Below are 109,723 nucleotides of genomic sequence, written 5' to 3'. Positions count from 1 at the left end.
CTGTGGAATGCGGAGAGGATCGCCAGGGTCAAGGCTGCCATGGCCGAGATCGGTAGCGGCTTCCAGTTCATGCCGATCATCGCCGATGACGCGGTTCGCGACGCCATGTTTGCCGAGGAAGTCAGCCGGGCCTTCCCGATGCGCGCAGTCGAGATGATCAACTGGCGCATGGGATCAGAGACGCTGACGGAGACCGGCGGCCCGCTGTTCAGCCCGCGCATGCGCGCGCTGGCGGTGAGGGGCGACTGGCACATCTGGGCCGACACCTATGCCATCGTCAACAAGCCGGGCGGCTTCCTCGCCGGCGGTCGCGGCGACGAGCTGGCGGTTGCGGCCAGCCTGCCGCGCGAGACTTATGGCTTCTGGGTCGAGCGCGGCGCCACCATCATCCAGACCGACGAACCGAAGGCGGCCATCGGTTGGCTGGCGGCGAACGGTTTTCGCGTACCCTACGCCGGTGAGAAGCGCCCGGCCGAGCCGGCGAATACGGCCAGCATTAACTAACGCCGGGCACGAACCGGAGCGATTGCGGCGCTACGCGTGAGCGGGGACATTGCCGGCGATACTGTCCAGTTCCTCGATCGCATCTTCGGGCAACGCGAGATCGCCCGCGGCGAGGTTCTCCCTGAGATGCGCGACGGAAGACGTGCCTGGGATCAGAAGAATGTTGGGCGCGCGGCGAAGCAGCCAGGCGAGCGCGACCTGCATGGGCGTGGCGCCGAGGCGTGCGGCGACCTTGGACAAGGTCGACGACTGCAACGGATTGAAGCCGCCAAGCGGGAAGAACGGCACATAGGCGATGCCGTCGCGGGCGAGATCGTCAATCAAGGCATCGTCGCCCCGATGCGCCAGATTATACTGGTTCTGCACGCAGACGATCTTGCAAATCCTGCGGCCTTCCGCGATCTGCGCAGCGGTGACGTTGCTCAGCCCGATGTGGCGCACGAGGCCCTGTCGCTGAAGCTCGGCGAGCGTCGCAAGCGGCGCCTCGATCGACCCTTCGGCGGGGCCATGCGCGTCGAACATGATCCGAAGGTTGACCGCCTCCAGCACGTCGAGCCCGAGATTGTGCAAATTGTCGTGCACCGCCTGGGTGAGTTCTTGGGCCGAGAAGGCCGGCAGCCACGATCCGCCCTGGCCGCGCCTGGCGCCGATCTTGGTGACTATAACGAGGTCGTCAGGATAGGGTGCGAGCGTTTCGCGGATCAACAGGTTGGTCACGTGCGGGCCATAGAAGTCACTGGTGTCGATGTGATTGACGCCTTGTGCAACGGCTTCGCGCAGCACGGCCAATGCCGTGTCGTGGTCCTTTGGTGGGCCGAAGACGCCGGGCCCTGCGAGTTGCATGGCGCCGTAGCCGAGCCGTCTGACTTTGCGGTCGCCGAGGATGAATGTGCCGGACTGGTCGATACTGGACATGGTCTTTCTCCTTCAGGGATGGCGCATAGATAGACGCTGTCCGATCCAATGATAATTGGGTACAATCCGCACAGGCTGTGCGGAATGACGAACAATGAAGATCGATCTCGGGGATCTGAACGCTTTCGTGGCCGTAGCGCGCGCCAAGGGTTTTCGCGATGGCGCCCGCGCCAGCGGCGGCAGCGCGTCGGGGTTGAGCGAGGCCGTGCGGCGCCTGGAGACGCAGCTCGGTGTCAGGCTGCTCAACAGGACGACCCGTAGCGTCGTCCTGACGGAGGCCGGCGAAGGCCTGCTGGCGCGGCTCGGTCCAGCCTTGACCGAGGTGGAGTCGGCTCTCGACGTGGTGAACGGCTTTCGCGACAGGCCGGCGGGCTTGTTGCGCCTCAACGTGCCGGTCAGCGCGGCGCGGCTGGTCCTGCCCAGCATCGTCCCGCGGTTCCTTGCCGCCTATCCCGGCATCCGGCTGGAGGTGATCGCTGAGGAAAGCTTCGTCGATGTGCTGGCGGCCGGCTGCGACGCCGGCATCCGCTACGACGAGCGGCTGGAGCAGGACATGATCGCCGTGCCGATCGGACCGCGCGTGCAGCGCTTCGCAACCGCCGCCAGCCCTGCCTACCTGGATCGTCATGGCCGGCCGCAACACCCGAGCGACCTGCTCGGCCACGCCTGCCTGCGCGGCCGCTTTGCCAGCCGTGCGATGCCGCCGTGGGAATTCGAGCGCGACGGCCAGGTGGTGCGAGTCGACCCGACGGGGCCGCTTCTCGTGACCCTGGGCGGGGCGACGGACCTCAAAGTCGACGCAGCCATCGCCGGCACCGGCATCATCAGCCTGTTCGAGGATTGGCTACGCCCTCACTTCGAGAGCGGGGCGCTCGAACCGCTGCTTGAGCCCTGGTGGCAGAGCTTCTCCGGGCCGTTCCTCTATTATCCCGGCCGGCGCCTCGTGCCGGCGCCGTTGCGGGCGTTTATCGACTTCATCAAGGCCTGAAGTCTGCCACGATGCGAGCGAGCCGCGCCTGCCGCCGGTGATTGGTGCCGCCATTCATGGAAAAGGCCGCCCGGAGGCGGCCTTTCGGTAGCGTGTAATTGCGCAGCGCTTAGCGCTTGGAGAACTGGAAGCTCCGGCGGGCCTTCGCCTTGCCGTACTTCTTGCGCTCGACGACGCGGCTGTCGCGGGTCAGGAAGCCGCCCTTCTTGAGTACGGCGCGCAGCGCCGGCTCGTAATAGGTCAGCGCCTTGGAGATGCCGTGGCGCACGGCACCGGCCTGGCCGGAAAGGCCGCCGCCGATGACGGTGGCAACGATGTCGTACTGGCCGGCGCGGTTGGCGGCGATGATCGGCTGGTTGAGGATCATCTGCAGGACCGGACGCGCGAAATATTCGGCGAACACCTTGTCGTTGACGACGATCTTGCCGGAGCCGGGCTTCACCCAGACGCGCGCGATGGCGTTCTTGCGCTTGCCGGTGGCGTAGGCGCGGCCCGATTTGTCGAGCTTCTGGACATGGACGGGTGCTGCCGGCTGGGTGTTGGTGTTGCCGGTGGCAGTTCCGAGTTCTGCGAGCGAGGAAAGCTCAGCCATCTTACGAAACCTTCTTGTTCTTGGCGTTCAGCTTGGCCACGTCGAGGACAACGGGCTGCTGGGCGACATGCGGATGTTCCGTGCCTGCATAGACGCGGAGATTCTTCATCTGGCGTCGGCCGAGCGGGCCGCGCGGGATCATGCGTTCGACGGCCTTTTCGACGACACGCTCGGGAAAGCGGCCCTCGAGCAGCTGGCGCGCGGTGCGCTCCTTGACGCCGCCGGGGTGGCCGGTGTGCCAGTAATAGACCTTGTCGGTGAACTTCTTGCCGGTGAACACCACCTTGTCGGCATTGATGACGATGACGTTGTCGCCGTCGTCGACGTGCGGGGTGAAGGTGGGCTTATGCTTGCCGCGAAGATGATTGGCGATGACAGTGGCGAGACGGCCGACGACGAGACCCTCGGCGTCGATCAGCACCCACTTCTTCACCACATCCGCAGGCTTCTGCGAAAAGGTTGCCATGGATTGTTGCTTTCGGTTCGGACCTTCCCCCATTCACGAACGACAAGGGAAGGCGTTTCTTGTTGCTTGGATTGGCAAAAGGCACTTGCTGTCGCCAATAACAAAACGGCGGCCTTTGCGGGCCGCTGCTTCGTCACGGTTTATAGGGGAGGGTGGTTATCGCGTCAAGGCGCATGAAATGATTGCTGGAAGATAAACTTAAATGAAAACAAGGATTTGAGTTAAAGGTATGATTTTACCACATCGCGATTTTGGCCCTGTGTCAGGTGAGTTCAGTGCTTTGCCTCGATTTCCTTGCGAGCTGCGCTGGAGAGGAATGCCGATCGCGTTATGCCTCGGTCGCGCGCTGCGGCGTCGATCGCCCGCAAGACGCCGCGCTCGAAAGTTACATTCGCCCTCACGACGGCGCTGTCATTGTCGATGAGTGGTACCGAGACCAGATAGCCTCCTTCAGCAAGTGCTTTGCGTACATCCGCAAGCGCGACGATCGCCTCATGGCTGGACGGTTCGGGAACAGGCATGTCCTCCGCCCACAGTTGCAACGCTTCGACTGCATTCGGAACGATGTCTTCCGCCTCGTCCGCGGCTGAAAAGCAGCCGGGAATGTCGGGAAAGCGAATGCCGAACGCGCTGTTGGGATCTTTATCGACCAACGCGAAATAGTTCTTCATCTCAGCCTCCAAGACGCTTCAGGTCACCTATATCCAGCCCGCTTGTTTGGCGATGGCGCGAGCTGTACCGGTTGGTAGATCCTTCTCCGGATGCGGAACGATCAACACGATCTCCCCCTTTCGAACCTTGTGATGCGAGCCGCGTACGGAAACCGGCTCGAAACCATCATCCTTGAGACGCTTCACGATTTTGCGGCTGTCACGCTCAAGCAAAGATCACCTGTGCGCACATATATACACATCAATAAAAAATTCAATAGAAAGCATCAGGCCGGTACCCGCCTTGGCGGGATCGAATAGGTGCCCGTTGCGTGCGCTACCGTGTGTCTCTCAGGCCCGGCGACGATGTCGATATCGAACACCATCAGGCTCTTGCCCAGCTTCAGGATGCGGCAATGGCCGTCGATCGGCCCGGCCTCGGCCTTGCGGACGAAATTGATGTTGAGGCTGGTGGTGACCGAAAGCGCATCCGGTCCGGCATGCGATAGCACGCAGACATAGCCCCCTATGTCGGCCAGCGTGAACAGCGCCGAACCCGACACGGTGCCGCCGGGGCGCAAATGGCGCTCGTCGGCATTGAGTCGCACGATACAGCCGCCTGAAAACACCTCCAACGCCTCATAGAAGGTGAACTGGTCGTTGAGCTGCGGGAAAACGGTTGCCATCAGCGTGTTGATTTCGGCAGCCGTCAGCATCGGCTGGAGATTGCTTTGGGCACGCATTTCAGTCTCCCGGTTTTGCGCCCTGCTTGTATGAACGCGACGTGGCGTTTCTGGCAACGGCCATTCATTAGGGCAGAAGCGGACGAGGGAGTTGGACGAAGCGAGACGGCATACTAGATGAGTTCATCGCCGATGCGGAATCGGAGAGGAACGATCATGGCCGAAATCGTCGCCATCAAGCCTGCCGTTGCCGAAGGGCCGGTCGTCTCCAGGCTGGACAACGGCGTGGTGCGCCTGACGCTCGCCAATCCGCCGGCCAACGCTCTTTCGCTTGCAATGATGGCGGCGCTGACGGCGGAACTCGACCGCGCCAAGGCCGACAAATCCGTCCGCGTCATCGTGCTTGGGGCGACCGGCAAAGTGTTCTGCGCCGGGCACGACCTCAAGGAGTTGAGCGCGCACCGCGACGATGCCGATCGCGGCAGGGCCTTCTTCGAAAAGACGTTTTCCGCCTGCGCTTCACTGATGCAGGCGATCGTTCGCCATCCTAGGCCGGTGATCGCCGAAGTCGATGGCCTGGCGACAGCGGCCGGATTGCAGCTGGTCGCCAGCTGCGACCTCGCCATCGCCTCGCACGAGGCGACCTTCTGCACGCCTGGCGTCAATATCGGCCTGTTCTGCTCGACGCCGATGGTGGCGCTGTCGCGCAACGTCTCGCGCAAGCACGCCATGGAGATGCTTTTGACCGGCGAGACGATCGATGCGGCAACCGCCAAGGAATTCGGCTTGGTCAACCGTGTCGTGCCGCGCGAATATCTGAATCAAATCGTCACCAAATACGCGCAAACCATTGCCTCCAAATCGTCCTTGGTCGTCAAGATCGGCAAGGAAGCGTTTTATGAGCAGGCCGAGATGGGGCTGGCCGAGGCCTATGATTACACCGGGCGCGTCATGGTCGAGAACATGCTGGCGCGCGATGCGGAAGAGGGCATCGGCGCCTTCATCGGCAAGCGCCAGGCGGAATGGCCGGAGGAATAGGAGGCGGATATGGAACCGCGCATCTCCATCATCACCATCGCCACGGACGATCTCGACCGCGCCGTGCGCTTCTACGAGGCGATGGGCCTGACGCGCCATGTCGGGATCACCGAGGGCGTTGCCTTCTTCCAGATGGGCGGCGCCATTCTCGGCCTGTTCCCGCGGCAAAGCGCCGAAGAGGATTCGGGCGTTACCTTCTCCAAGGCGCCGTCGGCGGTCTATCTCGCCTACAACACCCGCTCCGACGCCGAGGTCGATGCAGTGCTGGCGATGGCCGAGAAAGCCGGCGGCCGTATCGTCAAACCGGCTGGCCGCGCATTCTGGGGCGGCTGGTATGGCTATTTCGCCGATGCCGACGGGCATGTCTGGGAAGTCGCGCACAATCCGGCCTTTCCGATTGCGGAAGACGGAACGATCTCGCTGCCGGGCTGACGAGGTTCCCCTCTGGCCCATTGCAAGCCACTTGCTCGGCTGTTGGCACCTCACTCCGAAGCGCTGTATGACGAGGCATGAACCACGACGCCTACGACAACGCCTATATCGCCGGCATCCTTAATTCGGTGAAGACCATCGCCATGGTCGGCGCGTCGGCCAATGACGTGCGGCCGAGCTACTTTGTGCTGAAATATCTGCTCGGCAAGGGGTTTTCGGTGTTCCCGATCAATCCCGGCCAGGCCGGCAAGGAAATCCTCGGGCGGATGACCTATGCCAGGCTGGCCGATGTTCCAGAGCCAATCGACATGGTCGACGTCTTTCGCGGCTCCGTGGCAGTGCCGGGCATCGTCGAGGAGGTGTTGCGGCTCGATCCGCTGCCGAAGGTCATCTGGATGCAGCTTGGTGTGCGCAATGACGAGGCCGCCGCGCGCGCCGAGGCCGCCGGCATCAAGGTGGTGATGAACCGTTGCCCCAAGATCGAATACGGCAAGCTGTCCGGCGAGATCGGCTGGACCGGCGTCAATTCCGGCGTCTTGTCGTCGAAAAAGCCGCTGATGCGCCCGGGATTCCAGAGCTTCGGCGTTCGCCAGAAATAATCTTCCAGTTCTGCCGTATTTTTCCGCCAGCCCCGCCGCCGTTATCACGGGGAAGGGCATTTTCTTCTTTGCATTCGGAGCCGGGCTCCGCCAAGAATGCGGCGCGCTTTTCAGAAGGTTCAAAGGGAGGTTTTCGATGGCCCGCACGCCCGGTTTCAACACGCTCGCCGTCCATGCCGGCGCCAAGCCGGATCCGGCGACCGGCGCGCGAGCGACGCCGATTTACCAGACGACCTCCTTCGTCTTCGACGATGCCGACCATGCCGCCTCGCTGTTCGGGCTGAAGGCGTTCGGCAACATCTATACCCGCATCATGAACCCGACCCAGGCGGTGCTGGAAGAGCGCATCGCGGCACTCGAAGGCGGCACGGCAGGCCTTGCGGTCGCCTCCGGCCATGCCGCGCAGGTGCTGGTCTTCCACAATCTGATGCAGCCCGGCGACAATTTCGTTTCAGCGACAAAGCTTTACGGCGGCTCGATCAACCAGTTCGGTCATGCCTTCAAGAATTTCGGCTGGCAGGTGCGCTGGGCCGACACCAATGACATCTCGAGCTTCGAGAGCCAGATCGACGGCAGGACCAAGGCAATCTTCATCGAAAGCCTGGCCAATCCGGGCGGCGTCTTCGTCGACATCGAGAAGATCGGCGACGTTGCCCGCAAGCACGGCCTGCCACTGATCGTCGACAACACGCTGGCCTCGCCCTATCTGCTGCGGCCGATCGAACATGGCGCCGACATCGTCGTGCATTCGCTGACCAAGTTCATCGGCGGTCACGGCAATTCCATCGGCGGCGCCATCGTCGACGGCGGCACGTTCGATTGGTCGAAGTCGGGCAAATATCCGATGCTGTCGGAGCCGCGCCCCGAATATGGCGGCCTCGTCCTGCACGAAACCTTCGGTAATTTCGCCTTCGCCATTGCCGCCCGCGTGCTCGGGTTGCGCGATATCGGCGCGGCGATTTCGCCGTTCAATGCATTCCTTATCCTGACTGGCCTGGAAACCTTGCCGCTGAGGATGCAGCGCCACTGCGACAATGCGGCCGCAGTCGCCGGATGGCTTTCCAATCATTCCAAGGTCGCCTGGGTGTCCTATCCCGGCCTGCCTGACGACAAGAACAATGCGCTGCAGAAGAAGTACTCGCCGCTTGGCGCCGGCGCTGTGTTCACCTTTGGGCTGAAGGGCGGCTATGCGGCGGGCATCAAATTCGTGGAAGCGCTCGAATTGTTCTCGCACTTGGCCAATGTCGGCGACACCAAGTCGCTGGTCATCCACCCGGCATCGACCACGCATCGCCAGCTTTCCGACGAGCAGAAGATCAACGCGGGGGCAGGGCCGGACACAGTCAGGCTTTCGGTCGGTATCGAGGACGTCAACGACATCGTCGCCGATCTGGAACAGGCTCTCGCCAAGGTTTGATCGCCATGACCCCGCCGAAATTTCTTTCAGTCGGCGTCGACACCGTCGAACCGGAACTTGGCGCGCCGGCGCCGGATCGCCTGATTTCGGGCGATCCGAAGTTCCGCACCTGGAATGTCGAGGAACAGGACGGCGGCCTTTATGCCGGCGTCTGGGAAGCGACGTCAGGCAAATGGCGCATCGAATATGATGAGTGGGAGTTCTGCCACATCCTGTCAGGAGTTTCGGTGATCGCCGAAGACGGCGGCGATGCGCGCACTGTCAGGGCAGGCGACAGCTTCGTGCTGAGGCCGGGCTTTAAGGGCAGCTGGGAAGTGCTTGAAACGACTCGCAAGGAGTATGTGATCAAGCTTTGATCACCCCTGCGGCTGAGCCTGCCGGGCCGAATGCTCAAAAGCGCACGGCGAGCGTTTCCAGCCCATGGAAATGATAGGTGTCGCGCAAGCGCGGCTGTTCGGCAAGATGCAACTGCGGTAGCCGGTCGAACAGGGTTTTCAGCGACACCTGCAATTCGAGCCGGGCGAGCGGCGCGCCGATGCAGAAATGAATGCCGGCGCCGAACGATACGTTCTTCTGGTCGGCGCGGCCCGGCCTGAAGGCGAAGGGCTCGGCGAAGGCCACCGGGTCGTGATTGGCCATGCCGAGCAGCAGACCGATTGTCTCGCCCGGCTGGACGACGATACCAGGCCCGGCCTCGACCTTCTGATAGGCGTAGCGCGTGAACATGTGCAGCGGCGCGTCGAAGCGCAGGCACTCTTCGATCGTCGCGGCTGTTGCTTCCGGCGAGGTGAAGAAGCGTCGTGGGTCGCCGCCTTGTGCAAGGATCGAGCGCACCGCATTGCCGGTCTGGTGGACAGTTGCCTCATGGCCGGCATTGAGCAAAAGGATGGCCGAGGATACCAGCTCGTCCTCCGACAGTTTCTGGCCGTCCTCCTGTGCCGCAATCAGCAGCGACAGAAGATCCTCGCCTGGCCTCTTTCGTCGCTCGGCGACGTAGCCACGCAAAAAATCCGAAAAGTCCTGCGCCGCGCGATTGGCCGTCTCTTCGGTCTTGCGGGTGCGGCCGTGCATGTACATGGCGACCATCCGATGCGACCAGTCGAGCAGCTGCGGCCCCATGTCGACCGGCACGCCGAGCATCTCGGCAATGATGGTGATCGGCAAGGGAGCGGCGAGCGCCGGCAGCAGGTCGACTTCTCCTGGTTCGAAACGGTCGATCAATTCGTTGGCCAGCGCCTCGACGCGCGGCCTGAGCCGCTCGACCTGGCGCGAGACGAAGGCGCGGTTGACCAGCGTTCTGAGCCGTGTGTGGACAGGCGGCTCCAGCTCCAGCATCGAATTGGCCTCGACGCCGTCGAATGCGCTGAGATGCGTACGGTCCTGGCCGATGCCTCGGCTGTCCGGAATGCCGGCCGGGTTCTGGCGGCCGAAGCGGCGATCGCGCAGCAGACGGTTGACGTCGTCGAAGCCGCCAAAGCACCAGAAGCCAAATTCTTCCCAGAAGAAGGCGTTCGATGCACCGTGCAGGAAGGCGTAGGCTTCGTATGGATTCTGGAAAAAGGCCGGCTCGTGCGGATCGAGCCGCAGGCTGCGCGTGGCTGGATCAAAGGCAAGGTAGGGCGGCTTCAATTCGGTCATGCCAGATCATTAGCGCGGCTTGCCAGTCTGGTGCCAGACCGTATGTTGGCCCTGCCGTGAGGTGAGCCGCCGAAGCGATTGCGGAAGGACAGTTTTCATGAATGTGATCGTGGTCGGTGCAGGCATTGCCGGACTTTCGACGGCGTGGTCGCTGGTCAAGGCTGGTCACCTCGTCTCGATCGTCGAGCAGGGATCAATCCCCAATCCGCTCGCCGCCTCCGGCGACCACCATCGCATTATTCGCCGCGCCTACCGCGCCGGAACGGGCTACGGCCGGCTGATCACCGAAGCCTATGAGGCCTGGGACGAGATGTGGGCCGATCTCGGTGAAAGCCATCTCGATCCGCGCGGCTTCATCTGTATTTCGCGCGAGCCGGGAGATGAGGCGGAGGAATACCGCGAGGGCATGGAAGCGGGAAATTACCCGTTCGAATTGGTCGAGCCGGACGCCGCGGTCGAACGCTGGCCGTTCCTAGAACCTGGTTCATTCCGCTATGCATATTTTTCGCCGGACGGCGGCGCGCTGCACTGCCGCAAGATCGCTTCGGGCCTCGCCACGTGGCTGCGCGCGAACGGCGCCAATGTCTACGAAAACAGCAAGGTCGCCGAGATCGACGCCGACGCCGGACAGGTCGTGCTTGCGAGCGGCGAAACGATGCAGGCCGACTGGATCGTCGTCGCTGCCGGCGCCTGGGTCCTGAAACTGTTCCCGGAACTGGACGGCGAACTGAAAACCTGGCGCACCGCGCTCGCCTATGTCGAACCGCCGGCGGATTTGAAAGAAACGTGGCAGGCAGCGCCTGTCGTCCTCGACATTGGCGGCAGCGTCGACGGCTATGCAATCCCGCCGACAGGTGGCGCCGGCATGAAATTCGGCTCGGGCCTGCACAGGGTGCCGACCAGCGATGCCGACTGGAACCGCCAGCCGGTGCCGGGCGAAGGCGAGGCGATCCGCAACCTGTTTTCGCCGCCGATTGCCCGTATCGAGGAGTATAAGGTTACCGAAGTGGTCACCTGCGCCTACACCTTCACCGTCGACGAGAAGTTCCTGGCCCACCAGAAAGGCAAATGCCTGGTCGTCTCGGCCTGCTCCGGCCACGGCTACAAGTTCGGCGCGGCAGTCGGCAGAAAGGTTGCGGCCTGCGTCGGCAATGGCGATGTCGACGGCCTGAAGAAATGGCTCAGGGCCGAGGCGCCCTGAGCGCCTAGTATCGGCAATGCCTCGGAATATGCACGCGCCGCCAGCTCGACGAACCCTCCCTGACCACCACGCGGCGAGCCACTGTCTGATATGACGCCGGAATGTCGATGATGCGCCGCTGCTCCGGCCGCACCAGAACCTCTTCGGCGACGCTCTCGTATTCGGCGGGGAGGACAACGCGCCGCCGGCGTTCCGGCTCAACCACGACGATTTCGGCCACTCGTTCATAGCGTGCCTTGTGCCTGACCTTGCACAGCACCTTGCGGCCGTGGATGATGCGCCATTCCCAGGAATAGCCGCCGTCAGCAACCCTCACGGCGCGGTAGATGGTGCGGGTGATGGCGGGCACGATCTCGTAGCTGACACGCACCGGCGCGATCTGCACCACGCGCTCGCGCGTTCCGTAGATTGGCGCCTCGTATTCCACCTGCTGGCCGGCTGGGCTGACGAGCACGTCCTCATAGACCGTGTCGTAGACGGCCGGCCGGTTGACCTGCTCGTAGCATTCGACCGCGCGTCCGCCGGCAGCCGTTTCGGACGCCATGCCGAGAACGGTAATGCCGGTAAGGGCCGAGGAAGCAGCTTTCCTGATCATCGCACTCCCCCTGTTTGAACTGCATGAAGCGAGTTCAACGTTGAATTGTAGGGTAAGCCGTGGCTGGAAAAAGCGGTTTCACCACTTTTCGTTAAGCGATGCGGTTAAGAAAACGCTAAACGCCGGCCAGGCATGAGCGACCTTCCGACGGCAGGAGAGGGCTGCCGGCACGGCGACGGGCGAAACTTGCCTTGGAAACCTTGATTCGACTTAACCGGATGGCTAGGAGAGGCGGCCTTGCGCTAGGGTGAGCCGGCATCCTATTTACACAATAACGATCCAGAACCGATTCTGCCCGATTGCAAATCTCCGGCGCCGGAATCCCATCCTCAAAAAGGGATAGTCCATGAAGAACCCCGTCGAAACCTACATGAACCTCGTTCCGATGGTGGTCGAACAGACCAATCGCGGCGAGCGGGCCTACGACATTTTCTCGCGGCTCCTCAAGGAGCGCATCATTTTCATCACCGGCCCGGTCGAGGACGGCATGGCGACGCTGGTCTGCGCGCAACTGCTGTTCCTCGAAGCGGAGAATCCGAAGAAAGAAATCAACCTCTATATCAACTCGCCCGGCGGCGTCGTCACCTCCGGCATGGCGATCTACGATACCATGCAGTTCATCAAGCCCGCCGTGTCGACGCTCTGCATCGGCCAGGCCGCATCGATGGGTTCGCTGCTCCTGACTGCCGGCCACAAGGACATGCGCTTTGCTACGCCGAATGCCCGCATCATGGTCCACCAGCCTTCCGGCGGCTTCCAGGGCCAGGCCTCCGACATCGAGCGCCATGCCCAGGATATCATCAAGCTGAAGCGCCGCCTCAACGAGGTTTACGTCAAGCACACCGGCAAGAGCTACGATGAGATTGAAAGAACGCTCGACCGTGACCATTTCATGACTGCCGACGAGGCCAGGGATTTCGGCCTCATCGACAAGGTCATTTCGTCACGTGAGCCGGTCGAAGGTATTGCCTTATAGTCCCGCGGTGGCCCTGCGGTGGCAATGAGTGGCGGGATTACGCGCTTTTGGCGCAGCTTGCGGCATTTCGGCCACAATTGGCTGTTCCCTCGACGGGTGCAATTGCCTACGTTAAGGCTATGTTGATTTTCGACGGCTTAGCTTTGCGTGGGGTTGTTCGAATCATTGCCCCGTTTTCCGATTTGTGTTTCGTACGGAATGCGTTGCGGGAGCCGGGGCACTGGCGGCAGCGGATTCCCGCGATAGATTGAATATGCGCCCTTTCAACCAGACCATCGGCGGGCGGCCATGAAAGGACAGGAAAATGAGCAAGGTCGGCAACAACAGCGGTGATTCCAAGAACACGCTTTATTGCTCGTTTTGCGGCAAAAGCCAGCACGAAGTGCGCAAGCTGATCGCCGGGCCGACGGTGTTCATCTGCGACGAATGCGTCGAACTGTGCATGGACATCATCCGCGAAGAGAACAAGACCTCGATGGTGAAGTCGCGCGAGGGCGTGCCGACACCGCAGGAAATCCTCAAGGTTCTCGACGACTACGTCATCGGCCAGCCCTACGCCAAGCGCGTGCTGTCGGTGGCCGTCCACAACCACTACAAGCGCCTCGCCCATGCCGGCAAGAACAACGATGTCGAGCTGGCGAAGTCGAACATCCTGCTGATCGGCCCGACCGGCTGCGGCAAGACGCTGCTGGCGCAGACGCTGGCCCGCATCATCGACGTCCCCTTCACCATGGCCGACGCGACGACGCTGACCGAAGCCGGTTATGTCGGCGAGGACGTCGAGAACATCATCCTGAAGCTGTTGCAGTCGGCCGACTACAATGTCGAGCGCGCCCAGCGCGGCATCGTCTATATCGACGAGATCGACAAAATCTCGCGCAAGTCGGACAACCCGTCGATCACCCGTGACGTATCGGGCGAGGGCGTGCAGCAGGCACTTTTGAAGATCATGGAAGGCACTGTCGCCTCCGTGCCGCCGCAGGGCGGCAGAAAGCATCCGCAGCAGGAATTTCTGCAGGTCGACACCGCCAACATCCTATTTATCTGCGGCGGCGCTTTCGCCGGGCTGGACAAGATCATCTCGGATCGCGGCAGGAAGACCTCGATCGGTTTCGGCGCTATCGTCGCTTCGCCCGAGGATCGCCGCACCGGCGATGTTTTCCGCCTGGTCGAGCCTGAGGACCTCTTGAAGTTTGGCCTCATTCCCGAGTTCGTCGGCCGTCTGCCTGTCTTGGCGACGCTGGAGGATCTCGACGAGCCGGCACTGATCCAAATCCTGACCGAGCCGAAGAACGCGCTGGTCAAGCAGTATCAGCGGCTGTTCGAGATGGAAAATGTCGACCTGACCTTCCACGAGAACGCGCTCTCGGCCATCGCCAAGCGCGCCATCGAGCGCAAGACCGGCGCACGCGGCCTGCGTTCGATCATGGAAGCGATCTTGCTCGACACCATGTTCGAGCTGCCGGCACTGGAAGGCGTGCGCGAAGTGGTTATTTCGGAAGAGGTGGTGTCAGGCAACGCCAGGCCGCTCTACATCTATTCCGAGCAGAAGGAGAAGAAGGGCAACGTCAGCGCCTGACGTGAGCCGGCAATGGATTTTTCTGAAACGGCGCCGCGGGGCGCCGTTTTGCTGTCGCATACCGCGCATGGCGCCGCGTGCTGAGTGCGGATTGGAGGTACGGACCGTGTTGACCCTTGATCTTTACCCTCAGTGCCTCCAACTAGAGGCAGAAGGCCGTGGTGCCGAATTCTGTGCTGTAAAACTCCCGTCACAAACGGTGGTAGGCGGAACGATCCTCGGTCGTTAATATGAGATTCGCGGTTGGCCGATTGGCGGCCGCGACATGAAAGGTTGGACAATGGCCAAATTATCCAAGGCTCCCAGCGACGGCGTCTTCGCAGTCCTCCCACTGCGCGACATCGTGGTGTTCCCGCACATGATCGTTCCGCTCTTTGTCGGGCGTGAAAAGTCGATCAAGGCGCTGGAAGAAGTGATGGGTCAGGAAAGACAGATCCTGCTCGCGACCCAGATGAATGCTGCCGACGACGATCCGGAGCCCGATGCGATCTTTGACATCGGCACGCTCGCCAATGTGCTGCAATTGCTGAAACTGCCGGACGGCACCGTGAAGGTGCTGGTCGAAGGTGCCTCGCGCGCGAAGATCGTCGCGTTCACCGACCGTCCCGACTTCCATGAAGCCCGTGCTGCGGCGCTGGTCGAACCGGATGAGGAAGAGGTCGAGGTCGAGGCGCTGGCGCGTTCGGTGGTCACCGACTTCGAGAACTACGTCAAGCTGAACAAGAAGATCTCGCCCGAAGTGGTGGGTGCCGCCAGCCAGATCGACGACTATTCCAAGCTCGCCGACACGGTCGCTTCGCATCTTGCCATCAAGATCCCCGAGAAGCAGGAAATGCTCGCCACGCTGTCCGTCAAGGAACGGCTGGAAAAGGCGATGGGGTTCATGGAAGCCGAAATCTCGGTGCTGCAGGTCGAGAAGCGCATCCGCTCGCGCGTCAAGCGCCAGATGGAGAAGACACAGCGCGAATACTACCTCAACGAGCAGATGAAGGCGATCCAGAAGGAGCTCGGCGAGGGCGAGGACGGCCGCGACGAGGCCGCCGAGATCGAGGCGCGTATCAAGAAGACCAAGCTTTCCAAGGAGGCCCGCGAAAAGGCGGAAGCCGAACTGAAGAAGCTGCGGACGATGTCGCCGATGTCGGCTGAATCGACCGTGGTGCGCAACTATCTCGACTGGCTGCTGTCGATCCCGTGGGGCAGGAACTCCAAGGTCAAGCAGGATCTGGCCTTTGCCCAGAACGTGCTCGATACGGATCATTTCGGCCTCGACAAGGTCAAGGACCGCATCGTCGAATACCTCGCCGTGCAGAGCCGCCAGAAGAAGCTGAAGGGGCCGATCCTGTGCCTCGTCGGACCTCCCGGTGTCGGCAAGACCTCGCTCGGCAAGTCGATCGCCAAGGCGACCGGTCGCGAGTTCATCCGCATGGCGCTGGGCGGCGTGCGCGACGAGGCCGAGATCCGCGGTCACCGGCGCACCTACATCGGCTCGATGCCCGGCAAGGTCATCCAGTCGATGAAGAAGGCGAAGAAATCCAATCCGCTCTTCCTGCTCGACGAGATCGACAAGATGGGCCAGGATTTCCGCGGCGATCCGTCATCGGCTTTGCTCGAGGTGCTCGATCCCGAGCAGAACTCGACGTTCATGGACCATTACCTCGAGGTCGAATACGACCTGTCGAGCGTGATGTTCGTGACGACGGCGAACACGCTGAACATCCCTGCGCCCTTGATGGACCGCATGGAGATCATCCGTATCGCCGGTTATACCGAGGACGAGAAGATCGAAATCGCCAAGCGTCACCTGATGCCCAAGGTGATCCGCGACCACGCGTTGCAGCCGAAGGAGTTCTCCGTCGGCGAGGACGCGATCCGCGGCATCATCCAGACCTACACCCGTGAAGCGGGCGTCAGGAGCCTGGAGCGCGAGCTGATGAAGCTCGGGCGCAAGGCGGTGACCGAGATCCTGAAGACGAAGAAGAAGACGATCAACATCACGGCGGACAATCTTGCCGATTACCTTGGTGTTCCGCGCTTCCGCTTCGGCCAGGTCGAGAGCGACGATCAGGTCGGCGTGGTCACCGGGCTCGCCTGGACGGAAGTCGGCGGCGAGCTGTTGACGGTGGAAGGCGTCATGATGCCCGGCAAGGGCCGCATGACCGTGACCGGCAATCTGCGCGACGTGATGAAGGAATCGATCTCTGCGGCGGCCTCTTACGTCCGCTCGCGGGCCATCGATTTCGGCGTCGAGCCGCCGCTGTTCGACAAGCGCGATATCCACGTCCACGTGCCGGAGGGCGCAACCCCGAAGGACGGACCGTCTGCTGGCGTGGCGATGGCGACGGCAATCGTTTCGGTGCTGACCGGTATCCCGGTCAGGGCCGATGTGGCGATGACCGGCGAGATCACGCTGCGCGGAAGGGTGCTGCCGATCGGCGGCCTTAAGGAAAAGCTGCTTGCCGCACTGCGCGGCGGCATCAAGAAGGTGCTGATCCCGGAAGAGAACGCCAAGGATCTGGCGGAGATTCCGGAAAACGTGAAGAGCGGCATGGAAATCATTCCGGTCTCACGCGTCGGTGAAGTGTTGCGCCATGCGCTGGTGCGTATGCCGGAACCGATCCAGTGGGTCGAACCCGTTAATGCGCCGGCCGTGGTCGATGTCGCAGACGAAGCTGGTAAATCGCTGGCGCATTAGCGCTTGCTAAAGTTGCAATGCACAAAGAGAGAGCCGGGCCTTGAGCCCGGCTTTTTCATGTGAAGAACCGCAGATTTCCGGGCTTTTTTCAACTTTCTTGGCGCTTTTCGACTTGGTTGCCGGGGCGCTTCTTTCTAAAGTCCGTTTCCTGCCGGATGAGTCGAGTGTTCCGGTTTTCTCATGGAAGGGAATTTTTATGAACAAGAACGAACTGGTATCCGCTGTCGCCGATGCCGCGAGTATTTCGAAGGGTGACGCGCAGTCGGCGGTTGATGCGGTGTTTTCCGTCATCACCGGCGAACTGAAAAAGGGCGGCGATGTCCGGCTTGTCGGCTTCGGAAATTTCACCGTGTCAAAACGCGCCGCGTCGACCGGCCGCAATCCGCAGACCGGTGCGGAAGTGAAGATCCCGGCGCGCACCGTGCCGAAGTTCTCGGCCGGCAAGGGCCTCAAGGACGCGGTCAACTAAGCGCCTCCTTAAGTCTTTCAGAGAAAAGAAGAACCGGCATATCCGGTTTTTCTTTTCTGTTGGAAAGGGCGGCGCTACGCCGTCGGCGCGTCCGTGCGCATCAAGCCTTCTTTCTTGAGATCGGCCCAAAGCGCCGATGGCAGCTTCGCGTCGAGCAGCGAGCGATTGCTTTCGACTTCGCCAGGCCGCTGGCCGCCGGGGATTACCGAGACGACGGAAGGATGCAGCAGCGGGAACTGCAGCGCCGCCTCGATCAGGCGCGCGCCGTGGCGCTTGCAGACGGCCTCGATACGGGTGACGCGGTCGATGATGTCCTGCGGCGCCTTCGAATAGTTGTAGTAGGCGCCGGGCTTCGGCCCGGTTGCCAGGATGCCGGAATTGTAAGGCCCGCCGAGAACGATGCCGATGCCGCGTTGCTGGCATAGCGGCAGGAAAGACTGCAGCGCCTCCTGCTCCAGCAGCGTGTAGCGCCCGGCAAGCAGGAACAGATCGAAATCGCCGCGCTCGGCCAGCGTCTGGGCAACCTGCCACTCGTTGATGCCGCCGCCGAACGCCTTGACCACGCCCTGGTCGCGCAATGCCAGCAATCCATAGTAGCCGGAACTCATGAATTCCTGGATGCGCTGGTCCGAGGCTTCCTTGCTGCCATGCGTGAAGATGTCGACATCGTGCACGAAGAGGATGTCGATGCGGTCGACACCGAGCCGTTCCAGCGAGGCCTCGAAGGAGCGCATGATACCGTCATAGCTATAGTCGTAGACCTCGCGGCGCGAAGGGGTGTCGAAGAATTTGCCGATGCCGGTGCGCTGATCCGGCGGACAGGCGCGCATGATGCGTCCGACTTTACTGGACAGCACGTAGTCGTCGCGCTTCTTCGAACGCAGGAACGGATTGAGCCGCGTTTCGGCTAGGCCTAGCCCATAAAGCGGCGCGGTGTCGAAGTAGCGGCAGCCGACCCGCCATGCCGCCTCCAGCGTGGCATTGGCATCCTCGTCTGAGACGGCGCGGTAGAGATTGCCGAGCGGCGCGGTGCCGAAGCCGAGCTCGGTGAAGATGATGCCGCCATTGCCGATGCGGTCGAAATGCCGTGTCTTCATATACAGTCGTTTCCTCATTTGCGATTTGCCGTGACACTATCACGGCTGTGGCACATCAAAAGCACTGCGTGTCGTTGGACACCGATTTTCGCGGTGATAGCATGAATGAAAACAAGCTGTTCGGGGCCGATGTGACTGACATATTCAAGTGGTTCTCCGGCAACTGCAAGCTGGTGCAAATGTCATGAGGGACGCCGGCGAAAACCTGTTTGGGATTGCGCTGAACGAGCTTGGTACCGTTCTGGAACGTATCGACGAAAGCCGCATCGACGCCGCTTGCGCCATCTTGGCGGGCGCGAGAAAGATCGTCACCTATGGCTGCGGCCGCGAGGCGCTGCAGGTCAAGGGTTTTGCCATGCGGCTCTATCACCTCGGTCTGCCGGTTTCGGTTGTCGGCGATATGACGACGCCGCCGCTGGGCGCGGGCGATGTCTTCCTCGCCAGTTCCGGCCCGGGCGAGACCTCGACGGTGCTGACTTTGATGCGGGTAGCGCGCGAGGCCGGTGCCACAGTCCTGCTGCTCACCGCGCAATCCGACAGCACTGCCGCGAAGCTGGCCGACTTCACACTGCATATCCCGGCTCAGACTATGGCCAACGACCAGGGCCCGGAAAAGACGTCCGTGCTGCCGATGGGCTCGGTCTTCGAAGGCGCGCTGTTCGTTCTCTTCGAAGTGATGGTGCTGAAGCTCCGGGACCTGACCGGCGTCTCGCCTGAAGCGATGCGCGCCCGCCACACCAATATGGAGTAGTTGTCATGCGGTACGAATTGATGCTGCCGCACCAGATCCGCAAGGCGATCGTCGAGAACCGGCCGGTCGTGTTGCCGCTCGGTGTGCTTGAATACCATGGCGAGCACATGGCCGTCGGCATGGACACGCTGGCGGTGATCAAGAGCCTGGAGCTGTTCGAAAAAGAAGCCGAGATCGTCATTCTGCCGCCCTTCTATTACGGCGCGGCGAGCTATGCGGTTGCAGCACCGGAGGGCAGTGGTTCGGTGCAGGTCGGCGGCAATGTGCTGGCGCCATTTGCGGAAGAATTGTTCTACAGCCTGCTGCGTATCGGCTTCCGCAACATCCACGCCATCATTCACCACCAGACCGAAAATTTTGCTGCCGGCATGCCAACCGATCTCGCCTTCAAGGCCGCCGGCCGGCAGGCGATCTTCCGCTTCCTGGAGAAAGAACGTGGCGAAGGCTGGTGGGGCTCTGCGGCGATGGCCGACTATTATGCCGAGCACGCCGAGGGCAGCAATTTCTTCAACTGGGTGCAGGTGCATCCGCTGATGCCGGCTTCAATGCACACCCAATACCCGTTTGACCATGCCGGCATCGGCGAGACGTCGCTGATGCTGGCGTTGTGCCCGGAAGCGGTCGATGCCGACCGCTTCGCCGACAACACCGGCTGGTACACGGCAAGTGCTTCCGAAGCCTCGGCCGAATTGGGGCAAAAAGGGATCGCCATGATCCTCGATCATTTGCGGGCAACCCTTTCGGGTTAGCGCGGTTTTCCCTCTCCCCTTGTTGTTCCCTTGTTGTGGAAGAAGGGAAGGCTGGCGCACTTATTTCACCGCGCCCGCCGTCATGCCCATGATCAGGTAACGCTCGAGCGCGATGCCGATAACGGCGAGCGGTGTGATGGCCGCGGTGGCGAGCGCTGCCATCGACCACCAATTGATGCCTTGTGAGCCGGTCTGGCTCGCCACCATGACAGGGATGGTTTTGGCGTCGGTCGAGGTCAGAAGCGCGGCGAAGAAATACTCGTTCCAGCACAGCACCATCGCCAGGATGAAAGCGGCTACCATGCCCGGCAGGGCGATCGGCATGACGATGCGCAAGAAAGCGCCCCAAATCGACAGGCCGTCGACGAGTGCTGCTTCCTCCAGTTCTACGGGAATGGAATTGAACTGGTCGCGCATGATCCAGATGACGATCGGCAGCACCATCAGCGTATAGAGCAGGATCAGCCCGACGCGTGTGTCGAGCAGGCCGACTTCCCGGTAGAGCACGAGAAAGGGCAAGGCCAGTACCACCGGCGGCAGGATCAGCTGCGACAGGAAGAAGAAGGAGATGTCCTCGTTCCTGAACCAGGCGAACTTGTAACGATAGCGGGTCAGCCCGTAGGCGGCGAGGCTGCCAATGACGATCGCCAGGCTCGAGGCGCCGACCGAAGTGATGACCGAATTCATGAAGCGCTTGATAAATTCGTCGCGAACCGTCGACGTCCGAAAGATCGAGTCTGGAGAGAGGCCTAGTGACCGCCAGCCTTTCCAGTCGGGCTGGAAGTCGACGAACGGAATCAGATGGCCCTGGGTGACGTCGACCGCGGTCTTGAACGAAGTGGTTATCGTCCAATAGATCGGGAACAGACAGATGAAGGCCCAGAAGATGAGCGCGCCGTAGATGAAGACGCGGTGGGCGACGAAGCTCGCCGGCGAACGAATTTCGGAAGCTGCATAGTCCGTGGTCTGAACGCTCATCTTGCCGGCCCGATCAGTTGACGTTGCGCACGAAGCGGCTGGCGAATTTCAGCAGCCAGGTCACGAACACAATGATGATGATCAAATAGGCCATCGCCAGCATCGTGCCGTAGCCGACATTCGATCGATCGCGATATTCGCGGTAGATGAAGCTCGACACTGAATCGGTCGCGCCGCCCGGGCCGCCGGAGGTGACGGTGATGATGATATCGGCGAGCTTCAGCTTGAAGATAATGCGCAGGATGACTGCCGTCACCGACACCGGCAGCATCAGCGGGAAGGTGACCTGCCAGAAGGTCTGCCATGGGGTGGCGCCATCGACACGCGCCGCCTCGAGCACTTCGCGCGACATCGCCTGCAGGCCGGCGAGCAGCATGATCATCATGAACGGGATGAAGGTCCAGGCGTCGAGCACCATGATCGAGATGCGGGCGGTGATCGGGTTGGAGAAGAAGGCCGGGTTTTCCCAGCCGAGATGGCGCGCCAGCGTCGCGGCCGGCCCGAAGCGGTATTCCATCAGCGACTTGCCGATCATCCACGACACCGCGACCGGCGACAGCATCAGGGGCATGAGAAAGACGACGCGGAAGAATTTTCGTGCCCTAATCTGCGCGTTGAGCAGCAGCGCCAGGCCGAAGGCGATGACATATTCGACCAACACCGCCAGCACGTAGAGCACCATGTTGAACAGCGCGTTGCGATAATAGGCGTCGTTCAGCATCTGCCAGAAATTGTCGAGCCCGTTGAACTGCCGTCCGCTGAAGGAACTGAGGTTCCAGTCGGTCAGCGCGATGTAGAAGCCGAACAATGTCGGGAAGATTACCATGGCAATGGTGAACAGCAGCGCCGGCAGCAGGAACAGCGCGCGCTGGCCGTCCTCGCCGCGCGTCAGCACCTGGCCGATGCCGAGTGCGACACCCCACAGCACATAGGCGTAGACCACCGGCCGCCAGTTCTCGAACCCGACGGTGTCGACCTCGCTCTTGTAGAGGATTTGCAGCGTAATCACCGCCAGAAGGCCGAGCGTCGCAGCAACCATCAGCGCCCAGCCAAGCCTTTTGCGGCTCCGCGATATCAGGTCGGATGGCACGGCGCCTGCCGGCCATTCACTTGTCGACAAAGTCTGGTCAGCCAGGGTCCGGTCAGCCACGCGTCTTGCCTGTTCACAGGAGGCTCGATGACCGGCCGAGCCGGTCGAGGCCAAGTCGGTCAAGGGGAGGTCCGGCGGCTGTGCGCCGCCGAACCAGGTTCACGATCTCAGCCTACACGCCGAGCGAGGCCTTGTAGAGCTTGATCTGGTTGTCACGGCCGATCTGGTCGGTCAGCTTCTCCCAGGCGGCTGCGATGGCGTCGGCGCCTTCCTGCGCCTTCATCTTGCCGGCAAAAGTGTTGGCCAAAATGTCCTCGGCGGCGCTGTAGTACTGGAAGATGCCGGGGATGCGTGGCTCGATCGCGGCGTTGGGATGGTTGTAGCTGTCGGCTTCCGACTTCAGATACGAGGTGATGAACGCCTCGTCGTAGCCCGCCGCCACCCATTCCGGAATGTTGAAATGCGAGTTGCGATAGGGCTGGAAACCCGACGGATAGGCCGCGCACCAGAGCGACAGGTCCTTGCCGCCGAGATGGGCAGCGGCCGACCATGCCGCCTTCTTTTTCTTTTCGTCGCTGTCGACACGCTCCATGACATAAACGCCCCAGCCGAGATAGGCGCAGTTCGGCGCATGGTTCGGCCCGCTGGCCAGCTTGTCCCACTGGCCGGTCTTGGAGTTGTAGACATCGTCCGAGCCCGGCAGGATCGAGAAGCCGGTGACGTCGCCGACGACCGAGGAGTCGTTTGTCTTGACGTTCGAACCAACGTCGCCCCACCAGGTGACCATCGAACCGGTGCCTGCCAGGAATTGCTGGAAGGCGGTGGTGTTCGGGTCGGCGTTGATCTGGTCGGCAGGCTCGGATGGCAGCGCATCGATGACGTCTTGGATCGCCCGCACCCATGCCGGATTGTTGATGCGCGGCTTCATCGTGTCGGCGTCGAACAGCCAGGCCTTGTCGTCGGGATGCTTGGCATAGGCGCTGGCGCGGCTGCCGAGGAAGTAGAAGCCGAAGCCGCCCCAGGGCTTCGGCGCGTCGAGATAGCCAAAGACGTCCTGGCCCTTCACCTGCTTGCCCTTGAGGAACTTGGTCACCGCCTGCACCTGCTGCCAGGTCTTCGGCACGCCCCATTCGCCTTCACCTCCGCCGTCCTTCCAGGCCTTGGCGAGGTCGGCATCGGCGAACACGTCGGTGCGATAGTTGAAATTATGTGCATCGCCGTCGACGGTCACGCGGTACTGCTTGCCCTCCCAGGTGCCGACTGGCGGCTGCAGATAGGCCACGACGTCCTTCATGTCGATCTGGTCCTTGACCCAGTCCGGCATTTCGGAGGTGAGACCCTTGCCGCAGACGTCGCCTTCGAACGGTGCTCCCATCTCGATTATGTCGAAATCGACGGTGCCTGTCGCGATCGACTGCTGCAGGCGGGCGTTGTAGTCAGCCTGCGCCAGGTCGATCCAGTTGATCTTGGCGCCGGTATAGGTCTCCCACGGCTTCAGAAAGCCGCGAAACAGCACATTGTGCAGATTCTGGTTGTTGAGGCCCATGAAGGTGAGTTCGACGCCGGCGAATTCGCCTTCCTTGACATTGGCCTTGGTGGCTCCCAGGCAAAGCTCGCCGACCTGCTGGAAATCGGCATCGGTCGGCTGACCCTTGCCGACGCCCGGAATCTGCAGGATCTGCGCGCGCAGGTCATCCGCGGCCGCGGCCGGGCGCGTCAGGGCGCCAAGCCCGGCGCCAGACGCCGCGGCGAGGGCGGCCATGCTGGCCGCTCCCTTCAGCACGTCGCGGCGGGTGGCCCCGGCGCGGACAAGTTGGTTATAAAGGCTGACTTTCATCTCGTTCCTCCCAGAAGGTCAATCGTGAATTTGGTTCAGATGATGGAGCGCCGATTATGTTCCCCAACGACAGCGACTCCGTAAATAGCGGCCCGAATTCTCCCTCCCGCGACGCTTGGCATTCAGTACCGGACAAGCGTACCGGTGCGCCCGGAACAGGGTCATAAGCCGGACACTGTCACTATTCGCACAACGAAGTGCGGTGTCAACGTGAATGGGTTTTTTATCTATAAGAGACCGACTTGCCCTCGCCGTTTGCGTTGTTTAGCTTCACGGCAACCAAAGGGGGAATGATGGCTCAAGTCGCGATCCGCAATGTGGCCAAGGCGTTCGGAACCGTCAAGGTTCTGCACGATGTCAGCGTCGACATCGCCGATGGGCAGTTCGTGGTGCTGGTCGGGCCTTCCGGCTGCGGCAAATCCACGTTGTTGAGGATGGTAGCGGGGCTGGAGACAGTCTCCGGCGGCACCATCGCCATCGGCGAGCGCGTCGTCAACCATTTGCCGCCGGCCAAGCGCGACATTGCCATGGTGTTCCAGAACTACGCGCTCTATCCGCACAAGACGGTCGAGCAGAATATGGCCTTTGCTCTCAAGCTGCGCAAAACCGACCCGGCGGTGGTCACTGAGCGGGTCAAACGGGCCGCCGACATCCTCGACCTCAATCCCTACCTCAAGCGCTATCCGCGCCAACTCTCGGGCGGCCAGCGCCAGCGGGTCGCCATGGGCCGCGCCATCGTGCGCAACCCGCAGGTGTTCCTGTTCGACGAGCCGCTCTCCAATCTCGATGCCAAGCTGCGTGTCCAGATGCGCACGGAGATCAAGGAACTGCACCAACGACTGAAGACCACCACCATCTACGTCACCCACGACCAGATCGAGGCCATGACCATGGCCGACAAGATCGTGGTGATGCGCGACGGTCGCATCGAGCAGGTCGGCGCGCCGCTGGAGTTGTTCGACCGGCCCGCCAACCTGTTTGTCGCCGGCTTCATCGGCTCGCCCTCGATGAACCTGCTCAGGGGGGTCGTGCGCAAGGGCGACAAGCCCGTCGTCGAGATCGCCGGGACGCCGTTCCCGATTGCTGCCAAGAGTGCCGTGGAAGATGGCCGCAATGTCGTCTACGGCGTGCGGCCCGAGCATCTCGAAATCCATCCAGATGGTGTTCCGGCGAAGATTTCGGTGGTCGAGCCGACCGGTTCCGAGACTTTGGTGTTCCTGCGCTTCGGCGAGGGCGAGATGGTGGCGCTGTTCCGTGAGCGCCACGACTTCAAGCCGGGCGACACACTGCACCTGAAACCGCGGCTCGACCAGGTGCATCTCTTCGACGCAGAGACCGGCAAGCGTCTCTGATTTCGCCCCAGCAAAACTTCGCGAGGAATACCATGCTCAAAGGAATCAATCCCCTGCTCAATGCCGATGTGCTGCAGGCGCTGCGGGCGATGGGCCACGGCGACGATCTGATTATCGCCGACACCAATTTCCCGTCCGATTCGGTGGCGCGCCAGACCGTGCTTGGCCGGTTGCTGCGCATCGATGCGCCGGCGGCCGACGTGGTCAAGGCGGTGCTTTCGCTCTATCCGCTGGACACCTTCGTCGACGACGCGGCCGCGCGCATGGAGATCGTCGGCAAGCCGGACGACATTCCCGCCGTGCAGCAGGAAGTGCAAAAAGAGATCGATGCCGCCGAGGGCAAGGCCTGGCCGATGATCTCGGTCGAGCGCTACGCCTTCTACGAACGCGCCAAGAAGGCCTATTGCGTCATCCAGACCGGCGAGCGCCGCTTCTATGGCTGTTTTGCCTTCCGCAAGGGCGTCGTGCCACCGGATGCGGAGTAGGGGCATGCCGGCGAAACCGATCGTCATGAAGCCGGTTGTCATATTGGGCGTCTTCGTCGCCGACACGGCCTACCGCGCCGCCCGCCAGCCGCGGATGGGCGAGACGATCCTGGGCACGTCCTTCACGCTCGGCCCCGGCGGCAAGGGCTCGAACCAGGCGGTGGCAGCCGGCCGGCTCGGCGCCGATGTCACCTTCCTTACCCGCCTCGGGGTCGACCCCTTTGCCGATATGGCGAGACAGACCTGGTCGCAGGCCGGCGTGAAGAGCGCCGTCATCGACACGCCGGAAAGCTACACCGGTGCCGCCTATATCTTCATCGAGGAGACGAGCGGCAACAACGCGATCATCGTCAGCCCCGGTGCGGCGATGCTGATCTCGCCCGCCGATATCGAGGCAAATGCCGGCCTGATCCGCGCGGCCGGCGTCTTCGTCACCCAGCTTGAGCAGCCGATCGAGGCGGCGATGCGGGCGCTGGAGATCGCGCGCGGGGCAGGGGTGACCACCATTCTCAACCCGGCGCCGGCGGCCAAGCTTCCGGACCGCATCTATACACTTTGCGACTATGTGACGCCGAACGAGACTGAGGCCGAGGAACTGACCGGCATCAAGGTATCCTCCATCGACGATGCCCGCCGTGCCGCCGACAGCCTGCTCGAGAAGGGCGTGGGCGCTGTCGTCGTGACGCTCGGCGAAAAGGGCGCGCTGCTGCACACGGCCGACCGTTCCGAGCATGTCGCTGCGGTCGCCGCCGGCCCGGTCATCGAGACCACCGGCGCGGGCGACGCCTTCAATGGCGGCCTGGCCGCAGCGCTGTCGAGCGGGATCGAACCCCTGCAGGCGGTGCGCTTCGCTTGCGCCGTCGCAGGCATTTCGGTGACGCGCCCGGGCACCGCGCCGTCCATGCCGACGCTGCAGGAAGTCGAGGCACTGCTCGCCAAGGGGTGAAGCCCGAGCGGGAGCGAATGGGTTAGACCCGGCTCTTGTCCGAGAAGCTATTGTCTTCTGGCTTGACCACAACAGGCGGGCAGGTCGATGGATGAGGATCAATGCCAGAATTCGAAAGGAATGGACCTGGACTGGGTCACGAAAGAAGATGATTTTTGACAAATCAACGTCGACATTTCTCCGACATCAAGGGCACGTGGCCCTAAGGAGAAATGGCGCGAGTGACGGGGCTCGAACCCGCGACCTCCGGCGTGACAGGCCGGCACTCTAACCAACTGAGCTACACCCGCGCATAGACGAGCACGTGTCAGCCGTGTTCGTCGTTGGGGCGGTGGATAAGGGGTAAGCCACCGGGTGTCAAGCGGACCCGGACAGCATAACAGCAAACAGGAGAAGGTTTTTTGACAAGCCGAACTTTGTTGCCGAAACCGGCTCCCGGCCAAGCCACTGGCCGTTCATTTGGCCTTGCGAAGCCGGTCCTAACTGCTTAAAGGTCCGGCCCGGAGCGGGCGATTAGCTCAGTTGGTAGAGCGCTTCGTTTACACCGAAGATGTCGGCGGTTCGAGCCCGTCATCGCCCACCACTTTCCATCGACGTGTTCATTCAGGCATTGTCTTTTTGCAATGTCCGGTTCACACGCCTGCACTGTCAGAAATCGTCCAACTGGCGGTTGGTAGACGCAACTATCTGGCATCCCTTATCATTTCTGCTTGATCGCCCCGCCGCATCGGAAAGACGCGGCGGGCTTCTTCGTTGCCAGGCACTGGTCTTCGCGATAATGTCGGCGTGGTTTGGAGGTCGGAGCGTGAAAGAATTCCCTCGGAAGCCCGACAATAACCAAGTAGCACGTGCTCGTCAGGCCACTGAACACGGAACCGCGCTGATTGAAGAGCTTCGCTACACGATCGCCCTATCGCGTCGGCTGATCGAGGCGTCACATTCGCTGGTGAAGAGGTCGCAGAGCCAGGGCAGGCCTCTCGAGAGTGATGGTATCGAGATTGGCTAACAGGCACGTGGTCTGTCGACGCTAAGGTCCCCCCGTAGTGCAGATGGACCCTTCGATACTGAGTTGTCCCGGCAAACAAACCAGCGATCGACGCAACTAGTGGTTTCGTGGTTGTTGCGGTATCTCCGCTGCCAAACGCTTCACAGTCCGGGGTGGGCGCATAAACAGTAGGACTTTGGTCTGATCGAACTTGTCTTTCCCATGGGACCTAAGTCTGATCTGCTGGCTCCTTGGGTGGCAAACGATTGCCGAAAGTTAAAGCTTACAGTAATTTAAGGGAGCACAAAAGAAAGCTAAAATCTTACTGCACATGGGCATGGGTGGGCGCGAAAATATTCCTGGATGGCTTGCGAGTCATCTTCCGGATGATGCGGTGATCGCAGGAGATCTCGCCGATAAGATATCTAAGGAGGCTGAAGGAAACCGGCTTCCGGGCGAACGGGTTGTGGAGACAACCCGTAGCGCAGAAGACACCTTCAAGAAGGAAAAAGGCGAACCGTATCGCCGCGCCACGATTGCGGGAATCTTGGCCAGCGGCTCATTCCTCGCGCTGTTGGTGTTAGCGATCTATCTGCTTTATGTGTTCTCGATCGTGGCCGGGGAAACGGTTGCGAATGTTCCCCTGCCGCCCACAGTGAACTAGTAGCCGCTCCGCCAACACTCGAATTAGCCCCGCACTGTGTTGATGCTGGTGACTTTCGTGTCTGCGGTGGAGCACGCGAGGAAGGTTTCGTTCCCGCGGCAAAGGTGTTCACACGGGGCAACTGGCTGCTGCAGAACGGCAGCATTGTACTTCCATCGGCCTCCCGGTTCTTTGCAACTTGGGCGATTGGCTTGTCGCAGATCAGCCTGCAATCGCCGGAGCGTGAGCAATCAGTTTCGCCACATAAACACAACGCTTCGATGAATCAGCGTCCTGCACCACCTCAAATCCAATCGCCTTATAGAACTTCAGCGCAGCATCCTTCTCCGGCATGACTTCGAGGTGAATGCCGGTCGAGCCGCTCGCGGCAAGGCGCTGCTCGAGGAACGCCATCGCGCGCCTGCCGATGCCTTTCCCGCGCGCTTGCGGCAACAGGTCGATATGGCCGTGCGACGGATAGGCGGTCAGCGCAGGCGGGACAGCGAAATCGGGATGATGGACCCGGTGCCGCGCCCAGTCGCTGCCACGCCAGCGCGAGCTGTCGGGTCCCGGGTCTGCCACGCGCCGCTGTAGGTCCGGGTACCAGTCTGATGCCAGGCTGGCATTGAAAGCGGCTGTTTCGGCTGCGCCAAGCAGATAGCCGGCCGCACCTGTCGGGCTATCGATAATAAAGGCCAGATCGGGTTCGAGGGCCTGGTAGGGAATGGTGTAGAGCAGGCCGAGCAGGTCCGGGTCGTCCTGTCGGCCGCTGGCGTCCTTGCCAGCATCGCCGGTCTTGAGACAGATCATCGCAAGTGCCGGATGATCGGCGGCGGTCGCCCGGCGCAGGAAGAAACCGCCGCCGAAATCGAGGATCATGGCGGTAGCAGCCGGAAATCCTTGCCCTCGGGCAAAAGCTGCCCGCCGTCGACGATGATGGTCGTGCCGGTGATGTAGCCGGCGTCATCCGAGGCCAGGAACAGGAAGGCATTGGCCACATCGCGTGGGCTGCCGAGACGGCCGAGCGGGATGGCGTCTTCCATGTTCTTGATGAAGGCCGCACCGCGATGCTGCTCTATGCCTTCGGTGAGGATGTTGCCGGGCTCGACGCCGTTCACGGTGATGCCGTACCCCGAGAATTCGAGAGCCGCCGAACGGATGAGGCCGTTGATACCGGCCTTGGTCGCCGAATAGTGGCCATGACCGGGGCTGGTGACGTGCGGGCCGGTGATGGAGGAGGTGAACAGCATGCGGCCAAAATGCTGTGCCTTCATCGGCACCAGCACCGCGCGTGCGGCGATGAAGCTGCCACGCAAGTTCACCGCCATGACCCGGTCCCAATCGTCGGGACTCGTGTTTTCCAGCAATTGCCAAGGATAGATTCCGGCATTCTGCACCATGATGTCGAGGCGGCCGTGACGGTCGAGCGCCAGTGCAACAGCAGCCTCGGCATCGGCCATCTGCGAGATGTCGGTGCGAATGAAGGCGGCGCCAAGCTCGTCCGCAGTCGCTTGCCCGGCCTCAACCTCGGTATCGGCCAGGACCAGCTTCGCGCCCTCCTCGGCAAAGCGCTGTGCGATCGCCTTGCCGATCCCGCGTGCGCTTCCGACGATCAGCGCGACCTTATCTTCCAGACGGCCGGTCATGCCAGCCTCTGGCGAATGGTCTGCTTGAATGCGTCGAGCAGCACGGCGGCGAGCACCAGCAGGCCGTGGATCACCTGGGTGAAGTTGGCCGGCAGGCCCATCAAATTGATCGCCGTGTTGATGGCCGAGAGCAGCAGCACGCCGGCATAGACGCCGGGCAAGGTGCCGACGCCGCCCTTCAGGCTGACGCCGCCGATGACGACCGCGGCGAAGGCATTGAACAACAGGCCGACGCCGAGATTGGCGGTTGCGCCGGAGGTGCGGATTACCAGCAGCCAGCCAGCAAGACCGGCAATGGCGCCGGCGAGAACGAAGGCTATGACCAGGTTGCGGTTGACGCGGATGCCGGCGCGAAAGGTCGCAGTCTCGTTGCCGCCGATCATGACCAGGTGCCGGCCGAAGGGCGTCTTGGCCATGATCAGCGAGAAGACGATGAAACAGGCGATGGCGATCCAGGCGGTCAGCGGCAGGCCGCCCAGGCGCTGGATGGCGAACCAGCGGATTGCCGGCGCAAGGTCCTGTGCCGACCGGCCGCCGGAAATGACCAGCACCAGGCCGCGCACCCAGATGTAGGAGGCCAGCGTGATGATGAAGGCACTCATCTTCACCTTGACCACCAGGTAGCCGTTGATGACGCCGATGAGGCCGCCGACGGCAAGGGCGATGAGCAGCGAAACCGGAACCATCAGCCATTGCGGCTGCAACTGGATGCCAAGGCCGATGCCCGACGAGCAGAACAGAATGCCGACCGCCATGGCGCTGAGCGCCGCCACCGATTCGACAGACAGGTCCATATGGCCGGCGATGATGACCAGCGCCAAGCCGATCGACATGACGCCGAGCACGCTCGACGCCTCGATGATGTTCGCGAAAATGCCGAGCTGAAAATAGTTCGGGATAAGGATGGAAAAGACCACCAGCACGAAGACCAGCATGAACCAGACGAGATTGTCGAGGATGAACTCGAGGGTTTGGCGCGTGCGGGGGTTCATCTCAGGATCCGGTTGGCGCCGACCCCGAAAAACCACCCGGTTTTCGGACTATCAGGCGCGGTTGAAAATTGCTGCAGCATTCCCGTGCGCGTCCATTCGAACGCACCGGAGCTGCAGGGCAGGGCTCCGGGCCGGCATGGCCCGGAGCTTCTGGTGAGTTCGCTATTCGACCGGCTTTATGGTTTCGGTCGGCGGCTTCATGTTGCCCCAGAAGGCCGGGTTATCGACGTTTTCCTTGGTGATCGCAGCGCCGGGGATCTTGATGTTCGGCCCCCACGCTTCCTTGGTCAGGGTCGATTTCAGGCCAAGCACATCATATTCGCCTGGCTTGATCTCCTGCTTGCTGACCACCTTGTCCATGAACATCGCGACCGCCGCAGCCTGAGCGTAGAGCGGCTGCTCGACTTCGACATTGAGCCAGCCCTTGCGGATCAGGTCGAGGCCGACCGGAGCGCCGTTCGAGCTCATCAGCATGACGTCGCCCGCTTTCTTGCCGGCGGCCTCGAGCGAGGCGACGGCGGCGACCGAAAGATGCGCGGCGTGGCTGAAGATCAGGTCGATGTCGGGGTTGGCGAGCATCTGGTCGGCAACGATGGTGCCGGCGTTACTGGCCTCCCATTGCATGGCCGGCAGCGAGATGATCTTGACGTCCGGGAACGCCTTCATCTTCTCCTCGAAACCCTTCTGGATGTCGAGCGTGTAGGGGTCGCCCGGATCGCCGAGCACCTGCAGGATCTTGCCCTTCACCGAGCCGTTCTTCGCGGTCAGGAGCTTTTGCGCCTGATCGGCGGCGACGTAGCCGATCTCGACGGTTCCGGCCACCGAGGTGAAGTCGGACGGGGTCGAGGTTATCTGGCGGTCGAACTCGACGACCGGGATGCCGGCGGCACGGGCCGCCTCGACCGACGGCTTCAGCGCATTGAAATCGACGGCGGCAAGGATGATCGCCGCCGGCTTCAGCGCGATGACGTCGTTCATCTGCGATTGCTGCGCGTCGGTCTTGTTGTCGGCGTTCAGCGTCTTCATCTCGTAACCGACCTGCTTCAGGAACAGTTCCAGCGCGCTCACCGAGCCGGTCTGGAACTCATCGAGCAATGTCGGCACCATGTAGTAGACGGTGCCCTTCGACTGAGCGAATGCCGGCGTGAGCGTGGCAAAGGCCAGTGCCAGGATACCGAAGACGGAAAGAAGTATTTTCTTCATGTCGTTCGCTCCTCTTGCGCCGGACCCCTCATTTGTCCCTCAGTTCGCCGGTCCGGCACCGGCGAGCGTCTCTCCGGTGATCATGTTGATCACCGCGTCGGGACTTGTTTTGTTGCGTGCGACATCGCCAGCCACGACACCTTGCCGGATCACCACGATCCGATCGGCGACCTGGAAGGCCTGTTGCATGATATGGGTGATGATGACGACGCCGATGCCCTGGCTCGCCACCTGGCGGATCATGTCAAGGCCGCGCCGCGTCTGCTCGACGCCGAGCGCCGCGAACGGCTCGTCGAGAAGCACCAGCTTGCCGCCAAAATGCACGAACCGATTGAGCTCGATGGCCTGCCGCTGGCCGCCGGAAAGATGCTCGACATTGGTGCGAAGCGAGGGAATGCGAGTGCCGGCGCTGGCCAGTGCCTTTTGTACCACCTGCTCCATCGCGCGCTCGTCGAGTACCGGAATGCCGAGAACCTTCCTGGTGATCTCGCGGCCCATGAAGAAATTGGCGACCACGTCGACGTTGGTGCAAAGCGACAGGTCCTGGTAGACCGTCTCGATCCCAGCGGCCTTGGCCTCGGCGGGAGATTTGGCCAGGAATTCCTTGCCTTCGAACAGCATGCGGCCGGAGGTCGGCTCGAGGCCGCCGGCAATGATCTTGACCAGCGTCGATTTGCCGGCGCCGTTGTCGCCCAGAAGCGCCACCACTTCGCCCTTGCCGATCGAAAAGCTGATGCCTTTCAGCGCTTCGATGGCGCCGTAATTCTTGGCGACGTTGTCGAGCACCAGCAGCGGTTCACTCATGCCGCGATCCCCTTGTTATGCAAGAGATCCCGACCGCGTTCGCGTTCGGCGGTGAAGATCTGGCCGAAGCGCGGCGAAAGCACCCCCGAAACGGCAAGTGCGGCGGCGCCGCGCAACACCGCATGCTGGCCGCCGCGTGCGACGCTGACGCGGGGCGTCGTGCGATCGCTTCGCGCCGAGACCGAATTGGGCAGGTGCGCGGCCGCGCCGGCAAGCCTTTCGAGCAGGTCGGTGGACGCCAGCCCGCCGAGGATGATGGTTTCGGGGTCGAACAGGTTTTCGATGATGGTGACGGCGTTGCGGAAGATCGGCGCAATCTCGCTCACCCACGCGGCGTCGGCGATTTTGCGGCGCCGCAGCGCCTCGAGCGAGAGATACCGTTCGAGGCAGCCGCGATTGCCGCACGGGCACGGCTCGCCGCCCGGCACAGCGGGAATGTGGCCGATCTCGCCGGCATTTCCCCAGGCGCCGCGCAATGCGGCCCCATCATGCACCATGACGCCGCCGAGGCCGACACCGAAATAGAGATAGTAATATTCGGAATACGCCGTCCCGAGGCCGTAGAGGCGCTCGCCGATAGCCGCCGCCGCCATGTCGGTTTCGAAAAAGGCCGGCAGCCCGGTTGAGGCGGCCAGCCGCTCGCGCAGCGCCACATCCTTCCAGCCGGTCATGGTGGTCGGCCCCACAAAGCTCATGGACTCCACGCCGAACGGTCCGGGCAGCGCCATGCCGATGCCGAGAACGCGGCCACCGGGCCGCAATGCCGTCAATTCGAGCACCATGGCGCCGATCAGCTCGAAAGCGTGGTCGGGCGTTGCATTTGGGGCTTCGCGGTAGGTGCTCTCGATAACATCGCCGCTTAGGTTGATCAGGGCGGCATTGATGCCCAGCGGGGTGACGTGGATACCGACGGCATAGCCGCCTTCCGGATTGATGCGCAGCGTCGCCGGTGGCAGGCCGCGCCCCTTGGGCTCTTCGCGGAGCGACAACACGTAACCGTGCTCTTCCAGCTCGCGAACGATAGTCGACACCGTCTGCACGGTGAGCCCGACGCGTCTTGCAATGTCGCCGCGGGCAATCGGTCCGTGAAGGCGGATGGATTCGAGCACGATACGCCGATTATATGGCCGCCCGAACTCCTGATTGGTTCCCCGCAGTGCCATGCCTTGTGCCCCCGAGAGAGGCTAGACTGGCACCGAAGATTTATTCAGTCAAATGGAATTCAAAAATAAAATTGACCAGCCCGTGCAGAGCGAATCTGGCGTCATGCCGAGCCCGAAGGGAGCAGCCCGGCTCCCTAGAGGTACCGCTCGACCTTCTTGCCGATGGTCAGAAACCGTAGCGGATCGATTGCCTCGCCGTTGTGGCGGACCTCGTAATGCAGATGCGGGCCGGTTGAGCGGCCGCTGTTGCCGGTCTTGCCGATGATGTCTCCGGTATCGAGCTTCTGTCCGACGGCGACGTCGATTTCGCTGAGATGCCCGTAACGCGTCACAAAACCGTTGCCGTGGTCGACCTCAATCATGCGGCCGTAGCCGCCGTTCCAGCCGGCCTTGACGACCACGCCGGCTGCCGTGACCTTGGCCGGCATACCGACCGGCGCCCTGAAATCCATGCCGGAATGCAAGGCGGCCGTTCCGAGGATGGGATCGGTGCGCACGCCGAACGGGCTGGTGACGCTATGGCCGGGCGCGGGGTTGGCGAGCGGCAGCCGCCGCGCTTCCTTTTTAAGATGATCCAGCGCGTCAAGAGCCTCGTCCAACTCCTTGACCTTGCTGTCGAAGACCAACGAGCTGTCGAGTGGTATCAGCGGGCCGCCGACGTCGCTCTTTTCGAATTCGCTGTCGACGGGCAGGCCTGCGGCCTCGAGCGCCTGCGAGATCGCGTCGGCGCTCTTGTAGGCATTGTCGGCAAGTGTGGCGATGCGGGTAAGCTGCTGGCTCTCGATGGCCTTCAGCGAGTTGTTGATCGAGACGAAGAGCTTGTCTGCCCGGTCGGCCGCGCTTTCGCTCGGCAGCGGATCGGCGCGGGTCGACCACAGTGAGAACGGCCTGGTGTCGTCAACGCCCACAGGAGCGGCAAGGGGGGCAGCAAGGCTGGCGACGGAATAGGCCATCGGCTGGATGCTGCCTGTCGCGTCGGCATGTTCGTCCGGCTTTGCCGTCGGCACGGGCGGCGTTGCGACCTGGTTTTCGGCTCGTTCGAGGATCGGGCCGAGGCGGCCGTGACGCAGGCTGAGCTGGCTCTGTCGTTCCAGCAGCTCGCTGACCTTGGTTTCCATCAGCTGCTGATCGAGTAGCTGGCGGCTGGTGATGCGGTCGACCTGGCTGCGCAGTGCGGAGATGCGGTCTTCGTAGGCCTGCTGCATGCGCGCCTGCCGCGCCGTCGTGGCGCCGATCAGGTCGTCGCGCAGCACCAGATAAGACGTCGCCAGCAGGTAGCCAATGACGATCGCCGCCAGCGCCGAGCCGCAAAATGCCGCAAGCCACGGGCGTATGGTGAAATGCCTTATCTGGTCGCCCCGGGCGATGATGACCGTGTGGGGCTCTTTGCGTCTGCCGAAGACCGCTGACTGACTGGCTACGTTCACGGGACCAAGCTTTCGTTACGACACCAACGACGAGCCTGATTACACATTATTAGGGTTAACAAAGTTTTGCCGGATCGAACGACAGGCAAAGGTCTTCGCGCAAAACGGGTATCGAATTGCGGCGGCCTGGCGCAGATATCAAAGAGCGCGAACCGCGTTCAGCACCTCTTCGGCGTGCCCCTTGACGCGGACGTTGCGCCAGATCCTGGCGATGCGCCCGTCGCGGCCGATCAGGAACGTCGCCCGCTCGACGCCCATATAGGTGCGGCCGTAGAGCTTCTTTTCCACCCACAAATAGTAAGCCTCGATCACTTTGCGCTCTTCGTCGGCAACAAGATCGACGCTCAGATCGTACTTCGCCTTGAATTTGTCGTGTTTCTTGGCGCTGTCCGGCGAGAGCCCGATGACGACAGCACCGGCCTTTTCGAACTCTGGCTTCAACTGCGAAAAGCCGATCGCCTCGTTGGTGCAGCTTGTGGTGTCGTCCTGTGGGTAGAAATAGAGTACGATGGGTTTTCCCAGCAATGCGGCGAGGCTGAGTGAACCGCCGCCGTCGCGCGGAAGATCGAATTGCGGCGCAACATCGCCCACGTCGAGGTCAGCCATACCGATGCCCTTGTTTGAAGTTACGCGCCAGGCTGCACCGATATAATGTCGAGCGGGGATTCGTCCACGATCGAATTCGTTTCAACGGAAGATTGCGTGGATCAGGAGCTACCGCAGCACGAGAAGATCAGGTTCAGGCGTGACGAGATCACCGACCTGGGAACCTTTCCGTCCGCGTGCCGCGTCCCGCCGCTCGGCCAGGCGTCGATCGGTCGCGGCGTCCGTTTGATGGCGCGGCTGTTTGCCGGCCTCGTCGCCCTTGTGCTGCTGGTTGCCGCCGGCGTCTACGCGATCGGCGTGTCCGGCTTCGGCTCGGAGCGGCTTCGCGCGGAAGCCGAAACGGCAATCGAGAAGTTGGCAGGCTTCGATGTCGACGTTGCCGTCGGGCCGGCCCGGCTGACGCTTGACGGGTCGAGCTTCATTGCGCTGCAGGTCAGCGACGTCAGCCTCAAGACCGCCGACGGAAAACCGATGGCCGACGCCGGCCGGGTCCGCTTTGGCATCCGGCTGATCCCGTTGCTTTCGGGCGAGGTGCGGCTGACCAGCGCCCGGATTTCCGACGCGCACATCGTCATGGCGGCAATGCCGTCCGGCGGTGACTGGACGGCGGAGCTGCGCAACCAGGACGGCCTCATCGATCCGGAAAAACTTTCCGCCGCCGTCTTCGCCAACCTCAACCGTGCGCTCGATGCGGTGCGCGAGGATTCGATGCGCCAGATCGATCTGCGCAACGTCGAGCTGGCACTGCCCGAGGCCGGATCGGTCGAGTCGGTCACCATCGCCGACGCCTCAGTCTCGCAATCGGGACCGGGAAGCATGGAGTTTTCATCCGACGCGGATGTCGACGGCAGGGCGCTCACCATCGCCGCTTCCGCCACCCGCGATCCGGCGACGCGACGCATCACCACGCTGGACGCCAGCATCCAGGCAGCGGACGCCGACACTGCGGCAGGTGGCAAATTGGGTGCGATCGCCTTGAAGCTGGCGGGGTCGGAAGGAACCGGCGACAACGGTTCGCGGCTGACCGCTGCCCTGTCGCTGACCGGATCGGTGCTCGATCTCGGTTCGCGCGGCCTGCTTCCGGCCGATATCGATCTCGATGCGACGCTCGTCGCCGGGTCGAACAAGATCCAGGTCGACAGTTTGCTGCTGAAAACCGGCCGCTCGACCTTCGATTTCGCCGGTTCGATCGGGCCGAAGCCGGCTACCGGCACAGCCGGCGAGGAGCCATCCTATCGTTACGACCTCACCAGCGACGGTTCGACCCTGGCGCCTTCGGATTCGCCGGAGCCGGCGCTCAGCTTCATCGCCCGTATTGCCGGCGTCTACCAGCCGACGAGCCAAAAGCTGATCGCCGAGCAGATCGGCGTCCGGTCCGGACCCGGCAGCGAAGTGCTGGGCACGGCTTCGGTTTCATTCGTCGCCAACCAGGCGCCGGGCATATCGGTGGCGCTCAATGTCCACGACATGCCGGTCTCGCACGTCAAGCAATTATGGCCGTGGTTTTCGGCGCGCAATGCCAGGCTGTGGGTGCTTAAGAACCTGTTCGGCGGCCGCGTCGCCAATGGCAGCCTGCAATTCCAGGTCGTGCCCGGACGGCTCGGCAACGGCGTGCCGCTTTCCGCCGATGAAGTGTTCGGCCGTTTCCAGGTCGAAGGATCGCGCTTCGATACGGCCGGCCGCATTCCGCCGATCCGCGATGCCGTCGGCGTTGTCGGCTTCCACGGCAACGACGTCGACGTCGCGCTGTCCTCGGGCAGCGTCTATATGCCGAGCGGCCGCACCGTGGCGGCAAGCAACGGCACGCTTACCGTCAAGGCGGCGAACCATCCGCCGGTGATCGGCGCGCTCGACATCGATGTCGCCGGCGAGGCGCCGGCAATCGCCGAACTGGCATCGTTTGACCCGATCAACGCCATGCGCCATGTCGGCCTGCTGCCGGACGACCTGTCCGGCACGGTGACCGGCCACGTCAAGGCTGATATTCCGCTGCAGTCCGGTGTCGACTCGTCCAAACTCGATTGGCTGGTGGCGCTCGACTACAAGGACCTGTCGCTGGGCAAGCCGTTCGAGGGCCAGACGGTCAGCCGAGCCGACGGCTCGATCACGGTCGCGCCCGACCGGGCGGTGATCTCGGCCAAGGCACTGCTCAACGGGATTCCGGCCGAGCTCGACCTGATTGAGCCGCTGCGGGATGGCGGCCCGCCGCGCAGTCGTAAAGTAGCGCTGGTGCTCGACGACAAGACGCGCGCCAGCGCCATGCCTGGCCTGTCGACGCTGCTTTCCGGAACCATCAAGGTGGCGATCGACAAGAGCGGCGCCGGCAACCAGAACGTGTCGGCCGACCTGACCAATGCCAGGCTGGACATTCCCTGGGCCGGCTGGAGCAAGGGCCCCGGCATTCCCGCCAAGGTCGTCTTCGCCATGGCGAAGACCGGCGACACCACGACGCTGTCCAATTTCGAACTCGACGGCAAGACCTTCTCCATCGACGGCAGCGCCGTGCTGGTTAACGGCACCTTGTCCTCGGCCCGCTTCAGCAAGGTCACGTTGAACAGGGGCGACGACGTCGCCGTCTCGGTGAAGCGGTCGGGCAAGGCCTATGCGGTCGAGGTCAGCGGCAGCGCGTTGGACGCACGCTCGCTGATCAAGCAATTCACGTCCGATGTCGATACCGCCACCAAGACCACCGGCGTCGATGCGATCTCGGTCAGCGCCGACGTCAGCTCCCTGACCGGCTTCCACGACGAGGTGCTGTCGAATTTGAAGCTCGACTACAGCGCCGCCGGCTCCAGAGTGAACGGGCTCAAGGTGAGCGCCACCGCAAGTTCGGGAGCCGCGATCACCGTGAGCAACACGACCGGCGGCGGCCTGCGAACGCTCAACATGAAGTCGGCCGACGCCGGCGCCATACTGCGCTTCCTCAACATCTACGAGCACATGGAAGGCGGCTCGATCACGCTGGCGCTCACCGGGGCTGCCGACGGGCCGATGAAAGGCCAGGTCGACGCCAGGAATTTCGTTGTCGTCAATGAGCCGAAGCTCGCCTCGATCGTGTCGACGACGCCGGCTGGCGACAGCCGCAGCCTCAACGAGGCGGTCAAAGGCAATCTCGACACGTCGAGGGTGAAATTCGAGCGCGGCTTCAGCGAGATCGACAAGGGCAGTGGCTATCTGAAGCTGCGCAACGGCGTGCTGCGCGGCTCGCGCATCGGCACCACCTTCCAGGGCACGCTCTACGACCAGAACAACAACATGGATATGACCGGCACGTTCATGCCGGCGTACGGCGTAAACCGCATCTTCGGCGAACTGCCGCTGATCGGTGCGCTGCTCGGCAACGGCCGCGACCGCGGCCTGATCGGCGTCACCTACAGGCTCAAGGGCAACGCCAACAAGCCTAACCTGGAGGTCAATCCGCTATCGGTGATAGCGCCCGGGATTTTCAGGTCGATCTTCGAGTATCGGTGAGGTCAAAACCCAATTACCTCGAGCGACCGAGTTTTGATCTCAACCGGCCGCTCGTCCGCCCGCGAATTCACGCCCATGATCCAAAGGCGACTGACGTCAGCCCGGGCTTAAATGGCCGCTTTGCGCCGCAATCTCGGCCATTGAGGTGACTGTTACCATTGCCTGACAGCAGACATAGTTAGTGACCATGATGGAGGTCGCGGTTGCGCCATTTCTGGACATTCGGAACTAGCCATAAAGCAGACGTCGGTGCGAGTTCAGATCACTCCTCGCCAGCGTGCCTTCGAGGAACGGCATTCATGATGGCCTCCGCCAGTTCTTCGAGGACGGAGGTATCGCCGTTCGATGCGGCAAATAGCCTGAACTCCGCTTCTGGTAACTCTGGCAGACCGTGGCTTTCGGGTACCCTGACCAGGCCGTTTCTCAGCTGACTGGCGATCATCGGCGCTACAGCAAAGCCTGAGATGGCAGCCGCCCTCAGGCTGGAGTTGCTTGCGCAGATCATCACCGTGCGCTGGCTGATCCCGGCCTTGGCAAGCCGTTCAAGAGCAACTTCCCTGTAGGGGCAAGGTTCCGGCAACACAGCCAACGGCAGCGGGTCCGGAAGATTCACGCCGGTACGATCCGCCCATGCCCAGACAAGAGGCTCGCGCCACAGGAGGCGCCCCATCTCCTCACCCTCACATTGTGATCCGAGCACCAGTTCGATGTTGCCCTCCTTCATCTTCGAGAGGAGCGCACTCGGAATCCCGACTTGCACCTCGACCTGCAATCCGGGGCGATCAGCGCCGAATGCCTGCAAGGCGCGAAGGATGGGGACCTGTGCGAAGTCTTCCGAGAGGCCGACGCGAACTCTGCCGTGAAAGGGTGCCTGCGCCAGATCGGCCAAAGCATCCCGGTTAAGGGCGAGCATCGCCCGGGCATAGGCGAGCAGGCGCTCGCCATCGGGTGTCATCTCCAGCGAGCGCGTCGTCCTGTTGAGTAAGGGCTTTCCGACCTGCTCCTCGAGACGGCGCAGGTGCCCACTGACGGCCGACTGCGTAAGGTTCAGTCGCGCTCCTGCCCGACTGAAGCCGCCTTCGTCGGACACGGCGACGAACGTCCTGAGCAGGACCAATTCCAACATATATTGTGATCCATGATGAATATCGTCGATAATCTCAATTTCTATATCGAATTGAAATATGACGCAATGTGGTTCATCACAATGAGCAAGGGTGGTCCATGACCAAGCTACTGCATATCGTTTCCTCGCCCCGCAAAGAGCGTTCCGCCTCGCGTGAGGTCGCCGACGCCTTTGTTCAAACCTATCGTGCTCGGCGACCCGACTTGGAGATTTCAACGCTCAGCCTATGGGATGTCGACCTCCCCGAATTCGGTGAGGACGCGATGTTGGCCAAATATGCGGGGCTCAGCGGCGCGCCGCTTACCCCTTCTCAACAGCAGGCATGGGCCACATTGCAAGAGTTGGCGCAACAACTGCACTGGGCGGATATTGTCCTGCTGTCGACGCCTCTCTGGAATTTCAGCATTCCCTACAAGCTCAAGCACTTCATCGACCTGGTATCGCAGAAGGACATCCTTTTCTCGTTCGATCCTGAACGCGGGTTCGGAGGACTGCTCCGGGATAAGATCGCAGTGGTCGTCTACGCGCGAGGTCTCGACTATGCAGCGCAATCTATCACTCCGGCGCAGCGCTTCGATTTTCAAAAACCTTATATAGAAGCGTGGTTGCGCTTCATCGGTATCGAAGATGTCCGCAGTCTAATTATCCAGAAGACCCTCTTTGGACCCGATATTGATCATGCGGCTCGCCAGGATGCGCGAGAGGCCGCGTCACGGCTGGCGGAAGACCTCCTGTCACGCACAACAGAGGCGATTGCATGATTATGAAGCGCTTGCTGCGGACAAGCGCGTTGATAACCCGTTCTGACCCCAGCTTGCACGTGCATCCCCGTCCACCCGGCATAACAACTTTGGAGAACGGACGTCCGCAACGTCGCCTAAGCCGGGGCAGGCGCACCGATTCTACCTACGTCCGCTTTCAGGCAATGGATCAGTCCCGGCAAGGACCGTTTTGGATCAGATCAGGAGGCTGCTCGCGCGGAACTTAATGTCAGCTTGTATAAATCTCGCTTCTACGAGCAGGCGGTCCGCTTCCGGCCCCGAACAAGACGTTCATCGAAGCGCCGCAGAACGTCCGCAATTTGCGCTACCTGCTCCTTCCGATCGATGAGACGAATGGCATCTCGGCCATTCTCGGGAGCTAGCTGATTAACCTCGGCCGTGATTCCGAACCTAAGGTCCAGCGCCGCAAGATGAAACCGGTTTCGGAAAAGATCTAACAGGAAGGGCGGGCCCTGGTCAGACCGGCCGCACCAGAACGTGCTTCTTCTTGCCGAGGGACAGCTTTGCGACGTTTTCCGGCCCCAGATCCTGCAGCGTCACCATCCTGCGATCGTCTGACACGGGCTGATCGTTAAGGCGCATGGCGCCGCCCTGGATATGCCGCCGTGCCTCGCCGTTGGACGCAGCCAGCCCGGCGGTGACGAACAGCGACAATATGCCGACGCCGGCTTCAAGATCGGCCCTGCCCACCTCGACTGTTGGCAGTGTTTCGGCGAGCGCCCCTTCTTCGAACGTCTTGCGCGCCGTTTCGCTGGCCTCCTCTGCCGCCTCGCGGCCATGTCGCATGGCGGTGATTTCGGTGGCGAGGATCTTCTTGGCTTCGTTGATCTCCGAGCCGCCGAGCCGTTCGAGGCGCGCGACCTCGGCGAGCGGTAAGGTCGTGTAGAGCTTGAGGAAACGGCCGACATCGGCATCCTCGGTGTTGCGCCAATATTGCCAGAACGCGTACGGGCTCAACATCTCCGCATCGAGCCAGACCGCGCCCGAGGCGGACTTGCCCATCTTGGCGCCAGAGGAGGTGGTGAGCAGCGGCGTCGTCAGCGCATAGAGCTGCGCGCCTTCCATGCGATGGCCGAGATCGATACCGTTGACGATGTTGCCCCACTGGTCGGAGCCGCCCATCTGCAGCCGGCAACCGAGGCGCTTGTAGAGCTCGACGAAGTCGTAGGCCTGCAGGATCATGTAGTTGAATTCGAGGAACGACAGCGACTGCTCGCGATCCAGCCGGAGCTTGACCGAATCGAAGGCCAGCATGCGGTTGACCGAAAAATGCCGGCCGACATCGCGCAGGAAATTGACGTAGTTGATATCCATCAGCCAGTCGGCATTGTTGATCATGACGGCGTCGTTCGGGCCGCTGCCGAATTTGAGATAGGGCGTGAAGTTGCGGCGGATGCCGGCGAGATTGTTCTCGATATCCTGCGGCGTCAAAAGCTTGCGCGCCTCGTCCTTGAACGACGGATCGCCAATCATCGAGGTGCCGCCGCCCATCAGCGCGATCGGCCGGTGGCCGGTCTGCTGCAGCCAGTAAAGCATCATGATCTGGATCAGCGACCCGGCATGCAGGCTCCTCGCGGTGGCGTCGAAGCCGATATAGGCGCTCACCGTTTCCGTGGCGAAAAGCTGGTCGAGGCCGGCATCGTCCGAGGTCTGGTGGATGAAACCACGCTCGCTCATGGTGCGCAGGAAATCGGATTTGAAGGCGGACATTTTCTTTCCCGAAAAGCTTCCGGCCGAACGCGGCACGGTATGCGTGAAGGCCGGCGTTTAGCACTCAAGCGCAATCAGCAAAAGTGGAATCCGGTTTTGCGTCCGATCGCGCTTTGGATGGCTTTGCGCGATCAGCAAAAGTGGAATCAGGATTTGCGTCCGCGCGGATAGCGTGGGGCCTGCTTGCGTCGTTGTTTCGGCTGGCGTAATGAGGCGCCGCGCCAGCAGGGCTTTTCCTCTGGACCGCGCGGCATCGATCGAATGCCATATCCTGTGACAGAGTCGAGATGCCGGAGATATCCATCGTCATTCCTTGCCGGAACGAGGCGGCGAACCTGCCGCTTCTGCTCGACGAGATCGGCACTGCCATGGCCGGGCGGGACTTCGAGGTCATCGTCGTCGACGATGGCTCGACAGACGACACGCCTTCGGTGCTTGCCGCAGAGGCAGCGCTTCGCCGGTTTCCGCTGCGCCATCTCAGGCATGAAAAATCCGCCGGACAGTCGCTCTCGGTGCGCTCAGGCGCCTGGGCGGCGCGTGGCGATATCGTCGCCACCATTGACGGCGACGGTCAGAACGACCCCGGTTACATTCCGGTGTTGATCGACGCGCTGCGGCAGGCTGGTCCCGAAGTCGGGGCCGCGCAGGGACAGCGTCTGAAGCGCCGCGACAGCAAGATCAAGCAACTGGCGTCGCGTTTTGCCAACGGGCTGAGAAAAGCCATCCTGCACGACGAGACGCGGGATACCGGCTGCGGCCTTAAGGCGATTCACACCGACATTTTGCGGAAATTGCCCTTCTTCGACGGCACCCATCGCTTTGTTCCAGCGCTGGTCATCCAGGAGGGCTACCGCGTCGTCCATTGCGATGTCGTCGACCGCTCCCGCCGTCACGGCAAATCGAATTACGGCATCTTCGATCGCGGCCTTCAGGGCGTGCTCGATCTTGCCGGCGTCTGGTGGCTGCGCCGCAGGCGCCGCAGAATGCCCAAAGTAGAGGAAATCAGGCATGGGTAACGTGCTTCAGGAATTGGCGACCTGGCTTCACGATGTTTTCGTCAAGCAATTCGATGCCTGGGTGCTGCTCGGCTTCGTCGCCCAGTTCTTCTTCACCATGCGCTTTCTGGTGCAGTGGGTGGCGTCGGAAAAAGCCAAGCGCAGCGTCGTGCCGATTGCCTTCTGGTTCTTTTCGCTGTTCGGCGGCGGCCTGCTGCTGATCTACGCCATCCAGCGTCAGGATCCGGTGTTCATCGCCGGCCAGGCCATGGGCCTGTTGATCTATATCCGCAATCTCTGGCTGATCGCCAACGAGCGCAAGGCGGCGATGACCAAGGTCGATTGAGCCCGCCACCGGCCTGAACCCGGTCGAGCAAGCAAGACTACTTGCCGTCCAGCCCGCCGTAGGACCTTACCAGCTGGACCATGTCGGCCGAGTTGGCGGTCTCGCTCTCGAGCCCCTCGGCGACACCGATGCGGTCGGCGGCCGGGCGGTTCTGGCTGACTTTCCACTTGCCGCTGATTTCGGTGATTTCGATTTCCAGGCCGACGATGCCCTTGATCTGTGACTGGATGAAGGGTGCCGGCGCGTCGGTCACCGCCCATGGCGCCGAGCGGCTGCCCTCCTGCGACATCGTCAGATCGGAAATCTGCCCGGCCAGCCAATCCTGGTCTTCGATCACCGTGACGATGCCGCGCACCTGGACGATGGCGTAGTTCCAGGTCGGTACCACCTTGCCGGTTTCACGCTTGGTCTCATACCAGGACGGCGTCACATAGGCATCGGCGCCCTGGAAGACGACCAGCACCGGCGCCAGGGGATTGTCGGCCAAAAGCCGCCATTGCGGATTGGCTTTCGCCAGATGGGCGCGCAGCCTGCCGTTCGGCGGCACATCCGGATCTAGAAGAAAGGGAATTGCGTTGGCGATTGGCCCCTCGGCGCCGTTCGAGACCAGCAGGCCAAGCGGATGCGACCGGATCAGCCCGTGCAGGACGTCCTGCCGGGTTTCCTGGAAGTGGGGCGGTTGGTACATCGCCGACTATCTCAGCCGCTTCGGCCGTGGGTCGGACAGTTCCCCCGCCAGCCGGCGGTCGAGGTAGTCCGCGCATTCCTCGATCAGAAGCTCCGCATGGTTGGCAAAGAAATGGTTGGCGCCGGGCAAGGTCTTCTGGGTGATGGTAATGCCTTTTTGCGTGTGCAGCTTGTCGACCAGGCCCTGCACGTCCTTGGGCGGCGCGACCTTGTCGGCGTCGCCGTGGATGATCAGGCCGGACGACGGGCATGGCGCCAGGAACGAGAAATCATAGGTATTGGGCTGGGGCGCGACCGAGATAAAGCCCTCGATCTCCGGCCGGCGCATGAGAAGTTGCATGCCGATCCACGAGCCGAACGAATAGCCGGCAACCCAGCAACTCTTCGAATCGGGATGCAGCGACTGCACCCAGTCGAGCGCCGCCGCGGCGTCGGACAACTCGCCGGTGCCGTGGTCGAACTCTCCCTGGCTGCGGCCGATGCCGCGGAAATTGAAGCGCAGCGTGGTGAAATTGCGCTTCTGGAACATGTAGAAGAGGTCGTAGACGATCTTGTTGTTCATCGTGCCGCCGAACTGGGGGTGCGGGTGCAGGACGATGGCAATCGGCGCGCTCTTTTCCTTCGAGGGCTGATAGCGACCCTCCAGACGGCCGGCCGGACCGGTGAAAATGACCTCAGGCATGAAATACTCCACTTGGCATAAATTGCGCGGCGCCCGGAACAACTTTTCCTCTGGCCCCAGTTTTCCCTAGGCCTTGACGCAGGGCGAGCGTCTTTCTAGAAGCTAGTTTAGAATTGTTCAAAACTGGGCGGCCAAAACTGTGGCTCGGCCACCCGCGCCGCAAGCCGCGTAAATAGGACGTCTTGCCTTGCAATTTCAAGGAAATAACGCGCTATCTTCGCGGAACGGCTTTTGAAGGGACCAGTTGGACGGAAATGGCCAGAGCACGCGCCTATCTCGACTACAATGCCAGCGCGCCGCTGCTTGCCGCCGCGCGCGCGGCGGTGGTCGCCGCGCTCGACGTCGCCGCCAACCCGTCCTCCGTCCATGCCGAGGGCCGCGCTGCGCGGCGGCTGATCGAGGATGCCAGGCGCAATGTGGCGCGACTGGTCAACGCCAGGGCCGAGCATGTCGTATTCACCTCCGGCGCGACGGAAGCGGCCTCGACGCTGCTGACGCCGGACTGGCAGATGGGGCGCGGTGCTGTCCGTATGAGCCGGCTCTATGTGTCCGAGGCCGATCATCCTTGCTTGCTGAACGGTGGGCATTTCCCAGCGGCGCAGGTGACACGGATCGGCGTCGACGCCGACGGCGTCGTCAGGCTCGACGTTTTGGCCGAGGCTCTCGCCCAGCATGACAAGGCCGAAGGCTTGCCGCTGGTGGCCATCCACGCTGCCAACAATGAAACCGGCGTGATCCAGCCGGTCGGCCGCATTGCCGAAATCGTCAAGGCGGCGGGTGGCATCCTGGTCGTCGATGCCGTGCAGGCAGCCGGCCGCATTCCGCTCGATATCTCGGCGGGTTACGGTGATTATCTGATTCTTTCCTCGCACAAGATCGGCGGCCCCAAGGGCGTCGGCGCCATGGTCGCGGCGTCGGATCTGATGATGCCAAAACCGCTGGTCAGCGGCGGTGGCCAGGAAAAAGGCCATCGCGGCGGCACCGAAAACCTTGCGGCGATTGCCGGGTTTGGCGCGGCCGCTAGCGAGGCGTCTGCCGGCTTGCAAACGATCGAAGCGGTGCGGCAGCGTCGCGACGAAATCGAGGCGATCGTTAAAACGCTTGTTCCGGACGCCGAAATCTTCGGGACCGGCGCTGCAAGGCTTGCCAATACCACATTCTTCGCTATTCCCGGCATCAAGGCCGAGACGGCGCAGATCGCCTTCGACCTCGCCGGTGTGGCGCTGTCGGCCGGATCGGCCTGTTCGTCGGGCAAAGTCGGGCCGAGTCACGTGCTGAAAGCCATGGATTACGGCGATGGCGTTGGCGCGTTGCGCGTGTCCATCGGCCACGCGACCAGCACCGAGGATATCGAGCTGTTTCGCGCGGCGCTGGCGACGATCGTTGCACGGCAAGCCGGTAGGGAAAAGGCGAACAGGGAAAAGGCCGCCTGAGCGCGGCGAAGGAATATTTGGGCCTTGTGGCCTGGTAGAGCCGTGCGTTCGAATTTGGCCGGGTGAATTTCCGGCATGAACGCACTATATGAAACTTACGCCGCCGCGGGTGCCCAAGGGTGCTCGTTCGCGGTGCCATAGTTTGAAAACTGTCGGGCCTTGACCCCGGCGTGGATGGAGAACGCTGATGCCTGCTGTGCAGGAGACGATCGATCGAGTTCGAAAGATCGATGTCGACCAGTATAAATATGGATTCCAGACCGAAATCGCGATGGACAAGGCCCCCAAGGGCCTGAGTGAAGACATTATCCGCTTCATTTCGGCGAAGAAGGGCGAGCCGTCCTGGATGCTGGAATGGCGCCTGGAAGCCTATCGCCGCTGGCTGACGCTGGACGAGCCGAAATGGGCGCGCGTCCACTATCCCAAAATCGATTTCCAGGACATCTATTATTACGCGGCGCCCAAGAGCACGCCCGGCCCGACTTCGCTCAGCGAGGTTGATCCCGAACTGCTGAAGGTCTACGAGAAGCTCGGCATTCCGCTCAGGGAACAGGAAATCCTCGCCGGCGTGCAGAAGACCGATGCGTCGGAGCTCGAGGAAGGCAGCGACAACGTTTACAAGTCCGGCCGCGTCGCCGTCGATGCGGTGTTCGATTCCGTCTCGGTCGTGACCACTTTCAAGAAGGAACTGGCGCAGGCCGGCGTCATCTTCTGCTCGATCTCGGAAGCGATCCGCGAGCATCCGGAGCTGGTGAAGAAATATCTCGGCTCGGTGGTGCCGACCACCGACAATTTTTACGCCACGCTGAATTCAGCCGTGTTCACCGACGGTTCGTTCGTCTTCGTGCCCAAGGGCGTGCGCTGCCCGATGGAATTGTCGACCTATTTCCGCATGAACGAGAAGAACACCGGTCAGTTCGAGCGCACGCTGATCATCGCCGAGGAGGGGGCTTACGTCTCCTATCTCGAAGGCTGCACGGCGCCGCAGCGTGACGAGAACCAGCTTCACGCCGCGGTGGTCGAACTGATCGCGCTCGACGATGCCGAGATCAAATATTCGACGGTGCAGAACTGGTATCCCGGCGACGCCGAAGGCAAGGGCGGCATCTATAATTTCGTCACCAAGCGCGGCGACTGCCGCGGCCATCGGTCGAAGATTTCGTGGACGCAGGTCGAGACCGGTTCGGCCATCACCTGGAAATATCCGAGCTGCATCCTGCGCGGCGACGATTCCAGCGGCGAGTTCTATTCGATCGCGGTGTCGAACGGCTACCAGCAGGTCGACAGCGGCACCAAGATGATCCATCTCGGCAAGAACACGTCGAGCCGCATCATCTCCAAGGGCATTGCCGCCGGCTTCTCGCAGAATACCTATCGCGGCCAGGTCTCGGCGCACCGCAAGGCGACCAACGCCCGCAACTTCACCAACTGTGACTCGCTCTTGATCGGCGACCAGTGCGGCGCGCACACCGTGCCCTACATGGAAGCCAAGAATTCGACCGCACAGTTCGAGCATGAGGCGACGACGTCGAAGATTTCCGAGGATCAGAAATTCTACGTCATGCAGCGTGGCATTCCGGAAGAAGAGGCGATCGCGCTGATCGTCAACGGTTTCGTCAAGGACGTCATCCAGCAGCTGCCGATGGAATTCGCCGTCGAGGCGCAGAAACTGATCGGCATCAGCCTCGAGGGGAGCGTGGGGTGATGAGCTCTGGCTTTGCGTTGTCATCTCTGAGCTTGGCACTGTCATCCTCGGGCCTTGCGCCGTCACCCTCGGATTTGGCGCCGTCGTCACTGAGTTTTGCGCCGTCATCCTCGGGCTTGTCCCGAGGATCCGCTGTCCAACAGAGGTGTGGCGCGATCCGTATTGAGAGGCCGGTAGATCCTCGGGACAAGCCCGAGGATGACGGAGCGAAACTCAGTAACGTCGGCGCGAAGTTCAAAGATGACCGCACAAATTTTAAGGATGGCGGTGCCTTGCGTAGGTCGTCAGCAGGAAAATGACCGGCTTTGTTTACATGATGTCCGATAAGCCGCGTGGAGTTATCTACACTGGCGTAACCAGTGATTTGCATGCGCGAGTGTGGGAACACCGTAATGCTGTGCACCGGGGTTTTACCTCGAAATACAAGGCAAAGAATCTGGTTTGGTTTGAGCGGCACCCGAACATCGTTCTCGCGATTCAGCGCGAAAAGTCTTTGAAGCGCTATCTCCGCGAATGGAAGACGAATCTGATTGAAGGTCTAAACCCGACTTGGCTGGATTTGTATGAGAGCATTGATGAGATTGAGAATGTCTATCAGCCTCATCCGAGCACGATGATGTGGAGTAACTACAATTAAAAGACCGGTGGATGTTTGAGTACTGCGGCCGGGCGCCGAAGCCTTGGAGCAGTTGTTAAATCGAGTTTAGCCGGGCAGACGGCTACGGATAGGACGAATGGAATGCTTGAAATCAGAAACCTCCATGCCCGTATCGTCGATGACGGCACCGAGATCATCCGCGGCCTGAATCTTTCGGTGAAGGCCGGTGAGGTCGCCGCCATCATGGGGCCGAACGGCTCGGGAAAATCGACGCTGTCCTATATCCTTGCCGGGCGCGAGGATTATGAGGTCACCGAGGGCGACATCCTCTACAACGGCCAGTCGATCCTCGACATGGATCCGGCCGAGCGCGCTACCGCCGGCATCTTTCTCGCCTTCCAGTACCCGATGGAGATACCGGGCGTGGCGACGATGGAATTCCTGAAAGTGGCGATGAACGAGCAGCGCAAGGCGCGCGGCGAGGAACCGCTGAAGATCCCGGAATTTCTGAAGCGCGTGAAGGAAGCTGCCGCCTCGCTCAACATGGACATGGCGATGCTGAAGCGGCCGCTCAATGTCGGCTTTTCCGGCGGCGAGAAGAAGCGCGCCGAGATCTTGCAGATGAAGCTTCTCGAGCCGAAGCTTTGCGTCCTCGACGAGACCGATTCCGGCCTCGATATCGACGCGCTGAAGATCGTCGCGGACGGCGTCAACACGCTGCGCTCGCCGGACCGCGCCATCGTCGTCATCACCCACTACCAGCGCCTGCTCCAATACATCGTGCCGGATACGGTGCATGTGCTCTACAGGGGCCAGGTGATCAAGTCGGGCGACAAGTCGCTTGCGCTCGATCTCGAGGCCAATGGTTATGCCGGCGTGATCGGGCAAGCCGCGTGAGATGCCAGCAGGCCCGGAAGGCAAGCCAAACAAGGCGATACTGATGAATATGCACACGACACCCCAGCGGACACCGGCCGAAACGGCGCTGATCGACGCCTTTGGCGAGCGGCTGTCGCTGCTGCCCGGCGACGGCGCGGTGATGCTGAAGCGCGACGACGCCATCGAAGCGATCAAGAGCGGCCTGCCGACGCGGCGCGTCGAATCCTGGCACTATACGGACCTGCGCCGGCTGCTGATTTCGGTGCCGGACTTCGATCCGGCAGCGGTTGCGAAAGCCATTGCGCCGATCGTCGAGGGCTCCAGCGTTTTGCCGGTGCTGAACGGCGTTTCGAGTATGAAACTGCCCGATATCGAAGGCGTTGCCGTGCAGCGCCTGTCGGACAAGCTGACCGACGGCAGCGCAGCATCTGGGCTTGATTCTTATGGCAGCGACGACGCCATCGGCGCGCTCAATACCGCCTTTGTCGCCGACGGCTATTTCGTCGACATCGCCGAAGATGCTCAACTGGATAAGCCGGTCGAATTGCAGAATTTGCAGGCCGGCGGACAGTCGCATGTGCGGCTGACCGTCCGCGTCGGCGCCGGCGCCAAGGCTATCGTCGTCGAGCGCCAGACGGGCGAGGGGGCAGCACTGGTCAGCTCGGTCAGCCAGCTTGTGCTTGGCGAGAGAGCCGAAGTGACATGGCTGGTCGTGCAGGAGCAGCCGGATACGGCGACGCATCTCGCCCAGTTCAAGGCGCATCTCGGCAAGAATTCGAAACTGACGCTGTTTGTGATGAATGCCGGCGGCAAGCTGGTCCGCCAGGAGGTCGTTGTGAAGACGACCGGCGAGGGCGCCGACTTCACGCTGCGCGGCATCAATCTGCTCGCCGGCGACACCCATACCGACGTCACCATGGTGCTCGACCATGCCGTGCCGCACACCGCCTCGACCGAAGTCATCCGCAACGTGGTAACCGGCAGAGCGCGCGGCGTCTTCCAAGGCCGCATCAATGTCCACCAATATGCGCAGAAGACCAACGCCAAGATGGCCTGCAACACGCTGCTTCTGTCGGATGACGGCGAGTTCTCGACCAAACCGGAGCTTGAAATCTTCGCCGACGACGTCGTCTGCGGCCATGGCGCGACCGTCACCGAGATCGACCACGGCCATCTGTTCTATCTGATGGCGCGCGGCATAGACGAGAAGACCGCGCGCGGCCTGCTGGTCAAAGCCTTCGTCGCCGAAGTGATCGAGGAACTGGACGACGAGGCCATCGTCGAGGCGCTGGAAGCACGGCTCGACAACTGGTTCGTGGCGCACGGGTGAGTGGCTTAAGATTCCGGCGTCATCCTCGGGCTTGTCCCGAGGATCTGCCGCGTGGGACCAGGAACTGGCAAAATCCGAGGGCTAGTAGATCCTCGGAACAAGCCCAAGGATGACGGTCGAGACGATGGACCAGAAAGTCGAAAACATTCCTTACGACGTCGAGGCGATCCGCCGCGACTTCCCGATCCTGTCGCGGCAAGTCTACGGCAAACCGCTGGTCTATCTCGACAATGGCGCCTCGGCGCAGAAGCCGCAGGCCGTGCTCGACGCTATCCAGCACGCCTATTCCCAGGAATATGCCAACGTCCACCGCGGCCTGCATTTCCTGTCCAATGCCGCGACCGACGCCTATGAGAAGGCGCGCGAGACGGTGCGCCGTTTCCTCAACGCACCGAGCACCGACAACATCGTCTTCACCTCGAACACCACGGCGGCGATCAACACGGTCGCCTACGGTTTCGGCATGCCCAATATCGGCGAAGGCGACGAGATCGTGCTCTCGATCATGGAGCACCATTCCAACATCGTGCCGTGGCATTTCATCCGCGAACGGCAGGGCGCGAAACTGGTCTGGGTGCCGGTCGACGATCTCGGTGTCTTCCACATCGAGGAATTCGAGAAGCGGCTGACCGACCGCACAAAACTGGTTGCCATCACCCATATGTCGAACGCGCTGGGCACGGTGACGCCGATCAAGGAGATCGTGCGCATTGCCCATGCCCGCGGCATTCCGGTGCTGGTCGACGGCAGCCAGAGCGCCGTGCACATGCCGATCGACGTGCAGGACCTCGACTGTGATTTCTTCGTCCTCACCGGCCACAAGCTTTATGGCCCGTCGGGCATCGGCGTGCTCTACGGCAAGAAGGATATTCTGGAGCGCATGCGCCCGTTCATGGGCGGCGGCGAGATGATCGAGGAGGTGACGCAAGACATCGTCACCTACAACGACCCGCCGCACCGTTTCGAGGCCGGTACGCCGCCGATCGTGCAGGCGATCGGGCTTGGTGCTGCGCTGGAGTACATGGAAAAGATCGGCCGTGAGCGCATCGCAGCGCACGAGGCCGATTTGAAGGACTATGCGCATCAGCGACTGCGCGCCATCAACTCGCTGCGCATCTTCGGCGATGCGCCTGGCAAGGGCGCCATCATCTCGTTCGAGCTGCAGGGCATCCACGCTCATGACGTGTCGATGGTTATCGATCGGCAGGGCGTGGCGGTCCGCGCCGGCACGCATTGCGCCCAGCCGCTGTTGAAACGCTTCGGCGTAACATCCACATGCAGGGCATCGTTCGGCATGTATAATACCAGGGCCGAAGTCGACGCTTTGGCCGATGCGCTGGAGAAGGCGCGAAAGTTCTTCGGGTGACGATTATGGATGATGCCAGCCACACCGCCGAGAGCACAGTTCCGGATTCCACCACCAACGCGGCGGTTTCCGGGTCAACGATTCCTGCCGACGAACTGGCGCGGCTGACCGACGATATCGTCTCGGCGCTGAAGACGGTCTACGACCCGGAAATCCCGGCCGACATCTATGAGCTCGGCCTCGTCTACAAGATCGACATCGAGGACGACCGCTCGGTCAAGATCGACATGACGTTGACTGCACCCGGCTGCCCGGTGGCCGGCGAAATGCCGGGTTGGGTGGAAAATGCCGTCGGCGCCGTCGAAGGCGTTTCCGGTGTCGAGGTCAACATGACCTTCGACCCGCCCTGGTCGCCTGACCGCATGTCGGAAGAGGCACAGGTGGCGGTTGGCTGGTACTAGCATCCGACCAGACAGAGACTGGCGCACTTGCGCCGGGTACAAAACTTCACCATTTTAGGTGAGGAATCATTCGGCAGGCCTTGAACCTGCAAGAATGGAGAAGGAAAACATGGGACGCTTTGCCGTCATCACGATGACCGAAAAGGCCGCCGACCGGGTGCGCGAGATCGTCGCCACGCGTGAAAACGCGCATGGCATTCGCCTTGGCATCAAGAAGGGCGGCTGTGCCGGCATGGAATATACGGTCGACCTGGTGACCGAACCCAACACCAAGGACGATCACATCGAGCGCGACGGCGCCCATGTCTATGTCGCGCCCGAAGCAGCACTTTTCCTTTTCGGCACCGAGATGGATTTCGAGCAGACGACGCTGCGCACCGGCTTCACCTTCCGCAACCCAAACCAGAGTTCGGCCTGTGGCTGCGGCGAATCGGTCGAACTGAAGCCGGCCGATTTGAAGGCCTTGGCTGAAGCGCGCGCTTCGGCCTGATTTTTCCTTCTCCCCCGTTCACGGGGAGAAAGGACCTAATCCACCCACATTCCTGTTCGTTTGTGCCAGTCGGCAATCGATTCTTCCGGGTAGACGTCGAAGACCTTGTCCCCTTTGCCGATCTCCGGCTCGACCCAGTTCGCCTTGTATTTCAGCATGAGATGCACCTTCTCCGGCGGCTTTGGCAGGTCTGTGTCGATCGCCGAGGCGAAGGGGTGCACCAGCTCCGGCCAGGTCGGGTCGTAGAGCCAGAGCGCCGTCCCGCATTTCGTGCAGAAGTTCCGCTCGCCCGTCGAGGTTTCGCGGTGCGGGTGCTCGTCGTCCTCGATCTCGGCGCGGTAGACGCCGAGATGGCGCTTGCCCCGGATTTTCAACGTCTTGTAATCGGCGCCGAGATTGATGGCGAAACCGCCACCGCCCTGCTGCTTGCGGCAGATCGAGCAGTAGCACAGCATGAACGGCACCGGCGTGTGGCTTTCCACCTCGAAACGCACGGCATTGCACCGGCAGGACCCTTTGAGCAGAAGCGGCATGAGAAACTCCGACGAAACTGGTTCCGAACTTGTCAGGATGGTGCCGGTTGCGGCGATGACAAGGGGAAATCCGGATGACATGATCGCCGCATGGACAATGAGCGCATCGAAGAGCTTTTCGAAGGCCTTGGCCCGGTTAGCATCCGCAAGATGTTCGGCGGCAAGGGCATCTATTTCGACGGCGTGATCGTCGCCGTCGTCATCCGTGACGAATTGATGCTGAAGGCCGACGCGGAAAGCGCGCCTGAATTCGAAGCGGCCGGCTGCCGGCAATGGACCTATACCGGCTCACGGCACGGCAAGCTGGTGTCTATGCCGTATTGGAGCGTTCCCGACAGTGCCTTCGATGATCCGGATGAGATGGCGATCTGGGCACGCCGCGCCTACGAGGCAGGACGGCGCGCCGGAAAATAGGCTGCGTTATGCTTCGGCAATTCCGCGCCGCACTTCATGCCAGGTCCCGCGCCTCGGGCACGAGCGCCAGCGCCTCGACAAAGCTGGCACTGGTGAAGGCGGCGCTCTCGATGGCGAGCGCCGCGGCGGCGACGCCTTCACGCAACGCTTCGCGCAGCGTCAGGCCGCGCAGCAGGGTGGCGACCGTGGCGCCGGCCAGAGCGTCGCCGGCGCCGGTGGCATCGGTCCGCTTTTGCAGTGGCGGAGGCAGGACCGAAAAGGCGCCGGTTTGGTCGAAACCGAGCACCGGTCCGTCGCCGGCGGTCACCACGCCGCTCTTCAGGCCGGCGCGTCTCAGCCCGTCGACGACGCCTTGATCGTCAGCATCGATGTCAACGCCGGCGATCACGCCGGCCTCGTGCCGGTTCATGAAGGCCAACGCTAGAAGTCCGAGCACCGGCGTCAGCCGCGCCGCTCTGCTGGGCGAGACGGCAAGCGCAAACACCGGCTTGCCGGCGGCGAGTGCCGCCAGCCGCTCCAACGCGGAAGACGGCAGGTTGGCGTCGCACAGCACCGCGTTGGCCGAACCGATCGCTTCGCGCACCTTGGCGCGGCGGATTTGCTTGGGAAGCGCCAGCTCGTAGAGCACCATGTCGGCAAGGCCGGCGATCAGCCCGCCATCGCTATCGATCAGCATCGTATGGCTTGGCGTTGCCCGGTCGAGGAACACCGCCGACAGGTCGGCAATGCCGGCCTCGGTGACGGCGTGTAAAACCGTGTCGGCAAGGGCATCGCCGCCGCGCACCGAAAGCAGCGAGGCCGAGGCGCCGCGTCGCACCGCAAAGCGCAAGGCGTTGAAGACGGCGCCGCCAACATGCTCGCGCATCGTGCCGGGGTTCAAGGCGGCTGGCACGAAGGCGCCGGCAACCCGGCCGCGCCGCTCGATATAGGCGCCGCCCACGGCCAGGATCGTCGGGGAGTTCATCATGCCGGCAAAATGCCCTTTGCTGTTGCCCGGGAGGAGACTAGGTCGCTGGGCGGAACCCTGCAATCGCGGGTGCGATTCGGTTGGTGACGGCAGCGGCGCCGCATGCGAGGCGGGAGGCATTGGGAAGCAAATTTACGAAACAAAAATAGAACAAATATGGATATCCGTTATTTTTCAAATCCTTGCCGCTCATTGACAAATGAGAACAAACGAGGTACATTCTTTTAAGGATTGCGGGATTGTCCGGCCTCCATTGACGACCACGGGGTGATGTATCATGGCTCAGAATTCTTTGCGGCTTGTAGAGGACAAAGCGGTGGACAAATCAAAGGCTCTGGATGCGGCGCTGTCGCAAATCGAGCGTGCCTTCGGCAAAGGCTCGATCATGCGGCTCGGCGCAAACGAGCAGGTCGTCGAGATCGAAACAGTGCCGACCGGCTCGCTTGGGCTGGACATCGCGCTTGGCGTCGGTGGCCTGCCGCGCGGCCGCATCGTCGAGATCTACGGGCCGGAAAGCTCGGGCAAGACGACGCTGGCGCTGCACACGGTGGCCGAAGCCCAGAAGAAGGGCGGCATCTGCGCCTTCGTCGATGCCGAGCACGCGCTCGACCCGGTCTATGCCCGCAAGCTCGGCGTCGATCTCGAAAACCTGTTGATCTCGCAGCCCGATACCGGCGAGCAGGCGCTGGAGATCTGCGACACGCTGGTGCGCTCCGGCGCCATCGACGTGCTGGTGGTCGATTCGGTGGCGGCGCTGACGCCGCGGGCGGAAATCGAAGGCGAGATGGGCGATTCGCTGCCCGGCCTGCAGGCGCGCCTGATGAGCCAGGCACTGCGCAAGCTCACCGCCTCGATCTCGCGCTCCAACACCATGGTCATCTTCATCAACCAGATCCGCATGAAGATCGGCGTCATGTTCGGGTCGCCCGAGACGACGACCGGCGGCAATGCGCTGAAATTCTATGCTTCGGTTCGCCTCGACATCCGCCGCATCGGCTCGGTCAAGGATCGCGACGAGGTCGTCGGCAACCAGACCCGCGTCAAGGTGGTCAAGAACAAGCTGGCGCCGCCCTTCAAGGTGGTCGAGTTCGACATCATGTATGGTGAGGGCGTCTCCAAGACCGGCGAGCTGGTCGATCTCGGCGTCAAGGCCGGCGTGGTCGAAAAGTCGGGCGCCTGGTTCTCCTACAATTCGCAGCGTCTTGGCCAGGGCCGCGAAAACGCAAAGCTGTTCCTGCGCGATAATCCCGACACGGCGCGCGAGATCGAGCTGGCGCTGCGACAGAATGCCGGGCTGATCGCCGAGAAATTCCTTGAAAACGGCGGCTCCGAAAGCAGCGACGACGGTTTCGAGGACGACGCCGGGGTGATGTAGGGCAGGCGACGCCTCGCCGAGCCTCAGCCGGGTTTCGATTTGATGTTTTGATTTTGAGTTTGCGTAATCGATGCGTTTCGAACCGCCGGCCCCGTGCCGGCGGTTTGCGTTTGACGGCGGGGCAGAAGCCATTTCAAAGCGCTGGTGAAAGCGGGGATTTGAGCCCATTTGGTGTTTCTGGACAGGCTGCGGTGCGACCGCTAAAAGGCCATGTCTATTTTCCGCCGGCAGCCGGCGGTTCTCTCGAAAAGGCAGTATTCATGAGTGGCGTCAACGAGATCCGGTCGGCATTTCTCGACTATTTTCGCAAGGAAGGTCACGAGGTCGTCGCATCAAGCCCGCTGGTGCCGCGCAACGACCCGACGCTGATGTTCACCAATGCTGGCATGGTGCAGTTCAAGAACGTTTTCACCGGTCTGGAGAAGCGGCCCTATTCGCGCGCCACGACTGCCCAGAAGAGTGTTCGCGCCGGCGGCAAGCACAACGACCTCGACAATGTCGGCTACACCGCGCGCCACCTGACTTTCTTCGAGATGCTCGGCAATTTCTCCTTCGGCGACTATTTCAAGGAGCGCGCCATAGAGCTTGCCTGGAACCTGATCACCAGGGAGTTCGGGCTGAAGAAGGACAAGCTGCTGGTCACCGTCTACCACACCGACGACGAGGCGGCCTCGTACTGGAAGAAGATCGCCGGCCTTTCGGACGATCGCATCATCCGCATCGCGACTTCGGACAACTTCTGGGCAATGGGTGACACCGGGCCTTGCGGGCCGTGTTCGGAGATATTCATCGACCGTGGCGAGCATATCTGGGGCGGCCCCCCCGGCAGCCCCGAGGAGGATGGCGACCGTTTCCTCGAATTCTGGAACCTGGTGTTCATGCAGTATGAACAGGTGACGAAGGAACAGCGCGTCGACCTGCCGCGTCCGTCGATCGACACGGGCATGGGCCTCGAGCGCATGGCCTCCATCCTGCAAGGGGTTGAAAGCGTCTTCGAAACCGACCTGTTCCGCCACCTGATCGACGCTGCATCGTCGGCGCTCGGCAAAGGTCCGGATGCGGACATCGTCGCATCGTTCCGGGTCATCGCCGACCATTTGCGTTCGTCCTGCTTCCTGGTCGCCGACGGCGTGCTGCCGTCCAACGAAGGACGCGGCTACGTGCTTCGTCGCATCATGCGCCGCGCCATGCGCCACGCGCAGTTGCTCGGCGCCCGCGATCCGCTGATGTGGCGCCTGGTGCCGGCGCTGGTCCGCGAGATGGGGCAAGCCTACCCGGAACTGGTGCGCGGCGAACAGATGATCACCGAGACGCTGAAGCTTGAGGAAACTCGTTTCCGCAAGACGCTGGTGCGCGGCTTGGGCTTGCTTTCGGAGGCGACGGAAAAGCTGGCCTCCGGCGACATGCTGGATGGCGAGACAGCGTTCAAGCTCTACGACACCTATGGCTTTCCGCTCGACCTGACGCAGGACGCGCTGCGCCGGCGCAACATCTCGGTCAACCTTGCCGGCTTCACCGAGGCAATGGAGCGGCAGAAGGCGGAGGCACGCAAGAGCTGGGCTGGTTCCGGTGAGGCTGCAACCGAGACGGTATGGTTCGCGGTGCGTGAGGAGACCGGCGCCACCGAATTCCTGGGTTATGAGACCGAGCAGGCCGAAGGCCTTATCCAGGCGCTGGTCAAGGACGGCAAGACCGTCGACAGTGCCGGCAAAGGCGACGCCGTTGCCGTGGTTGTCAACCAGACGCCGTTCTATGGCGAGTCCGGTGGCCAGATGGGCGATACCGGCGTCATTTCGGGCGACGGGTTCTCGATCGAGATATCCGATACCCAGAAGAAGGCCGATGGGCTTTTCGTCCATCTCGGCAAGGTGGCCAATGGCACTGTCAAGACGGGCGCGACCGTCGAGCTGAAGGTGGACCACGCGCGGCGCTCCAGGCTGCGCGCGAACCATTCCGCCACACATCTGATCCATGAGGCGCTGCGCGAGGTGCTGGGTACCCATGTGGCGCAGAAGGGCTCGCTGGTCGCGCCCGAGCGTCTGCGCTTCGACATTTCGCACAACAAGCCAATCTCGCCGGACGAGCTCGAAGAGGTCGAGCGCATGGCAAACGAGATCGTCGTTCAGAACGGCCCGGTGATCACGCGACTGATGTCTGTCGACGACGCCATCGCCGAGGGCGCCATGGCGCTGTTTGGCGAGAAGTATGGCGATGAAGTGCGCGTCGTTTCGATGGGCACGGGCTTGCATGGCGCCAAGGCCAACCGGCCTTATTCGGTCGAGCTATGCGGCGGCACGCATGTCAGGGCGACCGGCGATATCGGCCTGGTGCGCATCGTGTCCGACAGCGCGGTCGCTGCCGGCGTGCGCCGCATCGAGGCGTTGACCGGCGAGGCCGCCAGAAAGCATCTCGACGAACAGGACAAGCGGCTGAAGGCGGCCGCCGCCGCGCTGAGGATTTCGGCGGCCGATGTGCCGGCCCGTGTCGAGGCGCTGCTCGACGAGCGCAAGAAGCTCGAAAAGGAGCTGACAGAAGCGCGCAAGAAGCTGGCGCTGGGCGATCGCTCGCCAGCTGGTGTGCCTGCGGAAAACGAAACCATTGCCGGTGTCGGTTTTCTCGGCAAGGCGGTATCGGGCGTCTCGCCAAAGGATCTGAAACCGCTGGCCGACGCCGGCAAGAAGTCCCTCGGCTCCGGCGTTGTCGTCTTTGTCGGCGCCGGCGAGGACAACAAGGCGAGCGTCGTCGTCGCCGTTACTGATGATCTGACCGGCCGCTTCAGCGCCATCGATCTGGTGCGCGTCGCGTCCGCGGCATTGGGCGGGCAGGGCGGCGGGGGGCGACCCGATATGGCCCAGGCCGGCGGCCCGGACGCGTCGAAGGCCGAAGACGCGATCGCTGCGGTGAAGGCGGCACTGGAAGCTGCGTGAATCTGCACCAGTAAGGACAGGCCGAAGTGGCAGCGGGGATGATGTGGCAACGTTGACTATGTATCAAGTCGACGCTTTTGCCGAACGGGCTTTCCAGGGCAACCCTGCTGCCGTTCTCATTTTGGAGGACTGGCTATCGGACGACGTGATGCAGGCCATCGCAAACGAGAACAATCTTGCTGAAACCGCGTTTGCGCGGCCGAGTGGCGAGGGTTGGGATTTGCGCTGGTTCACGCCGGTTCATGAAGTCGACTTCTGTGGCCATGCTACACTTGCGGCCGCCCATGTGCTGACTACGGAATACAATGGTCAGGGCGAAATGGCCTTCGCCACCCGGGTGGGCGCGCTGCGGGTTTCCCGGCGGGAAGGCGCCTATCAGCTCGATCTGCCGTGTTTTCCGCCGCAGCCCGTCGAGGACGAGCTGAACTCGGCGCTGCAAGCGATATTGCCTCAGCGGCCGGCTGCGAGCTTCCGCAATTTCGAGAACCTGTTTGTCGAGCTTGCCGACGAGACAACCGTGCGATCTTTCGTTCCCGATCTGCTCAGGATCGGACGTTTTCATCCTCTCGGCCTGGTCATTACCGCGCCTGGGCGAGCCCATGATTTCGTCTCGCGTTATTTCGTACCCGGAGCTGGCATTCCCGAGGACCCGGTGACTGGCTCCATTCATGCGACATTGGTGCCGTACTGGGCTGAAAAGCTCGGCAAGACGCATGTGTCGGCATTCCAATGCTCGCAGCGCGGCGGGCATTTGCTATGCGAACTGGCCGGAGATCGCGTGCTGATCACAGGCCGTGCGAAGACCTTCATGAAGGCGGAGATTTACCTTCCCGATTGAGCGATATTTCGCAGTGGGTCGCCTTCGGCGAAGCTGCCGATCTCCCCCCTTGCGGGGGAGATGCCCGGCAGGGCAGAGGGGGGTGCTGTCCCTCCGACTGCCAGCCCAATCGGAGCCACGTTCTCAGGCCGTTCCCAATTGGAAAGGATCAGTCGAAGGTTAGAGATCCTTCACACCCCCCTCTGTCCTGCCGGACATCTCCCCCGCAAGGGGGGAGATTGGATGTCACTTCGGCTTTCGCTAATCACCAGAAGGCCTATTGCCGAATGCTTGTCTCCTCACTCTGCCTTTTCGGTCTTCGCAAAACTCTCGCGCCCGGCGATGCGGGCATACCAATTTTGAATGTGCGCAAACTCCGCCAGCAGGGCATGCCCCTCGGCGGCCTTGACGAAATAGCTGATGATTGGCGCAGCGTGCAGATCGGCCAGCGTCAGGTCCGTCCCCAACAGCCAAGGCCCTTCGGCTTTCAGCGACGACAGCGCCTGCAATGCCGTTCTCGCCTGCCGCAACCCGTTGGCGATCACGGCTTCGTCGGGTGGCGTTTTCTCCAGCCGCTCGACCGCGACATCCCAGACCATGGCCCTGTAAGCGTAGGCGTCGAGCAGGCCGGTGATCTGGTTCATGCGTGATCGAGGCCGGGCTTCGACCGGCTGCAGCGCCGGGCCGTCAAAGGCTTCGTCGACATAACGGGCAATCGCGCCGGTCTCGTAGAGGCGAAAGCCGTCATGTTCGAAGGCCGGGATGCGGCCGAACGGCTGGTGCTCGAAGTACCAGCCGGGAATGCCGTCCGCGGCAAAGACGTCGACGGGCACCAGCTCGTAGCCGACGCCCTTTTCCTCGAGCACCAGCCGCACGATGCGCACATAGACGCTGTAGTCCGCGCCGTAGACGACGGGCTTGCCCATGTCGCGGGCTCAGGCCATCGCCTTCTGCAAATTCTCGTCGATCTTGTCGAGGAAGCCGGTGGTCGAAAGCCATGGCTGGTCGGGACCGATCAGCAGCGACAGATCCTTTGTCATGAAGCCGGACTCGACCGTCTGGATGCAGACCCTTTCCAGGGTCTCGGCAAAGCGCTTCAGTTCGGCATTGTCGTCGAGCTTGGCACGATGCGCGAGGCCGCGCGTCCAGGCGAAGATCGAGGCGATCGAATTGGTCGAGGTCTCCTCGCCCTTCTGGTGCTGGCGATAGTGGCGGGTAACGGTGCCGTGCGCGGCTTCCGCCTCGACGGTCTTGCCGTCCGGCGTCATCAGCACCGAGGTCATCAGGCCGAGCGAGCCGAAGCCTTGCGCCACCGTGTCGGACTGAACGTCGCCGTCATAGTTCTTGCAGGCCCAGACATAGCCGCCCGACCATTTCAGGCTGGAGGCCACCATGTCGTCGATCAGCCGGTGCTCGTACCAGAGCTTCTTCGCCTTGAATTCGGCTTCGAACTCAGCCTCGTAGACCTCCTGGAAGATGTCCTTGAAGCGGCCGTCATAAGCCTTGAGGATTGTGTTCTTGGTCGAGAGGTAGACGGGGTAATTACGCAGCAGGCCATAGTTCAGCGAGGCGCGGGCGAATTCGCGGATAGATTCGTCGAGATTGTACATGGCCATGGCGACGCCGGCGCTGGGTGCGTCGAACACATCGTGCTCGATCACCTGGCCGTCCTCGCCGACGAATTTGATCGTCAGCTTGCCCTTGCCGGGAAAGCGGAAGTCGGTGGCGCGGTACTGGTCGCCGAAGGCGTGGCGGCCGACGATGATCGGCTTGGTCCAGCCGGGCACCAGCCGCGGCACGTTCTTCATGATGATCGGCTCGCGGAAGATGGTGCCGCCGAGGATGTTGCGGATGGTGCCGTTCGGCGACTTCCACATCTTCTTCAGCTTGAATTCCTCGACGCGCTGCTCGTCGGGTGTGATCGTCGCGCATTTCACGCCGACGCCGTATTTCTTGATGGCGTTGGCCGAATCGATGGTCACCTGGTCGTTGGTGGCGTCGCGGTGCTCTATGCCGAGGTCGTAATATTCGAGCTTGAGGTCGAGATAAGGGTGGATCAGCTTGTCCTTGATGAACTGCCAGATGATGCGGGTCATCTCGTCGCCGTCGAGTTCGACGACCGGGTTCGCCACCTTGATCTTCGCCATGGAAAGAATGCCTCGCTTTTGGGGAACGGAACGGCCTTGCCCGCACGGCTGCCGGCCCTGGGATGCGGCCCGTATATCAAAGGCTTTTTGGCCGCGCAAACGGCGAACCGCGCCGTAGTGCCGGCATTCTTTGCCAAAGCTTCATTTTCGCCGCCAAATGTGGCAGGGGACTGCGAAATGCCGCAAACAGCAGTTCACTGACAACCATGGCCGCTACCCAGGATCCCGACACCCCTCTTGCCTCCGGAACGCCTGCGTCCGGACCGGCGATCATCCTGGTCGAGCCGCAGCTCGGCGAGAATATCGGCATGGTTGCGCGCGCCATGGCCAATTTCGGCCTTGCCGAGCTGCGGCTCGTCAATCCGCGCGACGGCTGGCCGAGCGACAAGGCGCGTGCCGCCGCAAGCCGCGCCGACCACGTCATCGATGCCGTCACGGTGTTCGACGACCTGGCCTCGGCGGTCGGCGATTTGAACTTCGTCTTCGCCACCACGGCGCGCGCGCGCGACAATTTCAAGCCCGTGCGCGGTCCGGTCGAGGCGGGCAGGGCGCTGCGGGCGCGGCAGCGGGCCGGCCAGCGCACCGGCATCCTGTTCGGCCGCGAGCGCTTCGGCCTCTATAATGACGAGGTCGGCCTTGCCGACGAGATCGTCACCTTCCCCGTGGATCCAGCCTTCTCCTCGCTCAACATCGCCCAGGCCGCCCTGCTGATGTCCTATGAATGGATGAAGTCCGGCCTGGAACACGAGACCATGACCAACTTTTCCGGCCCTGAAATGCCGCCGGCTGCCAAGGAAGAATTGCACGGCCTGTTTGCGTATCTGGAAGGTGCACTGGAGGCGCGCGGCTATTTCCGCCCGGCAGCGAAGAAGCCGAAGATGGTCGACAATTTGCGCGCTGTTCTGACCCGCCCCGGCTTTGCCGAGCCGGAGCTCAAGGTGCTGCGCGGAATAATATCATCGCTGGACAGGTTCTCGCCGGCCATGCCGCGCGGCGACGGATCGCCCGGCGACGATCCAAGGCGGCTCCCGGCGGCCGCGGCACGCGCTGCGAGGGCGAAAGACAAAGACTAGGCGCGCAAATGCAGCTGTCTTACCAGTAACCGAATTTTATTTGGTTTGATCCATGGTTTTCGAAACGATGGATCTCGGATGTTTAGCTCAAATATCGGTCGTCTTCGCTTTTTCTTCTATTCCGTGGCTCTGCTGGTTGCGGAAATCGCGACCTTTGTGCTGTGTGTCGTGCTGACCATCGGCATCGAGGGCTTGGCCAATTCGAAACCAGGTCCTTCCAGGGAAGGGCTGGCCGCGGCCGTTCTCGTCGCCTCGCTGGTGATCGTTCTGTTCCGCGCGAATTTCGCCTGGCGTCGAAGCCGCGACGCGCAAGGGTCCGGTTGGATCCTTTGGTCGTATATCGTGTTCTCGACCCTGTTCGCGATCCTGCAGGCCGGCACTGTTCTTGTCGTAAAATTCGACGGCGAAGATTCGCATTCCGGTCTTAACCTGCTGGGATTAGCTCTTGTCGGGCTGTGGGCCGTCATCTTGGCGGCCAGGCCGGCGGGCGGTGGCTCTTCGGATATGGCATCATCCCTGAGTTTCGACGATTTCGACCCGCCCGGGCCGCTGCGCCGCACCGCGGCGCCCCATTCAGCGTCAGCCGCGGGCGTGACGGCCCTGGCTCCAGCCTACGCCATGCGCGCCGCGCCGGTGCCGTCGAACCATGCTGCATCTCAACCTGCATCTCCGGCAACCGGCCGGCCGCGGGCCGGCGGCTTCGGCAAGCGGGGCCTTGTGTGACCTGTCTCGCCGCATCAAGGCCATGATGGTTCCACATAGAAGCGGCCGGGACAAAGCATCATTGGCCGAAGCAAAATGCATAGGCCGGCCTTCTCTCGTGATCTCGTTTGTAATTCCCCAGCCCTTAGTGATTCCCAGCCCTTAGTGACTCAATGACCATGACCGATCCGTCGAGCGCCCGTCCGATCCTGATGTTCGATTCCGGCATTGGCGGCCTCACCGTGCTGCGTGAGGCGCGCGTCCTGATGCCTGACCGCCGCTTCATCTATGTCGCCGACGACGCGGCGTTCCCCTTCGGCGCCTGGGAGGAAACGGCGCTGAGAACACATATTCTGGAGTTGTTCGCCAGGCTGCTCGAACGGTTTTCGCCGGCCATTTCGGTCATCGCCTGCAACACCGCCTCGACACTGGTCATCGATGCGTTGCGCGAGCGGTTTCCCGGCCACCCTTTCGTCGGCACCGTGCCGGCCATCAAGCCGGCGGCGGAACGCACGCGCTCAGGCCTCGTTTCGGTGCTGGCGACGCCCGGCACCGTCAAGCGCCAGTACACGCGCGACCTGATCAGCAAATGGGCGCAGAAATGCCACGTCCGCCTGGTCGGCAGCGACAGGCTGGCTGGATTGGCCGAAGCCTATATGCGCGATGGTTTTGTCGACGAGGACGCCGTGCGCGCCGAGATCGCGCCGTGCTTCGTTGAGCATGACGGGCTGCGCACCGACATCGTCGTGCTTGCCTGCACCCATTATCCTTTTTTGGCCAACCGCATGCGCAAGACAGCACCTTGGCCGGTCGACTGGCTCGACCCGGCCGAGGCGATCGCACGCCGCGCGCTGTCGCTGCTTGCCGATACCGAGGCCGCTTATCGCAGAGAGGCACTGCCGGAAGGGGCCGACCTTGCGTTCTTCACCTCGAACAGCGCCGATTTTCCGACGCGCCGGCTGATGCAGGGATTTGGCCTGGCGATATCCTGACCGCAAGCAATTTTCGCTTTGGGAACATCACACCAGACAATGCGTTTTCCTCTCATCGGAAACGGGAGAAACCATCATGCCAGCCACCTCAAAAGCCCAGCAGAAAGCGGCCGGCGCGGCATTGTCAGCCAAGCGCGGCGAGACCAAGAAGGGCGCGCTCAAAGGTGCGTCGAAGGGAATGTATAAATCCATGAGCGAAAAACAGCTCGAGGAGTTCGCCGAGACCAAGCGCAAAGGCCTGCCGGAAAAGAAGTCGAAACACTGATCGACTGACCATTCTGGCGGCGGATGCCGGTCAATAAAAGGCCCGCGGCTGAGCCGCAGGCCATGACGTCTCAACGGGCGAGGGCGAAAATTACCAGTTCCAGCCCCACCCGCAGCGCCGCACTTTGTAGCGGATGACCTTGCGGTGACCGTGGCGCCACACCACCTTCTTCTTGACCACGATGCGGCAGACCTGGTGATGCCTGTGCCCATGCCAATGCCGGGCCTGCGCTGGCTCGGGCACAACCGCCATCGTGCCGGCCATCACCGCGGCTCCCACCAACGTAAGGAAGAACTTCTTCATGCGAATTCCTGCTCCTCTGACTTCAGTCCCTTCCTGATGCCGCTGGCGCAACCTCCCGCCACATCCGGCACGTTCTACAACCGTAACACTATCCGGTTCGGCGACTCGCGCCAGCCAGAAGCTTGACAGCGGTTAAATCTCCGTTTAACCAGCCCATCAACACCGGGCCGCAATGCCCGGTGGTTTTCTTTATGTGTGCAAGACGTTTGGGGAAGCCGGTTTTACTTTCCCTATGTCTTGTTTGAAATGACGTGTCCCGTGGGTTTTCCGTCGCGTTGCGTCGAAAACCCTGTCAGGTCTCGAAAACGGAGGCCAGAGGAGGGCGCGTTTCCTTCACCCGGACCATAAGGTTCCGGGTGCGTTGTTTTGAAAGGGAATGCGATGAGCAAGCGCGAATCCGCGAAGTACAAGATCGACCGCCGTCTTGGCGAAAACATCTGGGGCCGCCCGAAGTCCCCAGTCAACAAGCGTGAATACGGCCCCGGCCAGCATGGCCAGCGCCGCAAGGGCAAGCTTTCCGATTTCGGCCTGCAGCTGCGCGCCAAGCAGAAGCTGAAGGGCCACTATGGCGACGTTTCGGAGAAGCAGTTCCGCAAGGTCTATGAAGAGGCGGACCGCCGCAAGGGCGACACCTCGGAGAACCTGATCGGCCTGCTCGAATCGCGCCTCGACGCCGTCGTCTACCGCTCCAAATTCGTGCCGACCATCTTTGCGGCGCGCCAGTTCGTCAATCACGGCCACGTCAACGTCAATGGCAAGCGCGTCAACATCGGCTCGTACCGTTGCAAGCCGGGCGATGTCATCGAAGTGCGCGAGAAGTCGAAGCAGCTGGTCATCGTGCTGGAATCGGTGGGCCTGGCCGAGCGCGACGTGCCCGATTACATCGAGGCCGACCACAACAAGATGACCGCGACTTTCACGCGCATCCCCGGCTTGGCGGATGTTCCGTTTGCCGTGCAGATGGAACCGAATCTGGTCGTCGAATTCTATTCGCGCTGATCGGCGTTCGCCACGACACAACCGAAGGCCGCCCCTCCAGGCGGCCTTTTCTTTCTTCGTCCTTTTCAGGGACGTGAGTCGGAAATCGATTTCGATTTTCGATCCGATGCGCTACTGCGGGCGGCAACAGGACTTTAGGGCCGACGCGCCGTGAACATGCAGCCAGACGCCAAAACGCTTGACCCGATCGCCGACGCCGAAGGCGGCTTTCATCCGCTGTTTGCCGATGTGCCGTCCTCCGTCGAGTTCAACAAGCTGCGCAAGCGGCTGTTGCGGCTTGCCCGCCAGGCGATCGACGATTTCGCCATGGTGAGACCCGGCGACCGTTGGCTGATCGCTCTGTCGGGCGGCAAGGATTCCTACGGCTTGCTTGCCGTGCTGCTTGATCTCAAATGGCGCGGGCTGCTGCCGGTCGAGCTGTTGGCCTGCAATCTCGACCAGGGCCAGCCGAACTTTCCCAAGCACATATTGCCCGATTATCTCGACAGCTATGCCATTCCGCATCGCATCGAATATCAGGACACCTATTCGGTGGTCACCGACAAGCTGGCCGAGGGCAGCACTTATTGCTCGCTGTGCTCGCGGCTGCGGCGCGGCCATCTCTATCGCATTGCCCGCGAGGAGGGCTGCTCGGCGCTGGTGCTCGGCCACCACCGCGAGGACATACTGGAAACCTTCTTCATGAACCTGTTCCATGGCGGGCGCCTGGCCGCCATGCCGCCGAAGCTGCTCAATGACGAAGGCGATGTCATGGTGCTGCGGCCGCTCGCCTATTGTGCGGAAGCCGATCTCGAGAAATTCGCCGGCGCCATGAAATTCCCGATCATTCCGTGCGATCTGTGCGGTAGCCAGGAAGGTCTGCAGCGCAACGCCATGAAGGCGATGCTCGACGACATCGAGAAGCGCATGCCCGGCCGCAAGGACACGATGATCCGCGCCATGACCAATGTGCGGCGTTCGCATCTGCTCGACAGGAAACTGTTCGATTTCGCCGCCCTCAACGAAACCCTCACCACCAGGCGTCCCGATGACATTTGACGATAGCGCAGTCGACTGGCTTGCCGCCCTTCTGTCGGAAGCCGCCGTCGCCGAGATCATGCCGCGCTTTCGCCGGTTGAGCGAGAGCGACGTCCGTCGCAAGACCTCGGCCGCCGATCTCGTCACCGAGGCCGACGTCAATGCCGAACGGCTCATCACCACCATGCTGCGCCAGCGTTATCCCCACGCAATGATCGTCGGCGAGGAGGCCTGCTCCGACGACCCGACGCTGCTCGACGGTCTCGGCGATGCCGAACTCGCCTTCGTTATCGACCCGGTCGACGGCACTTTCAACTTCGCCTCCGGCGTGCCGCTGTTCGGCGTCATGCTTGGCGTCGTGGTCAAGGGCGAGACGGTCGCCGGCATCATTCACGATCCCGTCGGCAAGGATTGGCTGATCGGCGTTAGTGGCGCCGGCAGCCATATCCGCCATGCCCATGGCAATCTGGAAAAGGTCCATGTCGCCAAACCGGCGCCGATGTCGGAAATGACCGGTGCGGTCTCATGGCACTATGTGCCGGAGCCGGACCGCTCACGTTTGGCGCGCAACCAGACCAAGTCGCTATCGCAGTTCAATTATCGCTGCGCCGCCCACGAATACCGCCTGCTGGCCAGCGGCCACGGCCATTTCGTCGTCTACAACAAGCTGATGCCTTGGGACCACTTGGCCGGCGTGCTGATCCATGCGGAGGCCGGCGGCCATGCCGCGCGCTTCGACGGCAGCGCCTATCTGCCGTCGCATGTCGGGGGTGGCCTGCTGGTCGCGCCGGACCGTGAGAGCTGGCGGGAGCTGCGCCGCGAGCTCTGGGCGGAATAGCTCTTCGCTGCCAAAGGTGTCCAATCTTGTGCGAAACCGGAGATCTCGAATGAAACCTCGGTCCGCAATTGTTGCAACGGCCTTTGCCCTTGCCTTGGTTGCCGGTGTCAATGAAGCAAGAGCTGGGGAACGCGCATGTCGCAGTCCCGACTCCGTCGACACCATAGACGAGATGTTCTCCGCGATCTTCGCCTGTTGGAAGCCGCCGCCCGGAACCGCGGGCATGACCCTGACGCTGCAGTTCTCAATTCGCCGAAACGGCACGCTTATTGGCAAGCCGCGCGCCACTTTCTCCCATCTAGGGGACGATGGTCCGCTCAACCGGGCCTTCGTGGCTTCCGTCCTCGAGGCGCTCGACAAGGCTCTTCCACTGCCCGTTTCCGACAGCATGGGTGGAGCAATCGCAGGACGTACGCTGTTCCCTCGCTTCACCGCGGTCAATGAGGGTGCATCCTAGGCGCACGCGCAATGTGCATTAAACCGGCGGGTTATGCGGCTGGAATAGTCTGCCGCGCTCGGCCAGCAGGATCATCAGCAGCGCCGCCACCGACACGCTGCAGAACCCGGCGGCCAGCGGCGTCACCGTGCCGTTGAAGGCTTGGCCGATCAGCGTGCCGAGAATGCCGCCAAGAAATGTCTGCATGAACCCAAGGATCGACGACGCAGTGCCGGCCAGGTGCCCCAGCGGCTCCATAGCGAGCGCGTTGAAGTTCGCGCCGAGCGCGCCGAACGGGACCATGGCGCAGGCAAAGAAGGCAATGAAGAGCCATAGCGGCATCTTCATTTCGATGGAAACGACCAGCCAGGCAAGGCTGATTGCCAGAAACAGCAGCAGCGCGCTTTGCGACAGGCGGCGCATGCCGATACGGCCGACGAGGCGCGAATTGAGGTAGTTCGAAAACGCAAGCACGCCGGCAACCCCCGCGAAGATGACCGGGAACATCTCACCGACATTGAACACGCTGACATAGATCTGCTGGGCCGAGGCGATGAAGCCGAACATGGCGCCGAAGATGAAGGTGCTGGCGAAGGCGTAGCAGAGCGCGATGCGGTTGGTGAGAACGATGCGGAAGCCGCCGATGATGGAGGACAGCGTCAGCGGCCGGCGATATTCGGGATGTAATGTCTCGGGCAGGCGCAGCAGCGACCAGGCGGACACGATCAGCGCGCCGGCTGCCATGGTGACGAAGATCACATGCCAGGTCGCAAACAGCATGATGAACTGGCCGATACCGGGCGCGACCACCGGAATGGCCATGAACACCATGAAGATCAAGGACATGACTTCGGCCATGCGCCTTCCGTCGAACGTATCGCGCACGATCGAGACGGCAATGACGCGCGTCGCCGCCGCGCCGATGCCTTGCACGGCCCGGCATAGCAGAAGCGTGGCGAATGACGGGGCGATTGCCGCAGCGCCGGCCGCGACGACGTAGATCACCAGCCCTGCGACAAGAGGCGCGCGGCGCCCGAAACGGTCCGAGATCGGCCCGAAGAACAGCTGTCCGCCCCCAAAGCCAAGGATATAGGCGGTGACCACATATTGCCGGTGGTTTTCATTTTCGACGCCAAGCGAAGCGCCGATCTGCTGCAGCGCCGGCAAAATAATGTCGATGGCCAGCGAATTGAGCGCCATCAGCGCCGCGCACAGCGCAATGAATTCCCAGCGCGGAATGGGCAAGGTGCTTGCCTTTTGCTGCGCTTGTGCTTGCTGATCCACGGCCAGTCCGATCCTCAACGAAAATGCGCCGGCTGGCCGACGCATCCATTCGTTGATTGCCCCGATGTCGGGCAGAACTTTTTGCCAAGGTGGGGGCTGCCCCGGCGCTTATCGCTTGACCCCCGAAAATCGCAGTCGGAAGGTCATACGCAGAAACAGAAGTCAGGCGGCGCCTTTGACGCTGACGCCTTTTTCGACGAGGAAGGTCTGCAATTCGCCCGCCTGGAACATCTCGCGGATGATGTCGCAGCCGCCGACGAACTCGCCCTTGACGTAGAGCTGCGGGATGGTTGGCCAGTTGGAGTAGTCCTTGATGCCTTGCCGCAGTTCGGCCGACGTCAGCACGTCGACGCCCTTATAGTCGGCGCCGATATAGTCGAGGATCTGCACGACCTGGCCGGAAAATCCGCATTGCGGAAAGCCGGGGGTGCCCTTCATGAAGAGAACGACGTCGTTGCCCTTCACCTCATTGTCAATGTAATCGTTGATGCCGCTCATGGAATACCCTTTCATGCCTGTGGGAGTCAGGCTCGAACATTACCCTTCAAATAAACCCATGGGTTGCGCGAAACAAGATGTTTGCCGCCTTGCCATGCAAATGGCGCAAAGGAAGGTCTGATCTTGGGCCAAGCCGTTGGCCACCATTTGTCCCGAGGCGTGATGAAAAGACGGTATCTCGCCGGGGTCGTCCTCGCCGTTCTGTTCGCCGCACTGTCCTTGATCTGGTGGGCCAAGTCGCCGAGGCAGCCACCTCTCGTCGTCGGCGGTGGATTACCGGCGCCGTGCCGCGACGCGAGCTTCGAGGCGGTCGCCTATGTCGTCTGCGAAATCGATCTGCGCCGCTATGACATCGGTGTGTTCCACGCAGGCATTGACGGCAAGGCTTTCGGTTCACTGGACAAATTCGACAAGGCGATGGCGGATCAGGGCCGGCCGGTGCTGCTCGCCATGAACGCCGGCATGTATCACCAAGACCTGACTCCGGTCGGCCTTCTCGTCGAGGACGGCCGGGAGAAGGCGCCGATCAACCTCGCCGACAGCGAAGGCAAATTTCTTCCTGAAACCGAACGGCGTCTTCCTGGTCCGGAAGGATGGCAAGGCGGCGGTCATCGAGACAAGCGCCTATGTTGCGACCAGACTGGACGTGATGTTTGCCACGCAATCCGGCCCGATGCTGGTGATCGACGGCCGGCTTCATCCCCGCTTCGAGCAAAACGGCACATCGCGCTATATCCGCAATGGCGTCGGCGTGCGTGACGAAAACACTGTCGTGCTGGCGATCTCGCGCTCTGAGGTCAGCCTCGGCAGCTTCGCCCGACTGTTTCGAGACGCGCTCGATTGTCCCAGCGCGCTTTTCTTCGACGGGGCCGTTTCGGCGCTGTCGAACGGCGAGCGGATGATTGTGGGTGGAAACTATCCAGCCGGGCCGATCATCGCCGTGACCGGTAAGAAGCTTGCGAGCCGGTAACTGCAAGAGAGCTCAGTCCGGCACGCTGGTCTGCAGGGCAAGCGCGTGCAGCACGCCGCCCATGTTGCCCTTCAGCGCGTCATAGACCATCTGGTGCTGCTGGACGCGGCTTTTCCCGCGAAAGCTTTCGGCCACAACCTCAGCCGCATAATGGTCGCCGTCGCCGGCCAGGTCGCGAATGGTCACCTTGGCGTCCGGAATGCCTTCCTTGATCAGCCGTTCGATGTCGTGGGCGTCCATTGCCATATGAGGATTCCTTGTTCAGGTCGTGATCTCATATATGGTCGAAAAGGCGGATGAACCACACCGAAACGGCCCCGCTTGATCACATCACGGGTCCACGACCTCATTTGCCATGAAGCGAGGGAACCAGGATTCGTGGGCGGCGGTCAATTCGCTGACCGGTATCGCACGCGCCTCGCCCAGCTTCAATTCGCTGCCGCCGGTCGAGCCGATCCACGGTGCAAAAATGCCGAGTTTGCTTTGTTGTTCGCGAATGGCGTCCCATTCCTCGCTCTGCGGATCGATCGACAGCGTCAGCAGGTAGCGGCCCTGATCCTCGCCGAACCAGACGGGGATCGGATCCGTACCGATCAGGCCGGGAATGGTCGCGCCGATGCCGGAGGCCATCGCCATCTCGGCCAGCGCCACCGCGATGCCGCCGTCGGAAACGTCATGCGCCGCGCTAACGACACCGGAGCCGATCAGCGCCCGCACATGGTCGCCGACCCGCTTCTCGTGGTCGAGATCGACCGGCGGCGGCGGGCCGTCGGCGCGGCCATGGATGTCGCGCATATAGGCGGACTGGCCAAGATGCCTGCCCCACATGGTCGGCGCGCCGACCAGCACGATCATCTGGCCTTCGGCGGCAAAGCCGATCCGCACCATTTTCGACCAGTCGGCAATCAGCCCGACGCCGCCGATGGTTGGTGTCGGCAGGATGCCTTGGCCGTTGGTCTCATTGTAGAGGGAGACGTTGCCGGAGACGATCGGAAAGCCAAGCGCCCGGCAGGCATCGCCGATGCCTTTCACGGCACCAACCAGCTGGCCCATGATCTCCGGCCGTTCCGGATTGCCGAAATTGAGGTTGTCGGTGGCCGCGAGCGGCAGAGCGCCGGTGGCGGTAAGATTGCGCCAGCATTCGGCAACGGCCTGCTTGCCGCCCTCGTAAGGGTCGGCCTCGCAATAGCGCGGCGTCACGTCGGAGGAGAAGGCGAGCGCCTTGGTCGGGTGGCCATCGACGCGCACGACACCGGCGTCGCCGCCGGGAAGCTGCAGCGAATTGCCCTGGATCAGCGTGTCGTACTGCTCCCACACCCAGCGGCGCGAGGAAAGGTCCGGTCCCCCCAGCAGCTTGAGCAGTGCGTCGGCCACATCGGCTTGAGGTGCATCGCCGACCAGCGGCGCCGGCTTCTTCGGTTCGACCCAGGGACGGTCATATTCCGGCGCCTGGTCGCCGAGATCCTTGATCGGCAGATTGGCGACTTCATCGCCCTGGTGCAGCACGCGGAAGCGCAGATCGTCGGTGGTCTTGCCGACGATGGCAAAGTCTAGGCCCCATTTGTGGAAGATCGCCTCGGCCTGTTTTTCCTTTTCGGGGCGCAGCACCATCAGCATGCGCTCCTGGCTCTCCGAAAGCATCATCTCATAGGCGCTCATGCGCTCTTCACGCACCGGCACCTTGTCGAGATCGAGCTCGATGCCGAGGTCGCCCTTGGCGCCCATCTCGACCGCCGAGCAGGTGAGGCCGGCCGCACCCATATCCTGGATGGCGATAACGGCGCCGGACGCCATCAGTTCGAGGCAGGCTTCGAGCAGGCATTTTTCGGTGAACGGATCGCCAACCTGCACGGTGGGGCGCTTCTCGTCGATCTTGTCGTCGAACTCAGCCGAAGCCATGGTGGCGCCGCCGACGCCGTCGCGGCCGGTCTTGGCGCCGAGATAGACCACCGGCAGGCCGACGCCCTTGGCCTCGGACAGAAAGATTGCGTCTGTCTTCGCGAGGCCCGCGGCAAACGCATTGACCAGGATGTTGCTATTGTAGCGGGCGTCGAAATTGACCTCGCCGCCGACCGTCGGCACGCCGAAGGAATTGCCATAGCCGCCGACGCCAGAAACGACGCCGGCAACGAGGTGCCTGGTTTTGGGATGATCCGGCGCGCCGAAGCGCAGCGCGTTCATCGCCGCGATCGGCCGCGCGCCCATGGTGAAGACATCGCGCAGGATGCCGCCGACGCCGGTCGCAGCTCCCTGATAAGGCTCGATATAGGAGGGGTGGTTATGGCTCTCCATCTTGAAGACGACGCAGTCGCCGTCGCCGATGTCGACCACACCGGCATTCTCGCCCGGGCCCTGGATGACTTGCGGCCCGGTGGTCGGCAGCGTGCGCAGCCACTTCTTCGAGGATTTGTAGGAACAATGCTCGTTCCACATAGCCGAAAAAATACCAAGTTCGGTAAAGCTCGGTTCGCGCCCGACCAGGTCGAGGATGCGCTGGTACTCGTCGGGCTTCAGCCCGTGCGCGGCAATGAGTTCAGGAGTGATCGGCACGGAATTGGAAATGGTCATGATCGGCAATTGTGTCCTCGGGATCGAGTCTCGTCTTATCGCAAGCTTTGCAGCCGATACACCCCGTCGGATGACTAAAACGATGGAAAGCAACAGCTGACGGCAAGTAGCGAAAGATCGCCACTCGACCCGCCGGTTTCAAGCCGGTTCAGGAAAAGCTGTCGTAGCCGGCGCGGCCCTCGTCCAGAAGCCGCCGGATCACCGCGACGCCGTGCGCGATATCGTCCCGCTGTCGCGGCTGCGAGATGCCAAACCGCACGCCGTGAAAGGCCTGTTCGGAACGCCCTGCCTTGAACTCATCCTCGTCGTCGATGAGCACGCTATGTTCGAGGCAAGCCTGTTTGAAAGTGCCGGACAGCCACGGGTCGGGCAAAGTGAGCCAGACGAACGGCACATTGTCCAGCGCCTGGAAGTCGAAGCCGTCGAGTGTCTCGCGCACGATCGCGATGCGCGCACCGATCTCGGCAATGCTGCGCTTGCGCATCTCGGCGGCCTGACCGGACAGCACCAGCCGGCTGCCCACCTCCGCCAGCAGAAAGGGCAGGCCGCCCGTCATCATCTTATGGGCGACCCGGATGCGGTGACGGTAGGCCGGCGGGCAAGCGAGCCAACCGCCGCGAACACCCGCCGCGACCGATTTCGACAGGCCGCCGGCAACGATGGTCCGTTCGGGAGCATATTCGGCCATTAAAGGCGTTGGGTCATCGGTCAGTCCGCCATAGAGATCGTCCTCGATCAGGACGACGTTATATTGACGGGCGACATGCGCGATTGCTTCGCGGCGCGATGCCGACAGCGTTGTCAGCGTCGGGTTCTTGGCCGTCGGCATCAAAAACATCATCTTCGGATGCTTTTGTGCGCAGACGCGCTCGAAATCCTGGGGATCTATGCCCTCGTCGTCAGCCGCCACCAGTGCGGTCCGGCGACCGATCAGGCCGGCACTGCGGGAGATCTGCGAATAGGTGAGGTGCTCGAAGACGACATAGTCGCCTGGGGCGGTGAGTCCCGCAATGGTTGCCATCACCGCGGCGTGGGTGCCGAGCGTGGGAACGATTGCATCCGCCGCCGGGCGATAGGAATTGCGCGACAGCCAGCGCCTGCCCGCTTCCAACCAGCGGTCCGGGAAATCACGAGTATAGCTTGAAATCTCATGCGGATGGTCTTGCGCCGTGCGTGTCAACACGTCGGCGACGATGGCACCCTGGCCGACATCCGGTGCGGCCGTGCTATCGAAGCGCAGCTTGTCGCCGGGCGCATCCATATAGCGTGTGCCTTGTTCGACCGGCCCTAGGAAATCCGGCTTTGCGCTCTCCGACTGTTGAGCGATAACGTAGGTTCCGCGGCCGACCTCGCCGCTGACCAATCCCCGCTCGCGCAGCAATTGATAGGCCCTGCCGACCGTGCCGACGGTCGTGCCGATGTCGTATGCCAGATCGCGCTGCGGCGGCAGCTTTGCCCCTGCACCGATCAGGCCGCGGTCGATGTCCGTCTCGATGGAATCGGCAAGCCGCTGATAGAGCGGGCCGGTGCGGGCGGTCAGGTCTGGAAGCCAACTTGTCATGGTGACAATTTTTTACATTGCACCGAAATGAGAGTCAATACATATGAAGCGGGCCGCACGAAAGGCACAATTGCAATCTTGGCAGAAAGACAATGGGCGCAATAGAGACAATCCGCTACGCGGCAGTTGAATTGACCGGAAGCCGCTCGTCGGGCCGGAGATCCTATGTTCGCCGGATCGCGCAAGTGGTCACGTCATTCGTCCGATGGATCGACGGTCTGCTGGAGCGCCGGCGCAGTCGGCTGGTCCTGCTCGAGATGACCGACGATCAGCTCAAGGACATCGGTATCTCGCGCTGCGATGCCCATCGTGAAGGTCTGAGGCCGTTCTGGGACTGATGCGTTCGAGCGCTTCAGCGGACGCTCGCCGTCCTGAGCCGCGCGACGCCACGGTCCACAAGCACCGCCACAATACATAGCACGAGAAAAAGCCCCGTGATGGCCACGGCCGAGACGGCGACGCTGGTCGCGCCGTTCTTGGCGAGATCTAGGAACGGGTAGGGCACTTCACCGGCAATCGGCGCCCGCAGCAGCGCGTAGGCCAGATACGCGATCGGATAAATCATCCACCAGGAGATGTCACGCCACCGCGTCGAGCCGTCGGCGCCCGCCACAAGCCACCACAGCACGAACAACACCGGCGTCACATAGTGCAAGAGCACATCGCAGAGCAGGAACAGCCCTCGCGGCTGCCAAAGCTGCGCCAAGACCGTTGCATAAACGATGAGAACCAGCGTTATGGCGACGGCTACGCCCGCCCGCATCCGTGGGGCGGCAAAAGCCGGAAACCAGGCATAACCCGCTGACGACAGCAACGAGGCATGGACGAGCACCGCGCCGATATTGGTCAGGATGGTGAAGAAGCTGAAATAGAAGACCAGCGAGCCGACAAAGCCGCGGCCGGCTTCCATTGATGCCGGGACGGTGATGCAGAGCTGCAGGACGAGCCCGGCCAGGCCGACGACCAGACCGGTGATCTGCAGCAAGCGACCCATTGGGCTAGGCAGCAGCAGCGCAGGCCGGATTGCCCGCCTGCCAGCGGGCAATGTCCGAGCCGATGCGGGCGCCGAGCGGTTCCGACATCAATGGGCCGAACACGTCGACGCGGCTCGAATTGCCTTGCGCCTGCACGACCAGCAACGGCTTTCCGCCATAGTGTTTGGCCGGCACCAGCAGGAAGCGCGGCGTGCCGCTGAACGAATTCAGTTCGTTGGCCATCTGGTAGGATTTGAACGCAGGGTCCTTGCTGGCGATCCAGCATTTGTGGGCAGCTATTGCCACCTGCTCCATGGCAAGCAGTGACGCGCTCTTGCCCGCCGGCGCTGGCGTGCTCTTCGGGCCTGACTGGCAGGAGGCGAGTACAAGACCGGCGGAAGCGGCGAGGGCGAGGCGGGCCAGTGTCGATCGCATGGTCAAGCGGCGCCCATCTCGAGTTCGGACAGAAAGATCTTCAGACCGTCTGTCATCTCACCCCAGACGCGCGACAGCGCCGGATGCTGCAAGGCGATTTGCTCATAGGCATCGAATTTCGGATAGGCATCAAGCAGGTCGGGGCGGCCGATCGTCGCCCTAAAATTGTTGAAGACGAAGCGGGTCGGCGTCAGCCACGCATCGGCGAATGAGATGTCGTCGCCGAGTGCAAACGGGCCATGCGCCATGCGGGCCTCGATTGCCGCAAGCCCGTGATGCAGTCGGGCGAACTGTGCCTTGATCTCGGCCTCGTTGCGCTGCGGCACGAAATAGAGCTCAAACAGCTTCATGGTGGGGGCGAGCACGTCAAGGTCGGTGATGCGAGCGAACATGCGCACCAATGCCCGGTCCTTCGAATCCTTGGGCAGCAGCGCTGGCTCGGGAAAGCGCTCCTCCAGATATTCGGCAATCACCACCGATTCGACGATCGTTTCGCCCGAGCCGGTGATCAGCACCGGAATCCGGTTCAGCGGCGAGATGGCACGAAATGCCTCGGGGATGGGAAACCCAGGCGGCGGTGCAATGACCTTCAGCGGCACGTTCTTGATGTAGGCCAGCGCCCGCACGATCGACGAATAGGGCGACAACGGCCGCGAATAGAGTTTCATGACCGTCGCTCCAGGAGGAAAATTGAAGGCATCAAGCGGCGATGCCCAAGGCGCTTTCGAACAGCGCCCGGCCGTCGCTGCCGCCATGCGCCACTTCGATCAGGTTCTCGGGATGCGGCATCAGGCCGAGCACGTTGCCGCGGCCGTTAACGATGCCGGCAATGTCGTTGATCGAGCCGTTGGGATTGGTGCCTTCGGCATAGCGGAACACCACCTGGCCTTCGCCTTCGAGGCGGGCCAAAGTTTCGGCGTCGGCAAAATAATTGCCGTCATGGTGCGCCACCGGCGCGCGGATGATCTGGCCCGGCTGGTAGCGGCGGGTGAACATCGTGTTGGCATTGGCGATCTGCAGCTTCACCTGGCGGCAGACGAATTTCAGCGAGGTGTTGCGCATCAAAGCGCCCGGCAGCAGGCCGGCCTCGACCAGGATCTGGAAGCCATTGCAGACGCCGATGACCATGACGCCCTTGGCTGCCTTTTCGGCGACAGCCCGCAGTACCGGCATGCGCGCGGCAATGGCGCCGCAGCGCAGATAATCGCCAAAGGAAAAGCCGCCGGGAATGGCGATCAGGTCGACATCGGGAATTTCGGTGTCCGTCTGCCAGACGGTGACCGGCGGCGTGCCGGAAATCTTGGTCAGCGCCGCGATCATGTCGCGGTCGCGATTGAGGCCGGGGAGCAGGACGACGGCTGATTTCACCTCAGGCGATCTCCACCGCGTAATTCTCAATCACCGTATTCGCCAGAAGCTTGTCGCACATGGCTTTCAGATCGGCCTCGGCCTTGGCCCTGTCGCCCTCGGCAAGCTCGACATCGAAAACCTTGCCTTGCCGCACCTGGCCGACGCCGCCGAAACCCATTGCGGACAGCGCATGCTCGATTGCCTTGCCTTGTGGGTCTAGCACGCCGTTCTTGAGGGTTACGGTAATGCGGGCCTTGATCACGCTGGACATGCTCCTGTTCACCTGTTGAGCGGGCAAGCCATCAGTGCGGCTTGCCTTTGACGCCGTCGGTCGATGCGACCAGCACCGGCCCGGCCGGACGCGGCGGTTCGTTCTCGTTCATGATGCCGAGGCGGCGGGCAACTTCCTGATAGGCTTCGACCAGCCCGCCCATGTCGCGGCGGAAACGATCCTTGTCGAGCTTGTCCTGCGTCGCCACATCCCACAGCCGGCAGGAATCCGGCGAAATCTCGTCGGCGACGACGATGCGCATCATGTCGCCTTCGAACAGGCGGCCGCATTCGATTTTGAAATCGACGAGCTGGATGCCGACGCCCATGAACAGTCCGGAAAGGAAGTCGTTGACGCGAATGGCCAGCGCCATGACATCGTCGATCTCCTGCGGGCTCGCCCAGCCGAAGGCGGTGATGTGCTCTTCCGAGACCATCGGATCGTCGAGCGCATCGGCCTTGTAATAGAATTCGATGATCGAGCGCGGCAGCACGGTGCCTTCCTCGATGCCGAGACGCTTGGCCAGCGAGCCGGCGGCGACGTTGCGCACCACCACTTCGAGTGGAATGATCTCGACTTCCTTGATCAGCTGTTCACGCATGTTGAGCCGGCGGATGAAGTGGGTCGGAATGCCCATCCGGTTGAGATGATTGAAGATGTGCTCGGAAATGCGGTTGTTGAGCACGCCTTTGCCATCGACGATTTCATGCTTCTTCTTGTTGAAAGCGGTAGCGTCGTCCTTGAAGAACTGGATCAGCGTGCCAGGCTCCGGTCCCTCATAAAGGATCTTGGCCTTGCCTTCATAAATGCGGCGGCGATTTTTCATCTGATTTTTCTCTGGATTTGCGGGCAGGCGGCAAGCGACCAGTTCCTGTCCGTCTGCCTAAAATAAGATGGCGACGGTGGGGTTCAATGCCGGTGTCTATCCCAATCGCACTGTTTGCTCAATCGGCAAATCCTTCCAATCAACCGCTTTCGGGGACCGAAATGCCGCAGCGCAGCAAGCAATGTAGCATATTGACCGGCCGGCGCCCTTTTGGTTTGTGCTCCGGCAACACATATTGGCACGACGAATCGGATTTCACGGAGGGATGCCATGAGCAGCATGAAAGACCGCGAAGAGGGCTTTGAGCGCAAATTCGCATTCGACGAGGAACTTCGGTTCAAGGCCGCGGCACGCCGCAACAGAGCGCTCGGCCTGTGGGCTGCCGAAAAGCTCGGCAAGTCAGGCACCGATGCCGACGCTTATGCCAGGGAAGTGGTCGTCAGCGACATTGAGGAAGCCGGCGATCACGACGTTTTCCGCAAGATACGCAAGGATTTTGATGCGGCCGGCATTGACCAATCGGACCATCAGATCCGCCGCACCATGGATGAATTGATGGCGCAGGCGATCGAGCAGATCAAGAACACCTGACCCTTTTCGATACCGATCGAATGCTGGACCAATCGACCGCTCGGCCCAACCGGGCGGTTTTTCTTTGCCTTTGCGGTCATTTCCGGCTGAATTGTTGCAACCAAAGAGGAAATCGCCAATGTCCCTGAAGTCACGCCTTGCGGCCGACGAGACACTGTTCACCGCATGGTCAGGCGTGCCGGATGCTTTGACGGTCGAGATACTGGCCAGACAAGGATTCGACGCGGTTACGCTCGACATGCAGCATGGTGGCCATCACGAGGACAGCGTGCTACGCGGGCTTGTACCGGTGCTGGCCGCCAACAAGCCGGCTTTGGTGCGCATCCCGGTCGGCCGCTTCGACATGGCCAGCCGCGCGCTCGACTTCGGCGCCGAGGCTGTGATTGCGCCGATGGTGAATTCAGTGGCGGACGCAAGGCTGTTTGCCGCCGCCATGAAATACCCGCCGCTCGGCGAGCGCTCCTGGGGCCCCACCTATGCCTTTCCGCGCCACGACAAGGGCGATCATGCGGACTGGCTGCGCGACAGCAACCAGCGCACCATGGCGTTCGCCATGGTCGAAACGCGCGCCGCGCTTGATGCACTCGACGGCATCCTCGACACGCCGGGTATCGACGGGATCTTCCTCGGCCCGTCGGATTTCTCGATCGCCTGGTCGAAGGGGACCACCGTCAGTTCGACGCTGGAGAGCATGATGGAGACCGTCGCCTCGATCGCCGAGCGCACCCGCAAGGCCGGCAAGCATGCGGCGATCTATGTGATGGAACCGGCCATTGCCGGTCGTGTGGTGTCGATGGGTTACCGGCTGCTGGCGATGGGTTCGGAGCATTCGCTGATTTCGCTTGGGGCAAAGACTCTGCTGAGCAGCGTCAGGGATTCGATCGCTTCCTAGAGATCCGTCAGGAATTTCGCGAACGTCATCGAACCTTCGGGCCAGGGGCCGAAGCCGGAATCCGCGTTGAGATGACCGGCATCGCCGGCGTCGATGAATAGCGAGCCCCAGGCCGCGGCAATGTCCTCGGCGACGCCAAAGGCGCAGAACGGGTCGTTGCGGCTGGCGATCACCACCGACGGAAATGGCAGAGGATCGCGCGGATAGGGACCGAAGGTCATCAGGTGCCTCGGCTTTATCTTTGGATTGGCGACATCGGGCGGCGCCACGAAGAAAGCGCCGGCGACCGGTCGCTCGAACCGAGACAATGCCTGGATGACCGCGGCGACGCCAAGCGAGTGAGCGACAATGACGACCGGCCGCTCGGCCTCGTTAACCGCCTTGGCGACACCGGCCGTCCAATCCTCGCGCACCGGCTTCGACCATTCCGTCTGTTCGACGCGGCGCGCTGTCGATAGTTTCGACTGCCAGCGGCTCTGCCAATGATCGGGGCCGGAATTGGTGTAGCCCGGCACGATGAGAATATCTGCTTCCCTGACTTTCATGGCGCGCATGTAGCGAGAGGCGCTGTCGGGTGCAACCGGGTATAAACTCAACAGCGACATGCAAACGCACCTCTCATGAGCCCGGTCTGCTCGCCATTGTGAACACCTTGTTCGCTTCTTGCGCTCTTGTGTGAACGATAGCGATCGACGATCTGTCGCCAGGAAAGAATGGCTGTTCCGAGATTTTGGCACGGACACGGCGTAGAATGATCGATGGCGCCGGGTTCCTCCGTTGGAAGCTTGTCGAGCGCCGGCTGAACGGAGCACTTTGATGAGCGAACTGCCTTTTGCCGCAACGACCCCGGTCAGCGTTGCCCGCGTCGGCTTGCGGGCGCGCGATGCAGAAAATCTCGCTGCCTACTATCGCAAAGTCGTCGGTTTACAGGAACTGAGCCGCGCCGGCGGCACGATTACGCTCGGCGCAGTCAATCGCCCTTTGCTCGACATCGAAGCGGATCCGGCTGCGAAACCCGATGACCCGCGCAGCGCCGGTCTTTTCCACACCGCCTTCCTGCTCCCTAGCCGGGTCGATCTCGGCCGCTGGATCAACCACGCCATCGCGGGCAAGATTGGCATCGAGGGCGCGTCCGATCATCTGGTCAGCGAGGCGCTTTATCTTACCGACCCGGAAGGCAACGGCATCGAGATCTATGCCGACCGCCGCCCCCAGGATTGGAAATGGAATGGCGACAAGATCGCGATGGCGACGGAGCGGCTGAACATTCCGTCGGTCATTGCCGAAGTGCCGGCCGGTGACGTCGGCTGGCAGGGCGCGCCGGAAAACAGCATTATCGGCCACGTCCATCTGCGGGTCGGCCGGCCGGAAGAAGCCGAAGCATGGTGGCATCAGGAGTTCGGTTTCGACACCGTGGCAAAATACGGTGGCGCGGCGGTGTTCCTGTCGTCCGGCGGCTATCATCACCACATTGGCGCAAATGCGTGGCAGAGCGCGAGCGCCGGTCGCCGCGATCCCGCCCGCTCCGGCTTGGCCTGGGTCGAGATGCGTTCGGACAATGTGGCTGATGCAACGACCCGCGAGGATCCGTGGGGCACGGTGATCAGGACCGTTCCCGGCAAGGCGTAGTTCGGTTAGAGCTTGGCCTTTTCAAGCAAGCGGCCAAGCATCAGCAGGCCCGCCGGCCATAGGCCGAGGCCGGCCTCGTTTCCCATGTGGCCGAGATCGCCGGCATCGGCGATATCCGCGCCCCAGGCTGCGGCAAAAGCGGTCGCCTTGTCGAAAGTGACGCGCGGGTCGCTGCGACTCGCCACCACCAATGCCGGGAAGGGCAGGCGCTTCAGCGGCATCGGCGCGAACGGGCGCACCGCGTCGAATGAGGGATCGGTATCCTCGACATTGGTCGCGGCAACCAGGAATGCCGCCGCGACCTTGTCGAGTTGGCTTTGACTGGCACTAGCAGCCCACTTCACCGCCGTCGCCACCGCCAGCGAATGCGCAAGTAGCACGACGCGGCGCGGTGCGGCGGCCACCGCCGCATCCACCTGGCCGATCCAGTCCCCGGGCTTAGGCCGGTCCCACTCGGCCTGCAGCACGCGGCTCGAATTGGGGAACACCCGGCACCAATGCGACATCCAATGATCCGGCCCGGAGTTGCCGCGCCCGGGCAGGGCAAGGAAATCGAAATCTCCGGCCGACGAAATCATCAGGCCTCTCCGAACACTCGGCTGAAGATCGTATCGACGTGCTTGGTATGATAGCCCAAGTCGAATTTCTCGCGGATCTCGGCCTCGGGCAGGGCAGCGACAACGTCCTTGTCGGCCAAAAGTTCCTCAAGAAAATCAGCGCCTTGCTCCCACACCTTCATCGCGTTGCGCTGCACCAGCCGGTAGGCGTCCTCGCGCGAAACGCCAGCTTGCGTCAGCGCCAGCAGCACGCGCTGCGAATGCACAAGGCCACGGAATTTGTTCATGTTCTTCAGCATGTTGTCGGGGTAGACGAGCAGTTTGTCGACAACGCTGGTCAGCCGTGAGAGCGCGAAATCGAGCGTCACCGTCGCGTCGGGCCCGATCATGCGCTCGACCGAGGAATGCGAGATGTCGCGCTCGTGCCACAGCGCCACATTCTCCATTGCCGGCAATGCGAACGAGCGCACCATGCGGGCAAGGCCGGTTAGATTCTCGGTCAGCACCGGGTTGCGCTTGTGCGGCATCGCCGACGAACCCTTCTGGCCGGGTGAAAAGTACTCTTCTGCTTCGAGTACCTCCGTGCGCTGCAGATGGCGCACCTCGATCGCCAGCCGCTCGATCGACGAGGCGATCACGCCGAGCGTGGCGAAGAACATCGCGTGGCGGTCGCGCGGGATCACCTGCGTCGACACCGGCTCCGGCTTCAGTCCGAGTTTCTTGGCCACGTATTCTTCGACATATGGGTCGATATTGGCAAAGGTGCCGACCGCACCGGATATGGCGCAGGTGGCGATGTCCTCGCGCGCGTGCACCAGCCTCTCGCGGCAACGCGAGAATTCGGCATAGGCCTGCGCCAGCTTGACGCCGAAGGTGGTCGGCTCGGCATGGATGCCGTGGCTGCGGCCGATGGTAATCGTATCCTTGTGCTCGAAGGCGCGGCGCTTGAGCGCCGCAAGCAGCCCGTCAATATCGGCCAGGAGGATATCGCTGGCCCTGGTGAGTTGCACGGCAAAACAGGTGTCGAGAACGTCGGAGGATGTCATGCCCTGGTGGATGAAGCGGGCATCCGGGCCGACGAATTCGGCAAGATGGGTGAGGAAGGCGATGACGTCATGCTTGGTGACGCGCTCGATCTCGTCGATGGCTTCGACATCGAATTTCGCCGCCCCGCCTTTCTCCCAGATGGTCTTAGCGGCCTCCTTCGGGATGACGCCGAGCTCGGCCAATGCGTCGCAGGCGTAGGCCTCGATCTCGAACCAGATGCGGAACCGGGTTTCGGGCGACCAGATGGCCACCATTTCCGGCCGGGAGTAGCGAGGGATCATCAGTCGGTCCTGACTTGCGAGAGCATTTGCCCGCGTCCTAACAGAGGCAGGCAAAATGCTCAACGTTGCTGGCGCGCAAACCAGACACTGGCGACAGCGAGCGCAATGAAACCGAGCGGAAAATACAGCCGGATGCCAAGGACGACGAACTGGTAGAGTGCCGTCAACATCGTGAACACGAACTGGAAAACCCAGGTGATGGTGAACGCGGGCGCATGCCATTGGACATAGTAGGAGCGGTATTGCAGCCCAAAGAGGCCGCCGGTGAAGACAATCGTCGCTGCGAGAAGGCAGACGAAGGCGGCGGCGAGGGCGATCTCCCAGTGGCGTCCGAGCGAGACGAGCCGCGCCAGGAACAGCCCAATCGGGAAAGCGAGCGCACCGCCGGCTGCATAAAGCAGCGAGACGAAGCGGATCTTTGCCGGGGTCTCCCAATTGTACTGCAGCAAATTGAGCAGCGCGCTGGCGCCCATCGCCATGGCCCACAGCAAGGCACCGGCAAATGCCGTGCGCAGCGACGGCAGAGCGCGGCGGAGACGATACAGGGCGCGATAGCGCATGGCGGGGAACGTCACAGGCGACCGGTTACCGCGATCCAGCGATAGTCCGGCCCCTCGAACCCGTATTGGCGCACTGCGATCAGCACGGCATAGGCGCTGAGGCTATCCAGTGAAAATGTCTGAACCGCGCCGATCTGGTAGCCATTCGGACAGCCTCTGCTTTGCGGGATCGATTTGTCCTCGTGAATAATGCTCGTCTGACCGCCGTCCTTCGCATCGATGCGCAGCAGGCGAAAGCCATTGATCTCGCCCTGGCTCTGGCAGCGCTCGGTGTCATTCATGCCGATCTGGTCGAGCCGGAACTCGAGCGGCTCGTCGACCGGCGAAAAGATCGGGCGCGGATTGACCACCATGCGGAAGGGATCGGCGGAAAGCTCGGTCACCGGGTTGAAGCCGGCGGTGATGCCGCGATTTGCCTTCAGTTCCGCTTGACTGACGATCGCTTCGCCCTTTTGCCGGGCCTGCAGCCGCGCCGCGTCCACCGGGGCATTCTCGTCGTCGAGCCGGACACGGATCGGCGAGCCCTTCAGGAAACTGTCGTCGGCCGTGTCGATATAATAGCGGTTTGCATAGGGAAATCCCGATCCGTCCTGGACGCCGTATTCCTCGAAGGCAAAGACCCCGCCATCGCGGCTGAAGCCGAGGATCTCAAGCTCGGCGACATCGCCTGCGTGGGCGGCGGCCAAAGTTGCAAGCTGGGCAAGCAGGCAGACGGCAAACAGAGCAAGATTTCGCATGGGGAATTCCATTCAGGCGGTGGACGCCGTTAAATTCCTATCACGATGCCGTCAAAAGATCGTGCTGACTGAAACACAAAGTCGATGCATCCAATCCGGCTGTCGTTTGTTATTGTCGGCAGCTTCACCGCATCGTGCCTTCCGAAAATCAGGATCGATTTCGGAAGGTACGGCGCATTGATTCAAAATGTTTTAGAGCGTCCTTTGCGCGTCCAAAAGCGCGCGGCGCTATAAGGGAGACCCCCATGACAGATGCAGCCAAGATTCGCGAACGTATGGAAGTGATCGGCGCCGACGGGGTCCATGTCGGTACCGTCGACAAGGTTGACGGAGATCGCATCAAGCTGACCAAGCGCGACAGCGGTGAGGGCGCTCACAGGGGTCATCACCACTTCATTCCTCTCAGCCTTGTCGCCGAGGTCGAGGGCCAGAAGGTGCGGCTGTCGGCAAACTCGGACGTTGCGGTCACGTTCGAGGAAGAAAAATCCGACCCCACTTGATCATAAGTCCAGTCCGGTTACGGCAAATCCGAATGAGCCCTGCGCGGTCAGCGCGACGACCAGACCGGGAACAGATCGCTCTCGGCCGGCGTCGCGGCAAAGACGCCGCGGCTGATGGCGCGCGCCATCGTGGCGCCGGCGGCGGCGTAGAGATCGATCGCATCGTTGGGCCTGAGCTCGATGCCACTCTTGCCCGTTGCCAGCGCGAAGACCAGATCGCCGTCTGCGGGCGTGTGCGTCGGCCAAATGGCACGGACAAAGCCGTCATGCGCTGATATCGCCAGGCGTTTGGCGGCGGCCTTCGTGAGTACCGCGTCGGTGGCGATCACGGCGATGGTCGTATTGGCGCCGGTTTCCGCCTGCTCTGCGGCATGCTTGTCACGGAACTTCAGCAGGATCTTTCTGGCATCGTCAGGCATTGGGTGGGGAAAGCCTAAGCCGCCGAACTCGTCGCCGATCTCGAACGGCGCCGCCCAGAAATGGCGGGTCCCGGCGACCGTCACCGAGCCCGTCGGGTTGACGGCGGCGAGCGCGCCGATGGTGACGCCGCTGTCCAGCACTGTCGAGGCCGAGCCGAGCCCGCCCTTCAGGCCGGAGCTCAAAGCCCCACTACCAGCGCCGGCAGTGCCGAGCGCAAAGTCGATCGCGGCGGCTTGCGCGGCTTCGTAGCCAAGGTCGCGGTAAGGCGGATACCGGCCCCAATCCTTGTCACCGCCATTGCGCAGGTCGAACAGGATCGCCGCCGGCACGATCGGCACCCGAAAGCCGCCGACCTCGACGCCGATGCCTCTTTCGCGCAAGGCCGCCTGCACCCCCGACGCGGCGTCAAGGCCAAAAGCCGAGCCGCCCGAAAGCACCACGGCATGGATGGCGTGGATCGAATTGTGCGGCTCGAGCAGGTCGGTTTCGCGGGTGCCTGGCGCACCGCCCAGGATTTGCACGCCGGCCACGGCCGGTTCGTCGCAGATGACGGTGGTCACACCGGATTTCAGCTTCGCATTCGCCGCATTGCCGACACGCAGGCCGGCGACGTCGGTGATGAGATTGCGCGGACCCGTACGGAACATCCCCGTGCTGGACATCATTGGCTCTCCGCCGGCACGAAACGGCCGCCGTCGAAACGGTAGGCTCGATAAGGATTTTGCGTCAGGTCACCTTTTTCGTCAAAGCGGATCGGTCCGATCGCCGTGGCGAAGTCATGCGCGGTCAGCACGTTGGCCAGTCTCTCGCCGGAGCTTTGCGTCAATGCCGAAGCCGACTTGGCGATCTCGACCGCGGCATAGGCGGGCAGGGTGTAACCTTCCGGCACGATGTTTTGCCCGGCAAAGCTCTGCAGCACCTTGGGGTCGGCGACATCGGCCCATTCGGGCGGCGCGATCATCAGCGTGCCGATGGCATAAGGCACATCGCCGAGCGGCGCGCGCAACGCTTCGCCGCCCGCAAACACCATGCCGGTATTTAGCTGGCCAGCATCCCGGCCCATAACGGCGACATCATCGCCGTCGCCGCCGGCAAAGACATGCGTTGCGCCGGCTTTCTTAAGTCGGCCGATCAGGCCGATCTGGTTGTCGAGCTGCGGCCGGAACGTGTCGACGAACACCGGCTTCAGGGCCGCTTGCTCGGCGGCTGCCCGAAACGTCTCGGCCATTTCGCGGCCATAGATCGTGCCGTCGTCGACGATGGCGAACAGCTCGGTCTGCCATAGGCGGGTGAGGATGGCAGCGACGGCATTGCGCTCGTCGTCGCCGCGCGGCCCGAGACGATAGATCGGCCATCCCGTCTTGGCGCGCCGGTCGGTCAGGCTTTCCGTGCGAACGCCGACTGTGATCACCGGTATGCCGGCATCCTTGAGGATCGGCAGAGCCGCCTCGATTGCGTCGGTGCACAAAAACCCGATGACGACGTTGACCTTGGCCGCGGCGAACTCCCGCGCGGCGGCGGCGCCACCATCGGCCGTGCAGGCGTCATCGATCGTCGTGATTTCGGCGTCGTTCGCTTCAGCCGCCATTGTCGCGCCTGCCTCGATCTGTTTGCCGAGGATCGCCGACGGCCCCGACAGCGGTGCCGCGACGCCGACCAGCAGCCTCTCGGCGCTCGCACCCCCGGCGACCGAGAGCCAGGCCAGCACCGCTATTGTGGTTGTCCAAGGTCGCATGCGAGCGAAGAATTCCTCCGCGCCGGTCGCGTGTTCTGCCGGCGCCAATGCCGTCAAGACCTAAAGGCTGGCCAGCTTTGGCGCAACACGGGAATCCAGGATATACGTCAAGCACTTCGCTTGTGGGCTGCAATATCCCCCCATATATAACGGTTGGTTCTGACTAGTGGAAAATCATCGGTGCTGAAGAAGAATGACATCGGGCCGCAGGCCTACCGCGACGCGATGGCCCATTTTGCCGGTCATGTGCATGTAGTCACCACCGATGGCCCCGCCGGCAGGCGCGGCGCGACGGTGATCGCGGCCTGCTCGGTGTCGGACACGCCGCCAACCATCCTGGTCTGCCTCAATCGCGAAAATCCCAAGAATGAGCCGTTCGTGGAAAACGGCAAATTTGCCCTGAACACGCTGGCTTCGGATCAGGAGCCGCTGTCGATCGGCTTTTCCGGCATGACCGGCCTGCCGGTCGAGGAGCGTTTCGCGTTGGCCGAATGGGATGTGATCTCGACTGGTGCGCCGACGCTGAAGGGCGCGCTCGCCGTCTTCGACTGCGAACTGATCGACTCCAAGGATCTGGCCACCCACCGTGTGCTTTTTGGCAAGGTTACAGGTTTGCGTATGGGCGATAACTTGCGGCCGCTGATCTATCACAACCGCGGCTACCACGCTTTGTAGAGGCTTTCAGGTGGCCGCGCCCGCGGAGACAGAATGACCGAGTGGAAAACCGCGTCCGGCGCCGCGGATGATCGACGAGACGCTCGATCTGTTGACCCGTGCGGATTATGTGGCGGACCGGTCGCTGGCAACCGTGCTGTTTTTATGGGTTCGGTCGACCCGCGCCGATGGATCGAGGCTGGCGTGAAGCGCGTCGCGTAACCACATGTCTCCCAAGGAGGAATCATGGAACGCAGTATCTATCTCGATGAGGCTCGCGACCCGCTAATCATCGCGGAGGGCTGGATGAAGGACGGCAAGGATGTCGCCATTGCCACCGTGGTCGAGACCTGGGGCTCCGCGCCGCGCCCGGTCGGCAGCCACCTGGTCATCGACGCCCAAGGCAATTTCCACGGCTCCGTCTCGGGCGGCTGCGTCGAAGGCGCCGTAGTCACCGAGGCGGTCGAGGTTATCGACAGCGGCAAGGCCAAAATGCTCGAATTCGGCGTCGCAGACGAGACCGCCTGGCAAGTCGGCCTGTCATGCGGCGGCCGCATCAAGGTCTATGTAGAAAGATTGGGTTGATCTCGAATGGATCCCTATGCGCTGAAGACACTCAACGCCGAACGCCGCGCCCGCCGCGCGGCAATCCTGGTCACCGATCTCGGCGACGGCCGCGACCGTGTCGTGCGCGAGGGAGACCGGGTAGCCGGTGAACTCGGGGCGGCCGTCGCCAAGGCATTTCGCACGGGCAATTCCGGTTCGGTCGAAGCTGAGGGGCGCACGTTCTTCCTCAACGCACATCTGCCGCAGCCGCGCCTGGTGGTGATCGGCGCCGTCCACATCAGCCAGGCGCTGGCACCGATGGCTAGGATCGCCGGCTATCCTGTCGAGATCATCGATCCGCGCACGGCCTTTGCCACGCCCAATCGTTTTCCCGATATCGCGCTGCATGCCGAATGGCCAGAGGATGTGCTGACGCGTCAGCCGCTCGATAACTATACGGCGCTGGCTGCTCTCACCCACGATCCGAAGATCGACGATTTCGCGTTGAAGGCGGCGCTCGACGCCGGCTGCTTTTATGTCGGCGCGCTCGGCAGCCGCAAGACCCACGCCAAACGTGTGGAACGCCTGCTGGCTTCGGGGGCGACAGCCGACCAGATCGCCCGCATTCATGCGCCGATCGGCCTCGACATTGGAGCTGCCAGCCCGGCCGAGATAGCCGTCGCGGTGTTGGCGCAAGCGATCCACGCCTTTCGCTCCCGCGGCCTCGAATCCAAAGGCGCAGTCGCGTGAAATTTGGTCCCGTTGCGATCGATGCGGCCGAAGGGGCAGTGCTTGCGCACGCCACTACAGCCGGAGAGCGCCGCTTCCGCAAGGCGCACCGGTTAAGCGCCGGAGATGTGTCCCTGTTGAAGGCCGCTGGCATTTCCGAGGTCGTCGCGGCGGTGCTGGCGCCCGATGATCTCAGCGAGGACGTCGCCGCTGAAAAGATCGCCGCATGTATGATCCATCGCAACATCGAGGCGAAGCCTGCCGCGACAGGTAGGGTCAACCTCCACGCGCAGGCTGCCGGCATGTTCACCGTCGACGCGGCGATGATCGACGCCATCAACGCCGTCGATCCGACGATCACCATCGCCACGCTCGCGCAGCATGCGCCGGTCGAAAAAGGTCAGATGGTAGCAACGGTGAAGATCATTCCGTTTGCGGCCGCCTCCGTTTTGGTCGATGCGGTGGCAAGGATCTGCGCGGGCGGCGAGATCTTTGCGGTCAACGCCTATCAGCCGGTGCGCGTCGGCGTCATCCAGACGGTGCTGCCCGGCATCAAACCCAGCGTGCTCGACAAGACGCTGCGCGTCACCGAAGCACGCCTGGCGCGTTCGGGCGGCAGGCTGACGGCGGAGCGTCGAACGCCGCATGAAATTATCCCCGTCGCCGAGGCTGCGGCCTCGCTGATCCGCGACAACGATATGGTGGTGATCTTCGGCGCTTCGGCGATGGCCGATTTCGGCGACGTCGTTCCTGCTGCGATCGAAAGGGCGGGCGGCACTGTCGTCCGCGCCGGTATGCCGGTCGATCCCGGCAATCTGCTGGTGCTCGGCACACTCGGCGGCAAGCGCATCATCGGTGCGCCGGGCTGCGCCCGCAGTCCCAAGGAGAACGGCTTCGACTGGGTGCTCGACCGGCTGATCGCCGGTCTCGACGTGACCGCCAGGGATATTGCCGGCATGGGTGTCGGCGGTCTGTTGATGGAAATTCCGACGCGGCCGCAACCGCGCGAGCCGTTGCCGGCCAAAGCCGAACCAAAGGTCGAGATTGTGCTTCTGGCCGCCGGCCGCTCCAGCCGCATGGGCGGGCCGAACAAGCTCTTGGCACTGTTCGATGGCAAGCCTCTGGTCCGCCGCACCGCCGAACGCGCGGTCGGTTCGAAAGCCGCGGCCACCATCGTAGTCACCGGCCACCAGAGCGAGCGCGTGCGCAGTGCACTGTCTGGCCTCGATGTGACCTTCGCCGACAATCCGGATTTCGCCGAGGGTCTGTCTTCGTCGCTAAAGGCCGGCATCGCCAAGATTTCCGGCGACGCCGCCGGCGCCATGATTGTCCTCGGCGATATGCCCGGCGTCGCCTCGGCCGACCTCGACAGGCTGATCGAGGCGTTCCGCAGGTCAGAAGGCCGATCGGTGGTGCGGGCCTCGCACGCTGGGCGGCGCGGCAATCCGGTGCTGCTGCCGCGTCCGCTGTTTGCCGCGATCGCTCACCTCCAAGGCGATACCGGCGCCCGCCATCTGGTCGAGGCCGAAGGGCTCGACGTCATCGATGTCGAGATCGGCGAAGGGGCAGCGATCGATGTCGACACGCGCGAGGCGCTGGAAGGCGCCGGCGGCGTGCTGCAGGATTGACAAACCGAAGCCGAAAAACGCATGGCTGAGGGATGGCCTTTCGTTCCTGCTTCCGGTTCCGCTTGCCCCCCTCGGGCCTCCCGGCCCTGCTGATGGCGATTCTTTTGCAGCTCTTTTGTGTCGCCTATGCCAACGCTCTCGAACTCAAACCCTTCAAGGACGATCTGTTCGCCTATCCGGTCACCCTCTCGTCCGAGAGCAACGGCGCCTATACGGTGGTCGATTATCGTGAGCTGCGCGACATCAACGCTCGTGACGAAGTGCCTGAGCGTCGTGTGCACGCGCAATACACCGAAACCGGCGTGCGCAAGGTGCAGCAGGATCTCTTGCTGAAGACCGACGCCGGCGATGTCCGCCACATTGCCGTCGGCAAGACCGGGGGCGCCAGCATCATCGTGCTTTATCTGCACGGGCAGGGCGGCAGCCGTAAGCAGGGCACCGACGACTTCACCTTCGGCGGTAATTTCAACCGCATCAAGAACCTGATGGCGGGCAATGGCGGTCTCTATCTATCGCCGGACTTTTCCGATTTCGGCGACACAGGTGCCGCCCAGATCGCCGCGCTGATCGACCACTATGCCGAACAATCGCCGAGCGCAAAAATCTTCGTCGCCTGCGGCTCGATGGGCGGCTCATTATGCTGGAAGCTGGCCGCCCGCAATGATACCGGCCGGCGCATCGACGGGCTGCTGCTGCTCGGCTCGCTATGGGACGAGAGTTTCTTCTCAAGCCCCGCCTTCAAGCGTCGTGTGCCGGTCTTCTTCGGCCAAGGCAGCAAGGACCCGGTGTTTCCAATCGAGAAACAGGAAGCCTTCTTCCGCTCCATCCTGGCCAAATCGAAGAGCTATCCCACACGCTTCGTCCGCTTCGAGACCGGCACGCACGGCACGCCCATCCGCATGACCGACTGGCGCGGCACGCTCAACTGGATGTTGTCGGAGGCCCCTTAAGGCGCGGTATTGTAGTCGACGACCGTCTGCGGATTTTCCTCGCCGTCATAAGACGCGTCGACGTCGTACTGGACCAGGGAAAAATCGCCGTTGCGAAACAGATAGGTCCCCGACGAAGAGGCATCGCCGATGCCGCGCCATTTGTTGAAGGTGGTGATCGTCTTGGTCTCTTCGTCGTAATCGGAATTGGTTGCCCAGCCGGAGGTCTGGAAGCCAACTATGGTCATGCCCAGCAATTTGCCGTCGCTGTCATTGTTCTCGTAGCGGATGTCCATTTCAGGTTCGGCGAACTGCAATTGTCTTACGCCAAGCACGTCGTCGCTCATGTAATAGATCGAGTTTTCGTTGTAGGCTGCGGCCGAGCAGGCGAAATGGAAAAGCCGCGTTTCGCTTTCGGGATCGCTGGTAGCCGCATCCTTGTCCTTATAGTGGATCGAGAAAATATCCGGCTTCTGCGCCAAAAGATCCTTGTCGCACTGGTCGCCATAGGTCGCGGCAAACGCCTTGTTGGCCTGCTCAAGCGCTGCGTCCTTCTTCGGCGGCGGCGGTCCTTCGCCGCAGCTTGCCGGCACGGCATCCTCGAAATCGGCCTTTGAGGGTTTCAGCGCACCCTTGTCGATGAAGATCGAGCGAAATGGCGGTTCCTGGATCGAGGCGTTGATCTGGCGCAGCGTATAGCAGCCGGCAAAGACATTCTCGCTGCCGTCCTTGGCCGTCGCCCGGATGGCGACCGGAACGCTGTAGTAGATGCTGCCGGCAGCCCCGTCTTCGGATACGCCACCGGTTTTGACTTCGACCGTGTCCGTGCCGTCATAGCCTTTGACGAAGGAATTGAAATCCTTGGCCGGCTTGGTGTCGCCGAAATAGTCCCAGGCGCGCGCGAATTCGTGCCGGCTGATGGCACTATAAAGCGACCGGATCACCGCTTCGGCATTCGACCTGTCGTCGATATAAGGCGCGTCTGCGGCGAGCGCCGATTGGCCGGCAACGGCAAGAGAGATAAAGGCGGTCGCTGCAAAAAGGGCGCGTCTCATGGGGAACCTCCACTCGATAAAAAATCCTATCATATCGATTGCGGCGACGTGGTGACGCTTGAACAATCGCCTGCGAAAGCGCTACCTCTCGCCATAGGCAGTAGGGCTGCGTGGAGATTTCTTGTGACCATATCAATGTATGAAGCATCCGTGCCGGTATTTTCGGCGAGGCTGAAGTCACTGGCCAATGTGCTGAACATTGCCGAGCAAAATGCGGCTGATCGCAAGATCGATCCGCAGGTGTATCTGACGGCGAGGCTGGCGCCGGACATGTTTGCGCTGACCAGGCAGGTACAGATTGCCACCGATCACGCCAAGGGCGCGCCATCGCGGCTTGCCGGGCGTGAGGTGCCAAAATACGAGGATAATGAGACGAGCTTCGTTGATCTGCAGGCCCGCCTTACCAAAACGCTCGACTATCTCGCGACATTTTCGGCGGCCGAATTCGATGGTTCAGATGACAGGATGGTCGAACTGCGGCTTGCGGGGCGCGAGGTTTCGATGCCGGGAATGCAGTATCTGCTGCATGCCGCCATGCCCAATTTCTACTTCCACCTGACCACCGCCTACGACATCCTGCGCCACAACGGCGTGCCATTGGGCAAGTCGATCTTCCTCGGATTGCGTTGAGATCAGCTTGTGAGATATCCTGCTGCGGCGGGATATCTCACGGCGCGCTGTTTAGCGCAGGGACATTTCCCGGGCGATGCGCGGGAAATCGGCCGGCTTGACGCCGATATCGGCGCGATCGGCATTGCTCATCGAATGGAGCAGCGCCAGTGCCGCACGATAACGCAGCTGTTCCCGCGGACGCGGACGGGCGAACATTTCAGTGAAGAATCCCACGATTCAAGCCCCTTATGGAACCTCCACGGCCGTCAATATAGGCAGATCATGACAATTGTGCAGTGCAGCATTCGCATGGCAGCCATGCTGCCCTGATCTTTTTTGACATAATTCGGCTGTTCCGGCGAAACTTCTGCGGTGCTTCGACCGTAGGCCTCAGTGCCGGCACTTGGCCGGTTTTTCCTCGCCATTCCTGGCGAACTTCCGGACTGCATTCACATGCAGTCCGGTCTTTTTTGTTAGCTGCGGCGAAAAACTCCGTTCGCCGGCATCCTGGGAAAGTCGCCTGGCCTGCCGTCGGTGGGCTTGGAAGCGGGCGGCGCTTTCCTGTATGCTATTGCTTCCTCCTCGCGCAGCCGCGCAAAATTCCCGCCGGAGAAACTCCATGCACAAACGCCGTCTCGGCCAGACCGAGCTTTTCGTGTCGCAAATCTGCCTCGGATCGATGACTTGGGGCCAGCAGAACACCGAGGCGGACGGTCACGCCCAGATGGATCTGGCGTTTGCTCGCGGCGTCAATTTCATCGACACCGCCGAACTCTATCCGATCCCGCCCAAGGCGGAGACACAAGGCCGTACCGAGACAATCATCGGCAATTGGATGAAGGAGAAGCGCAATCGGGACCAAGTGATCATCGCCTCGAAGGTAGTTGGTCGCACCGCCAACACTTGGTTTCGCGGCGACCGCCCGTCTAAACTGGTGCGCGCCGATATCTTCGACGCTATTGATAAGTCACTCGCTAGGCTCAACACCGATTACATCGACCTATATCAGATCCATTGGCCGGAACGCGACGTGCCGTGGGGTGCCAATCCGAACCGCATCGGCACCTTGCCGCGACGCTCCGATGCCACCGGCGTGCCGGAAGGCGAGACGCCGATCGCCGAGACACTTGCCGTATTCGATGAACTGGTGAAGGCCGGCAAGATCCGCCATTTCGGCCTGTCGAACGAGAATTCCTGGGGCGTCATGCGTTTCATTGCCGAAGCCGACAAGGGCCTCGGCCCGCGCGTCGCCTCGCTGCAGAACGCCTATAATTTCGTCAATCGCACCTTCGAAGTGAACCTTGCCGAAGTCTGCGAGCGCGAGCAGGTGTCGCTGCTTGCCTATTCACCGCTGGCGCAAGGCTATTTGACCGGCAAATACGATCATGGCGCGCGGCCGCAGGGCTCGCGCTCGCAGTTGTTCAACCGCGGCCAGCGCTACGAGACGCCGAATGCTGCCGAGGTGCAGCTCGAATACAACCGGTTGGCGCGCACCTTCGGCATGGAGCCGGCGCTGTTTGCCAATGCCTATGTCTCGAACCGGCCCTTGGTCACCTCGAACATCATCGGCACCACCACCATTTCGCAACTCGAAATGGCGCTCTCTTCCGCCGACGTGGTCTGGACCGAGGAGATGCAGAAGGCCGTTGATGCGATCCATCAGCGCGTCGGCAATCCGTGCCCTTGATGCGTCGGGACGTGGTTGTCCGATCGTCATAAGGAGAGGGGGACAGCCATGGGCTTCCGGATCGATGCGGTGCGCGCGAAATTTCCGGCCTTGTCGTTGACCGATAAGGGCCGCCGGCGCATTTATCTCGACAATCCTGCCGGCACGCAGGTGCCGCAGGCGGTGGCGGACGCGGTGTCACGCTGTCTGCTGACCACCAATGCCAATCTCGGCGGCTTCTTCGAGACCAGTATTGCGGCACAGGACATTGTCGACGAAGCCCATCTGGCGATGGCGGATTTCCTCGGCGCTGCGAGCCCGCAGGAAATTATCATCGGTGCCAACATGACGACATTGACCTACCACATGTCGCGAACGCTCGGCCGCACGATGAAGCCCGGGGACGAGATCATCCTCACCCGCATGGACCATGAGGGCAACGTCTCACCCTGGCTGCAGCTGGCTGAAGACCTTGGCCTTGTCGTGCGCTGGCTGCCTTTCGACCAGCAGAGCTGGCAGATCGAGGAGGCGGCGCTCGCCGCGTTGCTTTCCGAGAGGACGCGGCTCGTCGCGCTCAACTACGCCAGCAATCTCACCGGGTCGATCAACCGGGTGAAGGCGTTGACCGGCATCGCCAGGCGGGCTGGTGCGTTGGTCTACGTCGATGCCGTCCAGTTCGCGCCGCATGGTCTCATCGACGTCCAAAACCTCGGCTGCGATTTCCTGATCTGCTCGGCGTACAAGTTCTTCGGCCCGCATATGGGAATTTTGTGGGGCAGGCTGGACGTTATCGATGCGCTTAAGCCGTATAAATGCCGTTGCTCGTCCAATGCCTTGCCGGAGCGCTTCGAGCTCGGCACGCCGCAAATTGAATTGATGGCCGGCCTGTCGGCGGCTGTCGATTATTTTGCCGAGTTGGGAGCGGCAGCTGGTGCGCAAGGGTCGCGTCGGCGGAAAATCGCCAAGGCCTTCGAAGTCTCAATCGCTTACGAGAACCCGCTAACGCAACAGTTGATCGACGGTCTGTCGGATATTGCCGGCCTGACCATCCACGGCATCACCGATCCGAAGCGGATCAATGAGCGTGTGCCGACGGTGTCGTTCACTGTCGAAGGCATAGCGCCGGAGACGATCGTGCGGCAGATGAATGCGGAAAACATCTTCCTGTGGTCCGGCCACAACTACGCCTGGGAGATCGTCCACCAGCTCGGCATCCCGGCCGAGCAGGGCGTGGTGCGCATCGGCATCGCCCATTACAACACTGCAGCCGAGATCGACGAGACGCTGGAGAGCGTGCACCGCGTTGTCGCCATGCTGAGGCACGAGCGATCCTGAGCGGGCCACGCCGACGGATCATCGCTTGTGGGCCCCGCCAAAACCGGTGAGGAAGGCGGTGAGATTGTCGCCGAGCTCGTCGCAGAGATAGCCGCCTTCCTGGACGATGACCGTCGGCAGCCCGAGCCCGGCGATCGCCTCGCCGATGCGCGAAAAACCAGGCGTGCTCACCGACAGCCCGCCGAACGGATCACCTTCGAAGGCGTCCAGCCCCAGCGCGACCACAAGCGCATCGGGCGAGAAGGCGTTGATGCGCTGGAACGCTGCCGCCAGTGCTTCGAGGAAAGCCGCATCGCCGGATTTGCGCGGCAGCGGCAGGTTGAGATTGTAGCCGAGGCCGGCGCCTTCGCCGCGCTCGTCCGCATAGCCCCAGAAAAACGGATAGAACCGCACCGGGTCGGCATGCAGCGACACGGTGAGCACGTCCGGCCGGGCATAGAAGATGCCTTGCGTCCCGTTGCCGTGATGCAGGTCGACATCGAGGATCGCCACCCGCGCTGCCTGCTTGCGTAGAGCCTGTGCGGCGACCGCCGAATTGTTGATGAAGCAGAAGCCGCCGGCGACGTCGGCAAAGGCGTGATGGCCGGGCGGCCGGCATAGCGCGTAGGCGGCCGGCGCTCCCAACATCACCGCCTCGGCGGTTTCAACCGCGCTCCAGGCGCTCCAAAGCGCGCTCTGCCACGTCTCGCCGGAGATCGGGCAGGCTGTGTCGGCCATGTGGTAGCCGGCTTGGCCGACCGCCGAGGCCGGATAGGAGCCGTTCCGCGCGATCGGGTGGATGTTGGGGATGACCTCGGCCGAGGCGCCCTCGATGCGCTGCCAGCGCGCGAAGATATGGTGAAGGAAATCGAGATATTCCGGCGTATGTACCGCGGCAATAGGGCCGAGTCCGTGATCCCGCGGCCGTTCGATCGTGCAGCCGGCAGCCTTTGCGCCGGCCAACAATCGCTCGACCCGTTCCGGCTTTTCCGGATTGGGCTGCGGCGTGCCGCTGGAGAGGAACGCCTTCGGGTCGTGGCGCTTCTGTTCTTCGGCATAGAAGGCTTTCATGTTGGCTCCTCCGGTGCATCGGCGAAAGCAAAAAAGGCGTCGCCGACGATCTTCTGCACCTGCTCGTAGCTGGACCAGGCAATGCCCAACCGTTCGTAAAAAGCCTTGGCGGTCTCGTTGTCGGTATCGACGGACAGCTTGAGATAGACGCCGCCGTCCTTCCGGCATTGCGCCGCGACCTGGCGCAGCAGGCGCTCGCCGATCCTGCGGCCGCGAAAACGGTCCTCGACATAGAGGTCCTGCACATAGACGCCGGGCCGGCCCATCCATGTCGAGAAGATTGGAAAATGCAGGCAAAGCCCGGCAAACTCGCCGCCGACCTCGGCGATCAGGGTCGAGAAGGCAGGCTTCTCGCCAAAGCCATAGGTGCGGAGATCCCGAGCTGTCGAGGTGATCTCCTGATGTGCGCCGACATGCGCGCCGAGCCGTAGGAGCGCGGCGTGGATGGTTTCGACGTCCTCCACCCGGCCGGGCCGGATGACAATGTCTCTTGACGGTGGGTTGGTCACGGCCGCATCTCAGAACGCCACGCGGTCGCCGCCCTTGAGCGCCAGCATCTGCCGCGCCTCGGCCGGCGTCGCGACGTCCAGCGACAATCCGTCGAGCACGCTGCGGATGCGGCGCACCTGGTCGGCATTGGACTTGGCGAGTTGGCGCCCGTCGTAGAGGCTGTCCTCCAGCCCGACGCGGACATTGCCGCCCATCGCCGCCGCAATCGAGACCATCGGCATCTGGTGGCGTCCGGCGGCCAGCACCGAAAATTGGTAGCTATCGCCGAACAGTTTGTCGGCGATGCGCTTCATGTGGATCAGGTTTTCTGGATCGGCGCCGATGCCGCCAAGGATGCCCAAAACAAACTGGATGAACAAAGGTCCAGACACCAGCCGACGATCGCGAAAATGCGCCAGCGAATAGAGATGGCCGACATCGTAGCACTCGAATTCGAAGCGCGTGCCGCAACCGCGCCCGAGGTTCTCGAGCACCGTCTCCATGTCGGCAAAGGTGTTTTTGAAGATCGTGTCGCGGGTGGCCTCAAGCAGTTTCGGCTCCCATTCGTGCTGCCATTCCCGCGGCCGCTCGAGCATCGGGAACAGCGCAAAGTTCATCGAACCCATATTGAGCGAACACATTTCCGGCTCGGCCCTGAGCGGCGCGGCCAGCCGCTGGTCGAGCGTCATCAGCGACGATCCGCCGGTGGTGATGTTGATCACCGCATCGGTCGCCTGCTTGATGCGCGGCAGGAACTGCATGAACACCTCGGGGTCGGCGGTCGGCCGCCCATCCTTAGGGTCGCGGGCATGAAGATGCAGGATCGAAGCGCCCGCCTCGGCGGCGGCGATTGCGTCTGCGGCGATCTGGTCCGGCGTCACTGGCAGATGCGGCGACATCGACGGGGTGTGCACCGACCCGGTGACGGCGCAGGTGATGATGACTTTGCGCGGTGCCATGGTTCGTTCCTCAGCCTTCGACCGGCAGGTCGAGCTCGCCGGCCAGCACCTCGAGCGCGTCACCGATGATGGATATGATCTCGCCGATCTGCGCGGCGGTGACGATCATCGGCGGCGCGACCATGAAATTGTCGCCGTCGACACCGCCCTTGACCTTGCGTCCGTAGATGATCAGGCCGCGCTCATAGGCGAGGTCGAGCAGGCGCTGAGTGGCCTTTTTCGCCGGCTCGATCGGCCTCAGCGTGTCCGGATCGGCGACCATTTCGGCACCGGTGAGCAGGCCCTTGCCGCGGACGTCGGCGATGAACGGAAACCGCTTCGCCAATCCCTTCAGCTCGGCCATCAATAGCTCGCCCATGACAGCCGCGTTGGCGATCAGGCCGAGACGGTCCATCTCGCCGAGCACGGCGAGCCCGGCGACGCAGGCGAGCGGATTGCCGGCATAGGTATGGCCGTGCTGGAAGCCGCCCGACGCGAGCAATGGCTGCACCAGCCGCATCGGTGCCGCCAGCGCACCGAGCGGGGCATAGCCCGAGCCCAGCCCCTTCGACAGCGCGACGATGTCTGGCTTGCAGTTCCAGTGGTCGCCGCCAAGGAATTTTCCGGTGCGGCCGGCACCACTCATCACTTCGTCATGAATGAGCAGGATGCCGTAGCGATTGCAGATCTCGCGGATGCGCGGATAATAGCTGTCGGGCGCCACCAATGCAGCCGTGGCAGCGCCGCCGACCGGCTCCATAATGAAGGCGAGCACGCTCTGCGGTCCCTCGGCGAGGATCTTTTCCTCCAGCATGTCGGCGTAGCGGGTGCCGCGCTGTTCCATCGAAAGATTGTCGCGGTCGCGCCAGGCGGCAGGCGCCGGCACCGTCGGCATGAGCTGCATCATCGGCGCAAAAGTTTCGGCCAGCGCATCGTCGCCGGTGACGGCGAGCGCGCCAAGCGTGCCGCCATGATAGGACGGAAAGCGCGTGATCACCTTCCAGCGGCTGGGCTGGCCGGTGGCGACCGCCCATTGCCGCGCCAGCTTGACGCAGGATTCCGTCGCTTCAGAGCCGCCGGAGACGAAAAAGATGCGGTCCAGGCCCTCGGGGAGTTTGGCCGCCAGTTGCCGCGCGAGCTCCTCTGCCGGTTCGTTCTCGAAATGCAGGCGGTAGGCGAAGGTGGCGCGGTCCATCTGCCGTTTCATCGCGTCGAGCACGTTGCGATTGGAGTGGCCGATATTGGCGACCATCGGGCCGCTCGATCCGTCGATGAAGCGGCGGCCATCCTGCGTCCACATGTAGATGCCTTCGGCGCGGTCGATCAGCGGCCGGCGCAGGCTGGACAGATAGAACAGATGCGAGGCTTCGCGGGCTTCCGGGGCAGGGGACTTCAGCATGTCATGACTTTCCGAGATAGCGGTCGAGGACATTTCTGGTAACACGCTCGACCATCGCATCCTGCCCTAGCAGGCCGGCAACCCATTCGCAGCTTCCGGCGTGAAACACCTCGCCTTTGCCGCGCCGGAAATTGACGATCATGCCGTTGCCGCGTTTGACCTTGTCGAGATTGGCATCGCTTGCCTCGCCGAACAGCGTTTCGGCGGTGAAGCGACCGTCCTCGTCGCCGAGGAACTGGTCCTCGAACGGAATGTCGGCGCTTTCCTCGACCTGGGCAGCCATGCCGACCGCGAGCACCTGCAGGCCGTCCGGTGCGCCGCTGTCGGGCGTGGGGTAGGGCAGGCCGCCGCGGATCTCGAAATCGAGCCCATCGACCTCATAGCCATAGACATGGCTGTCGGCGCCGAGCAGGTCGCCATAGTAGATGCCGGTACCGGCAAAGGCCCAATGCTCCGGCCGGTAGACCGGAAAGCCGCGCACACCGCGCGGCGCACAGCCGCCCCAGCCGGCATAGACGCCTCTTGTCGCGTTGAGGCCGAAGGTCGCCGCACCCGGCCGGCCGATTTCCGGCGCTTCCCAGGAATTGGTGGCGCGCCTTATATCGCCGCCGCGATAGGCCGGGTCCTCGGCGCGGGCGCGGTATTTGTAGCAGACCTGCCGGCGGCCTTCGTCCTCCAGCCTGGTCTGCCACATGAAGTTGCCGGCAAAGCGCGCCGCATGACCGCCGCGCTCGACATAGCTGTCGACCGCATCACGCATTTCCCAGGTCCAATATTCGTCGTGGCCGACGAAGACGACGCAGTCATAGCCGTCGAGAATGTCGGGCGAAAAATGCAGATCGTGCTGGCTGGCGAGATCGACGGCGTAGCCGGAACGCTCAGCGAAGCGGAAGAAATGGCTGTCGTAGCTTGCCCAGCCGGCTGAGGCGTATTTCTTCGAATGGCCGGTGGCAAAGGCCCATTCCATGTGCGGATAGCGCGGCACGGTTTTCGGCGGCACCGCAACTTCGAGCGGCACGCGCGGCGCATCCTTGGGCAGCACGACGAAGCCGCGGCACCAAGGCCGCTGCGTCGACACCATTCGTGCATACTGGTCGCGGGCCGGCCCGGTGATGCCTTCGTAATGGTTGGAACCGCCCCATGTGTTGTAGGCGAGCCAGGTGCCGGTGGCCGCGACCTGCAGCACGCGGCCGGGTTTCTTGCCGGGCTGCGGCGAGACGATGAAAAGGTGATGACAGCGGATCGGCTTGCCGTCGCGACCGTCCGCTTCAAGCGTGACGCGATAGGCGCCGGATGGCCAGTCGTCGCCGATGCGAAACTCGAACGACGCCTGCCAGCCGCAGCCTTCGACCGAACATTGATCCGGCGTATCTTGCCAGCGCGCCGCGATTCCGGTCCTTTCGAACATTGTCGTTTCCGCGCCGCCGTCGCGGATGATCGCGATGCCGAAACTGGTGGCCGTCGAACTGACATGCAGCGCCACCATCTCGCCGGGGCGATAGGAAAAACGGTCGCTGTAGCACCAGATTTCGCCACGCCCGCCATCCATACCGGGCCATTCCCAGTAATGGCTGCGCACCGCCTGGCGTCGCTGCTCCGGCGTCAGTCCGAAATCGGGAAACTCGGTCGGCAGATGGTTCATGGACACCGCTAAGGTCGAAGGCCGCCATTTCGGCCATCCGCCGGCCAAGCGTCAATTGGAAACGATCGGACCAGCCATTGCCGGGCTGCTCACTTGGCCTTGCCTGACAAACAGACTATCTCACAAAGGGCGGCGTTGTCCGCCACGGGAGTCGATATGCTGAGAGTGCAAAAGGTCAGGGTCAACGATATCTACGTGCCGACCGCGCGCAAGAAGACGCTGCATCCCGAGACCGTCCGCCATCTGGCCGAGGACATTCTGGAAAACGGCATGAAGATGCCGATCCAGGTGCGCCATGACGGCAAGCGCCATATCCTGGTCGAAGGGTTGCATCGGCTGGAAGCGGCCAAGTGGCTCGGCGAGACCGAGATCGACGCCTATCTGGTGCAAGCCAAGCGCCACTGAAGCCACTCAGTTCCTTCGTTCGAATCTCCGGTCCCGCGGATTTTTTCTCGCGGACCGTGTCGGCTTGCGTCTTGTTGGTTCGTCCTAGACACGAAAGCCAAAACCGACATGTGAGGGAACACCATGACCACCAAGCTGGACATCGCCCCCAACTCCGACCGCGAGCTGGTTCTCGCCCGCATCATCGATGCGCCGCGCGAGAACGTCTATCGCTGCTGGACCGAGCCGAACCTGTTGACGCAATGGTTCTCGCCGAAGCCGTGGACGACGCCGCGCGCCGAAATGGATGTGCGGACCGGTGGCTCCACCCTTGTCGTCATGGCCGATCCCGACGGCAAGGAGTTCCCGAATCCAGGCATCTTCCTCGAAGTCGTACCAGGCAAAAAGCTCGTCTTCACCGATGCCTATACCAAGGCGTGGGAGCCGTCCGAAAAGCCGTTCATGACGGTCGTGCTGACCTTCGACGACGAGGGCGAGGGCAAGACCCGCTACATCGCCCGGGTTGCGCATTGGTCGGTCGCCGACCGCGAACAGCACGAGAAAATGGGTTTTCACGACGGCTGGGGCCAGTGCGCCGAACAGCTCGAGGAGGTCGCCAAGCTACTTTGATGCACAAGCGACTTTGATGCAAACGAGAGAGGGAGACTGATATGTCCAGATCGATATTTTTTGCCATTTTCGCCTCGGCCGCCGCGCTCTTTGCCGCGCCGGGCACCATCAACGCAGAGGAGGCCAAGCCCGCCATGACGACCGCAACCGCAACACTGCCGAAGCCGCAAAAGTCCGGCCTGCTGCCGATCAACGGCCTGAACTATTATTACGCCGTCTATGGCAAGGGCGAGCCGTTGCTTCTGCTGCATGGCGGTCTCGGCACAACCGACATGTTCGCGCCGATCCTGCCGAAGCTTACCGAAAACCGCACCGTCATCGGGGTCGACCTGCAGGGCCATGGCCGCACCGCGCTCGGCGACCGGCCGCTCAGCTTGGAGGCGATGGGCGACGACATGGCGGCGATCGTCAAGGCGCTCGGCTACGACAAGGTCGACGTCATGGGATATTCGCTGGGTGGGGGCGTCGCCTTCCGCATGGCCGTGCAGCATCCCGACGTGGTGCGCCGGCTCGTCCTGGTCTCGACCGGCTACGCCGCGGACGGCTTCTATGCCGAGATGCGTGGCCAGCAGGCACAAGTCGGCGCGGCGATGGCCGACATGATGAAGGACACGCCGATGTACAAATCCTACGTCGCGGTCGCGCCGCATCCGGAGGATTTTCCGAAACTGCTCGACCAACTCGGCGCCTATATGCGCAAGGACTACGATTATTCTGCCGACGTGCCGAAGCTGAAAATGCCGGTCATGCTGGTGTTCGGCGACAGTGACATGTACCGGCCCGAGCACGAGATCAAGTTCTACCAGATGCTTGGCGGCGGGTTGAAGGACGCCGGCTGGATGCGCGAGAACCTGTCGCAAAACCGCCTGGCGATCCTGCCGAACCGCACGCACTATGACGTGTTCTTCGCGCCGGAACTGACAGCTGCCACGCTGCCGTTCCTCAATGGCGAGACCAAGGTCAAGACTTGGGATGAGGTCGTCAACGAAACGAACTGACGCTCAGTCAATTGTCTGCCGGCCGTCTCCCGCGAGATGGCCGGCATTTCGTTGATGAGGCCTTGGCTCGGCGCATCCAGCCGATCGCCCATCGGCCGGATCACAGCTTTAGATAACGCCATCAAAGCTTTTCAATTGACGGTGCCACGCCTATCGATAGGTATCGCCTATCCTCGCAGGAAGGGACATGGGCGATGGCAAGATATCAGGGCGGGTGTTTGTGCGGTGCGGTGCGCTACCATGTCGAGGCGACACCGATCAATGAGCGCGTCTGCCATTGCCGGCTCTGCCAGAAGGCACTGGGTGCCGCCTTCAACGCGCGCGTGCTGTTCCGCATCGACGATGTGACGGTCGACGGTCCGCTGGCGACGGTGAATTCCTCGCCCGATCTCAAGCGTGGCTTTTGCCCGCGTTGCGGCACGACGATGTTTTCCCGGCGCGATTCCGCCGGCATCATCGGCATCACGACCGGCTCGCTCGATGATCCTTCGGTGTTCAGGCCTGAGATGCATATCTGGACCGCCTCGAAGCAGCCCTGGGTCCAGATCGACGACGGCCTGCCGCAATATGAAGGCGCGCCACCTCCGGCTTGAGGTGAAGTCTGGATAAAATTTAATCCAAAGCGACACGAGATAGCCGGCAAAGCGTCATTGGCGGGCCATCATTGCTGCCTATCTATTGCGTGCGGGCGGCAGTCGAGGAGGCGACGGAATGAACGACAGCATCAACACCCTGGACGAGCTCTTGAGTGATCCGATGATCAAGCTGGTGATGGAGCGCGACCGCGTGCAGCCGGCAGAACTTCGCACGCTGCTCGAGGAAAAGGTCCGCCGGGCGGACGATGATGTGGCGGTCAACGATCGTTTTGTACCGCCGGCCCACCTTATGGCCACGACCTGCCACAAGCTGTGGCTGTGCGGCTAGGGTCTTGAAGCGGTCAGCCGGAATTTGCCGGCAAATAGCTGTAATGGCTGCGGAAATAAGCGAGCCTGAAGCCGAGGCGCGCATAGTTGCGATACGCCGGCCCGTCGCGTTCGGACTGCGGCGCCTCGATGTCGGCCACGAACAGTTTTGCACCGGCCGCAAGTCCGTCGCGCACCATCGCTTCGCCGAGCATTGCATCGAGGTCGAAGCTCGGCGCCATGATGCCGGGAACCGGCGCGTCGATGCCGCTCCAGGCCATGCCGTCGGCACCGATGAACATCGAGCGCACCGCCGCCACCGCGCCGTCCCGCCGCAGCATGTAATGATGCCAGCCGCGTCGGCCGGCCAGCGCCCGCAACCACGGTGAGGTCGGCAACCGATATTGGCTGTCGATGAACCCAGCCCATTCCCTTGCCGTTGCCGACGTTACCCGCTCGACCGAGACACCCTTCGACGGGAAAAGCGGCTCCGTTGGCAATGGCGTGGCATCGCGAAAGATGCGTTCCCAGCCGCCCTGACGCTGCAGGCCGCGTGCCTCGAGCCAGCAGCTGAGCGTCGCGGGCTCGGTATGCGGATTGGTGTAGAACCAGGGCCGCAGAATACCGGCCTCGCGATAATGCGCCAGAAGTGCGTCGAGCCGGCTCTCGGTGGCAGCGCTATCGACACCGAGATTCTTGACGCAGTTGAAATGGATGAACGGGATCGTCGTGCAGGTGGTCCAGACGAGATCGCCATCTTCGGCGATGGCAAGGCCTTGCCTTGCGGCAAAGTCTGCCGGGGCGGCGCGATAGAGATCGAGCCAGGCATTGACCTCGGCGCGTTCGATAACGCGGCTGAGATCGCCAGATATCTCGTCGATCCCGATGGCGGGCGAGCGTGGCTCGGGCGGGGCTACGGGCTGAAATTCTGACAGGGCGGCGGGCTGCATGACTTCCTCCCAAGTATGGCCTTACACCGTAAGATTAGTGGGAGACTAATCTCATGCAGTGAGTTGTCAAGCGGGATTGCGAGGCAGCCATGTGGCCGAACGGCGGGGATAGCGCACCTCCATCCGGGTCAACGTCCCGATGCAAAGCCCTAACAATTCGATTCAAACTTTGTTGGGAGTTTCTTGTTAGGAATCCAGCTTGGTTTGTCCGGCGGCGTTGTCCTGCCTTCGGTCTGTTGTGTTTTGCGTACAGGTCCAGATGCGGATATCAGGCGTCGTCATCTTTTCGATCGCAGCGCTGTGCCTTGCCGGCTGTACGTCGACCTCCGGCGTCGATGCGCTGCAAGTGCCGTCCAGCGAGACCACCAGTTCGGTTGTGCGGCCACCCGCGCCGGTGGCGTTCGTGGCGAAAACTGATGCTGCGCCCGCTTTTGCCGAACAGGAGCAGGACGAACAGCCGGTCGCGATGGACGTACCCGATCAGGACGTCGAACCGCCGGCCGAGGTCATCGCGCTGATGTCGCCGCCGAAGCGGCTGACACGCGCAGCACCGGCGATGCTTGCAGAGCCGGTCACGCGCTATGGTTTTCGTGACGCCAAGCCGATCAATTTCGGTAAGTCCTCCTCGCCGAGGCGCCTTGCCGTCCATGGCGTCGACGTTTCGCGCTGGCAGGGCAATGTGAACTGGCAAAAGCTGCGCGCCCAGGGCGCCAACTTCGCCTACATCAAGGCGACCGACGGCGGCGATCATATCGACCCGATGTTTACCAGGAACTGGCGCAATGCCGACGCCGCCGGCCTGAAGCGCGGCGCCTATCACTTCTTCTACTGGTGCCGCACCGCCGGCGAGCAGGCCGACTGGTTCATCCGCAACGTGCCGCGGGTCGAGGGCGCACTGCCGCCGGTGATCGACGTCGAGTGGAACGGCGAATCCAGCTGCAAGCGGCGCCCTTCGCGGCAAAAGGTGCTGGAAAAGATGCAGGTGTTCATGGACAAGCTCGAGCGCCACTACGGCCAGCGGCCGATCATCTACACCGCGCCCGACTTCTACCGCGACAATCTGCGCGGCGCATTCCCGGATTATCCATTCTGGGTGCGCGCCGTGGCCGCCCACCCGTCAAAGGTCTATCCCGGCCGCAAATGGCTGTTCTGGCAATATTCCGGCTCCGGCCTGTCGCACGGGGTGAGGGGCCGCATCGACCTCAACGTGTTCCATGGCGATGAGCGGGCATGGCGCGACTGGGTTGGCGGCCGGCAGATGGTAGCGGAGGCGGAGTAGCGGCAGCTCTTGCCTTCTCCCCTTGTGGGCCTGTTGCGTAATTCGCTGATTGTGATTCTCTGAGACGAAGCTCGGAGGGAATCGCGATGGCAGTGAAGCAGATGGGCCAGTTGAGCTTGGCGGAGGCTTTTCTGGGCGGCAAGTTGGCTGGCGGTTCTTCACCGCTTGATCGATTGTCGGGTCTGGTGAAGTGGTATCGCTTCGAGAAGCTGCTCAACCCGCTGCGCG

General features: G+C 62.3%; 117 protein-coding genes, 2 tRNA genes and 1 pseudogene (1 of these 120 cut by a window edge). 64 read left to right on the top strand and 56 right to left on the bottom strand.

Features of this window, described 5'->3' with window-relative positions; genetic code table 11:
• On the top strand, positions 1-504 hold the final stretch of the coding sequence (locus tag NKH83_RS17515) for a glycerophosphodiester phosphodiesterase family protein (RefSeq protein ID WP_352806037.1). The gene continues 555 nt to the left of window position 1, outside the view; the window shows 504 of its 1,059 coding nt (coding positions 556-1,059); its start codon lies beyond the left edge, outside the window; its stop codon occupies positions 502-504.
• A gap of 30 nt (positions 505-534) precedes the next feature.
• Here the strand turns inward: NKH83_RS17515 and NKH83_RS17510 are convergent, their stop codons facing one another.
• On the bottom strand, positions 535-1,419 hold the full coding sequence (locus NKH83_RS17510) for an aldo/keto reductase family oxidoreductase (RefSeq protein WP_352806035.1): 885 nt from the start codon (positions 1,417-1,419) through the stop codon (positions 535-537).
• Positions 1,420-1,513: 94 nt separating this feature from the next.
• Here NKH83_RS17510 and NKH83_RS17505 point away from each other — a divergent pair, with 94 nt between their 5' ends.
• On the top strand, positions 1,514-2,407 hold the full coding sequence (locus NKH83_RS17505) for a LysR family transcriptional regulator (protein WP_352806032.1): 894 nt from the start codon (positions 1,514-1,516) through the stop codon (positions 2,405-2,407).
• Positions 2,408-2,516: 109 nt separating this feature from the next.
• Here NKH83_RS17505 and rpsI read toward each other — a convergent pair whose 3' ends face one another.
• The 5 genes from rpsI to NKH83_RS17480 all read right to left on the bottom strand — a co-directional run bounded on the left by rpsI (position 2,517) and on the right by NKH83_RS17480 (position 4,858).
• The gene (gene rpsI / locus NKH83_RS17500; protein WP_023717316.1) at positions 2,517-2,999 is read right to left on the bottom strand and encodes a 30S ribosomal protein S9; all 483 of its coding nucleotides are present in this window, start codon (positions 2,997-2,999) and stop codon (positions 2,517-2,519) included.
• 1 nt (position 3,000) lies between these two features.
• Complete coding sequence (gene rplM / locus NKH83_RS17495) at positions 3,001-3,465, bottom strand: 50S ribosomal protein L13 (RefSeq protein ID WP_023674645.1); 465 nt, start codon at positions 3,463-3,465, stop codon at positions 3,001-3,003.
• A 272-nt stretch (positions 3,466-3,737) separates the two neighbouring features.
• A complete protein-coding gene (locus NKH83_RS17490) occupies positions 3,738-4,136 on the bottom strand; it encodes a type II toxin-antitoxin system HicB family antitoxin (RefSeq protein WP_352806029.1) in 399 nt (132 codons plus the stop codon).
• Positions 4,137-4,163: 27 nt separating this feature from the next.
• Positions 4,164-4,349 carry a type II toxin-antitoxin system HicA family toxin gene (locus tag NKH83_RS17485; protein ID WP_352806026.1) on the bottom strand — a complete coding sequence of 62 codons (186 nt, stop codon included), beginning with the start codon at positions 4,347-4,349 and terminating at the stop codon, positions 4,164-4,166.
• A gap of 53 nt (positions 4,350-4,402) precedes the next feature.
• Complete coding sequence (locus NKH83_RS17480; protein WP_352806024.1) at positions 4,403-4,858, bottom strand: PaaI family thioesterase; 456 nt, start codon at positions 4,856-4,858, stop codon at positions 4,403-4,405.
• A 156-nt stretch (positions 4,859-5,014) separates the two neighbouring features.
• Between NKH83_RS17480 and NKH83_RS17475 the strand changes: the two genes are divergently transcribed.
• The 5 genes from NKH83_RS17475 to NKH83_RS17455 all read left to right on the top strand — a co-directional run bounded on the left by NKH83_RS17475 (position 5,015) and on the right by NKH83_RS17455 (position 8,640).
• Complete coding sequence (locus NKH83_RS17475; protein WP_352806021.1) at positions 5,015-5,836, top strand: enoyl-CoA hydratase; 822 nt, start codon at positions 5,015-5,017, stop codon at positions 5,834-5,836.
• A gap of 9 nt (positions 5,837-5,845) precedes the next feature.
• Complete coding sequence (locus NKH83_RS17470) at positions 5,846-6,268, top strand: VOC family protein (protein WP_352806019.1); 423 nt, start codon at positions 5,846-5,848, stop codon at positions 6,266-6,268.
• 77 nt (positions 6,269-6,345) lie between these two features.
• Positions 6,346-6,867 (top strand): CoA-binding protein, encoded by a 522-nt coding sequence (locus NKH83_RS17465; RefSeq protein WP_254817595.1) that lies wholly within the window; start codon positions 6,346-6,348, stop codon positions 6,865-6,867.
• Positions 6,868-7,003: 136 nt separating this feature from the next.
• Positions 7,004-8,284, top strand: coding sequence for an O-acetylhomoserine aminocarboxypropyltransferase (locus NKH83_RS17460; RefSeq protein WP_352806017.1), 1,281 nt, complete (start codon positions 7,004-7,006; stop codon positions 8,282-8,284).
• 5 nt (positions 8,285-8,289) lie between these two features.
• Positions 8,290-8,640, top strand: coding sequence for a cupin domain-containing protein (locus NKH83_RS17455; protein WP_352806013.1), 351 nt, complete (start codon positions 8,290-8,292; stop codon positions 8,638-8,640).
• 34 nt (positions 8,641-8,674) lie between these two features.
• Here the strand turns inward: NKH83_RS17455 and NKH83_RS17450 are convergent, their stop codons facing one another.
• The gene (locus NKH83_RS17450; protein WP_352806011.1) at positions 8,675-9,922 is read right to left on the bottom strand and encodes a cytochrome P450; all 1,248 of its coding nucleotides are present in this window, start codon (positions 9,920-9,922) and stop codon (positions 8,675-8,677) included.
• A gap of 97 nt (positions 9,923-10,019) precedes the next feature.
• Between NKH83_RS17450 and NKH83_RS17445 the strand changes: the two genes are divergently transcribed.
• Positions 10,020-11,123 (top strand): NAD(P)/FAD-dependent oxidoreductase, encoded by a 1,104-nt coding sequence (locus tag NKH83_RS17445; protein ID WP_352806009.1) that lies wholly within the window; start codon positions 10,020-10,022, stop codon positions 11,121-11,123.
• A gap of 4 nt (positions 11,124-11,127) precedes the next feature.
• On the opposite strand, the gene NKH83_RS17440 is transcribed toward NKH83_RS17445, so the two are convergent.
• Entirely contained in the window at positions 11,128-11,718 is a 591-nt protein-coding gene (locus NKH83_RS17440; protein WP_352477314.1) for a hypothetical protein, read from the bottom strand.
• A 346-nt stretch (positions 11,719-12,064) separates the two neighbouring features.
• Between NKH83_RS17440 and NKH83_RS17435 the strand changes: the two genes are divergently transcribed.
• The 4 genes from NKH83_RS17435 to NKH83_RS17420 all read left to right on the top strand — a co-directional run bounded on the left by NKH83_RS17435 (position 12,065) and on the right by NKH83_RS17420 (position 17,434).
• Entirely contained in the window at positions 12,065-12,694 is a 630-nt protein-coding gene (locus tag NKH83_RS17435; RefSeq protein WP_254817601.1) for an ATP-dependent Clp protease proteolytic subunit, read from the top strand.
• A 304-nt stretch (positions 12,695-12,998) separates the two neighbouring features.
• Positions 12,999-14,273, top strand: a complete 1,275-nt coding sequence (gene clpX / locus NKH83_RS17430; protein ID WP_006332719.1) for an ATP-dependent Clp protease ATP-binding subunit ClpX — start codon at positions 12,999-13,001, stop codon at positions 14,271-14,273.
• A gap of 280 nt (positions 14,274-14,553) precedes the next feature.
• Complete coding sequence (gene lon, locus NKH83_RS17425) at positions 14,554-16,965, top strand: endopeptidase La (protein WP_254817728.1); 2,412 nt, start codon at positions 14,554-14,556, stop codon at positions 16,963-16,965.
• Positions 16,966-17,161: 196 nt separating this feature from the next.
• Entirely contained in the window at positions 17,162-17,434 is a 273-nt protein-coding gene (locus tag NKH83_RS17420) for an HU family DNA-binding protein (protein WP_006201846.1), read from the top strand.
• A 74-nt stretch (positions 17,435-17,508) separates the two neighbouring features.
• Here the strand turns inward: NKH83_RS17420 and NKH83_RS17415 are convergent, their stop codons facing one another.
• Entirely contained in the window at positions 17,509-18,531 is a 1,023-nt protein-coding gene (locus tag NKH83_RS17415; RefSeq protein WP_352806005.1) for an aldo/keto reductase, read from the bottom strand.
• Positions 18,532-18,715: 184 nt separating this feature from the next.
• On the opposite strand from NKH83_RS17415, the gene hxlB reads away from it, so the two are divergent.
• On the top strand, positions 18,716-19,282 hold the full coding sequence (gene hxlB / locus NKH83_RS17410) for a 6-phospho-3-hexuloisomerase (protein ID WP_352477319.1): 567 nt from the start codon (positions 18,716-18,718) through the stop codon (positions 19,280-19,282).
• Positions 19,283-19,287: 5 nt separating this feature from the next.
• Positions 19,288-20,031, top strand: coding sequence for a creatininase family protein (locus tag NKH83_RS17405; RefSeq protein ID WP_254817603.1), 744 nt, complete (start codon positions 19,288-19,290; stop codon positions 20,029-20,031).
• A gap of 60 nt (positions 20,032-20,091) precedes the next feature.
• Here NKH83_RS17405 and NKH83_RS17400 read toward each other — a convergent pair whose 3' ends face one another.
• From NKH83_RS17400 to NKH83_RS17390, 3 genes are all read right to left on the bottom strand, one after another.
• Entirely contained in the window at positions 20,092-21,009 is a 918-nt protein-coding gene (locus NKH83_RS17400; protein WP_352477320.1) for a carbohydrate ABC transporter permease, read from the bottom strand.
• 13 nt (positions 21,010-21,022) lie between these two features.
• Positions 21,023-22,144, bottom strand: coding sequence for a carbohydrate ABC transporter permease (locus tag NKH83_RS17395; RefSeq protein WP_352806192.1), 1,122 nt, complete (start codon positions 22,142-22,144; stop codon positions 21,023-21,025).
• A gap of 127 nt (positions 22,145-22,271) precedes the next feature.
• Positions 22,272-23,936, bottom strand: a complete 1,665-nt coding sequence (locus NKH83_RS17390) for an ABC transporter substrate-binding protein (RefSeq protein ID WP_352477321.1) — start codon at positions 23,934-23,936, stop codon at positions 22,272-22,274.
• A gap of 293 nt (positions 23,937-24,229) precedes the next feature.
• Between NKH83_RS17390 and NKH83_RS17385 the strand changes: the two genes are divergently transcribed.
• Genes NKH83_RS17385 through rbsK form a run of 3 tightly spaced genes read left to right on the top strand, consistent with a single transcriptional unit; the run spans position 24,230 to position 26,719 of the window.
• Positions 24,230-25,288: an ABC transporter ATP-binding protein gene (locus NKH83_RS17385; RefSeq protein ID WP_352477322.1), complete on the top strand. Its 1,059-nt coding sequence runs from the start codon at positions 24,230-24,232 to the stop codon at positions 25,286-25,288.
• 32 nt (positions 25,289-25,320) lie between these two features.
• Complete coding sequence (locus NKH83_RS17380; protein WP_352477323.1) at positions 25,321-25,773, top strand: RbsD/FucU family protein; 453 nt, start codon at positions 25,321-25,323, stop codon at positions 25,771-25,773.
• 4 nt (positions 25,774-25,777) lie between these two features.
• The gene (gene rbsK / locus NKH83_RS17375) at positions 25,778-26,719 is read left to right on the top strand and encodes a ribokinase (RefSeq protein ID WP_352477324.1); all 942 of its coding nucleotides are present in this window, start codon (positions 25,778-25,780) and stop codon (positions 26,717-26,719) included.
• Between the two features lie 213 nt (positions 26,720-26,932).
• On the opposite strand, the gene NKH83_RS17370 is transcribed toward rbsK, so the two are convergent.
• Positions 26,933-27,009 (bottom strand) — tRNA-Asp (locus NKH83_RS17370).
• Between the two features lie 217 nt (positions 27,010-27,226).
• Between NKH83_RS17370 and NKH83_RS17365 the strand changes: the two genes are divergently transcribed.
• Together NKH83_RS17365 and NKH83_RS17360 are read left to right on the top strand one after the other, a co-directional pair.
• A tRNA-Val gene (locus tag NKH83_RS17365) sits at positions 27,227-27,302 on the top strand.
• Positions 27,303-28,041: 739 nt separating this feature from the next.
• Positions 28,042-28,368 (top strand): hypothetical protein, encoded by a 327-nt coding sequence (locus NKH83_RS17360; RefSeq protein ID WP_254817609.1) that lies wholly within the window; start codon positions 28,042-28,044, stop codon positions 28,366-28,368.
• A gap of 201 nt (positions 28,369-28,569) precedes the next feature.
• Here NKH83_RS17360 and NKH83_RS17355 read toward each other — a convergent pair whose 3' ends face one another.
• From NKH83_RS17355 to NKH83_RS17320, 8 genes are all read right to left on the bottom strand, one after another.
• On the bottom strand, positions 28,570-29,226 hold the full coding sequence (locus NKH83_RS17355) for a GNAT family N-acetyltransferase (RefSeq protein ID WP_352805997.1): 657 nt from the start codon (positions 29,224-29,226) through the stop codon (positions 28,570-28,572).
• On the bottom strand, positions 29,223-29,993 hold the full coding sequence (locus tag NKH83_RS17350) for an SDR family oxidoreductase (protein ID WP_352477327.1): 771 nt from the start codon (positions 29,991-29,993) through the stop codon (positions 29,223-29,225). Before NKH83_RS17350 ends, NKH83_RS17355 begins: the two co-directional genes overlap by 4 nt.
• Entirely contained in the window at positions 29,990-30,985 is a 996-nt protein-coding gene (locus NKH83_RS17345) for an ABC transporter permease (protein WP_352477328.1), read from the bottom strand. Before NKH83_RS17345 ends, NKH83_RS17350 begins: the two co-directional genes overlap by 4 nt.
• A gap of 162 nt (positions 30,986-31,147) precedes the next feature.
• Positions 31,148-32,188 (bottom strand): sugar ABC transporter substrate-binding protein, encoded by a 1,041-nt coding sequence (locus NKH83_RS17340; protein WP_352477329.1) that lies wholly within the window; start codon positions 32,186-32,188, stop codon positions 31,148-31,150.
• A gap of 39 nt (positions 32,189-32,227) precedes the next feature.
• Positions 32,228-32,992 (bottom strand): ATP-binding cassette domain-containing protein, encoded by a 765-nt coding sequence (locus tag NKH83_RS17335; protein ID WP_352477330.1) that lies wholly within the window; start codon positions 32,990-32,992, stop codon positions 32,228-32,230.
• Positions 32,989-34,155, bottom strand: coding sequence for an ROK family transcriptional regulator (locus tag NKH83_RS17330; protein WP_352477331.1), 1,167 nt, complete (start codon positions 34,153-34,155; stop codon positions 32,989-32,991). Before NKH83_RS17330 ends, NKH83_RS17335 begins: the two co-directional genes overlap by 4 nt.
• A 134-nt stretch (positions 34,156-34,289) precedes the next feature.
• Positions 34,290-35,582: a M23 family metallopeptidase gene (locus tag NKH83_RS17325; RefSeq protein WP_352477332.1), complete on the bottom strand. Its 1,293-nt coding sequence runs from the start codon at positions 35,580-35,582 to the stop codon at positions 34,290-34,292.
• A 138-nt stretch (positions 35,583-35,720) separates the two neighbouring features.
• Positions 35,721-36,188, bottom strand: a complete 468-nt coding sequence (locus NKH83_RS17320) for a peroxiredoxin (RefSeq protein ID WP_352477333.1) — start codon at positions 36,186-36,188, stop codon at positions 35,721-35,723.
• 96 nt (positions 36,189-36,284) lie between these two features.
• Between NKH83_RS17320 and NKH83_RS17315 the strand changes: the two genes are divergently transcribed.
• The gene (locus tag NKH83_RS17315) at positions 36,285-39,659 is read left to right on the top strand and encodes a hypothetical protein (RefSeq protein WP_352805988.1); all 3,375 of its coding nucleotides are present in this window, start codon (positions 36,285-36,287) and stop codon (positions 39,657-39,659) included.
• Between the two features lie 262 nt (positions 39,660-39,921).
• On the opposite strand, the gene NKH83_RS17310 is transcribed toward NKH83_RS17315, so the two are convergent.
• Complete coding sequence (locus NKH83_RS17310; RefSeq protein WP_352477335.1) at positions 39,922-40,785, bottom strand: LysR family transcriptional regulator; 864 nt, start codon at positions 40,783-40,785, stop codon at positions 39,922-39,924.
• 98 nt (positions 40,786-40,883) lie between these two features.
• Here NKH83_RS17310 and NKH83_RS17305 point away from each other — a divergent pair, with 98 nt between their 5' ends.
• The gene (locus NKH83_RS17305; RefSeq protein ID WP_352477336.1) at positions 40,884-41,546 is read left to right on the top strand and encodes an FMN-dependent NADH-azoreductase; all 663 of its coding nucleotides are present in this window, start codon (positions 40,884-40,886) and stop codon (positions 41,544-41,546) included.
• Between the two features lie 477 nt (positions 41,547-42,023).
• Here the strand turns inward: NKH83_RS17305 and tyrS are convergent, their stop codons facing one another.
• Positions 42,024-43,277: a tyrosine--tRNA ligase gene (gene tyrS, locus NKH83_RS17300; protein WP_352477337.1), complete on the bottom strand. Its 1,254-nt coding sequence runs from the start codon at positions 43,275-43,277 to the stop codon at positions 42,024-42,026.
• A gap of 287 nt (positions 43,278-43,564) precedes the next feature.
• Between tyrS and NKH83_RS17295 the strand changes: the two genes are divergently transcribed.
• Together NKH83_RS17295 and NKH83_RS17290 are read left to right on the top strand one after the other, a co-directional pair.
• Positions 43,565-44,293, top strand: a complete 729-nt coding sequence (locus NKH83_RS17295; RefSeq protein WP_352477338.1) for a glycosyltransferase family 2 protein — start codon at positions 43,565-43,567, stop codon at positions 44,291-44,293.
• Positions 44,286-44,618, top strand: coding sequence for a lipid-A-disaccharide synthase N-terminal domain-containing protein (locus NKH83_RS17290; protein ID WP_023674681.1), 333 nt, complete (start codon positions 44,286-44,288; stop codon positions 44,616-44,618). The genes NKH83_RS17295 and NKH83_RS17290 overlap by 8 nt, the downstream gene beginning before the upstream one ends.
• A gap of 37 nt (positions 44,619-44,655) precedes the next feature.
• Here NKH83_RS17290 and NKH83_RS17285 read toward each other — a convergent pair whose 3' ends face one another.
• Both NKH83_RS17285 and NKH83_RS17280 read right to left on the bottom strand, forming a co-directional pair.
• Entirely contained in the window at positions 44,656-45,306 is a 651-nt protein-coding gene (locus NKH83_RS17285) for an FMN-binding negative transcriptional regulator (RefSeq protein ID WP_352805983.1), read from the bottom strand.
• A 6-nt stretch (positions 45,307-45,312) separates the two neighbouring features.
• Entirely contained in the window at positions 45,313-45,987 is a 675-nt protein-coding gene (locus NKH83_RS17280) for an alpha/beta hydrolase (protein WP_023674683.1), read from the bottom strand.
• Between the two features lie 254 nt (positions 45,988-46,241).
• Between NKH83_RS17280 and NKH83_RS17275 the strand changes: the two genes are divergently transcribed.
• The 8 genes from NKH83_RS17275 to sufA all read left to right on the top strand — a co-directional run bounded on the left by NKH83_RS17275 (position 46,242) and on the right by sufA (position 54,189).
• Positions 46,242-47,420, top strand: a complete 1,179-nt coding sequence (locus tag NKH83_RS17275; protein ID WP_352805980.1) for a cysteine desulfurase family protein — start codon at positions 46,242-46,244, stop codon at positions 47,418-47,420.
• A gap of 187 nt (positions 47,421-47,607) precedes the next feature.
• Positions 47,608-49,125 carry a Fe-S cluster assembly protein SufB gene (sufB, locus tag NKH83_RS17270; protein WP_352477341.1) on the top strand — a complete coding sequence of 506 codons (1,518 nt, stop codon included), beginning with the start codon at positions 47,608-47,610 and terminating at the stop codon, positions 49,123-49,125.
• A 295-nt stretch (positions 49,126-49,420) separates the two neighbouring features.
• Positions 49,421-49,762 (top strand): GIY-YIG nuclease family protein, encoded by a 342-nt coding sequence (locus tag NKH83_RS17265; protein ID WP_352477343.1) that lies wholly within the window; start codon positions 49,421-49,423, stop codon positions 49,760-49,762.
• Positions 49,763-49,864: 102 nt separating this feature from the next.
• Positions 49,865-50,620 carry a Fe-S cluster assembly ATPase SufC gene (sufC, locus tag NKH83_RS17260; RefSeq protein ID WP_254817628.1) on the top strand — a complete coding sequence of 252 codons (756 nt, stop codon included), beginning with the start codon at positions 49,865-49,867 and terminating at the stop codon, positions 50,618-50,620.
• Between the two features lie 43 nt (positions 50,621-50,663).
• Positions 50,664-51,932 carry a Fe-S cluster assembly protein SufD gene (gene sufD / locus NKH83_RS17255; RefSeq protein WP_352477344.1) on the top strand — a complete coding sequence of 423 codons (1,269 nt, stop codon included), beginning with the start codon at positions 50,664-50,666 and terminating at the stop codon, positions 51,930-51,932.
• Positions 51,933-52,056: 124 nt separating this feature from the next.
• Entirely contained in the window at positions 52,057-53,298 is a 1,242-nt protein-coding gene (locus NKH83_RS17250; protein ID WP_352477506.1) for a cysteine desulfurase, read from the top strand.
• A gap of 5 nt (positions 53,299-53,303) precedes the next feature.
• Entirely contained in the window at positions 53,304-53,699 is a 396-nt protein-coding gene (locus NKH83_RS17245; protein ID WP_352477345.1) for an SUF system Fe-S cluster assembly protein, read from the top strand.
• 109 nt (positions 53,700-53,808) lie between these two features.
• Complete coding sequence (gene sufA / locus NKH83_RS17240) at positions 53,809-54,189, top strand: Fe-S cluster assembly scaffold SufA (RefSeq protein WP_006206001.1); 381 nt, start codon at positions 53,809-53,811, stop codon at positions 54,187-54,189.
• A 35-nt stretch (positions 54,190-54,224) separates the two neighbouring features.
• Here the strand turns inward: sufA and NKH83_RS17235 are convergent, their stop codons facing one another.
• Positions 54,225-54,722 carry a GFA family protein gene (locus tag NKH83_RS17235; RefSeq protein ID WP_352477346.1) on the bottom strand — a complete coding sequence of 166 codons (498 nt, stop codon included), beginning with the start codon at positions 54,720-54,722 and terminating at the stop codon, positions 54,225-54,227.
• Positions 54,723-54,812: 90 nt separating this feature from the next.
• Between NKH83_RS17235 and NKH83_RS17230 the strand changes: the two genes are divergently transcribed.
• On the top strand, positions 54,813-55,136 hold the full coding sequence (locus tag NKH83_RS17230; RefSeq protein ID WP_254817632.1) for a TfoX/Sxy family protein: 324 nt from the start codon (positions 54,813-54,815) through the stop codon (positions 55,134-55,136).
• 34 nt (positions 55,137-55,170) lie between these two features.
• Here the strand turns inward: NKH83_RS17230 and NKH83_RS17225 are convergent, their stop codons facing one another.
• Positions 55,171-56,103 (bottom strand): PfkB family carbohydrate kinase, encoded by a 933-nt coding sequence (locus tag NKH83_RS17225; protein WP_352477347.1) that lies wholly within the window; start codon positions 56,101-56,103, stop codon positions 55,171-55,173.
• Positions 56,104-56,380: 277 nt separating this feature from the next.
• Here NKH83_RS17225 and recA point away from each other — a divergent pair, with 277 nt between their 5' ends.
• From recA to NKH83_RS17210, 3 genes are all read left to right on the top strand, one after another.
• The gene (gene recA, locus NKH83_RS17220; RefSeq protein WP_023674696.1) at positions 56,381-57,478 is read left to right on the top strand and encodes a recombinase RecA; all 1,098 of its coding nucleotides are present in this window, start codon (positions 56,381-56,383) and stop codon (positions 57,476-57,478) included.
• A 260-nt stretch (positions 57,479-57,738) separates the two neighbouring features.
• Positions 57,739-60,405 carry an alanine--tRNA ligase gene (gene alaS / locus NKH83_RS17215; protein WP_352805974.1) on the top strand — a complete coding sequence of 889 codons (2,667 nt, stop codon included), beginning with the start codon at positions 57,739-57,741 and terminating at the stop codon, positions 60,403-60,405.
• 58 nt (positions 60,406-60,463) lie between these two features.
• Positions 60,464-61,243 carry a PhzF family phenazine biosynthesis protein gene (locus tag NKH83_RS17210; protein WP_352806189.1) on the top strand — a complete coding sequence of 260 codons (780 nt, stop codon included), beginning with the start codon at positions 60,464-60,466 and terminating at the stop codon, positions 61,241-61,243.
• 278 nt (positions 61,244-61,521) lie between these two features.
• Here the strand turns inward: NKH83_RS17210 and NKH83_RS17205 are convergent, their stop codons facing one another.
• Both NKH83_RS17205 and NKH83_RS17200 read right to left on the bottom strand, forming a co-directional pair.
• Positions 61,522-62,148: a glutathione S-transferase family protein gene (locus NKH83_RS17205; RefSeq protein WP_352477350.1), complete on the bottom strand. Its 627-nt coding sequence runs from the start codon at positions 62,146-62,148 to the stop codon at positions 61,522-61,524.
• A 9-nt stretch (positions 62,149-62,157) separates the two neighbouring features.
• Positions 62,158-63,369 carry an NADP-dependent isocitrate dehydrogenase gene (locus NKH83_RS17200; protein ID WP_352477351.1) on the bottom strand — a complete coding sequence of 404 codons (1,212 nt, stop codon included), beginning with the start codon at positions 63,367-63,369 and terminating at the stop codon, positions 62,158-62,160.
• Positions 63,370-63,575: 206 nt separating this feature from the next.
• Between NKH83_RS17200 and NKH83_RS17195 the strand changes: the two genes are divergently transcribed.
• The 4 genes from NKH83_RS17195 (at position 63,576) to NKH83_RS17180 (ending at position 66,401) form a co-directional block, all read left to right on the top strand.
• The gene (locus NKH83_RS17195) at positions 63,576-64,442 is read left to right on the top strand and encodes an RNA methyltransferase (protein ID WP_352477353.1); all 867 of its coding nucleotides are present in this window, start codon (positions 63,576-63,578) and stop codon (positions 64,440-64,442) included.
• Between the two features lie 45 nt (positions 64,443-64,487).
• Positions 64,488-65,165, top strand: a complete 678-nt coding sequence (locus NKH83_RS17190; protein WP_352805969.1) for a DUF805 domain-containing protein — start codon at positions 64,488-64,490, stop codon at positions 65,163-65,165.
• Positions 65,166-65,323: 158 nt separating this feature from the next.
• Positions 65,324-66,136, top strand: coding sequence for a glutamate racemase (gene murI, locus NKH83_RS17185; protein WP_352477507.1), 813 nt, complete (start codon positions 65,324-65,326; stop codon positions 66,134-66,136).
• A gap of 76 nt (positions 66,137-66,212) precedes the next feature.
• On the top strand, positions 66,213-66,401 hold the full coding sequence (locus NKH83_RS17180; protein WP_023674705.1) for a DUF3008 family protein: 189 nt from the start codon (positions 66,213-66,215) through the stop codon (positions 66,399-66,401).
• 90 nt (positions 66,402-66,491) lie between these two features.
• Here NKH83_RS17180 and NKH83_RS17175 read toward each other — a convergent pair whose 3' ends face one another.
• Positions 66,492-66,704: a hypothetical protein gene (locus NKH83_RS17175; RefSeq protein ID WP_352477355.1), complete on the bottom strand. Its 213-nt coding sequence runs from the start codon at positions 66,702-66,704 to the stop codon at positions 66,492-66,494.
• Between the two features lie 381 nt (positions 66,705-67,085).
• Between NKH83_RS17175 and rpsD the strand changes: the two genes are divergently transcribed.
• From rpsD to NKH83_RS31655, 4 genes are all read left to right on the top strand, one after another.
• The gene (gene rpsD / locus NKH83_RS17170) at positions 67,086-67,703 is read left to right on the top strand and encodes a 30S ribosomal protein S4 (RefSeq protein WP_254817640.1); all 618 of its coding nucleotides are present in this window, start codon (positions 67,086-67,088) and stop codon (positions 67,701-67,703) included.
• A gap of 150 nt (positions 67,704-67,853) precedes the next feature.
• Entirely contained in the window at positions 67,854-68,741 is an 888-nt protein-coding gene (gene ttcA / locus NKH83_RS17165; RefSeq protein ID WP_023674708.1) for a tRNA 2-thiocytidine(32) synthetase TtcA, read from the top strand.
• Complete coding sequence (locus NKH83_RS17160) at positions 68,731-69,558, top strand: inositol monophosphatase family protein (protein WP_352477356.1); 828 nt, start codon at positions 68,731-68,733, stop codon at positions 69,556-69,558. The genes ttcA and NKH83_RS17160 overlap by 11 nt, the downstream gene beginning before the upstream one ends.
• Positions 69,443-70,015: a UCP034077 family protein gene (locus tag NKH83_RS31655; RefSeq protein ID WP_502895581.1), complete on the top strand. Its 573-nt coding sequence runs from the start codon at positions 69,443-69,445 to the stop codon at positions 70,013-70,015. The genes NKH83_RS17160 and NKH83_RS31655 overlap by 116 nt, the downstream gene beginning before the upstream one ends.
• An 18-nt stretch (positions 70,016-70,033) precedes the next feature.
• On the opposite strand, the gene NKH83_RS17150 is transcribed toward NKH83_RS31655, so the two are convergent.
• Together NKH83_RS17150 and grxD are read right to left on the bottom strand one after the other, a co-directional pair.
• Complete coding sequence (locus NKH83_RS17150; protein ID WP_254817732.1) at positions 70,034-71,233, bottom strand: multidrug effflux MFS transporter; 1,200 nt, start codon at positions 71,231-71,233, stop codon at positions 70,034-70,036.
• 207 nt (positions 71,234-71,440) lie between these two features.
• The gene (gene grxD, locus NKH83_RS17145; RefSeq protein WP_023674712.1) at positions 71,441-71,776 is read right to left on the bottom strand and encodes a Grx4 family monothiol glutaredoxin; all 336 of its coding nucleotides are present in this window, start codon (positions 71,774-71,776) and stop codon (positions 71,441-71,443) included.
• A 559-nt stretch (positions 71,777-72,335) separates the two neighbouring features.
• On the opposite strand from grxD, the gene NKH83_RS17140 reads away from it, so the two are divergent.
• Positions 72,336-72,746 (top strand): phosphodiester glycosidase family protein, encoded by a 411-nt coding sequence (locus tag NKH83_RS17140; RefSeq protein WP_352806186.1) that lies wholly within the window; start codon positions 72,336-72,338, stop codon positions 72,744-72,746.
• A gap of 12 nt (positions 72,747-72,758) precedes the next feature.
• Here NKH83_RS17140 and NKH83_RS17135 read toward each other — a convergent pair whose 3' ends face one another.
• From NKH83_RS17135 to NKH83_RS17125, 3 genes are all read right to left on the bottom strand, one after another.
• Entirely contained in the window at positions 72,759-72,992 is a 234-nt protein-coding gene (locus tag NKH83_RS17135) for a BolA/IbaG family iron-sulfur metabolism protein (RefSeq protein WP_023674714.1), read from the bottom strand.
• Between the two features lie 84 nt (positions 72,993-73,076).
• Positions 73,077-75,314 carry a phosphoribosylformylglycinamidine synthase subunit PurL gene (gene purL, locus NKH83_RS17130; RefSeq protein WP_352477361.1) on the bottom strand — a complete coding sequence of 746 codons (2,238 nt, stop codon included), beginning with the start codon at positions 75,312-75,314 and terminating at the stop codon, positions 73,077-73,079.
• Between the two features lie 148 nt (positions 75,315-75,462).
• Entirely contained in the window at positions 75,463-76,875 is a 1,413-nt protein-coding gene (locus NKH83_RS17125; RefSeq protein WP_352477362.1) for an aminotransferase-like domain-containing protein, read from the bottom strand.
• Between the two features lie 92 nt (positions 76,876-76,967).
• Between NKH83_RS17125 and NKH83_RS17120 the strand changes: the two genes are divergently transcribed.
• Positions 76,968-77,213: a DUF1127 domain-containing protein gene (locus tag NKH83_RS17120; protein WP_352477364.1), complete on the top strand. Its 246-nt coding sequence runs from the start codon at positions 76,968-76,970 to the stop codon at positions 77,211-77,213.
• Positions 77,214-77,227: 14 nt separating this feature from the next.
• Here NKH83_RS17120 and NKH83_RS17115 read toward each other — a convergent pair whose 3' ends face one another.
• Genes NKH83_RS17115 through purC form a run of 6 tightly spaced genes read right to left on the bottom strand, consistent with a single transcriptional unit; the run spans position 77,228 to position 80,731 of the window.
• Entirely contained in the window at positions 77,228-77,869 is a 642-nt protein-coding gene (locus tag NKH83_RS17115; RefSeq protein WP_352805960.1) for a Pr6Pr family membrane protein, read from the bottom strand.
• Between the two features lie 4 nt (positions 77,870-77,873).
• On the bottom strand, positions 77,874-78,284 hold the full coding sequence (locus tag NKH83_RS17110; protein WP_352477366.1) for a hypothetical protein: 411 nt from the start codon (positions 78,282-78,284) through the stop codon (positions 77,874-77,876).
• A gap of 2 nt (positions 78,285-78,286) precedes the next feature.
• Complete coding sequence (locus NKH83_RS17105; RefSeq protein WP_352477367.1) at positions 78,287-78,952, bottom strand: glutathione S-transferase family protein; 666 nt, start codon at positions 78,950-78,952, stop codon at positions 78,287-78,289.
• A 31-nt stretch (positions 78,953-78,983) separates the two neighbouring features.
• On the bottom strand, positions 78,984-79,652 hold the full coding sequence (gene purQ, locus NKH83_RS17100; RefSeq protein WP_352477368.1) for a phosphoribosylformylglycinamidine synthase subunit PurQ: 669 nt from the start codon (positions 79,650-79,652) through the stop codon (positions 78,984-78,986).
• A gap of 1 nt (position 79,653) precedes the next feature.
• The gene (gene purS, locus NKH83_RS17095) at positions 79,654-79,896 is read right to left on the bottom strand and encodes a phosphoribosylformylglycinamidine synthase subunit PurS (RefSeq protein ID WP_352477508.1); all 243 of its coding nucleotides are present in this window, start codon (positions 79,894-79,896) and stop codon (positions 79,654-79,656) included.
• 40 nt (positions 79,897-79,936) lie between these two features.
• Positions 79,937-80,731: a phosphoribosylaminoimidazolesuccinocarboxamide synthase gene (gene purC, locus NKH83_RS17090; protein WP_023674725.1), complete on the bottom strand. Its 795-nt coding sequence runs from the start codon at positions 80,729-80,731 to the stop codon at positions 79,937-79,939.
• Between the two features lie 270 nt (positions 80,732-81,001).
• Between purC and NKH83_RS17085 the strand changes: the two genes are divergently transcribed.
• Both NKH83_RS17085 and NKH83_RS17080 read left to right on the top strand, forming a co-directional pair.
• Positions 81,002-81,322: a DUF1476 domain-containing protein gene (locus NKH83_RS17085; RefSeq protein WP_254817651.1), complete on the top strand. Its 321-nt coding sequence runs from the start codon at positions 81,002-81,004 to the stop codon at positions 81,320-81,322.
• 118 nt (positions 81,323-81,440) lie between these two features.
• Positions 81,441-82,214, top strand: a complete 774-nt coding sequence (locus NKH83_RS17080; RefSeq protein ID WP_352477369.1) for an HpcH/HpaI aldolase family protein — start codon at positions 81,441-81,443, stop codon at positions 82,212-82,214.
• Here the strand turns inward: NKH83_RS17080 and NKH83_RS17075 are convergent.
• Positions 82,211-82,759: an RBBP9/YdeN family alpha/beta hydrolase gene (locus tag NKH83_RS17075; RefSeq protein WP_352477510.1), complete on the bottom strand. Its 549-nt coding sequence runs from the start codon at positions 82,757-82,759 to the stop codon at positions 82,211-82,213. The two genes, NKH83_RS17080 and NKH83_RS17075, sit on opposite strands and share 4 nt — an antisense overlap.
• Positions 82,760-83,030: 271 nt before the next feature.
• On the opposite strand from NKH83_RS17075, the gene NKH83_RS17070 reads away from it, so the two are divergent.
• Complete coding sequence (locus tag NKH83_RS17070) at positions 83,031-83,843, top strand: VOC family protein (protein WP_352477370.1); 813 nt, start codon at positions 83,031-83,033, stop codon at positions 83,841-83,843.
• A gap of 5 nt (positions 83,844-83,848) precedes the next feature.
• Here NKH83_RS17070 and NKH83_RS17065 read toward each other — a convergent pair whose 3' ends face one another.
• The 4 genes from NKH83_RS17065 to NKH83_RS17050 are packed head-to-tail and all read right to left on the bottom strand — an operon-like array spanning position 83,849 to position 87,025.
• Positions 83,849-84,421, bottom strand: a complete 573-nt coding sequence (locus tag NKH83_RS17065) for an RBBP9/YdeN family alpha/beta hydrolase (RefSeq protein ID WP_254817654.1) — start codon at positions 84,419-84,421, stop codon at positions 83,849-83,851.
• A complete protein-coding gene (purB, locus tag NKH83_RS17060; protein WP_352477371.1) occupies positions 84,421-85,728 on the bottom strand; it encodes an adenylosuccinate lyase in 1,308 nt (435 codons plus the stop codon). Before purB ends, NKH83_RS17065 begins: the two co-directional genes overlap by 1 nt.
• Before the next feature lie 59 nt (positions 85,729-85,787).
• Positions 85,788-86,288 (bottom strand): hypothetical protein, encoded by a 501-nt coding sequence (locus tag NKH83_RS17055; protein ID WP_352477372.1) that lies wholly within the window; start codon positions 86,286-86,288, stop codon positions 85,788-85,790.
• Positions 86,289-86,299: 11 nt separating this feature from the next.
• Positions 86,300-87,025 carry a DUF2259 domain-containing protein gene (locus NKH83_RS17050; protein ID WP_352477373.1) on the bottom strand — a complete coding sequence of 242 codons (726 nt, stop codon included), beginning with the start codon at positions 87,023-87,025 and terminating at the stop codon, positions 86,300-86,302.
• 245 nt (positions 87,026-87,270) lie between these two features.
• Between NKH83_RS17050 and NKH83_RS17045 the strand changes: the two genes are divergently transcribed.
• Positions 87,271-87,525 carry a DUF2171 domain-containing protein gene (locus NKH83_RS17045; protein WP_254817658.1) on the top strand — a complete coding sequence of 85 codons (255 nt, stop codon included), beginning with the start codon at positions 87,271-87,273 and terminating at the stop codon, positions 87,523-87,525.
• 47 nt (positions 87,526-87,572) lie between these two features.
• On the opposite strand, the gene NKH83_RS17040 is transcribed toward NKH83_RS17045, so the two are convergent.
• Positions 87,573-88,592, bottom strand: a complete 1,020-nt coding sequence (locus NKH83_RS17040; RefSeq protein WP_352477511.1) for a P1 family peptidase — start codon at positions 88,590-88,592, stop codon at positions 87,573-87,575.
• Positions 88,593-88,606: 14 nt separating this feature from the next.
• Positions 88,607-89,680, bottom strand: coding sequence for a branched-chain amino acid ABC transporter substrate-binding protein (locus tag NKH83_RS17035; protein WP_352805950.1), 1,074 nt, complete (start codon positions 89,678-89,680; stop codon positions 88,607-88,609).
• A gap of 180 nt (positions 89,681-89,860) precedes the next feature.
• On the opposite strand from NKH83_RS17035, the gene NKH83_RS17030 reads away from it, so the two are divergent.
• From NKH83_RS17030 to NKH83_RS17005, 6 genes and pseudogenes are all read left to right on the top strand, one after another.
• Complete coding sequence (locus tag NKH83_RS17030; protein WP_254817660.1) at positions 89,861-90,355, top strand: flavin reductase; 495 nt, start codon at positions 89,861-89,863, stop codon at positions 90,353-90,355.
• A gap of 67 nt (positions 90,356-90,422) precedes the next feature.
• Positions 90,423-90,518, top strand: a pseudogene (locus NKH83_RS17025) (AAA family ATPase); the annotation flags it as partial.
• 62 nt (positions 90,519-90,580) lie between these two features.
• Complete coding sequence (locus NKH83_RS17020) at positions 90,581-90,919, top strand: XdhC family protein (RefSeq protein WP_352477376.1); 339 nt, start codon at positions 90,581-90,583, stop codon at positions 90,917-90,919.
• Positions 90,920-90,925: 6 nt separating this feature from the next.
• A complete protein-coding gene (locus tag NKH83_RS17015; protein ID WP_352477377.1) occupies positions 90,926-91,630 on the top strand; it encodes an XdhC family protein in 705 nt (234 codons plus the stop codon).
• On the top strand, positions 91,627-93,237 hold the full coding sequence (locus NKH83_RS17010; RefSeq protein ID WP_352477379.1) for an NTP transferase domain-containing protein: 1,611 nt from the start codon (positions 91,627-91,629) through the stop codon (positions 93,235-93,237). The genes NKH83_RS17015 and NKH83_RS17010 overlap by 4 nt, the downstream gene beginning before the upstream one ends.
• Positions 93,238-93,329: 92 nt before the next feature.
• The gene (locus NKH83_RS17005; protein ID WP_352477380.1) at positions 93,330-94,187 is read left to right on the top strand and encodes an alpha/beta hydrolase family protein; all 858 of its coding nucleotides are present in this window, start codon (positions 93,330-93,332) and stop codon (positions 94,185-94,187) included.
• On the opposite strand, the gene NKH83_RS17000 is transcribed toward NKH83_RS17005, so the two are convergent.
• Positions 94,184-95,221, bottom strand: a complete 1,038-nt coding sequence (locus tag NKH83_RS17000) for a DUF1176 domain-containing protein (RefSeq protein WP_352477381.1) — start codon at positions 95,219-95,221, stop codon at positions 94,184-94,186. The genes NKH83_RS17005 and NKH83_RS17000 overlap by 4 nt on opposite strands.
• A 123-nt stretch (positions 95,222-95,344) precedes the next feature.
• On the opposite strand from NKH83_RS17000, the gene NKH83_RS16995 reads away from it, so the two are divergent.
• Positions 95,345-95,851 carry a DUF1993 domain-containing protein gene (locus NKH83_RS16995; RefSeq protein WP_254817666.1) on the top strand — a complete coding sequence of 169 codons (507 nt, stop codon included), beginning with the start codon at positions 95,345-95,347 and terminating at the stop codon, positions 95,849-95,851.
• A 51-nt stretch (positions 95,852-95,902) separates the two neighbouring features.
• Here NKH83_RS16995 and NKH83_RS16990 read toward each other — a convergent pair whose 3' ends face one another.
• Positions 95,903-96,067, bottom strand: a complete 165-nt coding sequence (locus tag NKH83_RS16990; RefSeq protein ID WP_023674744.1) for a hypothetical protein — start codon at positions 96,065-96,067, stop codon at positions 95,903-95,905.
• Between the two features lie 385 nt (positions 96,068-96,452).
• Between NKH83_RS16990 and NKH83_RS16985 the strand changes: the two genes are divergently transcribed.
• Together NKH83_RS16985 and NKH83_RS16980 are read left to right on the top strand one after the other, a co-directional pair.
• Complete coding sequence (locus NKH83_RS16985) at positions 96,453-97,520, top strand: aldo/keto reductase (RefSeq protein ID WP_352477383.1); 1,068 nt, start codon at positions 96,453-96,455, stop codon at positions 97,518-97,520.
• Between the two features lie 48 nt (positions 97,521-97,568).
• Positions 97,569-98,834 (top strand): cysteine desulfurase-like protein, encoded by a 1,266-nt coding sequence (locus NKH83_RS16980; protein ID WP_352477384.1) that lies wholly within the window; start codon positions 97,569-97,571, stop codon positions 98,832-98,834.
• A gap of 18 nt (positions 98,835-98,852) precedes the next feature.
• Here the strand turns inward: NKH83_RS16980 and NKH83_RS16975 are convergent, their stop codons facing one another.
• From NKH83_RS16975 to NKH83_RS16955, 5 genes are read right to left on the bottom strand one after another with little or no spacing between them, the layout of a single operon-like run.
• Positions 98,853-99,884, bottom strand: coding sequence for a histone deacetylase family protein (locus tag NKH83_RS16975; RefSeq protein WP_352477385.1), 1,032 nt, complete (start codon positions 99,882-99,884; stop codon positions 98,853-98,855).
• Positions 99,881-100,393, bottom strand: coding sequence for a GNAT family N-acetyltransferase (locus NKH83_RS16970; protein WP_352477386.1), 513 nt, complete (start codon positions 100,391-100,393; stop codon positions 99,881-99,883). Before NKH83_RS16970 ends, NKH83_RS16975 begins: the two co-directional genes overlap by 4 nt.
• 9 nt (positions 100,394-100,402) lie before the next feature.
• The gene (gene kce / locus NKH83_RS16965; RefSeq protein WP_352477387.1) at positions 100,403-101,332 is read right to left on the bottom strand and encodes a 3,5-dioxohexanoate:acetyl-CoA acetone transferase; all 930 of its coding nucleotides are present in this window, start codon (positions 101,330-101,332) and stop codon (positions 100,403-100,405) included.
• 10 nt (positions 101,333-101,342) lie between these two features.
• Positions 101,343-102,710, bottom strand: a complete 1,368-nt coding sequence (locus tag NKH83_RS16960) for an aminotransferase family protein (protein ID WP_352805938.1) — start codon at positions 102,708-102,710, stop codon at positions 101,343-101,345.
• A gap of 1 nt (position 102,711) precedes the next feature.
• A complete protein-coding gene (locus NKH83_RS16955; RefSeq protein WP_352477389.1) occupies positions 102,712-104,352 on the bottom strand; it encodes a N,N-dimethylformamidase beta subunit family domain-containing protein in 1,641 nt (546 codons plus the stop codon).
• A gap of 156 nt (positions 104,353-104,508) precedes the next feature.
• Between NKH83_RS16955 and NKH83_RS16950 the strand changes: the two genes are divergently transcribed.
• From NKH83_RS16950 to NKH83_RS16930, 5 genes are all read left to right on the top strand, one after another.
• Complete coding sequence (locus tag NKH83_RS16950; protein WP_023674751.1) at positions 104,509-104,757, top strand: ParB N-terminal domain-containing protein; 249 nt, start codon at positions 104,509-104,511, stop codon at positions 104,755-104,757.
• Between the two features lie 123 nt (positions 104,758-104,880).
• Complete coding sequence (locus NKH83_RS16945; protein WP_352477390.1) at positions 104,881-105,366, top strand: SRPBCC family protein; 486 nt, start codon at positions 104,881-104,883, stop codon at positions 105,364-105,366.
• 41 nt (positions 105,367-105,407) lie between these two features.
• Entirely contained in the window at positions 105,408-106,364 is a 957-nt protein-coding gene (locus tag NKH83_RS16940; RefSeq protein ID WP_352805933.1) for an alpha/beta fold hydrolase, read from the top strand.
• A gap of 194 nt (positions 106,365-106,558) precedes the next feature.
• On the top strand, positions 106,559-106,957 hold the full coding sequence (locus NKH83_RS16935; protein ID WP_352477392.1) for a GFA family protein: 399 nt from the start codon (positions 106,559-106,561) through the stop codon (positions 106,955-106,957).
• A 118-nt stretch (positions 106,958-107,075) separates the two neighbouring features.
• The gene (locus NKH83_RS16930) at positions 107,076-107,288 is read left to right on the top strand and encodes a hypothetical protein (protein WP_023717422.1); all 213 of its coding nucleotides are present in this window, start codon (positions 107,076-107,078) and stop codon (positions 107,286-107,288) included.
• Positions 107,289-107,301: 13 nt separating this feature from the next.
• Here NKH83_RS16930 and NKH83_RS16925 read toward each other — a convergent pair whose 3' ends face one another.
• Positions 107,302-108,216 (bottom strand): hypothetical protein, encoded by a 915-nt coding sequence (locus NKH83_RS16925; RefSeq protein ID WP_352649193.1) that lies wholly within the window; start codon positions 108,214-108,216, stop codon positions 107,302-107,304.
• A gap of 259 nt (positions 108,217-108,475) precedes the next feature.
• Here NKH83_RS16925 and NKH83_RS16920 point away from each other — a divergent pair, with 259 nt between their 5' ends.
• Positions 108,476-109,495: a glycoside hydrolase family 25 protein gene (locus NKH83_RS16920; RefSeq protein WP_352805927.1), complete on the top strand. Its 1,020-nt coding sequence runs from the start codon at positions 108,476-108,478 to the stop codon at positions 109,493-109,495.
• Positions 109,496-109,723: the final 228 nt, after the last annotated feature.

It is taken from the genome of Mesorhizobium sp. M0909 (assembly GCF_040319515.1).
Classification (GTDB): Bacteria; Pseudomonadota; Alphaproteobacteria; order Rhizobiales; family Rhizobiaceae; genus Mesorhizobium.
The sequence above is the reverse complement of the archived record's forward strand: the minus strand, read 5'-3'. Positions and strand labels throughout refer to the sequence as shown.

What these genes read in the sequence shown, in the direction of transcription:
- NKH83_RS17050 (WP_352477373.1), bottom strand. Translation starts at nt 87,025, where the DNA reads ATGCGAAATCTTGCTCTGTTTGCCGTCTGCCTGCTTGCCCAGCTTGCA.
- sufD (WP_352477344.1), top strand. Translation starts at nt 50,664, where the DNA reads ATGAATATGCACACGACACCCCAGCGGACACCGGCCGAAACGGCGCTG.
- NKH83_RS16975 (WP_352477385.1), bottom strand. Translation starts at nt 99,884, where the DNA reads ATGAAAGCCTTCTATGCCGAAGAACAGAAGCGCCACGACCCGAAGGCG.
- NKH83_RS17490 (WP_352806029.1), bottom strand. Translation starts at nt 4,136, where the DNA reads ATGAAGAACTATTTCGCGTTGGTCGATAAAGATCCCAACAGCGCGTTC.
- NKH83_RS16935 (WP_352477392.1), top strand. Translation starts at nt 106,559, where the DNA reads ATGGCAAGATATCAGGGCGGGTGTTTGTGCGGTGCGGTGCGCTACCAT.
- NKH83_RS17335 (WP_352477330.1), bottom strand. Translation starts at nt 32,992, where the DNA reads ATGAGTGAACCGCTGCTGGTGCTCGACAACGTCGCCAAGAATTACGGC.
- NKH83_RS17340 (WP_352477329.1), bottom strand. Translation starts at nt 32,188, where the DNA reads ATGAAGAAAATACTTCTTTCCGTCTTCGGTATCCTGGCACTGGCCTTT.
- NKH83_RS17125 (WP_352477362.1), bottom strand. Translation starts at nt 76,875, where the DNA reads ATGACAAGTTGGCTTCCAGACCTGACCGCCCGCACCGGCCCGCTCTAT.
- NKH83_RS17045 (WP_254817658.1), top strand. Translation starts at nt 87,271, where the DNA reads ATGACAGATGCAGCCAAGATTCGCGAACGTATGGAAGTGATCGGCGCC.
- NKH83_RS17345 (WP_352477328.1), bottom strand. Translation starts at nt 30,985, where the DNA reads ATGAACCCCCGCACGCGCCAAACCCTCGAGTTCATCCTCGACAATCTC.
- NKH83_RS17195 (WP_352477353.1), top strand. Translation starts at nt 63,576, where the DNA reads ATGGCCGCTACCCAGGATCCCGACACCCCTCTTGCCTCCGGAACGCCT.
- grxD (WP_023674712.1), bottom strand. Translation starts at nt 71,776, where the DNA reads ATGAGCGGCATCAACGATTACATTGACAATGAGGTGAAGGGCAACGAC.
- NKH83_RS17020 (WP_352477376.1), top strand. Translation starts at nt 90,581, where the DNA reads ATGGAACGCAGTATCTATCTCGATGAGGCTCGCGACCCGCTAATCATC.
- NKH83_RS17445 (WP_352806009.1), top strand. Translation starts at nt 10,020, where the DNA reads ATGAATGTGATCGTGGTCGGTGCAGGCATTGCCGGACTTTCGACGGCG.
- NKH83_RS17420 (WP_006201846.1), top strand. Translation starts at nt 17,162, where the DNA reads ATGAACAAGAACGAACTGGTATCCGCTGTCGCCGATGCCGCGAGTATT.
- purC (WP_023674725.1), bottom strand. Translation starts at nt 80,731, where the DNA reads ATGAAAAATCGCCGCCGCATTTATGAAGGCAAGGCCAAGATCCTTTAT.
- purB (WP_352477371.1), bottom strand. Translation starts at nt 85,728, where the DNA reads ATGATCCCTCGCTACTCCCGGCCGGAAATGGTGGCCATCTGGTCGCCC.
- NKH83_RS17475 (WP_352806021.1), top strand. Translation starts at nt 5,015, where the DNA reads ATGGCCGAAATCGTCGCCATCAAGCCTGCCGTTGCCGAAGGGCCGGTC.
- NKH83_RS17355 (WP_352805997.1), bottom strand. Translation starts at nt 29,226, where the DNA reads ATGATCCTCGATTTCGGCGGCGGTTTCTTCCTGCGCCGGGCGACCGCC.
- NKH83_RS16955 (WP_352477389.1), bottom strand. Translation starts at nt 104,352, where the DNA reads ATGAACCATCTGCCGACCGAGTTTCCCGATTTCGGACTGACGCCGGAG.
- NKH83_RS16960 (WP_352805938.1), bottom strand. Translation starts at nt 102,710, where the DNA reads ATGCTGAAGTCCCCTGCCCCGGAAGCCCGCGAAGCCTCGCATCTGTTC.
- NKH83_RS17455 (WP_352806013.1), top strand. Translation starts at nt 8,290, where the DNA reads ATGACCCCGCCGAAATTTCTTTCAGTCGGCGTCGACACCGTCGAACCG.
- NKH83_RS17210 (WP_352806189.1), top strand. Translation starts at nt 60,464, where the DNA reads ATGTATCAAGTCGACGCTTTTGCCGAACGGGCTTTCCAGGGCAACCCT.
- sufC (WP_254817628.1), top strand. Translation starts at nt 49,865, where the DNA reads ATGCTTGAAATCAGAAACCTCCATGCCCGTATCGTCGATGACGGCACC.
- NKH83_RS17510 (WP_352806035.1), bottom strand. Translation starts at nt 1,419, where the DNA reads ATGTCCAGTATCGACCAGTCCGGCACATTCATCCTCGGCGACCGCAAA.
- NKH83_RS17440 (WP_352477314.1), bottom strand. Translation starts at nt 11,718, where the DNA reads ATGATCAGGAAAGCTGCTTCCTCGGCCCTTACCGGCATTACCGTTCTC.
- purL (WP_352477361.1), bottom strand. Translation starts at nt 75,314, where the DNA reads ATGACCATTTCCAATTCCGTGCCGATCACTCCTGAACTCATTGCCGCG.
- NKH83_RS17120 (WP_352477364.1), top strand. Translation starts at nt 76,968, where the DNA reads ATGGGCGCAATAGAGACAATCCGCTACGCGGCAGTTGAATTGACCGGA.
- NKH83_RS17115 (WP_352805960.1), bottom strand. Translation starts at nt 77,869, where the DNA reads ATGGGTCGCTTGCTGCAGATCACCGGTCTGGTCGTCGGCCTGGCCGGG.
- NKH83_RS17385 (WP_352477322.1), top strand. Translation starts at nt 24,230, where the DNA reads ATGGCTCAAGTCGCGATCCGCAATGTGGCCAAGGCGTTCGGAACCGTC.
- NKH83_RS17040 (WP_352477511.1), bottom strand. Translation starts at nt 88,592, where the DNA reads ATGTTCCGTACGGGTCCGCGCAATCTCATCACCGACGTCGCCGGCCTG.
- lon (WP_254817728.1), top strand. Translation starts at nt 14,554, where the DNA reads ATGGCCAAATTATCCAAGGCTCCCAGCGACGGCGTCTTCGCAGTCCTC.
- NKH83_RS17330 (WP_352477331.1), bottom strand. Translation starts at nt 34,155, where the DNA reads ATGGCACTGCGGGGAACCAATCAGGAGTTCGGGCGGCCATATAATCGG.
- NKH83_RS17235 (WP_352477346.1), bottom strand. Translation starts at nt 54,722, where the DNA reads ATGCCGCTTCTGCTCAAAGGGTCCTGCCGGTGCAATGCCGTGCGTTTC.
- NKH83_RS17470 (WP_352806019.1), top strand. Translation starts at nt 5,846, where the DNA reads ATGGAACCGCGCATCTCCATCATCACCATCGCCACGGACGATCTCGAC.
- NKH83_RS16950 (WP_023674751.1), top strand. Translation starts at nt 104,509, where the DNA reads ATGCTGAGAGTGCAAAAGGTCAGGGTCAACGATATCTACGTGCCGACC.
- NKH83_RS17380 (WP_352477323.1), top strand. Translation starts at nt 25,321, where the DNA reads ATGCTCAAAGGAATCAATCCCCTGCTCAATGCCGATGTGCTGCAGGCG.
- NKH83_RS17400 (WP_352477320.1), bottom strand. Translation starts at nt 21,009, where the DNA reads ATGAGCGTTCAGACCACGGACTATGCAGCTTCCGAAATTCGTTCGCCG.
- NKH83_RS17360 (WP_254817609.1), top strand. Translation starts at nt 28,042, where the DNA reads ATGGGTGGGCGCGAAAATATTCCTGGATGGCTTGCGAGTCATCTTCCG.
- NKH83_RS17465 (WP_254817595.1), top strand. Translation starts at nt 6,346, where the DNA reads ATGAACCACGACGCCTACGACAACGCCTATATCGCCGGCATCCTTAAT.
- NKH83_RS17280 (WP_023674683.1), bottom strand. Translation starts at nt 45,987, where the DNA reads ATGCCTGAGGTCATTTTCACCGGTCCGGCCGGCCGTCTGGAGGGTCGC.
- NKH83_RS17350 (WP_352477327.1), bottom strand. Translation starts at nt 29,993, where the DNA reads ATGACCGGCCGTCTGGAAGATAAGGTCGCGCTGATCGTCGGAAGCGCA.
- rbsK (WP_352477324.1), top strand. Translation starts at nt 25,778, where the DNA reads ATGCCGGCGAAACCGATCGTCATGAAGCCGGTTGTCATATTGGGCGTC.
- NKH83_RS17075 (WP_352477510.1), bottom strand. Translation starts at nt 82,759, where the DNA reads ATGAAAGTCAGGGAAGCAGATATTCTCATCGTGCCGGGCTACACCAAT.
- NKH83_RS16985 (WP_352477383.1), top strand. Translation starts at nt 96,453, where the DNA reads ATGCACAAACGCCGTCTCGGCCAGACCGAGCTTTTCGTGTCGCAAATC.
- NKH83_RS17000 (WP_352477381.1), bottom strand. Translation starts at nt 95,221, where the DNA reads ATGAGACGCGCCCTTTTTGCAGCGACCGCCTTTATCTCTCTTGCCGTT.
- NKH83_RS16980 (WP_352477384.1), top strand. Translation starts at nt 97,569, where the DNA reads ATGGGCTTCCGGATCGATGCGGTGCGCGCGAAATTTCCGGCCTTGTCG.
- NKH83_RS17320 (WP_352477333.1), bottom strand. Translation starts at nt 36,188, where the DNA reads ATGGCTGACCTCGACGTGGGCGATGTTGCGCCGCAATTCGATCTTCCG.
- NKH83_RS16925 (WP_352649193.1), bottom strand. Translation starts at nt 108,216, where the DNA reads ATGCAGCCCGCCGCCCTGTCAGAATTTCAGCCCGTAGCCCCGCCCGAG.
- NKH83_RS17285 (WP_352805983.1), bottom strand. Translation starts at nt 45,306, where the DNA reads ATGTACCAACCGCCCCACTTCCAGGAAACCCGGCAGGACGTCCTGCAC.
- recA (WP_023674696.1), top strand. Translation starts at nt 56,381, where the DNA reads ATGGCTCAGAATTCTTTGCGGCTTGTAGAGGACAAAGCGGTGGACAAA.
- NKH83_RS17250 (WP_352477506.1), top strand. Translation starts at nt 52,057, where the DNA reads ATGGACCAGAAAGTCGAAAACATTCCTTACGACGTCGAGGCGATCCGC.
- NKH83_RS17200 (WP_352477351.1), bottom strand. Translation starts at nt 63,369, where the DNA reads ATGGCGAAGATCAAGGTGGCGAACCCGGTCGTCGAACTCGACGGCGAC.
- NKH83_RS17085 (WP_254817651.1), top strand. Translation starts at nt 81,002, where the DNA reads ATGAGCAGCATGAAAGACCGCGAAGAGGGCTTTGAGCGCAAATTCGCA.
- NKH83_RS31655 (WP_502895581.1), top strand. Translation starts at nt 69,443, where the DNA reads ATGCCGCGCGCTTCGACGGCAGCGCCTATCTGCCGTCGCATGTCGGGG.
- NKH83_RS17015 (WP_352477377.1), top strand. Translation starts at nt 90,926, where the DNA reads ATGGATCCCTATGCGCTGAAGACACTCAACGCCGAACGCCGCGCCCGC.
- NKH83_RS17080 (WP_352477369.1), top strand. Translation starts at nt 81,441, where the DNA reads ATGTCCCTGAAGTCACGCCTTGCGGCCGACGAGACACTGTTCACCGCA.
- NKH83_RS17390 (WP_352477321.1), bottom strand. Translation starts at nt 23,936, where the DNA reads ATGAAAGTCAGCCTTTATAACCAACTTGTCCGCGCCGGGGCCACCCGC.
- NKH83_RS17435 (WP_254817601.1), top strand. Translation starts at nt 12,065, where the DNA reads ATGAAGAACCCCGTCGAAACCTACATGAACCTCGTTCCGATGGTGGTC.
- rplM (WP_023674645.1), bottom strand. Translation starts at nt 3,465, where the DNA reads ATGGCAACCTTTTCGCAGAAGCCTGCGGATGTGGTGAAGAAGTGGGTG.
- NKH83_RS17070 (WP_352477370.1), top strand. Translation starts at nt 83,031, where the DNA reads ATGAGCGAACTGCCTTTTGCCGCAACGACCCCGGTCAGCGTTGCCCGC.
- sufA (WP_006206001.1), top strand. Translation starts at nt 53,809, where the DNA reads ATGGGACGCTTTGCCGTCATCACGATGACCGAAAAGGCCGCCGACCGG.
- NKH83_RS16930 (WP_023717422.1), top strand. Translation starts at nt 107,076, where the DNA reads ATGAACGACAGCATCAACACCCTGGACGAGCTCTTGAGTGATCCGATG.
- NKH83_RS17225 (WP_352477347.1), bottom strand. Translation starts at nt 56,103, where the DNA reads ATGATGAACTCCCCGACGATCCTGGCCGTGGGCGGCGCCTATATCGAG.
- kce (WP_352477387.1), bottom strand. Translation starts at nt 101,332, where the DNA reads ATGGCACCGCGCAAAGTCATCATCACCTGCGCCGTCACCGGGTCGGTG.
- NKH83_RS17310 (WP_352477335.1), bottom strand. Translation starts at nt 40,785, where the DNA reads ATGTTGGAATTGGTCCTGCTCAGGACGTTCGTCGCCGTGTCCGACGAA.
- NKH83_RS17065 (WP_254817654.1), bottom strand. Translation starts at nt 84,421, where the DNA reads ATGATTTCGTCGGCCGGAGATTTCGATTTCCTTGCCCTGCCCGGGCGC.
- NKH83_RS17405 (WP_254817603.1), top strand. Translation starts at nt 19,288, where the DNA reads ATGCGGTACGAATTGATGCTGCCGCACCAGATCCGCAAGGCGATCGTC.
- NKH83_RS17055 (WP_352477372.1), bottom strand. Translation starts at nt 86,288, where the DNA reads ATGCGCTATCGCGCCCTGTATCGTCTCCGCCGCGCTCTGCCGTCGCTG.
- NKH83_RS17290 (WP_023674681.1), top strand. Translation starts at nt 44,286, where the DNA reads ATGGGTAACGTGCTTCAGGAATTGGCGACCTGGCTTCACGATGTTTTC.
- NKH83_RS17415 (WP_352806005.1), bottom strand. Translation starts at nt 18,531, where the DNA reads ATGAAGACACGGCATTTCGACCGCATCGGCAATGGCGGCATCATCTTC.
- NKH83_RS17180 (WP_023674705.1), top strand. Translation starts at nt 66,213, where the DNA reads ATGCCAGCCACCTCAAAAGCCCAGCAGAAAGCGGCCGGCGCGGCATTG.
- NKH83_RS17295 (WP_352477338.1), top strand. Translation starts at nt 43,565, where the DNA reads ATGCCGGAGATATCCATCGTCATTCCTTGCCGGAACGAGGCGGCGAAC.
- NKH83_RS17160 (WP_352477356.1), top strand. Translation starts at nt 68,731, where the DNA reads ATGACATTTGACGATAGCGCAGTCGACTGGCTTGCCGCCCTTCTGTCG.
- NKH83_RS17230 (WP_254817632.1), top strand. Translation starts at nt 54,813, where the DNA reads ATGGACAATGAGCGCATCGAAGAGCTTTTCGAAGGCCTTGGCCCGGTT.
- NKH83_RS17110 (WP_352477366.1), bottom strand. Translation starts at nt 78,284, where the DNA reads ATGCGATCGACACTGGCCCGCCTCGCCCTCGCCGCTTCCGCCGGTCTT.
- NKH83_RS17105 (WP_352477367.1), bottom strand. Translation starts at nt 78,952, where the DNA reads ATGAAACTCTATTCGCGGCCGTTGTCGCCCTATTCGTCGATCGTGCGG.
- tyrS (WP_352477337.1), bottom strand. Translation starts at nt 43,277, where the DNA reads ATGTCCGCCTTCAAATCCGATTTCCTGCGCACCATGAGCGAGCGTGGT.
- NKH83_RS16945 (WP_352477390.1), top strand. Translation starts at nt 104,881, where the DNA reads ATGACCACCAAGCTGGACATCGCCCCCAACTCCGACCGCGAGCTGGTT.
- hxlB (WP_352477319.1), top strand. Translation starts at nt 18,716, where the DNA reads ATGAGGGACGCCGGCGAAAACCTGTTTGGGATTGCGCTGAACGAGCTT.
- sufB (WP_352477341.1), top strand. Translation starts at nt 47,608, where the DNA reads ATGCCTGCTGTGCAGGAGACGATCGATCGAGTTCGAAAGATCGATGTC.
- NKH83_RS17035 (WP_352805950.1), bottom strand. Translation starts at nt 89,680, where the DNA reads ATGCGACCTTGGACAACCACAATAGCGGTGCTGGCCTGGCTCTCGGTC.
- NKH83_RS17275 (WP_352805980.1), top strand. Translation starts at nt 46,242, where the DNA reads ATGGCCAGAGCACGCGCCTATCTCGACTACAATGCCAGCGCGCCGCTG.
- NKH83_RS17245 (WP_352477345.1), top strand. Translation starts at nt 53,304, where the DNA reads ATGGATGATGCCAGCCACACCGCCGAGAGCACAGTTCCGGATTCCACC.
- NKH83_RS17450 (WP_352806011.1), bottom strand. Translation starts at nt 9,922, where the DNA reads ATGACCGAATTGAAGCCGCCCTACCTTGCCTTTGATCCAGCCACGCGC.
- NKH83_RS17135 (WP_023674714.1), bottom strand. Translation starts at nt 72,992, where the DNA reads ATGGCAATGGACGCCCACGACATCGAACGGCTGATCAAGGAAGGCATT.
- clpX (WP_006332719.1), top strand. Translation starts at nt 12,999, where the DNA reads ATGAGCAAGGTCGGCAACAACAGCGGTGATTCCAAGAACACGCTTTAT.
- NKH83_RS16940 (WP_352805933.1), top strand. Translation starts at nt 105,408, where the DNA reads ATGTCCAGATCGATATTTTTTGCCATTTTCGCCTCGGCCGCCGCGCTC.
- NKH83_RS17460 (WP_352806017.1), top strand. Translation starts at nt 7,004, where the DNA reads ATGGCCCGCACGCCCGGTTTCAACACGCTCGCCGTCCATGCCGGCGCC.
- NKH83_RS17505 (WP_352806032.1), top strand. Translation starts at nt 1,514, where the DNA reads ATGAAGATCGATCTCGGGGATCTGAACGCTTTCGTGGCCGTAGCGCGC.
- rpsI (WP_023717316.1), bottom strand. Translation starts at nt 2,999, where the DNA reads ATGGCTGAGCTTTCCTCGCTCGCAGAACTCGGAACTGCCACCGGCAAC.
- murI (WP_352477507.1), top strand. Translation starts at nt 65,324, where the DNA reads ATGACCGATCCGTCGAGCGCCCGTCCGATCCTGATGTTCGATTCCGGC.
- NKH83_RS17265 (WP_352477343.1), top strand. Translation starts at nt 49,421, where the DNA reads ATGACCGGCTTTGTTTACATGATGTCCGATAAGCCGCGTGGAGTTATC.
- NKH83_RS17205 (WP_352477350.1), bottom strand. Translation starts at nt 62,148, where the DNA reads ATGGGCAAGCCCGTCGTCTACGGCGCGGACTACAGCGTCTATGTGCGC.
- NKH83_RS17480 (WP_352806024.1), bottom strand. Translation starts at nt 4,858, where the DNA reads ATGCGTGCCCAAAGCAATCTCCAGCCGATGCTGACGGCTGCCGAAATC.
- alaS (WP_352805974.1), top strand. Translation starts at nt 57,739, where the DNA reads ATGAGTGGCGTCAACGAGATCCGGTCGGCATTTCTCGACTATTTTCGC.
- NKH83_RS17005 (WP_352477380.1), top strand. Translation starts at nt 93,330, where the DNA reads ATGGCGATTCTTTTGCAGCTCTTTTGTGTCGCCTATGCCAACGCTCTC.
- NKH83_RS17305 (WP_352477336.1), top strand. Translation starts at nt 40,884, where the DNA reads ATGACCAAGCTACTGCATATCGTTTCCTCGCCCCGCAAAGAGCGTTCC.
- NKH83_RS16920 (WP_352805927.1), top strand. Translation starts at nt 108,476, where the DNA reads ATGCGGATATCAGGCGTCGTCATCTTTTCGATCGCAGCGCTGTGCCTT.
- rpsD (WP_254817640.1), top strand. Translation starts at nt 67,086, where the DNA reads ATGAGCAAGCGCGAATCCGCGAAGTACAAGATCGACCGCCGTCTTGGC.
- NKH83_RS17175 (WP_352477355.1), bottom strand. Translation starts at nt 66,704, where the DNA reads ATGAAGAAGTTCTTCCTTACGTTGGTGGGAGCCGCGGTGATGGCCGGC.